This is a genomic window from Pantoea sp. PvP021 (assembly GCF_054056055.1).
Genome location: NZ_JBSRXX010000001.1, coordinates 914,799 through 1,028,581, shown reverse-complemented (window position 1 = coordinate 1,028,581; position 113,783 = coordinate 914,799). Strand labels below are relative to the sequence as shown.

The following is a 113,783-nucleotide window of genomic DNA, read 5'->3' as shown; positions in this document are numbered from 1 at the left end:
CAACTCAGGCGTTGGGCGAAAAGCTAAAGTGCGGCACGCAGTGCGGCTCCTGTATTCCGGAGCTGAAGCAGTTGTTGCTGTCCGAAGTGATGTCGGAGGAATGATGACACGAGCAATTGATTCTCTGGATAAGTTACTGGCCCCGGTGGATGCCGTGTCGCAACAGGGCGCGGTGTGGCTGGTGGGTGCGGGCCCTGGCGATGTGGAACTGCTGACCGTTAAGGCGTTGCGGTTGCTGCAGCGTGCTGAGGTGGTGGTATATGACCGGCTGGTGAGTGACGCGGTGATGGCGGAGGTGCCGGAGCAGGCGTTGTGTATTGATGTGGGTAAGCAGCCGGGGCAGCATGGTCTGAAGCAGGCGCAGATTAATCAGTTGCTGGTGGAACTGGCGCGCAGTGGACGCAATGTAATCCGGCTGAAGGGGGGCGATCCGTTTGTTTTTGGTCGCGGAGGCGAGGAGATGGTGAGCGTGCAGCAGGCCGGGATTCGCTGTGAGGTCGTGCCAGGGATTACGGCGGCTGTGGGCTGTGCGGCAGCCAGCGGAATTCCGTTGACGCATCGGGATTGCGCGCAGTCTTTGCGGTTGATTACCGGGCATGGGCGGAACGGCGAGCCGCAGCTGGAGGCGGCTGCGCTGACGGCGGTGAATCAGACGCTGGTGTTTTATATGGGGTTGAGCTGGAGTGCGTCGATCAGTGCGCAGTTGCAGGCGCAGGGACGTGATGCGGAGACGCCGGTGGCGATTATTGAGAATGGGACCCGGCCCGATCAGCGGGTGTTGATTACCACGCTGGGGGGATTAGCGGAGACGGTGGCGCGGGATAAGCCGGTGTCTCCGTCGTTGCTGATGGTGGGTGAAGTGGTGCGGTTTTATCGGGCGGATTTGCAGGTGGGGATGCAGGTGCAGGCGGTGGGGTGACGGGGCTGCAGGTGCGGGCTTTTGCTGGCAGGCAGGAACGGTGTGGCAAGACGGTGCGGCGTGCATGTAAGACCTGCCTGATCGCAAAGGGATCCCGCATCCCTGCGGACTGGGCTCGCCATCCGTGGCTCGCACACTTTGCTCTTCAGGCAGGCCTTACCTGCACTGTTGGCATTGGTGCGGGGTTTTGCGGGAGCGGGTCGGTATTAGGTGCAGGTTTGTTTGGGTGAGAAGGCAGGAATGGTTTGAAGAGCCGGTGCGTTGTGCAGGAAAGGCCTGCCTGATCGCAAAGGGATCCCGCATCCCTGCGGACTGGGCTCGCCATCCGTGGCTCGCACACTTTGCTCTTCAGGCAGGTCTTACCTGCACTGTTGGCGGCAGTGCGTTCTGTTACGGAAAAGGGAAACTGGTCCTGACAATGATGATTAAGCGTCTGACGGGGTTAAAGCTCCTCCCACGCAGGCAGGTTGTGAACTTTTTTTCGGTATCCGTGAAACAGTGCCATTGTCGTACCGAAGAACAGACCTGCGATCAGATTGGGTATCAGCGAATAGTTGTCGTCAGACATGCCCGGAAGAGAAGGCAATAAGAGCAGCAGTGGCATCATAAGCGTGTACATGCTGGCAAACACCACAAGATTGAGCCAGAAAGGAGTGAAACTCGGGGGTGGAAGATGGATATTCATTTTCCATAACAAACGATGTAATGGCGGAGCAGAGTGACTCGGCCATATTTTCTTCGCTGCCATCAGGGCTAAAGCCCGCGCTTTCCTGCGCTCGAAAATCTCGTTTTTCATCGTTTTATCATCCGTTACATCCCTGCTTAGCATTCGCTCTGGAGCGTAACTTAATCCTGTGGCTGTCTGATGACAGCGAGTGGCTGAATCGATGTTGTTTCAACAAGCATTACATCGCCCGCTTCAGCGGCAGCGGGGCCACCAGCACTTTCACGCCTAGTGCTTCAAACGCTTTTACCTGCGCAGTGCTGATGCCGCTGTCGGTGATCAGGTAGTGAATATTGCTCCAGTCACAGGGCAGCGCGAACATCGAAACCTTGTCGATTTTGCTGGAGTCAGCGACCACGTAAACCGTGCTGGCAGATTTGATCATCGCCAGCTTTACCTTGATGTCGGTTTCACTGGGGAAGCTCAGGCCCAGACGCGGTGAGATGCAGGCGGTCGCCAGGAAGAGTTTACCGGCCAGCACGTTTTCGAAGAAGCTGGCCGCCTTTTCGCCGGAGGTAGAGAGCGTCGGAAATTTAAAGGTACCGCCGGTCAGCAGGATGTTGATCCCCGGCTCGCCGCCCAGTTTCAGGGCGATATTCACCGCGGTTGTCACGACCGACAGGCGGCGGATGTGGCTGATGGCATCGGTGATCGCGGTGGTCGTGGTGCCGGAATCGAAAATCACCGTGTCGCCATTTTCGATATGCTGCGCCGCCAGCCGGCCAATCGCCTCTTTCTCTTCCAGATGTGTCTGCCGCTCCAGCAGCATCGCCCCGGTATTCTGTTTGCCCGTCATCAGCGTCGCGCCACCATGGTAGCGCTGCACAAAGCCCTGTTTTTGCAGCATGCGAAGGTCGCTGCGTAAGGTGGCTTCGGTCAGTCCAAAGGTCTCCGTCAAAGCTTTAACCGTGACCGTGCCATCCTCACGGATCATCTCCAGAATTTTCTCGCGGCGTTGCTGCATGTCAGCGAACTGCTCACTTTTGCTTTTCAATCGAAATGCTCCCTTTTCCAATAACCTGAGAAGTCGGGCGAACAAGGTCTTTGTGGCTGAGTTTAACGCGCCATTTTTATGAATGCGAGATAGCCTGATCTGCCTTTGGTTTTCGAACGAAAATATAAAATGTGCAGGTTATTGAATCTCTCACGCTTTCCGGATTGCAACCAGCTGCCTTTATTTCGGGAGTGGAAGCCAGATCACGTCTTTTCAATCAGATAAGCCGCTTTGCAGGGCAGATGGTCGAAATTTGATCTGCTCCACACAACATTTCTTTTCGATAGCTTATATTTTTGTTCGAAAATGAGTGAGTCAACGGCATCGGCAAAAATCTGAGGGGAAGAGTGGGATGAGTGGTGAATATGACGTAAACCTGCGCTACGGCGTGGATACCACAATGAATCTGGCTGGCAAAGTAGCCGTCGTGACCGGCGGGCTGGGCGGTATCGCGATGGCGACCAATGGCATGTTGCTGGAGAAGGGCGCGAGTCTGGCACTACTCTATCCGCCGTTTGAAGCAGAGAAGGTGGCCAGCCTGAAGGCAGATTTCCCCGTCGAGCGGGTGCAGTTTGTCTGCTGTGACGTTACCGATCCTGCGTCGGTTGAACAGGCCTTTGACGATGTGGTTTCCCACTATGGCCGGATCGATATCCTGGTGAATTGCGCAGGCTACGTGATGCTGCAGCCGGTGATCGAGACCGATTTTGCCGAGTGGCAGAAGCAGATTGCGGTGAATCTCACCGGGCCTTTTCTCTGCTCACAGGCCGCCGCACGGCTGATGATCCGTGCCGGTGCGGGCGGCAAAATTATTAATATCGCTTCCCAGGCGGCATCCATCGCTATCGACAACCATGTCGCCTACACCTCAGCCAAAGCGGGCCTGCTGGGCATGACCAAAGTGATGGCCAAAGAGTTTGCCCCGCATCGCATTAACGTTAACACCCTGTCGCCCACCGTGGTGCTGACGCCGATGGGCGAAAAGGCCTGGCGCGGCGAGAAGGGCGAGCAGATGAAGAAGCTGATTCCGCTCGGACGCTTTGCCTATACCGATGAGATCGCCGCTGCGGTGCTGTTTTTCGCCAGCAACGGCAGCGACATGATCACCGGCGCCGATTTGATGATCGATGGGGGCTTTACCATCTGGTAAGGCCAATCCAGCACCCGGGAATTCATACCCTGCCATAACGATAAGAGAGAACATCATGAAAAACCGTACTTTGCTGTGCACTGCCGTGGCTGCCTGTCTGGTTTCGCAGGCGGCGTTTGCCGCCGAAAAGGGCACCATTATGATTCTGGTTAACTCACTCGATAATCCCTACTACGCCTCAGAAGCCAAAGGCGCCAATCTCAAAGCGCAGGAGCTGGGTTACAAAACAACGGTGCTGTCGCACGGTGAAGATGTGAAAAAGCAGAGCGAACTGATCGACGCCGCTATCGGTAAAAAAGTGCAGGGTATCGTGCTGGATAACGCCGACTCCACCGCCAGCGTGGCGGCGATTAAAAAAGCCAAAGATGCCGGGATCCCGGTGGTGCTGATCAACCGCGAAATCCCGGTGGATGACGTGGCGCTGGCGCAGATCACCCACAACAACTTCCAGGCAGGTTCAGACGTTGCCAACGTCTTTGTTGAAAAGATGGGCGAAAAGGGCAAATACGCCGAACTCGCCTGTAACCTGGCGGATAACAACTGCGTGACACGCTCGAAATCGTTCCATCAGGTGCTGGATCAGTATCCTGATATGCAGAGCGTGGCACGTCAGGATGCCAAAGGCACGCTGATCGACGGCAAGCGCATTATGGACAGCATCCTGCAGGCGCATCCGGATGTGAAAGGGGTGATCTGCGGTAACGGCCCGGTGGCGCTGGGCGCCATTGCTGCGCTGAAGGCGGCCGGTCGCAACGATGTCATCGTGGTGGGGATTGATGGCAGCAACGACGAACGCGATGCAGTGAAAGCGGGCACGCTGAAAGCCACGGTCATGTTGCAGGCGCAGGCGATTGCCGCTGAAGGGGTGACCGATCTCGATAACTTCATTCAGAAGGGCGTGAAGCCGGAAAAACAGCGGGTGATGTTCCGCGGCATTCTGATTACCCCGGAAAACGCTAAAGGTGTACAGGACTTTAACTACAAGTCGTAATTAAACGCTGTCGCGCCTGCGAAAGCGGGCGCCAGGGAGAAGATGATGTCCCGAAGAGTCTGGCTGACGCTGGTGGTCTTGCTGTTAAGCGGCTGCAAAATTGTGTCGCAGCAGGAGCTGGCTGCCCTGAAAAATCCCCCCAATCCGAAAATGGCGAACATCGACCAGCTCTGGCAGCAGAAACTGGTGCCGCAGGTTCAGGCAGAGGCTAAACCGCTGGCGACGCTGATGAAGTCATTGCAGTCTGCCAAAGACTTTGACAGTGCCTGTCAGAGCTACGGTTATCGCAGTCAGGCTGAGAATCCCTGTGTCTTCAGCGTCTCGGTTAGCGGCGAGGTGACCGCCGTAAATACCACGTCACGCAGCGGGAAGATGACCGTGAAAGATGAATCAGGTGACAGTGTCACAATTCAGGTAGGGCCAATCATTCGTGGCACCGCTTTGCGGGATGTCTACAAAGGCGTGAGCTATCAGGACTTCAATGACCAGGTGCTGTTTGGTGATTACGGCAAGGCGATTAACCAGCACGCCTCCTCTCTGATGCAGCAGTTTGCGCCGAAGGTGGGCGATAAAGTGAGGGTCTCCGGCGTGTTCAGCAGCTGGGACATTCCGCAGCAGCTGCCGGATATCACTCCGGCTGCGATCACCCGGCAATAAGGAGCGGCAGATGCAAAATCCTCAACCGCAACAGTCCGGCGACGTGATTATCGAAACGCGCAACGTGTCGCGTCTTTATCCCGGCGTTACCGCGCTCGATCAGGTCAGTTATCGGGTCTACCGCAATAAAGTTAACGTGCTGATCGGTGAGAACGGCGCCGGTAAGTCCACCATGATGAAGATGCTGGCGGGTGTAGAGACGCCGTCGTCGGGCGAGATTCTGCTGGATGGCAAGGTGGTGTCGCTGAACTCCACGCATCAGGCGGAGAAGCAGGGGATCAGCATCATTTTTCAGGAGCTGAATCTGTTTCCCAACATGAACGTGATGGACAACATCTTTATCGCCAATGAGTATTTCCAGCGCGGGGTGATCAATGAAAAGTATCAGTACGCACTGGCAAAGTCGCTGCTGGAGCGGCTGCAGCTGGATGTCGATCCTTACGCGCCGCTGGGTGAGCTGGGTATTGGTCATCAGCAGCTGGTGGAGATCGCCCGGGCGCTGTCGAAGGATACCCGGGTGCTGATCATGGATGAACCGACCAGCGCCCTGAGCCAGTCTGAAGTGAAAGTGCTGTTTAACGTCATCGATCAGCTTAAGCGGCGTGGGGTCACCATTATCTACATTTCTCACCGGCTGGAAGAGCTGATGGAGATTGGCGATCACATCACCATTTTCCGCGATGGCCGTTTTATCAGTGAGCGCGAGGTACGGGACGCCAGCGTGCCGTGGATTATCGCCCAGATGGTGGGTGACAAGAAAAAGCAGTTCGACTATCAGCCTGCGCCACAGGGGGAAACGGTGCTGGAGGTAGAGGGCCTGACTGCGCTGCATCAGAACGGCGGTTACAAGCTTAATGACGTCAGTTTTACGCTGCGCAAAGGCGAGGTGATCGGCATTTATGGTCTGCTGGGGGCCGGACGCACCGAGCTGTTTAAGGGGCTGATTGGCCTGATGCCCTGTCAGTCAGGCCATGTTCGGCTGGCGGGCAGGGATCTGGCGAAACGCAGCTTCCAGCAGCGGCTGAAAAGTGGCATAGCGCTGGTGCCCGAAGATCGCAAAGGCGAAGGGGTGATTGAACTGATGTCGGTCACCGCCAACATGACGCTCTCTGACTTCAGCCTGCGCGGTTTTCGACGTGCGCTGGGGCTGTTAAATCCTGCCAGGGAGCAGCAGCGGGTCAGTGAGATGATCGGCCATCTGGCGATTAAAGTCAGCGATCCCGACCTGCCGGTTACGGCGCTGAGCGGCGGTAATCAGCAGAAGGTGGTGCTGGGTAAAGCGCTGATGACCGGGCCACAGGTGGTGCTGCTGGATGAGCCAACGCGCGGTATCGACGTGGGTGCCAAAACCGACGTCTATCACCTGATTGGCAGTCTGGCACAGCAGGGGCTGGCAGTGATGTTCTCCTCGTCTGAACTGGATGAGGTGATGGCGCTGGCGGACCGCATTTTAGTGATGGCCGATGGCCGGATTACTGCCGATCTGCCGCGCGCAGCGGCGACGCGAGAACATCTGATTGCGGCATCAACCCCGCAGGATTAAGAGCCTGACCCATCAGGCTACTTTATTTGTCTGTCTGAACCTGGGCAGTGGTCACACAGGCTGCTTTAGCAACCTGAACGCCCGTCAGGGTGGCCCTGAAGGGGCGAGCACAGCGAGTAATCCTCACGTACTGCGTGTACGTGCCGGTTGTTCCGCGCTGTCCGTGTCCAGACTGCCTGAAACCATTACGCCTGGCGGGCCAGGCTCTAAGCTGGCCGGAGAATTTCATGAACCAAAAATATCTGCTCTATATGTACCTGCTCAAGGCCCGCACCTTTATTGCGTTGCTGATTGTGGTCGGCTTTTTCAGCGTGATGGTGCCGAACTTTCTTACCCCCTCTAACCTGCTGATCATGACGCAGCACGTGGCGATTACCGGCCTGCTGGCCATTGGTATGACGCTGGTGATCCTGACCGGCGGTATCGATCTCTCGGTGGGCGCGGTCGCCGGGATCTGCGGCATGGTGGCGGGCGCACTGCTCACCAATGGCATCCCGTTGTGGGGCGGCAATATGCTGTTTCTCAATGTGCCTGAAGTGATTCTGGTGGTGGCCATCTTTGGCGTGCTGGTAGGACTGATTAACGGCACGGTGATCACCCGACTGGGCGTCGCACCCTTTATCTGCACCCTGGGCATGATGTATGTGGCGCGCGGTGCGGCGTTGCTGTTCAACGACGGCGGCACCTACGCCAACCTGGTGGGAGTGCCCGCGCTGGGCAACACCGGCTTTTCGCTGCTCGGCTCCGGCACCGTACTGGGCGTTTATCTGCCAATCTGGCTGATGCTCGGCTTTTTACTGCTCGGCCTCTACCTGACACGCAAAACCCCGCTGGGTCGTTACATCTACGCCATTGGCGGCAATGAGTCCGCCGCGCGACTGGCGGGCGTGCCGATTATCAAGGTGAAAGTCTTTGTCTACGCCTTTTCCGGCCTCTGCGCGGGGCTTGTCGGGCTGGTGGTGGCCTCTCAGTTGCAGACTGCGCACCCGATGACCGGCAACATGTTTGAGATGGATGCCATTGGTGCCACCGTGCTGGGCGGCACTGCGCTGGCAGGTGGACGTGGCCGGGTTTCCGGCTCGATTATTGGCGCTTTCGTTATCGTCTTCCTGGCGGATGGCATGGTGATGATGGGCGTCAGCGATTTCTGGCAGATGGTGATCAAAGGTCTGGTGATTGTGACTGCGGTAGTCATCGACCAGTTCCAGCAACGTCTGCAAAGCAAAGTGGTGCTGCTGCGTCGCCATGAAAAAAAGCAGCAGGCAGCCCCCCTTACTGATGTTCGTCACAGTTAACAGGAGCGATTATGAGCCGCGAACAACGTGGAAAAACAGTGGTGATAACCGGTGCCTGTCGTGGCATCGGGGCCGGGATCGCGGCGCGTTTCGCCCGCGACGGGGCCAGGCTGGTGATGGTGTCGAATGCTGACCGGGTGTTCGCTACAGCCGACCAGCTTCAGCAGCAGTATGGCAGTGAGATTCTGGCGCTGCAGGTCGATATCACGAATGAAGCTGCGGTGCAGCAGCTCTATCAGCAGGCCTTTGAACGCTTTGGTCAGATCGACGTCTCGATACAGAATGCGGGCGTGATCACCATCGACCGCTTCGACACCATGCCGAAAAGCGACTTTGAGCGGATTCTGGCGGTTAACACCACCGGCGTCTGGCTTTGCTGCCGTGAAGCGGCGAAATATATGGTGCAGCAGCGCAGCGGCAGCCTGATCAACACCTCATCGGGGCAGGGACGACAGGGCTTTATCTACACGCCGCACTACGCCGCCAGCAAAATGGGGGTGATAGGCATTACCCAGAGTCTGGCGCTGGAGCTGGCGCCGTGGAACATTACGGTCAACGCTTTTTGCCCTGGCATCATTGAGAGTGAGATGTGGGATTACAACGATCGCGTCTGGGGCGAGATCTTCAGCAGCGAGGAGAAAACCTACGGTAAAGGGGAGCTGATGGCGGAGTGGGTGAAAAACATTCCGCTGAAGCGTGCCGGTCAGCCGGAAGATGTCGCCGGACTGGTGGCGTTTCTGGCATCAGAGGATGCGCGCTACATCACCGGGCAGACCATCAATGTGGATGGCGGGTTGATCTTCTCCTGATGCGGTGAGAGATCGCAGGCCTGCTGTAAATGCAGGCCTTTTTCTGACCCGGACTTTTCTGTTATATGCACAATTCGCCGCTGCTGTCCTGCATCGCCGTCACAATATGTTAAGGTAATAGCTGATGATTTTTGTTTAATTGCAGCTACGAACTAATCAATGTGCCGGGTGACATGATACGGAAAACAGGGGTTCTCTCTTTGATTGCGCTGTCGCTGACTGCCACGCAGAGCGCCCGCGCCTTTCAGACTGAAACAGCGGTGTCAGAAACGCCATTCGACAATCCTGCGCGCTACAGCCAGTCGCTGCCGACGCTCGGCGGTGCCAGCGATCAGGATGAAGAGTGGAGCAAAAAGCTGGCGGCGGTGGCCAAGAGTATCGGTGAAGCGAGTAACAACAGCGACAGCAATGTCACGTTTGGTCAGCAGGCGGGCGTCTGGGCGTTCAATCATCTGCGCGATGAAGTGGCCGATCGGGTTGAGAGCGAAGGGCAGTCACTGCTTTCCCCTTACGGCACCGCGCAGCTGGATCTGAAAGTCGACATGAACGGAAACTTCACCGGCACCGGCGGCGATCTCTTCAGCGCCCTGGCCGACGAAAACAGCCGGCTCACCTTCAGCCAGCTTGGGCTGCACGATACCGGCGATGGCCTGGTTGGCAACGCGGGACTGGGACAACGCTGGGATGCCGGTGACTGGCTGCTGGGTTACAACGGCTTTGTTGACCGCGTGTTCAGCAGCGGCCTGCAACGCGCCTCTGTGGGCACGGAAGCGTGGAGCGATTCAATGCGCTTCTCGGCCAACTACTATCAGCCGCTTTCCGGCTGGAAAAATCTGGGCGATTCGCAGCAGCAGCGCATGGCGCGCGGCTACGATATTACCAGCCAGAGCTATCTGCCCTTTTATCGTCAGCTGGGCGTTTCGGTGAGCTATCAGCAATATCTGGGTGAGAATGTCGATCTGTTTAACAGCGGCAACCGCTATCACAATCCCTCCGCCATGTCGTTTGGCCTCTCTTACACTCCCGTGCCGCTGGTGACGCTGTCCGCTACCCATAAAACCAGCAGTGCCGGTGAGAGTCAGGATCAGCTGGGGCTGAAACTCAACTATCGCTTTGGCGTGGCGCTGCGACGTCAGCTCGATGCCGGAAACGTCGCGGAGGCGCACTCTCTGCGCGGCAGCCGTTACGATACCGTCACCCGCAGCGATACGCCGGTGCTCGCCTTCCGTCAGCGCAAAACGCTGTCCGTGTTTCTGGCAACCCCGCCCTGGCAGTTAAGCAGTGGCGAGAGTCTGCCGCTGAAGCTGCAGGTGCGCGCCAGCAATGCTATCAAGGCGGTAAGCTGGCAGGGCGATACGCAGGCGCTGAGCCTGACACCTCCGGCCAATAACGCCGATCCGCAGGGCTGGAGTGTGATCTTACCGCAGTGGGATCCGTCGCCAGACGCCAGCAACGAATATCGCCTGTCGGTAACGCTGGAGGACAGCAAGCAGCAGCGTGTGACCTCTAACTGGATCACCCTGAAAATTCAGCCACCGATGACCGTGGACGAGGCCCCACAGAACGATCGTTATGATTTGATGGCACCCGGCGGCACCACACTTTAGCAGGAATGCTTTACTGCACAGAAAGGATTGGGGGGAGTGAATAGCGGTGGTGGTGTGCAGACGCTGTTGTTAACGTCTGCAGGCCCGACAGCGGTTACTGGCAGAGATAAGTTGTCGGGATGACGAAGGCGCGGCAGAGTGACATCACTATTGATCCTGAAATGAGAGCGGGAATCGCCGGGTGAAAGCAGGAACGACGCTGCGCAGCGGGCAGGGTATTGATATTAAGAAGGCGCGGGCAGCGCCGCCGTTTAGCACAGCGGCCCGGTTATCAGTTAACCATGCTCATCACAATACGCACCGCTCTGGCGTAGACCTCTCGCTGACCGTTTACCGATCGTGCCTGCTGATGCTGCAGGAATGCAATTATGTCCTGTAAGCCTGCCGTCTTGCCTGACTTCAGCAGGCTCGACACCGCCTGCCCTACAACGGCATGGACGTCAGCCATATCTGCCGGTTTATCGGTACTCAATAGAAACTCCAGCGCAACCGTTCTGTTGAATAGCACCTGAAGAGGCAACACTCAGGCGATTCAGCTTTATCAGCCTGGTCACAGGTTTTTTTATAAGCCAGCATCATGGCAGGGCCTTAAGCAGCTTTTCGCGCAGCGTTGCCACCTGGGTTGTCAGCTCACCGAGTTCACTACAGGCGGTATCCATCACCGAGATCATATCAGCCGGGACGCCAGCCGCCGCGACTTTAAGCTGGTGGCCCTGTTCTGTCAGGGAGATCAGTACCCGGCGCTCATCATTTCCCGTGTCACGCTGGCGGCAGATAATGCCCGCGCTTTCAAGCCGCTTCAGAAGCTGGCTGAGCGTGCCGGAATCAAGCCGGACACGTGCACCAATATCAGAGACGGTCAGGCGATCTTTCTCCCACAGCACCAGCAGCACCAGATATTGCGGATAGGTCAGACCCAGCGGTTTTAACCGCGACTGATAGAGCTTTGTCATGGCAAGTGAGGCGGAATAGAGCGCAAAGCAGAGAAACTGGTCGATGGTTTCAGGCGCTGCACTGGCGGGAGGCGTATCGGAGATCCCCGCGGGTTCGTCATTCATATCTTTACTCATTCTGAGTCCGGGGTGGGACAGCCAGACCCCAGGCTGTTGGTCAGCCGTGAAGTCTCGCGAATAGTATCTCGGGGAGATGTTGATTTCGGCAGCATCTCTTTCTGGTGTAAGACACCAGACTTTTAAGCGCTATCGCAGCGGGAGAAAAAGCCTTTAGCTGCGCCGCCGATTGAAAGTCGGCACAGTATTGAGTCAAATTAAATTGAAGTCAACATAACCGGTCGCAACCCTTGCGCACAACGTGCGCCGGGTGCAACGCAGCTAAGATCGGCAGGACAATTTCAGCATTTAACCCAGGCTGAAGCCGCCCGCCGATACGGCTTATACGGTGAAGGTCTCTACCATGCCGCGCAGGTCGCGCGCCTGGGCCAGCAGTGACTGCGATGCAGAAGAGGACTCTTCCACCAGCGCGGCGTTATTCTGCGTGACGCCATCCATCTGACTCACCGCAATACTGACCTGGGAGATGCCCTGCATCTGTTCACCGGAGGAGAGGGAGAGGTTGTCCATAGCATCGGCCAGTTCACCGACGCGGCTGACAATCTTCAGGATGCGCTCACCCGTTCCGGCCGCTACGGTCACGCCATCCTCGACCTGCGTCACGGCCTGCTCAATCAGCTGCTTAATGTCGCGTGCTGCGGTGGCGCTGCGCTGGGCCAGCGAGCGGACTTCACCCGCGACCACGGCAAATCCGCGGCCCTCTTCACCGGCGCGCGCGGCTTCGACGGCGGCGTTGAGCGCCAGAATATTGGTCTGGAAAGCGATGCCTTCAATCACCGAGGTAATATCGCGCACCCGAACGGCACTCAGTGAAATGTCATGCATGGTTTCGGACAGGCGCTGGACATCTGCTTCGCCCGCCTGGGCCAGGGTGGCGGCCTCGCGCGCTGAACCAGCAGTCTGCTGCGCGCCCGCGGCGTTGCTTTTTACCGTGGCGGTGAGCTGCTCCATGCTGGCGGCCGTTTCCTGCAGCGCAGCAGCCTGCTGCTCGGTACGGGATGAAAGCTCGGTATTGCCCTGCGAAATCTCATCGGCCGCCAGCGCCACCGAGGCGGATGCCCCTTTGATCTGCGTAACCAGTTCGCGCAGGTTGGTCTGCATGCCGCTGAGCGACGCAAGCAGGCTGGTGCTGTCGCCACGGCGCAGCGTGACCGGCGAGGTGAGATCACCGGCGGCAATCGCAGCAGCCAGCGTCTGAGCCTGCACCGGTTCGCCGCCCAGCTGGCGCATCAGTATCCGCACAATAAACGCGCAGGTGACGACGGCAGCCAGCACGGAGAGCACCGCCAGGATGATCAGTATCCAGGTGGTGCGGGCGATAGCGATGCCGTTATCCACTACCGCATCCCGGCTGCTGCGCATCTCAAGCTCGGTCAGATCGTTTATCGCCTTCAGCAGGCTCTGCTGAGCCGGACGCGCCACCTTTAACAGATAGTCGGTGACCTCCTGCTGACGATTTTCCATCCCCAGTTTTCCGGCGGTCATCAGCGTGGAGAGGGCGGCCTCTTCAGTGGACTCGATTCTGCTCATCGCCTCCCGTCCTGCCTGTCCGGGGTCGGTCTGCATCATGCCTGAGAGTGCTTCGCGGTTGCTGATATAAAGCGCGCGCTGTTTTTGCAGACGTTCCCATTCTGGCTTCATAGCAACAGGATCGGTCAGCAGAGCAAGGTTACGCACCGCGATTGCCATATCCCGCACGCCACCGCGCATATCCAGCACCGTCTGGTACTTTTTCAAACGGACATTAACCACCTCATCCATACCATCGCGAGCGCTATCCAGCGCGTGAATCGCGGTGCCGGTACAGATAATAAACAGCAGAATAAGCAAGCCAAAACCTGCGCTAAGGCGCGTTGAAATTTTCATCTCTCGTTCCGAAAGAGTTCATTGGGTAAACCGGTATCGGCAGGAGAGAGAACTTCTGGAGAGTTACGTTTAACTAAATTGTTCGCTATTTAATTTAACGAAATTAAAAACTGCACGTATACCCACCCCGTTATGCCACAAAAATCGTAACGGGAGTGATAACGAAATTCCGGCCAATATCCTGATAAATCGCTTTTTATCGCCTGACGAATGTGCGCCTTTTCGCGCTTTGTAGCCGCGCGATACGCCAGTGTCATAACCCGTTAAAAACACCGGAATGCACAAATTTAACCGGACGGGCCTGTTAATCTGGCTGCTGCTGCCGATAGAACACTATTCGACATTGATGACGTAACCGACACGCATCGGGCTTCGCAGAACGTCTGCCTCACTGCCGTAAGGCGGGTGAGAACGTGCGAATGCGATGAGTAAAAATAGCGGAGGGGTGATAATTGTCGGCAGCTTAGCAGACATTGAATGAGAAGTACGCCCCGGTTTTTTACTGAAAATTAAAACAAAACTCTGACACTTTCCATCACCGGGAACTAACGCATGCGCCTGAAACTTTTCTGGCTCGCAATGCTGAATATTGCGACCATCATTTTACTCTCCACGCTGTGGGAATTCGGGCTCGAGGCGTGGATCTCCAGCCTGCTGGGCCTGAGCTATGATCCCGATTTTGAAACCAGCGAGCGGCTGCGGTTTATCCTGACCTCCACCTCGTTTGCCGGACTGGCAATGATTATTCCGGCGCTGCTTATCGCGGGTCTGATCCGCAACACGCTGCGTGCGGAAAAAAATGCGCTCAGGCTGGCCGGAACTGATGCGCTGACGGGGGTCATGAACCGCCGATCGTTCACTGCACACATTGCTGCGCTTGATGCCGACGGGACGTCTTACACACTGACGCTGCTCGACATCAATGACTTTAAGAATATCAATGATCTGAACGGTCATCGTCAGGGCGACGCCACGCTGGTCGCGCTGGCCAATCTGTTGACCACCTCGGCGGGTACCGGGAGTCAGGTGTTTCGCATCGGCGGGGATGAATTTGCCATTGTTGCCCAGGCTTCACAGGCAGATCAGGCGCTGGCCGCCGCCGAAAGCTTCTGCCAGCATGCGGCATCCATCCGGACCGGTCCGCACACCTTCCTGAGCCTTTCAGCAGGCATCGCCAGCTCATCCTGCACGGGTCAGGCCGATGTCGTGCATGCGGCGGATCTGGCGCTGTACGAGGCGAAGCAGGATAAGTGCGCCTGTCTGGCACGATTCTCCCCGGACATGGAGCTGCGCTTTCGCCAGCGGGAAAGGCTGGAGCAGGAGGTTGTTGCCGCTGTAAGCGGTCACGCCATCGTTCCCTTTCTGCAGCCGCTGGTTTCACTGCGCACCGGTAACATTACCGGCTTTGAGATACTGGCGCGCTGGATCACTGCGTCCGGTCAGACGGTTTCGCCTGCAGAGTTTCTGCCAGTGGTGGAGCGGCTGGGGTTGATGGACAGCATGACCGTGGCGCTGCTGCAGGATGCTGTCAGTGCAACCCGGGCATGGCCAGCCGGGCTCTGCCTGTCGCTGAACATTACCCCGGAGCAGTTGCTGAGACCGTCGCTGACCAGCTGTTTGTCCAGCATTATGCAGCATGCCGGGCCGGTAATGCTGGAACTTGAAATCACCGAACAGAATGTCATGGCCATTTCTGACGATGCCCGCCAGGCGATCCGTCTGCTGAAAGAGGCCGGTATCGGAGTGGTGCTGGATGATTTTGGCACCGGTTACTCCAACCTGTCGGTTTTGCTGGGACTGGGTATTACCAAAATCAAAATTGACCAGACGTTTATCGCCGGAATCGTGACCGGATCTGAGCAGCGAAAAGTGGTGGAAACGCTGCTGGCACTCTGTCAGGGGCTTAATGTGATCATTACTGCAGAGGGCATTGAGGATGTCGCCACGCTGAGGTGGCTGAGAAAGCGCGGCTGTGATTACGGGCAGGGATATCTCTTCAGCCGTCCGGTTCCTGCCGGGCAGGCCACCACGTTGCTGGCGTCCGCTAACGTGGAGGAATTGATGCAGGAAGAGGCGATGGCCGTTAGCTTAGTCAGGTCGCTGGGCTGAAAGCGCGTAACACTCTCTGTGGTCGTGTTTAAAACAAAAAACGGGCCCGGCGGTCAGAGCCGGGCCCGCTGTCACATCAGAACTGGTAAATCAGACCCAGGGCTGTGATGTCGTCGGTCGCCAGGCGAAGAGGATTGTTATCTTTCAACAGGTTGATGCGGTATTCACCATAGACCGACATGTTCTTGTTGAAGTAGTAAGTGGCACCCACGGCGGTGTATTTAATGATGTCGGCATCGCCGATATTCTCAATTTCCTTGCCTTTGGACGAGACGTAACCCACGGACGGACGGAAGCCGTTCAGGAACTGATACTGCGCCACGGCTTCAAAGTTCTGCGCTTTGTTAGCGAAACCGCCAGTAATTGGCGTGGCGTTCAGAGTTTCACCGTACATGGCAGCCAGATAGACCTGGTTCGCATCATATTTCACCGAGGTCGCCCAGTGCTGGGCTTTTTCGCCTTCTCCGCGTGCGGCAGCATTCTGCGCCGTGGTGCGATCCAGGCTGGCAAACGCGCCGGCAAAACTCAGGCCGAAATCGAAGTCATAGGAAGCGGAGAGGGCGAAGCCGTCGCCGTTGGAACGACGCACGCCGTCAATGTTACTGCTGCGATCGTTTTTGCCCTGATACTGCGCGGCAAGGTTTAAGCCGTCGACCAGACCAAAGAAATTGCTGTTACGCCAGGTCAGCACACCGGTTGAGCGGCCAGAGAGAAAGGCGTCGGTATAACCGGAGTCGCCGCCGAAGAACGGCAGCATATCGGTATAACTCAGCACGTCATAGACCAGGCCGTAGTTACGTCCGTAATCCAGCGAACCTGCCTCGCCAAACTTCAGGCCAGCATAGCCCAGACGGGTACGGTTGGTGGCCTGGGCGTCACTGCCCTCGGAGTTATGCAGACTGTACTGATACTGCCAGAAACCGTAGCCGGTAAGCTGGTCAGTAATCTTTGTCTCGCCTTTAAAGCCAAAGCGGGCATAAGAGGAGGTATCACCATCGTTGTTGTTATCGTCAGAAAAGAGGTGTGACACGTTAATCTTGCCGACCAGATCCAGCTTATTGCCATCCTTGTTATAAACTTCTGCGGCCTGCGCGGAGGAGAGACCGATCAGTAACGGCATGACAGCCGCCAGTAAAGTGCGCTTCATCATTTAATTATTACCCTGTATTCATTAATTATTATTCCCCTGATATGGGGTGAAAAGAAAATGACACAAAAAGGTAAAACTACAAAGTGCAATAAAAGTAACAAAATGTGATGTCTATATTCAGCTGATGGATAACAGCGAGGAACAGAAGATTAAATTGTAAAGTAATAAGATTTTCTTCTAATAAGTAATTATGAGTTATCTGATTTTATATCTTTATTTATCAATGGGTTATGTTTGTATGTAGTGGTCTTAAATGGGCATTTTTTGTACATTTTTAAATCAATATAACCCCTGATTTAATTATGGGTGATTATCCGCTAAGAATAGCCTTATAAGGCTTTTATCCTAACCATTAGTCTGCGTATTAATATTTGTTCATCTTTATAGAATATTCTTTCTGGCCCGATAATAACCTCCGGAATAATAGTCAGAGTCGCTGATTAAATATTGATCATCCTGTTTATAAAATAGCCTGATAAAGATACGCAGATTAATGTGTCTGCAGGGGGAAATGAAAAACTTTTGTTAAATAAAGCCAGGGTGTTCTGACATTTCCGGGCGAGTTCCCCGCGTAATCGCTGCACCATCGCGAGGCAAACTGCGCTAAAACAGGGCAGTGGAGGGGCTTTTCTGGAGAGATAATTTATCAGCGATCACAAAAGCGATATTTCATCCCGTGAATGCATAATTCTGCTGTTTAAAACCCGGTTCTGGCGCTGCAATCAGACAACTATTCACTATATATGCAAATTAAGTGAATATTGTCAGCATCTAACTCATTGATATTACGTCGTTAAGACCATTTTATGCATTAATTCTCTGGCTGGCACGTTAACTGCACTCTACAGTAGGGCTGCACTACAACATCTTTTAACAATTTTAAAACATAAGCTTTACCCGGCCGGTAAAGTAAAGCAGGAGAGTGGATTATGGCACTGCACGTTTCACGTCACGATTTCGATCAATGGATGATGCCGGTTTATGCGCCTGCGACTTTTATACCGGTTCGCGCGGAAGGCTCCACCGTCTGGGATCAAAACGGCAAAGATTATATCGACTTCGCCGGTGGCATTGCCGTCAATGCGTTAGGGCATGCGCATCCGGCATTACAACAGGCGCTGCAGGAACAGGCCGCACGTTTATGGCACACCGGTAATGGCTACACCAACGAACCGATCCTGCGGCTGGCGAAGCAGTTGATCGATGCCACCTTCGCTGACCGGGTGTTCTTCTGTAACTCCGGGGCGGAGGCGAACGAAGCGGCGCTGAAACTGGCGCGCAAGGTGGCACATGATCGTGTGGGTCCGCATAAAAGTGGCATCGTGGCGTTTAAGAATGCATTTCATGGCCGCACCCTGTTTACGGTAACAGCCGGGGGTCAGCCCGCTTACTCAAAAGATTTTGCGCCGCTGCCGCCAGAGATCCAGCATGCCCCGTTTAACGATCTGGCTGCGGCGGCTGAACTGATTAATGACCATACCTGCGCAGTCATTGTTGAACCCATTCAGGGTGAAGGCGGCGTGCTGCCTGCCGATCCGGCGTTCCTGCGTGGATTGCGTGAGCTCTGTGATAAGCATCAGGCTCTGCTGATTTTTGATGAAGTGCAGAGTGGCGTTGGCCGTACCGGTTCGCTTTATGCCTACATGCATTATGGCGTCACGCCGGATGTGCTCACCAGCGCCAAAGCGCTGGGCGGCGGCTTCCCGATTGGTGCGATGCTGACGCGCGAAGATCTGGCGCTGGTGATGGGCGTTGGCACCCACGGCACCACCTATGGCGGCAATCCGCTGGCGGGCGCAGTGGCAGGTAAAGTCATGGAGCTGATCAACCAGCCTGAACTGATGGCGGGTGTAACAGAACGTCACCAGTGGATTGTGGCGGCACTGGATGAGATCAACCAGCGTCTGCATCTGTTTAAAGAAGTGCGCGGTCTTGGCCTGCTGATTGGCGCGGTGCTCAGCGACGATTTTGCCGGTAAAGCCAAAGCGATCAACCTTGCCGCCGCGGAAATGGGCGTCATGGTGCTGATTGCGGGTGCCAATGTGGTGCGTTTTGCCCCGGCGCTGAATATCAGTGAGCAGGAAGTGAAGCTGGGCATGGCCCGCTTTGCCGAAGTGTGTGAAAGCCTGGTGCGAGGGTCAACATCATGATGGTAATCCGTCCGGTTGAACGCGATGACTTAAGCCAGCTGATGGCGCTGGCGGGCAAAACCGGTGGCGGGCTGACCTCGTTGCCGGTTGATAGCGCGACGCTACAGGCGCGTATCGATCGATCGCTGCAGACCTGGGAGGATTCTCTGCCACGTGCCGAGCAGGGCTATGTCTTTGTGCTGGCCGACAGCGAAGATAACCGCGCCGTCGGCATCTGCGCCATTGAGGTGGCGGTGGGGCTGCAGGATCCCTGGTACAATTTTCGCGTCGGTACCCAGGTGCACGCCTCAAAAGAGCTGAATGTTTATGCCGCGCTGCCTACCCTGTCGCTGAGTAACGACCATACCGGCAGCAGTGAGCTCTGCACGCTGTTTCTCGATCCCGATTACCGTGATGGCAAAAACGGCTATCTGCTGTCGAAGTCACGCTTCCTGTTTATGGCCAGTTTCCGTGAACGTTTCACCAACCGGGTGGTGGCCGAGATGCGTGGCGTCAGCGATGAGCAGGGCCATTCGCCGTTCTGGGAGAGCGTTGGCAGCCGCTTCTTCTCTATGGAATTCAGCAAAGCGGACTTCCTTAGTGGCACCGGACAGAAATCATTTATCGCTGAACTGATGCCGAAACATCCGCTCTACATCGACTACCTGACACCGGAAGCGCAGGCGGTGATTGGACAGGTCCATCCGCAAACCGCGCCTGCGCGGGCGGTACTGGAAGCAGAGGGCTTCCGCTACCTCAATTATGTCGACATTTTTGATGGCGGCCCGACCCTGGAGTGCGATATCGATCATATCCGTGCGGTGCGTAAAAGCCGTCTGCGCAGCGCAGAACGGGGCGAAAACCCGGCTGATGGCCCGCTCTGTCTGGTTGCCAATAGCGATTATCGCCAGTTCCGTGTGGCGCTGATTCCGGCAAAGGCTGACAGCGACAGCGTGCAACTCACGGATGAACAGATGCAGGCGCTCCATTGCCAGCCGGGCGACAGCCTGCGCGTGGTGACGCTCTGCAAAGAGGAGAAAACAGCATGACACATCTGATAAATGGACAATGGCTGGACGGTGACGCTGAGATTCTGACGAAAGCGGATCCGGTCAGCGGCGAGACGTTATGGCAGGGCCACGCGGCCTCAGCCGCTCAGGTCACCGCAGCCTGTGAGGCGGCGCGCGACGCATTTCCAGCCTGGGCCAGACGCCCGCTGGCGGAACGGCAGGCGATCGTTGAGAAATTTGCCGCCGGGCTTGAGGCGCATAAAACGGCGCTGGCGGAAACCATCGCCCGTGAAACCGGCAAGCCGCGCTGGGAAGCGCTGACCGAAGTGGGCGCGATGATCAACAAAATCGGCTTTTCGGTGAAGGCATACCATAGCCGCACCGGTGAACAGCATGAAGGCGAAAGCTCCCTGCGCCACCGCCCGCATGGGGTGCTGGCCGTGTTTGGTCCCTATAACTTCCCGGGACATCTGCCAAACGGCCATATTGTTCCGGCGCTGCTGGCGGGCAACTGTGTGGTATTTAAACCCAGCGAACTGACGCCGCTGACCGCCGAAAAAACCGTTGAGCTCTGGCTGGCTGCGGGCCTGCCTGCCGGCGTGCTGGCACTGTTACAGGGCGGACGTGAGACTGGTCAGGCGCTGGCCAACTGTCAGCAGATTGATGGCCTGCTATTTACCGGCAGCGCCCATACCGGCTATCAGCTGCATCGCCAGTTTGCCGGTCAGCCTGAAAAGATGCTGGCGCTGGAGATGGGCGGTAACAATGCCCTGATTGTTGAAGATCCGGCGGACACTGATGCGGCTGTCAACATCACGTTGCAGTCAGCCTTTATAACCGCCGGTCAGCGCTGCACCTGCGCGCGGCGTCTGCTGGTCAAACGCGGCGATGCAGGGGATGCGTTTCTGCAGAGGCTGGTGGAGGTGGCGGGGCGACTGCAACCCGCCGCCTGGAATACTGAACCGCAGCCGTTTATGGGCAGCGTGATCTCCACCGGCGCAGCAGAGAAGATTATGGGTGAGTGGCAACGGCGGGTTGAGGCGGGCGGCGAGGTGCTGCTGGCGATGCGCTGGCCGGATCGCCACAGTGCCATCCTGACGCCAGGTATTATCGATTTAACCGGCGTGCAGGGCATTCCGGATGAAGAGGTCTTTGGTCCGCTGTTAGGCATAGTCCGCTATGAGACATTTGAAGAGGCGATAGCGCTGGCGAACCAGACCCGTTATGGCCTGTCGTGCGGATTGATCTCGCCTTCACGCCAGCAGTTTGATCAGTTGCTGCTTGAAGCGCGTGCCGGTATCGTCAACTGGAACAAACCGCTGACCGGCGCAGCCAGTACCGCACCGTTTGGCGGCATTGGTGCCTCGGGCAACCATCGCGCCAGCGCCTGGTATGCGGCGGATTACTGCGCCTGGCCAATGGCCTCGCTGGAGACGCCTGACCTGACGCTGCCCGCCACGCTGTCGCCGGGCCTCGATTTCTCCACCCAGGAGACGACGTCATGAAGGCAACCGAGGCCAACTTTGATGGGCTGGTGGGGTTAACACACCACTATGCCGGGCTGTCGTTTGGCAACGAAGCCTCGACCCGCAATCAGCTGCAGCCGTCGAATCCCCGTCTGGCGGCAAAGCAGGGGTTGCTCAAGATGAAAGCGCTGGCCGATATGGGCTACGTGCAGGGGGTGATCCCGCCGCATGAGCGGCCCAATATTGCGGCGCTGCGCCAGCTCGGCTTTGGTGGCAGCGATGAGCAGGTGCTGGCTGCGGCCGGCAAAACTGCACCGGGATTACTCTCCGCCGTCAGTTCAGCCTCGGCGATGTGGGTCGCCAATGCTGCCACGGTCTCGCCGTCAGCGGACAGCCTTGATGGCCGGGTTCACCTGACGGTGGCGAACCTTAACAACAAATTCCACCGTGCGATAGAAGCGCCGGAAACGGCCTGGCTGCTGCGTTCCATCTTCCGCGACGATCGCCATTTTGCGGTGCATGATGCTTTGCCGCAGGTGGCGATGTTTGGCGATGAAGGGGCGGCGAACCATAACCGGCTGGGCGGCGCTTATGGTGAGCGCGGTGTGCAGCTATTTGTCTATGGCCGCGACAGCAGCTATGAGGGCAAAGCCCCGCAGCGCTATCCTGCGCGTCAGACCCGGGAAGCCAGCGAGGCGGTCGCCCGTCTGCATCAGCTCTCACCGGAAAGCTTGCTGTATGCGCAGCAGAATCCTGCGGTGATCGATCAGGGCGTGTTCCATAACGATGTGATTGCGGTAAGTAATCAGCAGATGCTCTTCTGTCACCAGCACGCCTTTGTTAATCAGCCTGAACTGCTGGCGCAGCTTCGGTCGCGCGTCCCCGGTTTTGTTGCGCTGGAAGTGCCGGAAAATCGGGTGTCAGTGAAAGATGCGGTAGAGACCTATCTGTTTAACAGTCAGTTGCTGAGCCGTCCCGACGGCACCATGATGCTGGTGCTGCCGGAGGAGTCACGTCAGCATCCGGGTGTCTGGCGCTACCTGTGTGAACAGGTTGAGGCTGACACGCCACTCAAAGCCCTGAAGGTGTTTGATCTGCGCGAAAGCATGTATAACGGGGGTGGTCCAGCCTGCCTGCGTTTGCGGGTGGTGCTGACACCACAGGAGCAGCAGGCAGTGAATCCGGCGGTGCTGATGAACGATCGGCTCTTCAGCACGCTGAATAACTGGGTTGACCGTCATTACCGCGATCGCCTGACCCAGGCCGATCTGGTCGACCCAGAATTGCTGCGTGAGGGACGCGACGCGCTGGATGAACTGACGAAGCTGCTAGACTTAGGAAATGTATATGCATTTCAGCAGTGAAGGAGGGGGCAGCACAGTCTGCCGCCTGCTCAGGGCGAAAAGGAGGAACGATGCAGGACTTTTTACAGCAAACGCTCTCCGGCGAGGTGCCGCGTAAGCGTAGTGGTGAAACGGCGCATCTTCGCTGGCAATGGTTGTATCACGGCATACTGTTGATGGAGCCGACGGTGCCGGTTAAACAGGCGCTGGTGCTCTCTGCCGGGATCCACGGCAATGAAACGGCCCCGGTAGAAATGGTGAACCAGCTGGTTAATCCGCTGCTGCGGGGCGAAAAGCCGTTACAGCAGCGCATGCTGGTGATTCTGGGTAATCCCTCAGCGCTACGCACCGGTAAGCGCTATGTGCGTTATGACATTAACCGGCTGTTTGGCGGACGCTGGCAGCAGATTGATGATGGTGATGAGGCCCGCCGCGTGCTGCGGCTGGAGCAGACGCTGGAGACCTTCTGGCAGCTGGGCGAGTGCGATGAAACGCGCTGGCATCTCGACATGCACACGGCTATTCGTGGCTCTTATCATCCTCAGTTCGGCGTAATGCCGCACAATGAACGCCCCTGGCCGCCCGCGTTTCTTGACTGGCTGGCCGCTGCCGGGCTGGAAGCGCTGGTGTTCCATCGCTCGCCGGGCGGCACCTTTACCCACTTCAGCTGCGAGCACTTCGGTGCGGCCAGCTGTACCCTGGAGCTGGGCAAAGCGCTGCCGTTTGGCGAAAACGATCTCAGTCAGTTCAGTGCGGCACAGCAGGCGCTGGCGTCTTTACTCTATGGCGAAGCGCTGCCTGCGGCGGCGGTTAGACCGCGTCACTATCGGGTCGCGCAGCAGATCACCCGACTGAGTGAGCACTTTACGCTGCATATGTCGCCGGAAACGCTGAACTTTACCGCGTTTCCACAGGGGACGTTGCTGGCGGAAGATGGTAGCACCCGCTATTACGTGCAGCAGGCGCGGGAGTATGTGCTGTTCCCTAACCCTAACGTGGCCGCCGGGCTGCGTGCCGGACTGATGCTGATTGAAGAGAGCGAACAGACCCAGGCGCTGCCGGTCTGATAGCGGTTGTTAACAGCGCAGACCCTGCAGACCCTCGGCGCTAAAAAACCGACAGGAAAAGTGGAAGATCGGCTTCCGCTTTCCTGTCGTAACCCTTACACTCCTCCATGATTTCTGCCAAATTCGCTTTAAATTCATAAACATTTTCAATTCCTCACGCCTTTCTTCTTATTCTCTTCATGATTGCCCGATTTTTATCTTTTATGCTTTCACGGCTTTACTCAGGCTCTGAGTAGTTGACGTTCAGCGTCGTATGCTTGTTTCCGAAGACGCGACAGAGTGCTGTCGTCATTATCATGAATTATAAGGACACTATTATGCGCAAACTGACTTCCCTTTTACTGGCTTCTTCGCTGGCGTTTGGTGCAGCCAGCGCCGTCCATGCAGCCGCTGACAACCTGACTCCACCGCCAGCAGGCAGCGAAAAAGCGATGCACAAGCCGCCAATGCGCCACGGCATGGAGATGATGTTTAAAGGTCTGAACCTGACCGACGCGCAGAAAACTCAGATGCGCGACATCATGAAAGAGAGCCACAAAGATATGAAACGCCCGTCACTGGACGAGCGTCGTGCGGCCCACAGCATTATTGCCTCTGACAGCTTCGACCAGAGCAAAGCAGAAGCACAGGCAGAGAAGATGTCCGCCAATGCCAAAGAGCATGCGCTGAAGATGCTGGAAACCCAGAACAAGCTCTATAACGTGCTGACGCCGGAGCAGAAAAAACAGTACAACGCTAACTTTGAAAAGCGTCTGACTGAGAAAGGCCCGCACGAGGGCAAAATGGCACCGCCAGCAGAACCGGCTGAATAACACTCGTTAAGCGAACGGTCTGAGACCGCCGGCGCTGTCCACTGAAGGTGAGTGGGCAGCGTCGGCGGTTTTTTTATAGCGGCAGAATAGGGTAGGCACCTGACAGAATCGGGCGGCAGAGGATTTTGTAGCCGTCGTGATCAAAACCGCCTTTGGGCCGCTGCAGTTTTCTGGCCTCATCCATGCTGCTGACCGAACCGAGATAGAACCAGTGGTCGATAACGTGGATCTGCGTCATCTCTTTGCCTTCCTCCACCAGCCCCACGGCACCCTGCCATGGCCAGCAGAACACCCGCACGTTTTCCAGCGCCTCCAGCAGTCGATCCTGATGATCGCTGACCGGCTCTTTACCACAGCAGGCCCCGGCGCAACGGCGCAGTGCCGAGCGGAAGCAGCCTCGCCCCGCACTCAGCGCTTCCAGACCCAGCAGGCCATGACAGAGCTGATACTCATCCGCGAGCTGCTTGAGCCGTTCCAGCGCGGCGAAGCGACTGCGATAGAGCCCAAACAGGTTGGGGGACTGGCTGAAATCGAGGTCTTTTGCATAGACCACATTCGGTTTGCCGTCGGTAATCTGCAATGAACAGAGCTGCCGGTTTTTGCGCAGTCGCTTATTGAACAGCGGCTGCTGGGTTTTGATCATCTGCGCTTCCAGCAGCAGCGCGCCGAGGTCGCCCGCGGTAGGGATCCAGCTTACACGCCGCGACTGGCGCAGCATTTTCGCCTCATCCGGGGTGCGGAAATGGGACATCACCCGCGAACGCAGATTCACACTTTTACCGATATAGAGCGGCAGCGACTCACTTTCGCCATGAAAGGTATAGACGCCAGGATGATTTGGCAGGCCTTCCAGCCACTCACGCAGGTGTTCGGGATATTGATAAATTGCATTCGCGTCGGGTTCGGGGCGAAGTATGGCAGAACGTCTGACCAAGATGGACTCCATTTACTGGTTGTCCATACAGCATAACAGGCAGGTGAAATGATCGCCAGCCGTCTGGTTACAGAGACCGTGTTGCCCGCCAGCAGATCAGCGAGCCGAGCGTGATCATCGCCACGCCCTGCCAGAAGGCCAGCGGCGGCGTCAGGCCGAGCCACAGCGATCCCATCAGGGCCGACAGCACCGGCGTAAAGTAGGAGGCGGTGGCCAGCAGCGTCAGATTGCCCTGTTGAATCCCGTGATTCCAGGCGGAATAGGCGATGGCGGTGGAGAGCCCGACAAACAGCACCTCCAGCAGCGGCACCGGCGTAAAGGTCATCGGTGCAGTGTGATCGCTGAAGGCATATTTCAGCCACAGCGCCAGTGCAGTCAGGATAAAAAACAGCGTGACGCCATTAGAACCACGGGCAAAGCGGCGGGTGAGATTGTTGTAGAGCGCCCAGGTCAGGGCGGCGATAAAGGCCAGTGCATAGGCGACCGGGTTGCGCAGCATATTCTGCCACAACAGCGCCGGCGATCCGCTGCCGCTGCCTTTCATTACCCAGACGATCCCCAGCAGCGACAGCAGCAGTCCTGGCCACAGCCAGACACGGAAACGCTGCTGATTAAATGGGATCGCCAGCACGATGGTCAGGCAGGGCCAGAGATAGTTAATCATCCCCAGCTCCAGCGACTGGCTGCGATCGCTGGCCAGCCCGATGGCCAGCGCCAGACAGATTTCATAGCCGACAAAGAGTACGCCCCCCAGCCACAGGTAGATGGCGGGCATTGCGCCAGGTCTGGGCAGGCCCCGGGTCAGGCAGAGCAGACACGCCGTGGTGGTGTAGATCAGCGCCGCACCACCGGTGGCGCCAAAGGCTTCACTGACGCTGCGCAGCAGGCCAACAGTCGTACTCCAGAGCAGAATGGCGACAAGCCCGACGAGGGTCGCGCGCGAAACGGTGGCAGGCATGCAGCGATCAACAAAGTCAGTGAGAGAAGCCTCCCTTGCCGCGGCAAGGGAGGGGCAGGATTACTTCCAGAAATCGTCGAATACCGTGATCGGCGGACGACGTTTGTGCTCGGTTTTCTGATACCAGCCTTCGATGATACGGGCGCTGTCAGGATTGATGCTTTTGCCTTCCAGGTAGTCATCAATCATCTCATAGGTGACGCCCAGCGCCACTTCATCCTGCAGGCCTGGACGATCATCTTCCAGATCGGCAGTCGGTTTCTTCAGATAGAGATGCTCCGGGCAGCGAAGGTGTTTCAGCAACTGCTTGCCCTGACGCTTGTTCAGGCGGAACAGGGGATTGATGTCCGTGCCGCCATCGCCATACTTGGTGAAGAAACCGGTCACGGCTTCAGCCGCGTGATCGGTGCCGACCACCACGCCTTTGGTCATGCCGGCGATGCTGTATTGCGCTTTCATCCGCTCACGGGCTTTTTCATTGCCGCGGACAAAATCGGAAAGCGTAATACCCGCCTCTTTCAGCGCGCGCTCACTGGCCAGCACCGACTCTTTGATGTTTACCACCAGCGAACGGTCGGGTTTGATAAAGGCCAGCGCGTCCTGACAATCCTGCTCATCCGCCTGCACACCATAGGGCAGACGCACGGCAATAAAGGTGTAGTCGTTATCACCGCTCTCCTGACGCAGTTCGGTGATCGCCCGCTGCGCCAGCGCGCCCGCCAGGGTTGAATCCTGACCGCCGCTGATCCCCAGCACCAGCGTTTTCAGGCCGCTGTGGCGTTTCAGGTAGGCTTTGAGAAAATCGATGCTGACGCGCACTTCCTGGTCGGCGTCGATAGTGGGCTTCACACCCAGGGCTTCAATAATTTCCTGCTGCAGTGACATGAACTTCTCCTCAGGTCAGTGGCCTGTCGGCTCGATGCGAACGTTTTATTAAAGCTAACGTGCCTTTGCGAAAACAACAAGCCAAAGCGGTAACTCATTACCATGAAACGTTGCGAAATCAGTGAGTTTTTACCTGCGGCAGCGGTTTTTTCGCCAGCACGCTAAACATCAGAATCGCCGTCATAAAGCAGCCAAAAATGGTGGCGCACATGCTCAGCACCGAGGTACCACCGATGCCGGTAATCGGCACGGTAATCGCACCCAGCGTAAACATCGTGACGCCAATCACCGCGGAGGCGCTACCAGCGCGATGGCCCTGACTCTGCATCGCCAGGGACGAGGCGGTGGTAGCGATAACGCCGTTGCTGGCAATGGTAAAGAACAGTGCCACCAGCAGCAGCGCTAAGGGAGCATGCAGCAGCGCGGCCAGCAGCAGCAGGCTGGAGGCGACTAAGGCCAGCGTCAGTCCGCCTTTCAGCACCCGATATTCGCCCCACAATGGACAGAGGCGGGCGCTGGTCTGTGAAGCAATCACCAGGCCAAACCCGTTGGCCGCAAAGCAGAAGCTAAAGGCCTGGGGCGAAAGACCATAGAGTTGCTGCAGCACGAACGGCGAGGCACCGATGTAGGCGAACATGCCGGACATCATAAATCCCTGGGTCAGGCAGAAGCCCATGAAGGGGCGATGGGTAATCACCTGACCCAATGCCGCGTAGGCGGAGAATATTGATCCTTTACTGCGGCGTGCCTCAGGCAGGGTTTCATGCAGCTTCCAGCGCGCCAGCAGGATCAGCAGAATGGCAATGCCGCCCAGCACCATGAAGATGCCGCGCCAGTTTAAAATCGTCATCAGCACGCCGCCTAATACCGGTGCACCGATCGGTGCCAGACCGTTGACCAGCATCAGCAGAGCGAAGAATCGCGTCAGCTCATGGCCGCTGTACATATCGCGTGCAATTGCCCGTGACAGCACCGCACCGCCCGCACCTGCTAACCCTTCGAACAGCCGCGCCAGCAGCAGCTGGTTAATATCCTGCGCCAGCGCACAGCCCATCGAGGCGATAAACAGCAACACCAGTGACAGGGTCAGCGGGCGCAGGCGGCCGAACTTATCACTCATCGGGCCAAAGAGCAGCTGGCCAAAGCCGAGACCTAACAGTCCGGCGGTCAGACTCAGCTGCGCGGTAGCGGTTTCAGTGTGCAGATCCTGGGCCATTTGTGGCAGCGCAGGCAGATAGAGGTCGATGCAGAGTGGGCCCAGTGCGGCCAGCAGGCCCAGCGTAATGGCATAAACCAGGCGATTGGAGTGTACAGGGGTCATTTATCCTCGGGATTGTCAGCGATGGGGTAAACAGAAAGCGGGTAAGTCAGTGAAAAACAGCGGCCGGTAACGTGACATTTACGCCAATCTGCGACTGCGCGGATGACGGTGTGGTCTCTGAAAACGGGGCGCTATCGGTACCTGTTTTGCCGGGCAGTATACGTCTGCGTTGACAGCAAAACAGCCTTCTTTACGAAATCCTGACATTTGGCAGGCCACTAATTGTTCGTCATAAACTTGATAAATCAGCATTTATGTTCCAGGCTTGTTTCCACATGGACAATAAATGAGGAACAACAAGATGAATAAAGTGATGGGATGTATCGCTGCAGCGCTGACGCTGGCTGCACTGTCTGGTTGTACGACTTACGATCGTGCGGAAAGCTACGTGACTAAGCCAGTGGTAAAGGATGTTAAAAAGGGTATGACCCGTGATCAGGTTCGTCAGATCGCCGGTACGCCTTCTACTGAAATCACCATGGTTCACGCGCGCGGCACCTGTCAGACTTATGTGCTGGGTCAGCGCGACGGTAAAGCTCAGACTTACTTCGTGAGCTATAACGACACTGGCCGTGTCATGAACTACGGCTTCCAGAGCTGTGCGGAATATGACACCGATCCGCAGGTTCAGCAGTAACTCATAGCACCCCTGAATAGCAAACGGCCCGTCATTATGACGGGCCGTTTTTCGTTGTGGCGCTGACTACAAACCTGCCGGACGTGGCACCTCAACATAATCGCCATCTATCTGCCGCTGGTAGAAGTGGCCAGCCTGCACATAGAAGCGTTTGCCGTTAAAGTCGAGTACCCGCATTTCACTGCTGACCCGCGACTCTGCAGGCGGCTCTGTCACCACATACTCATCGCCGTGACGCTGATAATAATTGCCATTGAGCAGATAGTAGGTCAGTCCGCCTATCAGCACCGCGGTTGCGGCTTCAGGCAAAAAGCGCACCGGCTCGGGTCCGCCCCAGTGTGGCCCGTGGCCGCCATGGCGATCCCATCCACCCGGCGGGCCCCAGTCGCCAGGATGGGCGAAAGCCAGAGCGGGTGTCAAAAGCGTCAGCGTCAGAAGCGAGGCGATTATCTTTTTCATCAGGTGTTCTCCTCATAAGACTGGCTGCAGAATTCGCTTTTTATCGGGCAAAGACAAGCACTAAAGCGGCGATTTTTCGCCTGTTTACCATGCTTAACGCTTTCTTAACGGCGTCGCCATTAATGGGGGAGATTATGGAGAAGAAGGGCGGGAATAACCTGGCGCGGGCGCGCCAGGTTCAAAGCAGATTAGCGGTGCGCCAGTTCGGCGTTGTCGTCGCTTTCCAGGACGCGCTTATCGGTCAGACCTAACCAGCGGCTGGTCAGGGAACCGGCGGTCATGGAACCGTTGACGTTCAGGGCAGTACGACCCATATCGATCAGCGGCTCAATGGAGATCAGCAGCGCCACCAGGGTGACCGGCAGGCCCATCGCAGGCAGGACAATCAGCGCCGCGAAGGTTGCACCACCGCCGACACCGGCAACGCCTGCTGAGCTCAGCGTCACGATCCCGACCAGCGTCGCAATCCACAGCGGGTCAAACGGGTTGATCCCGACGGTTGGCGCAACCATCACTGCCAGCATGGTTGGATAGAGACCGGCACAGCCGTTCTGGCCGATAGTGGCACCAAAAGAGGCCGCGAAGCTGGCAATCGACTCAGGCACGCCAAGACGACGGGTCTGGGTTTCCACGCTCAGCGGAATGCTGGCTGCGCTGGAGCGGCTGGTAAAGGCGAAGGTAATAACCGGCCACACTTTACGGAAGAAGCGCATCGGGTTGATACCATTTACCGACAGCAGCAGGGCGTGGACTCCAAACATGATGGCCAGACCGAGGTAAGAGGCGACCACAAAGCTGCCCAGCTTGATGATGTCCTGCAGGTTAGAACCGGCAACCACTTTGGTCATCAGCGCCAGCACACCATAAGGCGTCAGCTTCATCACTAAACGCACCAGCTTCATGACCCAGGACTGCAGCGTATCGATCGCGACCAGCACGCGCTGACCTTTAACTTCATCATCTTTCAGCAACTGCAGTGCAGCCACGCCCAGGAAGGCGGCGAAGATGACGACGCTGATAATCGAGGTCGGACTGGCTCCGGTCAGATCGGCAAACGGGTTTTTCGGGATAAAGGAGAGCACCAGTTGCGGCACGGTCAGGTCAGCCACTTTGCCGACATAGTTGCTCTGGATCGCACTGAGACGCGCAGTCTCCTGCACGCCCTGAACCAGACCTTCAGCGCTCAGGCCAAACAGGCCGGTCACGAAGACGCCGACCAGCGCCGAGATCGCGGTGGTAAACAGCAGTACGCCAATCGTCAGTACGCTGATTTTTCCCAGCGACGAGGCGTTATGCAGACGGGCAACCGCACTCAGAATGGAAACGAACACCAGCGGCATTACGACCATCTGCAGCAACTGGACATAGCCATTACCGACGATATTAAACCAGCTGATAGACTCTTTGACCACTGCGCTGTTTTCGCCGTAGATCAACTGCAAAACCAGGCCGAACAGTACGCCGATTACCAGACCGGTCAGCACTTTTTTCGACAGGCTCCAGTTCTGACGGCTGAAGCGAGAGAGCAATACCAGCAGCACCACAAAGGCTACGATATTAAGCGTAAGAGGAAGGTCCATACTGAAACTCCAGAGTAATGCGGCCTTTCGCTCTGGAAAGGCCGCATAATGTTAATCACGAATTAAGACAGCAGGAATGGTAACAGCAGGCGAAGAGGGTGCCTTATATCCAAATGGCATGGTTTATAACTTAAAGGCGTTTTGTGCTGATTTATTGTGCAGTATGACTGGAAATCAACCGTCCGACGCCATTTTGTAGCGTATCGAACAGCTGTGACGGCCAGCCGTTTGCACCAAAAGATGGCATGCCCACCGGAAACCAGAGCGCATATCCCACCAGTCCCAGGCACAATGCCCGCTCAAGCTGGTTGCCTTTCTGGCTGCGCAGAATCGGCAGCCGGAAGCGCCAGCGGCAGGGCCACAGCAGCGGAACCCCGGCAGGCGTCAGCATATCGGCCACAATATGGCTAAGGTAGCCCAGCGTCAGACCCTGCAGGACATCAGGCGGTATCGGCGACGACTGGGGCAGGTTTATCTGAAAAAGCCACAAACCGGCGGCTATCGCCAGCAAACTGTGGGTAAAGCCGCGATGGCCGAACGCGCGCGCAATAGGATGAGAGAGCCAGCGTAGTCGCTGTCCCAGCAGAGATTTAGGGTGATCGATATCGGGCAACAGACATGTCAGCAGCGCTGAGGGAACAAGATGCCACCAGTCGGCCTGCGCCAGCACTGGTGTCAGCTCAGCACGCTTCGCAAAGATAGCGCTGGCAATGGCAAAAATGATGTGGCCTTCGCCCGTCATGATAGAACCTGGTTGCAAAGAAAACTGTCGATGCATCCAGTATAGGGATTTATCCAGTAAATGAGAACATGTGACGCTGTAACGAAGCATGAATATTATTAACAAGGCGGACAGCGATGAAACACTGTCCGCCAGTAAGATTAACGCGCCAGCCAGCCGCCATCCACCGCCAGGGTGTAGCCATTCACGTAGTCAGACGCGGAAGAGGCCAGGAAGACTACCGGGCCCATCATGTCATCCGGCACGCCCCAGCGGCCTGCCGGAATACGGCCCAGAATCTCTTCACTACGCGACTCATCATTACGAAGCTGTTCCGTATTGTTGGTGGCCATGTAACCGGGAGCGATGGCATTGACGTTAATGCCATGTTTTGCCCACTCGTTCGCCATCAGACGGGTCAGTCCCATCACGGCACTTTTCGACGCCGTATAAGAGGGCACCCGGATACCGCCCTGGAAGGAGAGCATGGAGGCGATATTGATGATCTTGCCGCCATTACCCTGCGCGATAAACTGACGGGCAACCTGCTGCGACAGGAAAAACAGGCTCTTGCTGTTAAGGTTCATCACGTCATCCCAGTCCTGCTCGCTGAAATTCAGTGCGTCCTCACGGCGGATAATGCCGGCATTGTTGACCAGAATGTCAATTTTACCGGCAGCGGCCAGCGCCTGTTCAACCACTGAGGCCACCACGCTGGTCTGCATCAGATCGGCCTGCACCGGCCAGAACCGGCGACCCAGCGCCTCCACTTTACTTTGGGTATCATCCGGGCCATCACGGTTAACGCCGACGATATCACAACCCGCCTGGGCCAGACCCAGCGCCATACCTTGCCCTAAACCGGTATTACAGCCGGTCACCAGCGCGACTTTACCTTCCAGGTTAAACGTACTCAGTACCATGGTATTTCTCCTCTGCTCAGCGCAGTTCACTGATTTTGACGTGGTCCATGTCATCAAAGACCTGATTCTCACCCACCATGCCCCAGATAAAGGTGTAACGCTGGGTGCCGACACCGGCGTGAATTGACCAGCTGGGTGAGATCACCGCCTGCTCGTTGTGTACCAGCAGATGGCGGGTTTGCTGCGGTTGCCCCATCATGTGGAAGACGGCGCACTCTTCGCTCATATCGAAGTAGAAATAGACTTCCATGCGGCGTTCGTGGGTGTGGCAGGGCATGGTGTTCCACAGGCTGCCTTCATCCAGTTTGGTTAAGCCCATGGTGAGCTGACAGGTGGGCAACACATCCGGCACGATAAATTTGTTAATAGTGCGGCGATTGGAGGTCGCGGCATCACCCAGCGTCGCGGTGGCCGCTTCCTGCAGCGTGATCTTCTTGTCCGGGAAGGTGCTGTGTGCTGGCGCACTGTTGTAATAGAATTTGGCCGGCTGTGCCGGGTTCAGGCTGCGGAACAGCAGGTTGCGCGCACCTTTGCCGATGTAAAGTGCCTCTTCGTGACCGATTTCCCACGCTTTACCGTCAACTTCTACCAGACCCGGGCCGCCAATATTGATCATACCCAGCTCGCGGCGTTCAAGAAAATAAGCGACGCCCAGCTGTTTTCCCATCTCATCACCGATAGTGACCGGATTATTCACCGGCATGACGCCGCCAATAATGATGCGGTCGATATGGCTGTAGGTCAGGGTGTAATCATCGGCAGTAAATATCTTCTCAATCAGGAACTCGCGGCGCAGTGCTTCAGTGTCGAGTTGCTTAGCGTGATCGCTGTGAATGCTTTGACGAACGTCCATCTCAGGCCTCTCTGCAGGTCAGGTTATTCATGCCCCAAACGGGGACGCTTTTGGCATCTTAGGCAGAGCGGGATGGGAATTCAATAAAAATGAAACGTTGTTTTATTTTTTGCGGGTCAGATCAAGTGACAGGTGCAACAGGCAATAAAAAGCCCGCCATAAGCGGGCTGTTATTATCCCTGCAGATGCTGCAGGCTAAGCTGGGTCAGATTGTCCAGCCGGACATCCGCCAGCGCCCAGCGGGGATCGTCGCGGTGTTCAGCGGCGGGCACCACAATCGATCGCATACGCGCTGCTTTGGTGGCGATCATGCCGTTAAACGAATCTTCCAGCGTGACGCAGTTGAGCGGATCGATCGCAAGGCTGGCGGCGGCGTTGAGATAGACCTGCGGATGGGGCTTGCTGTAGGGCAGCGCTTCTGCTGAAGCCAGCACATCGAAATAAGGGCGCAGATTGAAGATCTCCAGCACCTGTTCCAGCATCTTTAGCGGTGATGCTGAGGCAAGGCCGATTTTCAGCCCCTGTTCCCGGCACAGTTGCAGCGCCGTTTCCACGCCCGGCAGCAGTGGCCGCGTCTGATCCACCAGCGTCATGGCGCGCGTAATAATCCGCTCAGTGACCTCCTGCTGAGAGGGGCCATGCCAGGGCAGCGTTTCGTACCACATCCGTACAGTCTGATCGATGCGCAGACCCAGGGTATCGGGCATTTCACTGCGACGTGACAGGTCAACATCCAGCGTTGAAAAGATATCCAGCTCAGCCTGATCCCACAGAGGCTCAGAATCGATCAGTAAGCCATCCATATCAAACAGGGCAGCAAGGACAGGGCGGTGATAAGGCATCAGGGGGTCTCCTTTTAAAGTCAGCTTTACCTTACCATCATTCTTTGCTGGCGCACGCTCTGCCCGACAGGCCACGCTTTATTTGGGAAATTTCACCGTTGGCAGGTAAACTGACGGCAAATTGGATTCCGGGTTCAGGAGATATTATGACCTATCAACAGGCTGGCCGTATCGCCATCCTCAAGCGAGTGGCAGGCTGGGTGCTCTTTTTAGTGGCGCTGCTGTCGACCATTATTTCTGTATTGAGCTTTATGTTTAAGCATAGCGAAAAGCAGCCAGGCATTGATGCCGTCATGCTCGATTTCGTCCACGTCATCGTCGACATGCTGCGCTTTAACACGCCATTCCTGAATGTCTTCTGGCATAACTCGCCGGTACCGGAATTTAACGGTCAGATGAACCTGGGTTTCTGGCTGATCTACATTCTGATTTTTGTCGGGCTGGCGCTGGAGTCGTCAGGCGCGCGGATGGGACGTCAGGCGCGTCATGTCAAAGAAGGCATTGAGGATCAGATGATTCTGGAGCAGGCAAAAGGCAGTGAAGGGCGTAGCCGTCAGCAACTGGAAGAGAAGGTGCGCGTACCTCGCCACACCATCTTCCTGCAGATCTTCCCGCTCTATGTCCTGCCGGTGGTGATTGCGATAGCCGGTTATTTTGCGCTGTCGCTGCTGGGCTTTATCTGACCGCGAGCTTTGTCAGGCCGGTCTGGCCTGACTGGCGCCCAGCGCATCCTCATCCAGCAACTGGCCAATGGCGAACTGTGCATCGCCTGGCCAGTGCCCGCCAAAGACGTTAGCCCGGTTGAGCAGATAGTAGAGCTGGTAGACCGGCAGACGCTGCGAAAAACCATCCGGTAACGGCCACACCGCCTGATAACCGTCGTAAATCTGGCGAGGCAGGTCAGGGTACCAGCTCAGCATGGCTAAATCGCACTCACGGTCGCCCCAGTAACAGGCAGGATCGAACAGCCAGGGGCCACTCTCACTGCTGGCGCAGTTAGCCGGCCAGAGGTCGCCATGCAACAGCGACGGCTGCGGATGATGTGACGCGAGCACCCGCTGCACGCAGGCAACGATCAGCTCTGTATCCCCGTACTGAATTCCCTTTTCCGCTGCCAGTTGCAGCTGCCAGCCAATGCGCTGTTCAGCAAAAAAAACCGACCAGCGGCGCAGCCAGCTATTGGGTTGGGGCGTCGTGGTGATGTTATTGTCGAAATCGAGGCCGAACTGCGTCTGCTCGCTCCACTGATGCAGATGCGCCAGTTGCTGACCGAGCTGATATGCACTCTGCTCATCAAGCGGCTGTGGCCTGATATATTCCAGCAGCAGAAAGCTCTCCTCGCGATGATGACCCACACCATAGACTTTAGGCACCCGAACCGTGCCGGTGCGCGCCAGCAAATCCAACTGGTCTGCTTCCCAGGTAAAGAGCGACAGCATATCGCGGCTGTTACTTTTGACGAAGACGTCGTGATCACCGTAGCGGATCTGCCAGGTGGGATGGATATCACCCCCCGCGAGGGCGTGACGTTGAGTGATTTCGGCGTTGCCTAACTGCTCGCTTAACAGACGACTAATGGCTGACCACATTGGGCTATCCTCGTTATTCGCTGCGTAAGTTCGATTGTATTGCGTAAATATTCACCAAAAACCGCGCAATTGCACCCTTTATTCTGGCGCTGAGGTGGCAGGGCGATGATCGGCAGCATCGCGCAGATACTCTTCGAAGGTCGTGACGGTCACCTCGGGTTCCTGACCCAGCGCGCTTTCACCGGCCGCAGTGACCTGCTGACGCAGCTCCTCAGCCTCCAGCGTGCTGACGATGCCATAGCTGTTCGTACCGAGTTCATGTGGATGGCCGTCGTCATCTGTCATCGTGGTCGTGAAACCTGCGGCGGTCATTGCGCTGGTCAGTTCCAGGATGTCACTTAAGCCCGACTCCTGATAGTGAAAGGTCACGATATAGCGGGTTAAGGTGTTGCTCATGAGGCACCTCCGGGGAAGGGAAACTGAACTGAGCGTAGACCATGGTGAAAAATCAGGCGAATTATGAAGGAGATGCCGTGTGTGTGACGTGATGCATAGCGTAAATTCGTGTCAGGAGCCAGCAGCATAACGTAAAAATCTTCTGCCGTTGCGTCTGGCTTTTCGTTTGGGCAGCACTATAATGCGCGACGTTAATAAGATGAGTCCCAATTAACAGGGGTTGTCAGGGCGATTCCAGGCATTTTGTGTAAGTTAATAATTTTTTACAAAACTTACCGTAAATTGCATTGAATGCCCGGCAAAACGCTTCAGACTCTCCGTTTTTTAAACAGTCGCACGGATCACATTTAATGAAAGCCTATAACAAGCTGTCTGCTGTTCTTTTGCTCTCCGCCGGAGCTTTTTGTCACCAGGCAATGGCCGATAACGCCGTATTTACGTCAATGGATGACCCTTCAACAGCTAAAAAGCCGTTTGAAGGTTCTGCTGCTGCGGGATATCTGGCGCAAACCGGTAACACCACCAGTTCATCAATGACGGCTCAGACCAATATGACCTGGTATCAGTCATCTATGGCTTACAGCTTGTGGGGTAACGCAGCCAACACCTCGTCAAACGATGAGCGCTCTTCTGAAACATACAACATCGGTGGTCGTTCACGTTACAACCTCAACTCATATGACTACCTGTTTGGACAGGCGAGCTGGTTAAGCGATCGTTTCAATGGCTACGATTCACGCGACGTGCTGACAGCCGGTTACGGTCGTCAGATTCTGAATGGACCGGTGCACTCGCTGCGTGCGGAATTGGGTCCGGGTGTACGTTATGACGATTATCACGCGGGTGGTCATCAGACCAAAGCGCTGGGCTATGGCGCAGTCAGCTATCAGTGGCAGCTGACCGACACCACTAAATTTATTCAGGGCGTGTCAGTGCTGAGCAGCTTTGGAGAAGACACCACGGTGAACTCCGAAACCGGTCTGCAGGTGGCGATCAACAGCCACTTCGCGCTGAAGCTGGCTTACAACGTCAGCTGGAACAACAATCCGCCGGAATCGGCACCTGATCGTACCGATACCAAAACCTCAATCATGCTCTCTTACGCAATGTAAGCGCATTTTTGCAGCAGCATTCACAGCGGCCTGACAGTGTGTCAGGCCGCTTTTTTTTGATTTCTCCAGGGCTTAGCGAAAAAGGCATGGGTTTTTCTCGCCGGGGAAAACTGCTATCATCAGCCCCGCACTGAAATCCTGGCGACATTCCGACAATGTGGGTCTGATATCACGCCAGGTCACTAATTTTACATTACGTTGCATGTAGGCTTTCGTGTGGCTTACCACTGCAAATAAGGATATGAAATGCCTGTAATTACGCTTCCTGATGGCAGCCAGCGCGTGTTTGACCGCCCTGTCAGTGTGATGGATATTGCGCTGGACATCGGTCCTGGTCTGGCGAAAGCCTGTATCGCTGGCCGTGTTAACGGTGAACTGGTTGATGCTGTTGATCCCATCACTGAAGATGCCGCCGTAGCGATCATTACCGCTAAAGATGAAGCGGGTCTGGAAATCATCCGTCACTCCTGTGCGCACCTGTTAGGGCATGCGATTAAACAGCTGTGGCCGGATACCAAAATGGCGATTGGCCCGGTCATTGATAACGGCTTCTATTATGATGTCGACATCGATCGTACCCTGACCCAGGAAGATATCGACCTGCTGGAAAAACGCATGCATCAGTTGGCTGAAACCAACTACGATGTGGTGAAGAAGAAGGTCAGCTGGCAGGAAGCTCGCGACGTCTTTGCGGCGCGCGGCGAAATTTACAAGACCACCATTCTTGATGAAAACATCAGCCATGACGATAAGCCTGGCCTGTATCATCACGAAGAATATGTCGACATGTGCCGCGGTCCGCACGTGCCGAACATGCGGTTCTGCCATCATTTTAAACTGCAGAAGATCTCCGGTGCCTACTGGCGCGGCGACAGCAACAACAAAATGCTGCAGCGTATTTATGGCACCGCATGGGCAGACAAAAAGCAGTTGGCAGCCTATCTGCAGCGTCTGGAAGAGGCGGCGAAGCGTGACCATCGTAAGATTGGTAAGCAGCTGGATCTCTACCACATGCAGGAAGAAGCACCAGGCATGGTCTTCTGGCATAATGACGGCTGGACCATCTTCCGCGAGCTGGAAGTGTTTGTCCGCAGCAAGTTAAAAGAGTACCAGTACCAGGAAGTTAAAGGTCCATTCATGATGGATCGCGTCCTGTGGGAAAAAACCGGGCACTGGGAAAACTATAAAGAAGCGATGTTCACCACCTCATCTGAGAACCGTGAATATTGCATCAAACCGATGAACTGTCCTGGGCATGTTCAGATCTTTAATCAGGGTCTGAAATCCTACCGTGACCTGCCGCTGCGTATGGCAGAGTTCGGCAGCTGTCACCGTAATGAACCCTCAGGCGCACTGCACGGCCTGATGCGTGTTCGTGGCTTTACCCAGGATGATGCACACGTCTTCTGTACTGAAGAGCAGGTGCGTGACGAAGTGAACAGCTGTATCCGCATGGTTTATGACATGTACAGCACCTTCGGTTTTGAAAAGATTGTGGTGAAGTTATCCACCCGTCCTGAGAAGCGCATCGGTACGGATGAGATGTGGGATCGTGCCGAGGAAGATCTGGCTGCGGCGCTGAACGAAAACAATATTGAGTTTGAGTTCCAGCCAGGCGAAGGCGCGTTCTACGGTCCTAAAATTGAGTTTACTTTGTACGATTGTCTTGATCGCGCCTGGCAGTGCGGAACAGTTCAGCTAGACTTCTCCCTGCCAAAACGCCTTGAAGCAACCTACGTGGGTGAAAACAATGATCGTCAGACGCCAGTGATGATTCACCGTGCGATTCTGGGGTCAATGGAGCGTTTCATCGGTATTCTGACCGAAGAATTCGCCGGTTTCTTCCCAACCTGGCTGGCACCGCTGCAAGTCGTGGTAATGAATATTACCGACGGACAAGCAGAATATGTTGAGTCTTTGACGCGTAAGCTGCAGAATGCTGGCATTCGTGTGAAGGCAGACTTGAGAAATGAGAAGATAGGCTTTAAAATCCGCGAGCACACATTACGTCGCGTCCCTTATATGTTGGTCTGCGGTGATAAAGAGGTGGAATCTGGCAAAGTTGCCGTTCGCACCCGCCGTGGTAAAGACCTTGGGTCGATGGATGTCGATGTGTTTGTTGAGAAACTTCAACAAGAGATTCGCAGCCGAAATCTTCAACAATTGGAGGAATAAAGTATTAAAGGCGGAAAACGAGTACTACCGACGCGTCCGAACAAAATCAACAGTGAAATCCGCGCAACTGAAGTGCGCTTAACAGGCATGGATGGCGAGCCGATTGGCATTGTCACATTACGCGAAGCTTTGGAAAAAGCCGAGGAAGCGGGCGGCGACTTAGTCGAAATCAGCCCGAATGCCGAACCGCCGGTCTGCCGCATCATGGATTACGGCAAGTTCCTCTATGAAAAAAGCAAATCTTCTAAGGAACAGAAGAAGAAGCAAAAAGTTATTCAGGTTAAGGAAATCAAATTCCGTCCTGGAACCGATGATGGCGACTATCAGGTCAAACTACGCAACCTGATTCGCTTTCTGGAAGAAGGCGATAAAGCCAAAATCACGCTGCGTTTCCGCGGTCGTGAGATGGCGCACCAGCAGATCGGTATGGAAGTGCTTAACCGCGTCCGTAAAGACCTGTGTGAAGATCTGGATTTGGCCATTGTCGAATCCTTCCCTTCGAAGATCGAAGGCCGCCAGATGATCATGGTGCTCGCTCCTAAGAAGAAACAGTAGGCTTTCAAGTAACACTAACCGCGCAGCGTTCGCGCTGTGCGGTCAACTGTTCGCCTGTCTGGGTCATGTTATTAACAATGCGAAGTGGATATTTTTAAAATGCCAAAGATTAAAACTGTACGTGGTGCGGCTAAGCGTTTCCGCAAGACCGCTTCTGGCGGCTTCAAGCGTAAACACGCAAACCTGCGTCATATTCTGACCAAAAAATCTACTAAGCGTAAACGTCACCTGCGCCCTAAAGGCATGGTGTCAAAAGGCGATCTGGGTCTGGTAATTGCCTGCCTGCCGTACGCATAAGTAATTTTTTCATTAAATCAGAATATTAAACAGGAGAGCTAAATGGCTCGTGTAAAACGTGGTGTAGTTGCTCGCGCACGTCACAAAAAAATCTTAAAACAAGCTAAAGGCTATTACGGTGCACGTTCACGTGTTTACCGCGTTGCCTTCCAGGCTGTTATCAAAGCTGGTCAGTATGCTTATCGTGACCGTCGTCAACGTAAGCGTCAGTTCCGTCAGCTGTGGATCGCGCGTATCAACGCAGCGGCTCGTCAGAACGGCATGTCTTACAGCCGTTTCATCAATGGTCTGAAAAAAGCAGCCATTGAGATTGACCGTAAGATCCTGGCCGACATCGCGGTATTCGATAAAGTGGCATTCTCTGCACTGGTCGAAAAAGCGAAATCAGCCCTGGCGTAAGTCAGATGGAAAAGGGAGCTTGCTCCCTTTTTTATTGCCTGTAACTTACGCAAAAGATTGACATTTTCGTCGCTGAGCATTTCAATAGACTCCCTGTATCGCATGACAAGGTAACCGCAAGCATGAACGCTGCTATTTTCCGTTTCTTTTTTTACTTTAGCGCCTGACATCCAGGGGCTTTTGCGCATAAGAAAAGAAACGAAAAATCGCGCTAAAAGCCTCCCTCGTGGAGGCTTTTTTGTTTCTGGCGCTAGCATATTGGACCGGCAGGTCCCAACGAGAACTGACCAGCCTGACTGGAAAAAGAGGAAACTATGTCCCAACTCGCAGAACTGGTGGCCAGCGCCACGGCGGCCATCGACGGGGCGACGGATATCGCCGCCCTTGACGCGGTGCGCGTCGAATACCTGGGTAAGAAAGGACATCTGACACTGCAGATGACTACGTTACGCGAGCTGCCAGCCGAAGAGCGCCCGGCAGCGGGTGCGGTAATCAATGAAGCGAAGCAGCAGGTCACCGAGCGTCTGAATGCGCGCAAAGATGCCCTGGAAGCTGCGGTGCTGAATGCCCGTCTGGCTGAAGAGACCATTGATGTCTCTCTGCCTGGCCGTCGCATTGAGAATGGCGGCCTGCATCCGGTAACCCGCACCATGGATCGCATTGAGACCTTCTTTGGTGAGTTAGGCTTTGGCGTCGTAACCGGTCCAGAAATTGAAGATGATTATCATAACTTCGATGCGCTGAATATTCCTGCCCATCACCCGGCCCGTGCCGATCACGACACCTTCTGGTTTGACGCCACGCGCCTGCTGCGTACCCAGACGTCCGGCGTGCAGATCCGTACCATGAAGGCTCAGCAGCCGCCGATTCGCATTATTGCGCCAGGCCGCGTCTACCGTAACGATTACGATCAGACCCATACCCCGATGTTCCATCAGATGGAAGGGCTGATTGTGGATAAAAATATCAGCTTTACCAACCTGAAAGGCACGCTGCACGATTTCCTGAACAACTTCTTCGAAGAAGATCTGCAGATTCGTTTCCGTCCTTCCTATTTCCCGTTTACTGAGCCATCAGCAGAAGTAGACGTCATGGGTAAAAACGGCAAGTGGCTGGAAGTGCTGGGTTGCGGCATGGTTCACCCTAACGTGCTGCGCAATGTCGGCATCGATCCGGAAGTCTACTCCGGTTTCGCCTTTGGTATGGGCATGGAGCGTCTGACCATGTTGCGCTACGGCGTGACCGATCTGCGTGCCTTCTTTGAAAATGATTTACGTTTCCTCAAACAATTTAAGTAAGGGCAGGATATCCAATGAAATTCAGTGAACTCTGGTTACGCGAATGGGTAAATCCAGCCCTGGACAGCGCTGCGCTGTCTGAACAAATCACTATGGCCGGTCTGGAAGTCGACGGCGTTGATCCGGTTGCCGGTGCCTTCCACGGCGTCGTGGTCGGGGAAGTGGTGGAGTGCGGCCAGCACCCGAATGCAGACAAGCTGCGTGTGACCAAAATCAATGTGGGCGGCGATCGCCTGCTGGATATCGTCTGTGGCGCGCCGAACTGCCGTCAGGGACTGAAAGTCGCGGTCGCCACCGTCGGAGCCGTGCTGCCAGGTGATTTCAAAATCAAAGCGGCCAAACTGCGTGGCGAGCCGTCTGAAGGCATGCTCTGCTCTTTCTCCGAGCTGGGGATTTCCGACGACCACAACGGCATCATCGAGCTGCCAGCCGATGCGCCGATTGGCACCGACATCCGCGCCTACCTGCAGCTTGATGACAACACCATCGAAATCAGCGTCACGCCTAACCGCGCTGACTGTCTGGGTCTTATCGGTATCGCCCGTGATGTCGCCGTCCTCAATGGTTTGCCACTGGACGTGCCGGAGATGCAGCCGGTCGCTGCGACGCTGAACGACACTTTCCCGATTCAGGTTGACGCGACAGAAGCCTGTCCACGCTATCTGGGCCGTGTAGTAAAAGGGATTAACGTAAAGGCGTCAACGCCATTGTGGATGAAAGAGAAGCTGCGTCGTTGTGGTATTCGTTCTATCGATCCGGTGGTGGATATCACTAACTACGTTCTGCTGGAGCTGGGTCAGCCGATGCACGCCTTCGATCTCGACCGCATCGACGGCGGTATCGTGGTGCGTATGGCGAAAGAAGGCGAAAAGCTGACGCTGCTGGATGGCACTGAAGCCAGCCTGCAGAGTGATACCTTAGTGATCGCCGATCATCAGAAAGCGCTGGCGATGGCTGGTATCTTTGGTGGCGAACATTCGGGCGTGAACGGCGAAACGCAGAATATCCTGTTCGAGTGCGCTTACTTTGATCCGCTCTCTATTACCGGCCGCGCCCGTCGTCATGGTCTGCATACCGACGCGTCACATCGCTACGAGCGTGGTGTTGATCCGGCGCTGCAACATACCGCACTGGAGCGTGCTACCCAGCTGCTGCTGTCAATCTGCGGCGGTGAAGCGGGCCCGATCATCGATCAGACCCATCAGGCAGCCCTGCCTGTGCCAGCGACGATCACGCTGCGTCGTGAAAAGCTGGACCGTCTGATTGGCCACGTGATCGCGGATGAGCAGGTGACTGACATTCTGACGCGTCTCGGCTGTGAAGTGACCGTGGGAGAAGGGCAGTGGCAGGCCGTCGCCCCGAGCTGGCGCTTCGATATGGCGATTGAAGAAGATCTGGTTGAAGAAGTGGCCCGTATTTACGGCTACAACAACATTCCGGATGTGCCGGTACAGGCGGGTCTGGTGATGACTCAGCATCGCGAAGCGAATCTGTCGCTGAAGCGCGCGAAAAACCTGCTGGTGGACAAGGGCTATCAGGAAGCGATTACCTATAGCTTCGTCGATCCGAAAATTCAGCAGCTGCTGCACCCGGGTGAAGAGGCGCTGTTGCTGCCGAGCCCAATCTCCAGCGATATGTCGACCATGCGTCTCTCACTCTGGACCGGCCTGCTCAGCGCGGTAGTCTACAACCAGAACCGTCAGCAGAGCCGCGTGCGCCTGTTTGAGAGCGGCTTACGCTTTGTGCCGGATACCCAGGCAGATTTGGGCATCCGTCAGGATCTTATGCTGGCTGGCGTCATCAGCGGTAACCGCGTTGAAGAGCACTGGGATCTGGCGCGTCAGACAGTTGACTTCTATGATTTGAAAGGCGATTTAGAATCGCTGCTCGATTTAACCGGCAAACTGGATGACATCAGCTTCCGTGCTGAAGCGAATCCGGCGTTGCATCCAGGACAGAGCGCGGCGATTTATTTGCATGATGAACATATCGGATTTATCGGCGTGGTTCATCCTGAGCTGGAACGTAAGCTTGATCTTAATGGCCGCACCTTAGTCTTTGAACTGCTTTGGAATAAGGTCGCAGACCGCGTCCTGCCTGACGCGCGCGAGATTTCTCGCTTCCCGGCGAACCGTCGTGATATTGCCGTTGTGGTGGCTGAAAACGTCCCCGCAGCAGATATCATCGCGGAGTGTAAGAAAGTTGGCGTAAATCAGGTAGTTGGCGTAAACTTGTTTGACGTGTACCGCGGTAAGGGCGTTTCTGAGGGCTACAAGAGCCTCGCAATCAGCCTGATTTTGCAGGATACCAGCCGGACACTCGAAGAAGAGGAGATTGCCGCGACCGTTGGCAAATGCGTTGCGGCATTAAAAGAGCGATTCCAGGCAACCTTGAGGGATTGAACCTATGGCGCTTACAAAAGCTGAAATGTCAGAGTACCTGTTTGAGAAACTCGGGCTGAGCAAACGCGATGCCAAAGAGTTAGTAGAGCTGTTTTTCGAAGAGGTACGTCGCGCTTTGGAGAATGGAGAACAGGTAAAACTGTCTGGGTTTGGTAATTTTGACCTGCGTGACAAAAACCAGCGTCCTGGCAGAAACCCGAAAACGGGTGAAGATATTCCGATTACTGCGCGTCGCGTAGTAACGTTCCGCCCAGGACAGAAGCTGAAAAGCCGCGTAGAGAACGCTACACCCAAAGAGACTGACTGAATTTCAGCGTTTCAAAAAGGCCGCGCAAGCGGCCTTTTTTCATGGTTTCAGTACGCAGCAATCCCGCCTCCCGCGCCCGTTAATCTCCCTGGCGGCAAAGAGCAAACCGCCTCATCTGCCTTTCTTTTTTCTGCAATCCCTCTACAATCAAATCTCTGTTTTCTCAGCTAATCCCGCTTATGTCTCTGCTCGACCAGCTCGCGCGCCAGGCCGACCAGCGCGGCCAGAAATGGCTTATTGTGTTAGCACTTATGCTCTCTGCTCTGCTCTGTCTCAGCCTGTGTGCCGGTGACAGCTGGATCGCGCCCTCAGACTGGTTCACGGAAAGCGGCAGGCTCTTTGTCTGGCAGTTGCGGCTGCCCCGCAGTCTGGCGGTGGTGCTGGTCGGTGCGTCGCTGGCGGTATGCGGTGTCGTGATGCAGGCGCTGTTTACAAATCCGCTGGCGGAGCCCGGCCTGCTCGGCGTCTCAAACGGTGCCGGTATTGGCCTGGTGCTCGGCGTGCTGCTGGGCAGCGGTTCGCTGTGGAGCCTTGGGCTGGCGGCGATGGCCGGTGCGCTGATTATTACGCTCATCCTGCTACATTTTGCCCATCGTCAGCTCTCGGTCACCCGGCTGTTGCTTACCGGCGTAGCGCTGGGGATTATCTGTAGTGCCATCATGACCTGGGCGGTCTACTTCAGCACCAGCCTCGATCTGCGTCAGTTGATGTACTGGATGATGGGCGGATTCAGCGGGATTGACTGGCGCTATGGCTGGATGATGCTGGCGCTGCTGCCGGTGATGCTGGCCCTGGGAGCGACCGGGCAGATTCTTAATCTGCTGGCGCTGGGCGAGACATCCGCCCGCCAGCTCGGACTGTCTCTCTTCTACTGGCGTAACCTGCTGGTGCTCGCCATGGGCTGGCTGGTCGGCATCAGCGTCGCGATGGCCGGTGCTATTGGCTTTGTCGGACTGGTGATCCCGCATCTGCTGCGTATGAGCGGCATCAGCGATCACCGTTATCTGCTGCCGGCATCGGCGCTGGCTGGCGCCGGTGTATTACTGGCAGCCGATATTGTGGCACGCCTGGCGCTGACGTCGGCGGAATTACCGATAGGCGTCGTGACGGCGACACTGGGCGCGCCGCTGTTTATTATTTTACTGGTGAAATCTTCACGCTAGCTTCGGCTGGCGACTCTGTATCCACAACAGCATCCACAACAGGAAACAGCATGAACATATATCAAACTGAACTGGTTACGCTCGATGGGGAAAAAACCACGCTATCACAATGGCAGGGCAAGGTACTGCTGGTGGTCAATGTTGCCTCGAAATGTGGTCTGACGCCGCAATATGAAGAGCTGGAGAACCTGCAGAAAGCCTGGCAGGATCAGGGCTTCAGCGTACTCGGTTTTCCCTGCAACCAGTTTCTGGAGCAGGAGCCGGGCAGCAGTGAGGAGATTAAAACCTTCTGCAGCACCACGTATGGTGTCACGTTCCCGATGTTTGCCAAAACCGAGGTGAATGGCGCAGGCCGCCATCCGCTCTATGCCCAGCTGATAGCGGCCCGACCTGACGCGGTGCGCCCGGAAGGCAGCGGCTTTTACGAGCGCATGGAGAGCAAAGGACGCGCGCCGAAAGAGCAGGGCGACATCCTGTGGAACTTCGAAAAATTCCTTATTGGCCGTGACGGCAGCGTGATCCAGCGTTTTGCACCTGACATGACGCCGGAAGATCCGATCATTCTGGAAACCATTAAGCAGGCGCTGGCAAAATAGATGCTGTTGCGCCTGCAACAGGCCGCCCTCCCCGGACGGCTGCTGCCACTGACCGGTGAGCTTGCCGCCGGTCAGCTGCTGCACGTGGCAGGCCCGAACGGTGCAGGCAAAAGCACCTTACTCAGTGTGATTGCGGGACTGCAACCCGCCTCCGGCACGGTGCTGCTGGACGAACAGTCGCTGAGTGACTGGAACGGCGCGGCGATGGCCCGGGTTCGCGGCTGGCTGCCTCAGCAGCAGGCACCGCTGAGTCAGATGCCGGTCTGGCACTATTTGCGTCTGCATCTGAAACAGGCGGCGGGGCAGACAGACGATCGCCTCAGCACGCTGCTGAAACGGCTTCAGCTGCAGGATAAGTTATCGCGTTCACTGACCCGGCTCTCCGGTGGTGAATGGCAGCGCGTCAGGCTGGCGGCGGTCTGTATGCAGATTGATCCCCACATCAATCCACACGGGCGGCTGCTGATCCTTGATGAGCCCATGACCGCGCTGGATATCGCCCAGCAAAAAGCGGTGGACGATCTGATTGCCGACCTGTGCGCGGCGGGCATCAGCGTTATCGCCAGCAGTCACGACCTCAACCACAGCCTGCAACAGGCGGATCGGGTCTGGCTGATGGATCAGGGAGCGTTGATTGCGCAGGGTGAACCGGCTGAGGTTCTGACGCCGCAGCGCCTGACACCGCTCTACCAGATTGCTTTCCGGCAGCTTGAACTCGAAGGACGCACGCTGCTGACCGTATTGCCCTGACACTTGCTACCCGGCGGGCTTTACCGCTACATTAAGCCGGTTGCAACTTCTGATAAGGACATTTGGCGATGCGCCTGGGTTTGCTGATTTTAGTTCTGCTGCTGACGGGATGCAGTCATCACGCTCCGCCGATTAATGGCCGTCTTTCCGATTCGATCACCGTGATTGCGGAACTGAACGATCAGCTCGGTAACTGGCGTGGGACGCCTTATCGCTATGGCGGCATGAGTCGTAACGGGGTTGACTGCTCCGGCTTTGTCTATCTGACTTTCCGCGATAAATTTGCGCTGCAACTGCCGCGCACCACCTCAGCTCAAAGCGATATCGGCACCCGAATCAGCAAAGACGAGCTGCTGCCAGGCGATCTGGTCTTCTTCAAAACCGGTCGCGGGGAGAATGGCCTGCATGTGGGCATTTATGACACCGATAACGCCTTTATTCATGCCTCAACCAGCCAGGGCGTGATCCGCTCCTCGCTCGACAATGTCTACTGGCGAAAAGTGTTCTGGCAGGCGCGTCGTATTTAAACGCAGGTCCGGGGAATCAGACTTAAGTCCAATTTTAAATAGAGTTAAAACAGAGAGTAAAAGGTTTATTTTAAATGACAGTTATTGCGCGTGGGTTTTAATAAACATAATAAACGCTTATTTAATTCCACTAATAACCGCTGTTTTATCGCTACTATTTGGCTTAAGGGTGATCACCTGCTGCCAAACGGCAATGGAAGAGTAAAGAAGTTCGTCTCTTCAATGATTTGGCACTATTGCCTGCGCCTGACCATTACTATACGATATCCCCATCGCCGCATATTCTGGCATTAAAATGAAAATTCATCTTTCGGCCGACTATCAGTCGGAAATCTGGTTTTATCCTGTCTGTGATGTTAATGGGCGACTGACCGCTGTCGAGCTGGTCACGCAGTTTGTGCATGAAAGTGCCCCCATCACCCTGCCGCAGGATCTGTTGCTGCCGCAGCTCGATGAGTCGCAGCAGCTGCGCCTGCTGCAAAGTCAGATTAGATTGCTGGAGCAGAATCGCGGCTTTTTTGAAGCGCATTCCGTGTCAGCATTTATACGTATTGATGAAGGCATGGCCCGGACGCTGCTGGCCAGCGAATTAGTGATGCGCAAAATAAAGCAGTTGCCATTCATTCTGTTGAATATCACTGAAACGTTTCCGCAACTAAAACTGGGAAAAAATAATCCCCTGCTGGCAAGCCTGCATGCTGAGTTTAATTTAGCGATTTCTCATTTCGGCGCGGGTAAGACCCCCTCTAATGCGGTCTACGATAATTTATTCAGCTGCATCTGCCTGGACAAAGAGTTTATTCATTCGCTGGCAAAGCGCGCTTCATTCGTGCCATTTATTCAGAGCATTATCGATAATTTCCGCGCCCATTGTGACCGCCTCATTATTTGTGGCATTGATGACGACGTGCTGCTGGATAAAGTCAGCCAGCTGAGCGGTGCCGAGTTTCAGGGTGCGCTCTTCCCGGTGGTAAAATCTGACGCGCTGCATTCACTGATCTGCGCCGACGATCGTGTGCCATCCGCGCAGCATCCCGGCTGATACTTCCTGTTAATCCCCGCTATCAGCGTTACACTAGAGGACTAACCTTAAGTAACGCTGAGCATCGCATGGGAGAAACAATGTCCTCAGGCAAGGCCTCTTTCGACAACACCTGGTTCCGTGAACTTACCGGGTGTTACACCGCGCTGAACCCCACGCCACTGGCAGGCGGACGCCTGCTGTATCATAACGCACCGCTTGCAGCCTCAATGGGGCTGGATAGCGCGCTCTTTGCCGATAAGGGTCATGCCGTCTGGCACGGTGCCGCACTGCTGCCCGGCATGCAGCCGCTGGCGCAGGTCTACAGCGGCCATCAGTTTGGCGTCTGGGCGGGCCAGCTTGGCGACGGGCGCGGCATTCTGCTGGGTGAGCAGCGTCTGGAGGATGGCATCAAGCTGGACTGGCATCTCAAGGGCGCAGGCCTGACGCCTTATTCCCGCATGGGGGATGGTCGTGCCGTGATCCGTTCCAGCGTGCGTGAGTTTCTCGCCTCGGAAGCGCTGCATCATCTGGGCATTCCCACTACGCGTGCGCTGACCCTGTCGATAGGTGATGAGCCGGTCTACCGCGAAACAACAGAGCGTGGCGCGATGCTGATGCGCATTTCACCGAGTCATCTGCGTTTCGGTCATTTCGAGCATTTCTTTTACAGCCAGCAGCAGGAGAAAGTGCAGCAACTGGCCGACTACGCCATTCGCCATCACTGGCCGCATCTGGACGCTGAAGCAGACCGCTATCAACAGTGGTTTACCGACATTGTGTTACGCACTGCGCGTCTGATTGCGCTGTGGCAGAGCGTGGGCTTTGCTCATGGAGTGATGAACACGGACAACATGTCGATTCTGGGTCTGACCATCGACTATGGCCCCTTTGGTTTTCTGGATGATTATCAGCCTGACTTCATCTGTAATCACAGCGACTATCAGGGGCGCTACAGCTTTGAAAATCAGCCAATGATCGGCATGTGGAATCTTAACCGGCTGGCACATGCGCTGTCGGGTCTGCTGACCACCGAGCAGTTGCGGACGGCACTGAGCGCCTACGAACCTGAACTGATGCGGATCTGGGGCGAACGGATGCGGGCGAAACTCGGTCTGCTGACGCAGCAGAGCAGCGATAATGAGATTCTGACCGATCTGCTGGCACTGATGACGCAGGAGCATAGCGATTACACCCTGACGTTCCGCCTGCTCAGTGAGACGCAACAGGCTGACAGCCGTTCACCGCTGCGGGATGAGTTTATTGATCGTGAGGCGTTTGATAGCTGGTATCAGCGCTACCGCAGCCGTCTGATGGATGAGCAGGTCAGCGATGCAGAACGTCAGGCCGTGATGAAGGCGGCCAATCCGGCGGTGATTCTGCGCAACTATCTGGCGCAGCAGGCGATTGAAGAGGCGGAGCGGGGAGAGCAGGGGGCGCTGGCACGTCTGCATCAGGCGTTACAGCAACCCTTTAGCGATCAGACAGCCGCTGAATATCGTCAGCGGCCGCCAGACTGGGGCAAAACCCTGGAGGTGAGCTGCTCCAGCTGATGCAGACTCAGAGGCGGTGAGAAACCGCCTCGGCCAGCAGGGCGAGCACCTTTTCGCTCTCCTGCCAGCCGAGGCAGGGATCGGTAATCGACTTGCCGTAGACCAGCGGTTCGCCGCTGACGACTTTCTGATTGCCCTCTTCCAGGAAGCTTTCAATCATCACACCGGCAACGGCCTGCGATCCCGCTTTAATCTGTTCTGCCACCTCTGCCGCGACATCCATCTGACGACGATGCTGCTTCAGGCAGTTACCGTGACTGAAGTCGATCACCAGTTGCTGTGGCAGATTAAATGCCGACAGACTTTCGGCCGCGGCGGCAACATCACTGGCATGATAGTTAGGCTGTTTGCCGCCACGCAGGATCACATGACCATGCGGGTTGCCGCTGGTCTGATAGATAGTCATCTGGCCCAGCTTATCGGGCGAAAGGAACATGTGGCTGGCGCGCGCGGCGCGAATCGCATCCACGGCAATCTGTACGTTACCATCGGTGCCATTTTTAAAGCCGACCGGGCAGGAGAGGGCCGATGCCATTTCGCGGTGGATCTGGCTTTCGGTGGTGCGTGCGCCAATCGCGCCCCAGCTAATCAGATCGGCAATAAACTGGCCGATCACCATATCCAGGAATTCCGTGGCGGTAGGCAGGCCCAGCGCGTTGATATCAATCAGCAGCTGGCGGGCGATGCCTATGCCGCGGTTCACATCGTAGCTCCCATCCAGATCCGGATCGGAGATTAAGCCTTTCCAGCCCACTACGGTGCGCGGCTTTTCAAAGTAGGCGCGCATCACAATCTCCAGCCGATCTTCATAGCGGCGGCGTAACGCGTTCAGACGCTCAGCATATTCCAGTGCCGCTTTCGGGTCGTGCAGCGAGCAGGGGCCAATCACCACCAGCAGGCGGTGATCTTCACCCGTCAGAATACGGGCAATACGTTTACGGGCAGCGGTGACATTGTCGGCAATTGCCGGAGAGACAGGATGCTCAGCCGCCAGGCTGGCGGGGGTAATCAGACTACCAATGCGTGCGGTACGCAGTTCGTCGGTTTTGTTCATGGGTTTCTCGAAAACGGTTCTTCGCAGCGGTGAAATACCGGGAAGTGATGGTGGTCACAATAAACCATTAGTCTGCGAATTCAACCCGGAATTTAATAATGAAATCAAAAGCGACGGCAGCGCCGCTTTACAGTTCAGCGCCGGTTACCCATCAGTACATGCGGCGAGTCAGGCCCATAATGTCGAGAATTTTGGTCGCAATCTCCTCCACGGAGTAGTTGGTGCTGTTGAGATAGCGGATCTGATGAGTGCGAAACAGCGCTTCCACTTCGCCCACCTCCAGCCGGCACTGACGCATCGAGGCGTAACGGGTATTTTCCGCTCGCTCCTGACGTATCGCAGCCAGCCGTTCCGGGTCGATGGTCAGCCCGAACAGTTTATTCTGATGCGCGCGCAGCGCGGGCGGGAGTTTAAGGTTATCCATATCGTCGGCAATGAATGGATAGTTGGCGGCGCGAATACCAAACTGCATTGCCAGATAGAGGCTGGTGGGTGTTTTGCCACAGCGCGAGACGCCTAACAGAATCACCTGCGCATCTTCCAGCCCGCGCAGTGAGATGCCGTCATCATGCGCCAGGGTGTAATCGATGGCCGCGATACGTGCGTCATATTTACCCAGGTTACTGGCATCCAGTCCATGGGTACGGTGTGCCACCGGCGCGGGCGATAACCCCAGCTCCTGCTGAAGCGGGGCGACCAGCGCCTGGACGATATCCTGACAAAAGCCGTCACTCTGTACGATGATGTCGCGCACTTCCGGCGTCACGATGGAGAAAAAGACCAGCGGCCGGACACCGCTCTGCTGATAGAGCGCGTTAATCTGGGCTTTAACCGCCAGCGCCCGCTGAACATTTTCCACAAACGGCAGCGTCAGGCTGGTGATATTGACCGGAAACTGCGACAGCACCGCATGACCCAGCACCTCAGCCGTAATGGCCGTACCATCGGAGATATAAAAAACGCTTCTGTCAGTTGTCATAACGAAATCAGCCTCAGACAAGAGTGAGCATTCAGCATGGGCCATGCGATTAAATAAATCATCTCTGATTTTAATTTCTGGAATGTCTGTCCGGATTATTTGTCTGTCGTTTCATCACGATACTAAAAATGAAAGGGTGGCTCGTTGAGCCAGTATTCTTTTAATCCGTCGTTAAGCCGCAAATAGCCACGCAGTTGTTGCGCAACAAAACTGAATGCTTAAGTGGCTGAAAATCTGCCATTTCCTGTGGCATCAATCATTTAGAGAAAAAAGGCGACTTTGCGCAACAGCAAAATAATGCGCTCACAATTCCGAAACTGTGGCTGAAATTCTGCTTTAACGATTCAACAGATCGTTATTGAGAGGGTGATATGCCAGGCTGAAGACAGATTACTCCCTGTGTCCATTCATTGATAATTGATAAAGGATAAGCTCAATGTCCAGTAAAGGCGAACAGCCACTCGTGCTCTGGTATAACCAGCTTGGCATGCATGATGTTGACCGGGTGGGGGGCAAAAATGCCTCTCTGGGTGAAATGATTACTAATCTGTCGTCGCTGGGCGTTTCCGTGCCCAACGGTTTCGCGACCACATCCTACGCCTTTAACCTGTTCCTCGATCAAAGCGGGCTGAATCAGCGTATTTATGCGCTGCTGGATGAGACCGATATTGATGACGTTGATGCGCTGGCAAAAGCGGGTAAGCAGATTCGTCAGTGGGTCGTGGAGACACCGTTCCTGCCCGAGCTGGAGTCCGCCATTCTGGACGCCTATAAGCAGCTTTCTGCTGATGATGATGCCGCGTCGTTTGCCGTGCGCTCCTCTGCAACCGCAGAAGATATGCCTGACGCCTCTTTTGCCGGCCAGCAGGAAACCTTCCTGAATGTACAGGGCATCGACGCCGTCATGGTGGCGGTAAAGCATGTCTTCGCCTCGCTGTTTAATGACCGCGCTATCTCCTACCGTGTGCATCAGGGCTATGACCATCGTGGCGTTGCGCTCTCAGCGGGAATACAGCGCATGGTGCGTTCAGACCTGGCCGCCTCGGGTGTGATGTTCACCATTGATACCGAGTCCGGCTTTGATCAGGTGGTCTTTATCACCGCCGCACTGGGGCTGGGGGAAATGGTGGTGCAGGGTGCCGTTAACCCGGATGAGTTCTATGTGCACAAGCCAACCCTGGCAGCCGATCGTCCGTCGATTGTGCGCCGCAATATGGGCTCGAAAAAGGTTCGCATGGTCTATGCCGATTCCCAGGCGCATGGCGAGCAGGTGCGGATCGAAGATGTGCCTGAGGCCGAACGCGACCGTTTCTGCCTGAGCGATGAGGAAGTGCAGGCGCTGGCGAAGCAGGCGGTGCTGATTGAACAGCACTATCAGCGCCCGATGGATATTGAGTGGGCCAAAGATGGGCACACCGGCAAACTGTTTATTGTTCAGGCGCGCCCTGAAACCGTACGCTCAAATGGTCAGGTAATGGAGCGTTATACGCTGCAGGGGCAGGGCAGCGTTGTCGTGGAAGGTCGTGCTATCGGTCATCGTATTGGCGCAGGCGTGGTGAAGGTCATCCACGATATCAGCGAAATGAACCGCATTGAAAAAGGCGATGTGCTGGTGACCGACATGACCGACCCGGACTGGGAACCGATCATGAAAAAAGCATCAGCGATTGTGACTAACCGTGGCGGACGGACCTGTCATGCAGCGATCATCGCGCGTGAGCTGGGCATTCCGGCAGTGGTGGGCTGTGGTGACGCCACCGACCGGCTGAAAGAGGGGCATAACGTCACTGTCTCATGTGCCGAAGGTGATACCGGCTACGTCTACGATCAACTGCTCGACTTCGACGTCACCAGTTCGCAGGTCGATTCACTGCCTGAACTGCCGCTGAAGATCATGATGAACGTGGGCAATCCCGATCGCGCCTTTGATTTCGCCTGTCTGCCTAACGAAGGCGTGGGTCTGGCGCGGCTGGAATTTATCATTAACCGCATGATTGGCGTCCACCCTAAAGCGCTGCTGGAGTTTGACCAACAGACGCCGGAGCTGCAGCAGCAGATCCGTAAAATGATGAAAGGATTTGATGATCCGGTGGAGTTTTATATCGCTCGCCTGACTGAAGGAATTGCCACGCTTGGCGCCGCTTTTGCGCCGAAACGCGTAATTGTCCGACTTTCTGACTTTAAAACCAATGAATATGCCAACCTGGTGGGTGGAGAACGCTACGAGCCGGAAGAGGAAAACCCGATGCTGGGATTCCGGGGTGCGGGTCGCTATGTCGCTGACAGCTTCCGGGACTGCTTTGCACTGGAGTGCGAAGCGGTGAAACGTGTTCGCAACGAGATGGGCCTGACAAACGTCGAGATTATGGTTCCGTTTGTGCGCACCGTTGAGCAGGCGAAGGCTGTGGTGGAAGAGCTGGGGCGTCAGGGACTGAAGCGCGGCGAGAACGGGCTGAAGATCATTATGATGTGCGAGATCCCGTCAAATGCCCTGCTGGCGGATCAGTTCCTGGAGCACTTCGATGGCTTCTCTATTGGCTCAAACGACATGACTCAGCTGACGCTGGGGCTGGACCGCGACTCTGGCGTCGTCTCCGCGCTGTTTGACGAGCGTAACGAAGCCGTGAAGATGCTGCTTTCAATGGCGATAAGGGCGGCGAAGCAGAAGGGGAAATATGTCGGAATCTGCGGGCAGGGACCGTCAGACCATCAGGATTTCGCCGCATGGCTGATGGAAGAGGGCATCGACAGTCTGTCACTGAACCCGGACACGGTGGTGGAGACCTGGGTGAGTCTGGCGCAGTTAAATAAAACAGCCTGATACGGGTTGTTAGCACTCTTCAGGGCCCGCTATGCGGGCCTTTTCTGTTTATATCTGGTCAGATTCAGGCAAAAAAAAAGCCCATCACAGGGGATGGGCAAAGACTACACACAGCAATTCTTTACTCTACTCAGGGGAATGAGATTGTCTGAAAATCATCAGGTTGATTTCGAACATAGGAAACATGTTATTCATACGGCTGGCTGGCGTCTTTAAGAATCCTCTTATTAGTTTAAAGCCAATAATCTTTTGTGACCTTTACTTCGCCATTTGGCTTAAGAAACAGTGCAGAAAGTAATCTTTTTTGGCCCGAAAAGGTCACTTTCAGGCCAAAGGTGGCTTTTTTCTTAAAAATCGCTAATGGAAAACAGAATTTATCTGATCTGAGAGAAGGGGTGCGGTTAATCATCATTAACCGCACTAATCAATGCTTATGGGGGCTAGCGGCGCAGCGGGTTGTTGCATCTCATCATACAGCAGGCGGGGTATCATCGTGATCCGCCAGGGCATCAGCCACGGCCAGTTGGTCACTATCCGGGGCAGGCGCTTCATGAACCCAGACGGAAACCAGACGGTAGGAGACCGCCAGAACCACCGGCCCGATAAACAGACCAATCATCCCGAACGCAAACAGTCCACCAATAACACCAGAAAGAATCAGGATCATTGGCAGATCGGCACCCATACGGATCAGCATCGGGCGCAGCACGTTATCCATCGTGCCGACCACACAGCTCCAGACCAGCAGCACCGTTCCCCATGTTGTATCTCCGCTCCAGTAGAGGTAGATAATGGCGGGAACCAGCACCAGTAGCGGGCCGAGCTGTACCAGACAGCAGAGGATCATCAGCACCGTCAACAGCGTGGCGTAAGGAATGCCGGAGATCGCCAGACCGATACCGCCCAGCACGCCCTGTACCAGCGCCGTCACTACTACGCCAAGCGCCACGGCACGAATGGACTGCGCCGCCAGCAGTACGGCGGCATCACCGCGCCGTCCCGCCATGCGGAAAGCAAAGTGACGAATGCCCTGGGCAGCCTGCTCGCCACGCCAGTAAAGCAGCACGCTGAACAGTAACATCACGCCCAGATGGATCATAAAGCGTCCGAAATGACCGGCCTGCGCGACAAAAAAGCCGGTGGTACGGCCGATATAGGGCTGTATTTTCGCCATGACGCCGGCACCGCCGCTCGCCACCAGCGTGTCATAACTGACATAAAGCTTCTTGCCGACCATCGGTACATCGTTGAGCCATAACAGTCGCGGCATCATATGCCCCTGGGTAACCCAGGCAATCACCGGCGCGCTGTTATCAATCAGGCTGCTGACCAGCAGGGCGATAGGGATAATAAACAGCAGCAGCAGCAGCAGTGTCATCACGATCACCGCCAGGGAACGGCGTCCCCATAACAGTCGCTGGAATTTCAGCATCAATGGCCAGGTGGCAATCACCACCATGCTGGCCCAGGCAAAGCCCAGAATAAACGGCTGCACGACCCATAAACAGGCGACAATCAGCAGCAGAATGAACATCAGGGTGAAGAGTATTTGCGGTAAATCCATATCCCGGTACTGGCTTTTCATCATTGACTCATAACCTCGTCTTAATCCTTCATTTTCAGGCATTCGGATGCCGGTTTTTATCATGATCTATTTGCTGAGGTTTAAACAGAGTTGCGGAGAAAGGTTTTTGCCTTTTCTGAAAAAAGGGCAGGCGCAGGAAAAATATGATAAAACGAGAAATCGCTAATCTATAAACGCAAACGTTTACAACACCTTCGGTCAGACAATCATGATCCCACAGATTTCGCAGGCACCGGGCCTCGTTCAACTGGTGCTGACGTTCCTTGAGTCGTTGAAAGAGCAGGGTTTTACCGGTGACATGGCAACCAGCTATGCCGATCGTCTCTCACTCTCCACCGATAACAGCATCTATCAATTGCTGCCCGACGCGGCGCTCTTTCCGCGCTCGACTGCGGATGTTGCGCTGCTCGCCCGCGTGGCCGGAGAAGCGCGCTTTGCCAGTCTGGTATTTACCCCGCGCGGCGGCGGTACCGGCACCAACGGTCAGTCGCTGAATCAGGGGATTGTGGTGGATATGTCGCGCTACATGAACCGTATCCTGGAGATCAATACGGATGAGGGCTGGGTGCGGGTTGAAGCGGGGGTGATCAAAGATCAGCTTAACGCCTGGCTGAAGCCATTCGGCTTTTTCTTCTCGCCGGAGTTATCCACCAGTAACCGTGCCACGCTGGGCGGCATGATTAATACCGATGCGTCCGGCCAGGGCTCACTGGTCTATGGCAAAACCTCGGACCATGTGCTGGGCCTGCGCGCCGTGCTGCTGGGCGGCGATATCCTTGATACGCGTCCAATGGCCACCGCGCTGGCTGAAACCCTGGCGCAGACGGCTACGCCCGAAGGCCGGCTCTATCAGCAGGTGCTGACGCGCTGCCGCGAGCATCGTGCGCTGATTCTGGAAAAGTTTCCAAAGCTGAATCGGTTCCTGACCGGATATGACCTGCGCCATGTCTTCAGCGACGATATGCAAACCTTTGACCTGACGCGCCTGCTGTGCGGCGCAGAGGGCACGCTGGCCTTTGTCACGGAAGCGCGGCTTGATATCACGCCGCTGCCTAAAGTGCGCCGACTGGTGAATATCAAATATGACTCCTTTGACTCCGCCCTGCGCAATGCGCCTTTTATGGTGGAAGCGCAGGCGCTCTCGGTAGAGACCGTTGACTCTAAGGTGCTGAACCTGGCGCGTGAAGACATTGTCTGGCACTCGGTGCGCGAATTGATCGCCGATGTACCCGACAAAGAGATGCTGGGTCTGAATATTGTTGAGTTTGCCGGTGACAACGCCGCGCTGATCGATCAGCAGATTGAACAGCTTTGTGGCCGCCTTGACGCACTGATGGCGCAGCAGCAGGGCGGCGTGATTGGCTATCAGTTCTGTAACGACCTGGATGGCATTGAACGCATTTATAACATGCGTAAAAAAGCGGTGGGTCTGTTGGGAAATGCCAAAGGCCGGGCTAAACCGATTCCCTTTGTGGAAGATACCGCGGTCCCACCGGAAAAACTGGCGGACTACATCGTCGAGTTTCGCGCGCTGCTCGACAGCCACGGGCTGAGCTACGGAATGTTTGGTCACGTCGATGCAGGCGTACTGCATGTGCGTCCGGCGCTGGATATGTGCGATCCGCAGCAGGAGATGATGATGAAACAGATCTCCGACGAAGTCGTAGCGCTGACAGCGCGCTACGGCGGCCTGCTGTGGGGTGAACATGGCAAAGGGTTTCGAGCCCAGTACAGTCCGGCATTCTTCGGTGAGACGCTGTTTAACGAATTGCGCCGCATCAAAGCGGCCTTTGATCCGCTCAATCGCCTGAATCCGGGCAAGATCTGTACGCCATTCAACAGTAATGATGAAATGATGCAGGTCGATGCGGTGAAGCGCGGAACCTATGATCGTCAGATCCCGTTAACGGTCCGGGATGAATGGCGTGGCGCGATGGAGTGTAACGGCAACGGGTTGTGTTTTAACTTTGATGCCCGCAGCCCGATGTGTCCCTCCATGAAGATCACCCGCAACCGCATTCACTCGCCCAAAGGGCGGGCAACGCTGACGCGGGAGTGGCTGCGGCTGCTGGCCGGGCAGGGTGTCGATCCGCTCACCCTGGAAAAGCAGCTGCCCGAAAATCGGCTGTCGCTTCGCACTCTGATTGCCCGTACCCGCAATAGCTGGCACGCCAGCAAAGGGGAGTATGACTTCTCGCACGAGGTGAAAGAGGCGATGTCGGGCTGTCTGGCCTGCAAAGCCTGCTCCACCCAGTGTCCGATTAAAATTGACGTGCCCGCTTTCCGCTCGCGCTTCTTACAGCTCTACCACACCCGTTATCTGCGTCCGGTCAGCGATCACCTGGTGGCTGCAGTGGAGGGCTACGCGCCGCTGATGGCAAGAGCACCGAAAGTGTTTAACTTCTTTCTGCGCCAGCCGTGGCTGAAAGAGATAAGTAAAACCCATATCGGTATGGTCGATCTGCCTCTGCTTTCGGCCCCAAATCTGAAACAGCAGCTCAGTGGTCATCCCGCCATGAACATGACGCTGGAGCAGCTGGAAGGGCTGTCAGCCGCTGAACGCGCAAACTGTGTGCTGGTGGTGCAGGATCCTTTTACCAGCTTCTATGAGGCGCAGCTGGTTAACGATTTTGTCAGGCTGATTGAGAAACTGGGCTACCGACCCGTGCTCCTGCCATTCTCGCCAAATGGCAAAGCGCAACATGTGAAAGGTTTCCTGCAACGTTTCGCCCGCACGGCGTCCCGCACCGCCGATTTCCTGAATCGGGTGGCAAAACTGGGGGTGCCCATGGTCGGTGTCGATCCGGCCACGGTGCTCTGCTATCGCGATGAGTATCGTCAGACGCTGGGCGAATCACGCGGCGACTTTAACGTCCTGCTGGTACATGAGTGGTTAGAGCGTGCACTGGCAGAGCGTGACGTGCAGGCCACGGGCGGAGAATCCTGGTATCTGTTTGCGCACTGCACCGAGGTGACCGCGCTGCCCTCCACACCGAATCAGTGGCAGGCGATCTTCTCCCGTTTTGGCGCGAAGCTGGAGAACATCAATGTTGGCTGCTGCGGTATGGCTGGCACCTACGGTCACGAAAGTAAGAACCTTGAAAACTCGCTGGGGATCTACGCGCTCTCCTGGCATCCCCAGCTTCAGCGACTGCCACGCCAGCGCTGCCTGGCCACCGGCTATTCGTGCCGCAGTCAGGTCAAGCGTGTAGAGGGCAACGGAATGCGTCATCCGCTTCAGGCACTGTTAGAGCTAATGTAAAAAAATTGTGCGCGACGTCACGCCCTGGCTGGATTAGAATATCCAGCCTGCGTGACGCATGAAGTCACTTTGCAGCGCAGTGGCCTGGTTCCACTCCCCGACCATTGCCAGTTGATGGCAGAGGCGGGTCAGGGACAATCGCGCCAGTTGATAAGCCTGAAGGCGAAACAGGCGATCGCGATCGCTGTTTCCCATCTCCTGCACCAGTCGGTGATGCAGTTTACCCATGGCATGCAGGTAACTCTGGTCGTCACCGTTCAACTGGCAGATTTCTGCCATATCCTGACAGGCATCGTTAAACTGACGTAGCTGATGAATCGTGCAGTCGGCCCGGTCGAGCTTTGCCTGCGCCATATAAAAGTCGACGGTGATATCACGCACCGCAAACTGATATTCGTCGATTTTGTGCTGCAGCCAGGCTGAGACAGAAAGCGTCATAACGCCACCCTGAATGTAAATGATAATAATTATCATATTCAATTGAGCTGTGATTGCAATTGGCGGGCAGAAAAATTTATCGATTTATCCTGCCTGTCGGTATAATCGGAAATAACAATCTGTTTACATCGCAGAAAGGCGTAACCTATCAATAAGCATTTTTATGAAAAATGGTTATTTAAAAAAGAGTGATTTATTAATAGGTTAACACTGGCTTATTTATGCTGACGCGCTCACCACAAGGTGAGCTGAAGAGGCTATGCTTAATAATTAAGCAAATAAAACCGCACAAGATGATTATCCCTGCAAAACAAGAGGTTGAAGTGATTGGTCAGATCACTACCATAGGGGGATAGCCTGAAAAGGTCCGGACTCAAGAGGTATCAACATGGCATCCGTTAATACAGACTCTTTCTCACCCGACGATTTTGTCTGGAAAGGGCTGACGCTGACTGAAACCGCAGCGCAACAAATTCTCAATCTGGCGGCTCAGGACCCCGATGTCAAGGGTCTGCGGCTCGGCGTAAAACAATCCGGCTGCGCCGGGTTTGGTTACGTCATGGATCTGGTGAAAGAGCCAGTCGAGGATGATTTGCAGTTCTCATTCCATGGCGCAACGCTGTTTGTGCCGCTACAGGCGATGCCATTCGTTGATGGCACCGAACTGGACTACGTTCGTGAAGGCCTGAATCAGATTTTTAAATTCAATAACCCTAAAGCTCAGCACGCCTGCGGGTGCGGTGAGAGCTTTGGCGTCGAGTAAGTGAAATATGTCACGACACAGCGAAACATCTGACGATGTACAAATCTGGGAAGGCAAGCTCAACTACAAAGAGGGCTTCTTTACCCAACTGCAAACCGAAGAATTTGCCAACGGCATCAATGAAGATGTGGTGCGGGCGATCTCGGCCAAGCGTAACGAGCCAGAGTGGATGCTGGAGTTTCGTCTTAAAGCGTTTCGTGCCTGGCTTGAAATGGAAGAGCCACACTGGCTGAAAGCGCACTACGAAAAACTCGACTACCAGGATTACAGCTACTACTCCGCGCCTTCCTGCGGCAACTGTGATGACAGCTGCGCATCAGAACCCGGTGCACTGCAGGCATCAGGCAGCGCGCCAGCCAGCGATTATCTGACGCAGGAAGTGGAAAACGCCTTTAATCAGCTGGGTGTCCCGGTGCGTGAAGGCCGTGAAGTGGCGGTTGACGCCATTTTTGACTCCGTTTCGGTGGCGACCACCTATCGCGGCAAGCTGGCGGAGCAGGGGATTATCTTCTGTTCCTTTGGCGAAGCGATCCAGGAGCACCCGGAGCTGGTGAAGCAGTATCTCGGCACGGTTGTTCCGGCGAACGATAACTTCTTTGCAGCGCTGAACTCGGCAGTCGCCTCTGACGGCACCTTCGTTTATATCCCGAAAGGGGTGCGTTGCCCGATGGAGTTGTCGACCTATTTCCGCATCAACGCAGCGAAAACCGGTCAGTTCGAACGCACCATCCTGATTGCCGATGAAGACAGCTACGTCAGCTACATCGAAGGCTGTTCAGCGCCAGTGCGTGACACCTATCAGCTGCACGCGGCCGTGGTGGAAGTCATCATCCACAAAAATGCCGAAGTGAAATATTCGACGGTTCAGAACTGGTTCCCAGGCGGCGAAGGTGAGGGGGGTATCCTGAACTTCGTGACCAAGCGCGCGCTGTGTGAAGGTGACCACAGCAAGATGTCCTGGACACAGTCTGAAACCGGCTCTGCTATCACCTGGAAATACCCAAGCTGCATTCTGCGCGGGGACTATTCAGTGGGTGAATTCTACTCAGTGGCACTGACCAGCGGTCGTCAGCAGGCCGATACCGGCACCAAGATGATCCACATTGGTAAAAACACCAAATCGACCATCATCTCCAAAGGGATTTCGGCCGGTAAAAGTCAGAACACCTATCGCGGGCTGGTGAAAATCATGCCAACCGCGACCAATGCCCGTAACTTTACGCAGTGTGACTCGATGCTGATCGGTCCTGATTGCGGCGCACATACTTTCCCGTATGTGGAGACCCGCAACAATACCGCTCAGCTTGAGCATGAAGCCACGACATCACGTATCGGCGAAGATCAGATGTTCTACTGTCTGCAACGCGGTATCAGTGAAGAAGACGCCATCTCGATGATCGTGAACGGCTTCTGTAAAGACGTATTCTCGGAGTTGCCACTGGAATTTGCTGTGGAAGCCCAGAAATTGTTAGCCATCAGCCTTGAGCACAGTGTGGGCTGATGCCGTCACACGCGTTGCCGGAAGCAATGTGAAGGAATAAGTATGTTAAGCATTAAAGATTTGCAGGTCAGTGTTGAAGATAAAGCCATTCTGCGTGGCCTGAATCTAGAAATTAAACCCGGCGAAGTGCATGCCATCATGGGCCCGAACGGCTCAGGTAAAAGCACCCTGTCAGCGACGCTGGCAGGCCGTGAAGATTATGAAGTAACCGGCGGTTCGGTCAGCTTCAAAGGTAAAGATCTGCTGGAACTGGCCCCTGAAGAGCGCGCCGGTGAAGGCATCTTTATGGCATTCCAGTATCCGGTAGAAATTCCGGGCGTCAGCAACCAGTTCTTTTTACAGACCTCGGTCAATGCGGTACGCAAATATCGTCAGCAGGAAGAGCTGGATCGCTTCGATTTCCAGGACTTCATTGAAGAGAAAATTGAGCTGCTGAAGATGCCGGCAGATCTGCTGACCCGCTCAGTCAACGTTGGCTTCTCCGGCGGTGAGAAGAAGCGTAACGACATCCTGCAGATGGCGGCACTGGAGCCAGAACTCTGCATCCTGGATGAGACCGACTCAGGCCTGGATATCGATGCGCTGAAAATCGTGGCGAATGGCGTAAACAGCCTGCGCGACGAGAAGCGTGCCTTTATCATCGTGACCCACTACCAGCGTATTCTGGATTACATCAAGCCAGACTTCGTTCATGTTCTGTATCAGGGCAAAATCGTGAAATCTGGCGACTTCTCGCTGGTGAAACAGCTGGAGGAGCAAGGTTATGGCTGGCTTACCGACGAAGAGTGATTCTGTGCTGCGACAGTGGCATCACCTGTTTGAGTCGCGTGGCGACGTGCGTTCTCTGCAGGCACAGCAGCACTGGCAGCAACTGATGCGCGTTGGCCTGCCAACCCGCAAGCACGAAAACTGGAAGTACACGCCGCTGGACACCTTACTGTCACAGCAGTTTGTACTGCCTGACGCGCCGCAGACCCTGAGCGCTGAACAGGTTGATGCACTGGCGCTGCCGCTGGATGCGATCCGTCTGGTCTATGTTGACGGTCAGTTCCAGCCAGCCTTCAGCAGTCGCGACTGCGAACTGTTTGAGGTTCAGCACAGCGTGGCCGCCGAGCGCCGTCCGCTGCCTGCTGCGGTTCAGCCTGAAGTCTTCCTGCATCTGACAGAAAGTCTGGCAGAAGAGGTGACGACCCTGCGTCTGGCACGCGGTAAATCCGCTGCGCGTCCGGTCTATCTGCTGCACATCACCAGCGGTCAGCAGACGGGTATGAACACGGTTCACTATCGTCATCACCTGCAGCTGGAAGAGAGTGCCGAAGCGGAAGTGATTGAGCACTACGTTTCACTGGATGAGCGCGCCCATTTCACCGGCACGCGCTTTACCTTTGCGGTAGGCGACAATGCAAAACTGACGCACACGAAGCTGGCCTTTGAAAGCAGCGCCAGCTATCACTTTGCGCATAACGATCTGGTCATTGGCAATGATGGCCAGGTCAGCAGCACCAGCTTCCTGCTGGGTGCCGGGCTGTCGCGTCACAACACCAGTACCCAGCTGAACGGCGAAAACACCACGCTGGCTATCAACAGCCTGGTGCTGCCGGTGAAACAGGAAGTGGCGGATACCCGTACTTACCTGGAGCACAACAAGGGCTACTGCGTCAGCCGCCAGATGCATAAAACCATCGTGCGTGACAAAGGCCGTGCGGTGTTTAACGGCCACATTAAAGTGGCACAGCATGCGCTGAAGACCGACGGGCAGATGACCAACAACAACCTGTTGCTGGGCAAGCTCTCAGAAGTCGATACCAAACCGCAGCTGGAAATTTATGCGGATGACGTCAAGTGCAGCCACGGTGCCACCATCGGTCGTATTGATGATGAGCAGATGTTCTACCTGCGTTCGCGCGGTATTGAGCAGGATGCTGCACAGACCATGATTATTCATGCGTTTGCCGCAGAACTGACCGAAACACTGGAAAATGAGGTGATGCGTCAGGCCGTGCTGCAGCGTATCGCGCAACGTTTTCCCGGAGGCGACATATGATGAACTTCGATCTCGAACGCGTCAGGGCTGATTTTCCTATCCTGAAGCGTGAGGTCAACGGTCATCCGCTGGCCTATCTTGACAGTGCGGCCAGCGCACAGCGTCCACTCTCGGTGATTAACGCCGAGAGTCATTTCTATCAGCACGGCTATGCGGCCGTGCATCGTGGTATCCATACGCTGAGCCAGCAGGCGACCAGCGACATGGAGAACGTGCGCGATCAGGCTGCCCGTTTTATCAATGCGCAGTCACAGGAAGAGATTGTCTTCGTCAAAGGCACCACCGAAGGCATCAATCTGGTGGCGAACACCTGGGGCAGCAGTAACCTCCAGGCTGGCGATAACCTGATCATCACTGAGATGGAGCATCACGCCAATATCGTTCCATGGCAGATGCTGGCCCAGCGCACCGGCGCAGAAGTGCGCGTCCTGCCATTAAATGACAACGGTGAGCTGGCCCTGGAGCAACTGGCGGGGCTGATCGACAGCCGTACGCGGTTGCTGGCGGTGACGCATGTTTCAAACGTGCTCGGCACGGTTAATCCGGTTAAGACGATCGTTGCTCAGGCAAAAGCCGCTGGCGTGGTAACGCTGGTGGATGGTGCCCAGGCGGTGATGCATGACAAGGTTGATGTGCAGGATATTGGCTGCGACTTCTACGCCTTCTCCAGCCATAAACTCTATGGACCGAACGGCGTGGGTATCCTCTACGGCCGCAAAGCGCTGCTGGATGAGATGCCACCATGGGAAGGGGGCGGTTCAATGATTGAGCGCGTCATACTGCCCACCGGCACCACCTGGAACAGTGCGCCGTGGCGCTTTGAAGCGGGTACGCCGAACACCGGCGGTATTATCGGCTTCGGTGCGGCGATGGCCTATGTGCAGGCGCTGGGACTGGATACGATTCATCAGCGCGAGACGGCACTGATGAACTATGCGCTCGATAAGCTGGGCACCGTTCCGGATATCCAGATCTACGGTCCGCAGTCACGAGCTGGCGTTATCGCCTTCAATCTCGGTAAACACCACGCCTACGATGTTGGCAGCTTCCTGGATCAATATGGCATTGCCATCCGCACCGGACATCACTGCGCGATGCCGCTGATGCAGCATTACAATGTACCGGCGATGTGCCGTGCCTCCTTCACGTTCTATAACAGTGAAGAGGAAGTGGATCGTCTGGCTGCCGGTTTGACGCGCATTCATCGTCTGCTGGGCGGCTGAACAGTTTTAACGGAGTCACTGATGGCGAATTTGCCTGAAAAAGAGAAACTGGTTCGCAACTTCAACCGTTGCGCTAACTGGGAAGAGAAGTACCTCTACATTATTGAGCTGGGTTCAAAGCTTCCGGAATCTTCTGAAACCTTGCACCAGCCGGAGAACGTGATTTCGGGTTGTCAGAGTCAGGTGTGGATCAGAATGACCCCGCAGGCGGATGGTTCCATTGCGTTTGAAGGCGACAGCGATGCCGCTATTGTTAAAGGTTTGATTGCTATCGTATTTAGCCTCTATCAGAACCTGCCGCCCGCCGATATCCTGGCGCTGGATGTGCGCCACTGGTTTGGCGAACTGGCACTGATGCAGCACCTGACGCCCACCCGGTCGCAGGGGCTGGAGGCGATGATTCGGTCTATTCGCCATACCGCTCAGAACCTCAGCTAAGTTACACTCCACAGACGCCATCCGGCGTCTGTTTTTTTATCTGACGAGAAAATTGCATGAAACCTGCTTTACGTTTAGCCGGTGCATTGCTGCTGACCTGCTTTGGGCTCTCTGCACCCGCGTTCGCCACCGAATATCCGCTGCCACCACCTGACAGTCGCCTGATTGGCGAAAACGTCCTGACTCAGGTTCCTGACAATAAACAACCTCTGGAAGCGATTGCGGCGCGCTACCAGGTCGGCCTGCTGAGCATGCTGGAGGCCAATCCCGGTACCGATCCCTGGCTGCCCAAAGCGGGCACCCAGCTGACGGTGCCACTGCAGATGATCCTGCCCGATACGCCGCGCGAAGGGATTGTGGTGAATCTGGCCGAGCTTCGTCTCTATTACTATCCCAAAGGGGAGGATAAGGTCATTGTCTATCCCATCGGCATTGGCCAGCTGGGTGCGGCCACACCAGTGATGGTGACGCAGATCAGCCAGAAGATCCCTAATCCCACCTGGACGCCCACGGCGAACATCCGCAAACGCTACGCTAAAGAGGGCATTACGCTGCCTGGCGTGGTCCCCGCCGGACCGGATAACCCGATGGGGCAGTTTGCCATGCGTCTGGCGCGCGGCACCGGCCAGTATCTGATCCATGGCACTAATGCGAAATTCGGCATCGGCATGCGCGTCAGTTCAGGCTGTATCCGTCTGCGTTCAGAAGATATCGAAGCGCTGTTTAACTCAGCCCCGAAAGGGACGCGGGTACAGATCATCAATCAGCCGGTGAAATATGCTGTAGAGCCGGATGGGAAACGCTACGTGGAAGTGCATCAGCCGCTGTCACGCAACGACAAAGACGATCCGCAGACCATGCCGATTGCACTCACTGCCGGAGTGAAGCAGTTTATGAAAAGTGAGAAGAGTGATAGTGCGCTGATTAAAGCCAGCTTAGCGCGACGCTCAGGCATGCCTGTGCTGGTCAGCAGTGGGGAGCCGGTGCAGAGTGATACCGTGCCGCCTGCGGGGCTGGAGAGCGCATCTGTGGGGGCTAATAGCCCGGTGACACAGGCTGAGGGCAACGCGGTTCAGCCCTGACCGGATAAGCGCCTGTGAAGGGCACTGAATTCGGAGCAAAAAAAATGGCGCCATAAAGGCGCCATTTTTAAACCAGAACTCTTACTTACGGTAAGAGTGAGCCTGGTTGTCCAGACGCTGGTTAGCGCGTGCTGCGTCATCTTTAGCAGCCTGAACGTCTGAACGCACTGCGTTCACGTCGTTGCTCAGCTGGTCAACTTTAGCGTTCAGAGTCTGAACGTCTGAAGACAGCTGGTCGATTTTAGCGTTGCTTGAGCAACCAGCCAGCATAGTTGAAGCCAGAACTACCGCGCCCAGTACCAGTTTAGTACGATTCATTATTTATACCCTCTAGATTGAGTTAATCTCCATGTAGCGTTACAAGTATTACACAAAGCTTTTTAAGTTGAGAATAAATTTTTGATGAGAAGATGCTTAAATTTGATCGTTCGCTCAAAGAAGCAGCGAATCACAGAATATGATAAAAAAATTTAGCGAAAACAGAGAGATTTAATCGGATTAACCTTAATATTAAGAGTATTTGAATAGTTATTTTCGATTGGAATTTTCTGACATTTGGTTTAAGTAGAAATAAAAAAAAGCGCCCGATAAAGGCGCTTCAAAATAATGGTCTGAGAGAGTTTTACAGAACGTGTACAGAAGCGGTGTTGGTAGTTCCGCTTGGTACTAATGCACCTGACACCAGCACCACGACATCGCCTTTCTGGCCGTAGCCACTTTCCAGCGCCGCTTCTTTACCCAGACGATAGAAATCGTCGGTTGAAGCGATCTCAGTCACCAGACGTGTCTCAATCCCTTTGCTCAGGATCAGCTGACGGGCAGTCATCGGATTGGTGGTCAACGCCAGGATGGTTGCGTTCGGGAAGTATTTACGCACGGCTTTAGCAGATTTACCCCCTTCGGTAGCAACCACAATCAGTGGCGCTTCCAGCTTCTCAGCGGTCTCTACAGCACCACGGCAGACGGCTTCTGTGATACGCATTTTGCGGTTATCACTCTGGCTGTCGATGCGGGACTTCATCACGCGATCGGTACGCTCACAGATGGTCGCCATGATGGTGACCGACTCCAGCGGATAACGGCCTTTGGCGCTCTCACCTGACAGCATGACAGCATCGGTACCGTCAAGAATGGCGTTCGCCACGTCACCGGCTTCTGCGCGGGTAGGGCGCGGGTTCTTGATCATGGAATCGAGCATCTGGGTAGCCGTGATAACCACTTTGCGTGCTTTATTACATTTTTTGATCATCATCTTCTGCGCGAAGATCACTTCTTCAACCGGGATCTCAACGCCCAGATCGCCACGCGCAACCATGATGCCGTCTGACGCTTCGAGGATTTCGTCGAAGTTGTTCAGGCCTTCCTGGTTTTCGATTTTGGAGATGATCTGGATATGCTCGCCGCCGTTCTGTTTCAGGTGCTCGCGAATTTCCAGCACGTCTGAACGTTTACGGATGAAAGAGGCGGCGACAAAGTCTACGCCCTGCTCACAACCAAAAATCAGGTCGCGTTTATCTTTTTCGGCCAGTGCTGGCAGCTGGATAGAGACGCCTGGCAGGTTAACGCCTTTGTTTTCGCCCAGATCGCCATTGTTCAGGACTTTACACACCACGGTATTTTCAGTGACTTCGGTCACTTCCATACCAATCAGGCCATCATCGACCAGCACCGTGTTGCCGATTTTCAGGTCAGCAGTAAAACCCGGGTAGGTCACCGCAACGCGCTCGCTGTTGCCAATCACGCTCTGGTCTGTAGTAAAGGTAAAGGTCTGACCGGCTTTCAGAGCCGCATCGTTGCCGCCTTCCAGTTTCATGGTGCGGATTTCAGGGCCTTTGGTATCCAGCAGAATAGCGGCCTGACGGCCGGTTTTTTGCATAACGGCACGCATGTTGGTGATGCGTTGGCCATGCTCAGCGTAGTCGCCGTGAGAGAAGTTAAGACGCATAACATTCATGCCAGCTTCAAGCAGCTGAGTCAGCATCTCTTCGGATTCGGTTTTCGGGCCGATTGTACAAACGATTTTAGTCTTTTTCATGACGGATTTTCTGTAAGTTGTGATGGATGAATAAGGGCGGAATCCGATGGCAGCGCATCGAAGTGAAATTTCTGATTGAGACTGAAATGGGCAGTACTGAGTAAGAATAGGTGACGAAGGCCAGGCGTGCAGGGAAGTTGTGCGGTTACGGTTGGTAACCACCACGCTGTTGTTGCGCAAATCATTTGAGTTATCGCAGTAAGCACGTGATCGCTGAAACCTTTCAAGTAAGCAACGCGGGACAGTATAGACGCTAAGTATGCGAAAACCAATCAAAAAGCAGAAGGGGGAAGCGATGCAGATCAATAAAAGTGGAGTTGCGCAAGCTGAAGGAATTCTGAAAGTGGTGCGCTCTAATGGACTCGAACCATCGACCCCCACCATGTCAAGGTGGTGCTCTAACCAACTGAGCTAAGAGCGCATACTGAATATTGGTGCGTCCGAGTGGACTCGAACCACCGACCCCCACCATGTCAAGGTGGTGCTCTAACCAACTGAGCTACGGACGCACTTGGTGCGCTCTAATGGACTCGAACCATCGACCCCCACCATGTCAAGGTGGTGCTCTAACCAACTGAGCTAAGAGCGCAACATGCTGTCAGGGCGACAGCGGGGACGAATATTAACGGCAGCGTGTGAGGCTGGCAAGGGGAAAATAGTTTTTTCGCCATGACTGCACAGCAACTGTGCTAACCGTCGTTTTTTTCGTCATTGCGAGCCATGAATGACCCGCCTCGAACGTTATCGCGCTGCACGCGTCAGGATAATCTCCGCCGGTGATTGCTGTAACCGTCTGATGCGCCAGATCATCATCACCGCAGCCGAGGTCAGGCCGATAATAAAGCCGCACCAGAAGCCCGCAGGTCCCATGCGCGGCACCACCCAGTCGGTCAGCGCCAGCAGATAACCGGCGGGCAGCCCCAGCAGCCAGTAAGCGATAAAGGTAATAAAGAAAATCGACCGCGTATCTTTATAGCCGCGCAGGATCCCGCTGCCAATCACCTGTATCGAGTCTGAGAACTGATAAATTGCCGCCAGCAGCATCAGCTGTGCCGCCAGCGTCACCACTTCAGGGTTGTCGTTATAGAGCAGGGCAATCTGATGACGGAACGTCACGGTAAAAATGGCGGTTAGCGCCGCCATGCTGATGCCTACACCCTGTGCGGTCCAGGCCGCGACCCGTGCCTGCTCGATGGAGCCCTGGCCCAGACGATAACCGACGCGGATGGTGGTCGCGACACCCAGCGACAGCGGCAATACGAACATCAGTGAACTGAAATTGAGCGCAATCTGGTGACCGGCCACGTTAACGATGCCCAGTGGCGAAACCAGCAGGGCGACAACGGCGAACAGCGTGACCTCAAAGAAGAGTGCCAGCGCCACCGGCAATCCCAGCGTCATCAGGCGGCTCAGAATCGGACGGGAAGGGGGTGACCAGCGGCTCTCCATACGGATATCGCGCATGCTACCCATCCGGCGCACCCAGAAGCGCATGCAGATAAACATCACCCAGTAGACCGAGGCGGTCGCCACGCCGCAGCCGACACCGCCCAGGGCTGGCATGCCGAAGTGGCCATAGATAAAGACATAGTTAAGCGGGATGTTGAACATCAGGCCTAAAAAGCCCAGCACCATGCCGGGTTTGGTTTTCGACAGCCCCTCGCATTGATTGCGGAGCACCTGGAAGAAGAGGTAGCCAGGCGCGCCGAACAGCAGGGCATGCAGATAGCCTTCTGCCTTCAGCGCCAGCACTGGATCAATGTCATGCATCGCCCGGATAAGATAACCGGCATGCCACAACAGCACCATAATCAGCAGGGAGACGAAAAAGGCGAGCCAGTATCCCTGGCGGATCTGTTCACCGATGCGTTCGCGGCGGCCAGAACCATTGAGTTGCGCAACGGTGGGCGTCAATGCAAGCAGAAGACCATGACCAAACAGGATGGCCGGTAGCCAGACAGAGGTGCCGACAGCAACGGCGGCCATATCCGTGGCGCTGACTGCGCCGGCCATAATGGTATCCACAAATCCCATTGCGGTTTGAGCCACCTGAGCAAGGATGACCGGAATCGCAAGGGCCAGCAATTGACGCGCTTCTGTTAAATACTTCTGCACGTTAACACCTGACTTATTGAATGAATTAAAAGGGGCAGGAAGCCCGGGGAATTTCGCGAGCTAGTGTAACTGGCGTAACAGAATTCGCCAATCTTTGTCACACAATGCGGTTTGCTCCGCTATAAAGCGGCGGTGCAGGCTGAAATCTAACAGCCGACCTGAGCTGTGATAAACTAGCGTAAACTTCGCAGAGGCAAAGACTATGTTTACCGGTATTGTGCAGGGCACCGCAGAAATCGTGTCCATTGAAGAGAAAGAACTGTTTCGTACCCACACTGTCCGCCTGCCGGAAGAGCTTTTACCGGGTCTGGCGCTGGGCGCATCCGTAGCCCATAACGGTTGCTGTTTAACCGTAACGGCAATTGAAGGCGACCGCGTCAGTTTTGATTTAATTAAAGAGACATTGCGGGTGACTAACCTTGGCGATCTACGTCAGGGCGATGTGGTCAATATTGAGCGTGCAGCGAAATTCAGCGATGAAATAGGCGGCCATCTGATGTCTGGTCATATTATGACCACCGCTGAAATCTGCAAGATTATCCAGTCAGAACATAACCGCGAAGTCTGGTTTAAAATCCAGGATGCGGCGCAGATGAAATATATTCTGCATAAAGGGTTTGTCGGCATCGACGGTATCAGCCTGACGGTAGGCGATGTGACTAAGACTAAGTTCTGCGTCTATCTGATCCCGGAAACGCTGGAGCGAACCACGCTGGGGGCGAAGACCTTTGGCGACCGGGTGAATATTGAAATCGATCCGCACACGCAGGCAATCGTGGAGACCGTTGAGCGGGTGTTAGCACAGCGCGATGCCGCGGCGGCGATGAGCATGCTGACCCGCCAGTCAACGACAGAGAGTTAATAAAAGGCGCGTAAGCACCGCAGACAGCCCAATCGGTTTTACTCTGTCAGCATTATAAAAGCGCAGGGCGCCGGGTCAGAAGAGGAAAGCGTCCCACGCCATGGACAAAAACGTCAGGAGCGTTTTTGAACAACGCAACGCGTTGGCCCGGCAACGGGCGCACCTCAGGATGAGGTGCGTAATCGCGTTGGCCGGGCGTGTCAGGGATGACAGGTTTTGCGACTTTCCGATCTGACCCTGTTCCTTGGGCAATGCTCCCTTTTAAAGCAAAACAGGCCACTCTTTTAAAGTCTTTGGCCGAGGTAGCGCTTTCTTAATTGCCCGCTTTTTAACCCCTACCGCGCCACCCGTAATCCCCCCTCAACGCCGCGACTGAACACGATCTGCCACAGCTGAATATCACGCGCCCGGAAGGCACCGGCACAGGCATTCAGATAATAGGAGAACATACGCTTAAAGCGTTCGCCATATTTATCGGCCAGCTCTGGCCAGGCCTGCAAAAAGCGTTCATGCCAGGCCATCAGTGTTTTGTCGTAATCTGCGCCGAAATTGTGCCAGTCTTCCAGAATAAAATGGGGCTCGCTGGCATCGGCCACATGGCGCACCGAAGGCAGGCAGCCGTTGGGGAAGATATATTTATCGATCCAGGGATCGACACTCATATCAGTTTTGATTGCGCCGATGGTGTGAAGCAGGAAAATACCGTCAGGCTTTAAATTACGATCGACCACGTCAAAATAGGTCGCGTAATTTTTCGGTCCGACATGTTCAAACATACCCACCGACACAATACGATCAAACTGCTCATTCAGGTCGCGATAATCCTGCAACAGAATCGTGACGTCTAATCCGCTACAGCGCTGCTGCGCCAGTTTCTGTTGTTCGGCGGAAATCGTCACGCCATGCACTTTAACGCCATAATGACGTGCGGCAAATTCCGCGAGTCCGCCCCAGCCACAGCCGATATCCAGAAGTGACATTCCAGGTTCCAGCGCTAATTTACGGCAGATCATATCCAGCTTGGCTTCCTGCGCCGTCGCCAGTGTCGTCGCCTCTTTCCAGTAGCCACAGGAGTATTGCATATAGGGATCGAGCATCAGTGAAAAGAGGTCGTTGCCCAGGTCGTAATGCTCTTTACCGACAATCCACGCCCGTTTTTTTGACTGCAGATTGGTTAAGCGTGCGGCGGCAATGCGCAGCGTATCTTTGAAGTGATGAGGCAGCTGCTGATCGAGTTTATGTTTAAGTACCTGATGGAAGAAAATATCCAGTCGGTCACACTCCCACCATCCATCCATATAGCTCTCACCGAGCCCAAGAGAGCCCTCCTGCAGAACACGTTTAAAAAAACCAGGATGATTAATATGAATATCCCAGGGACGTGAACCATTAATTTCGATATCCGCTTTTTCCAGCAGTTCATGAACGATGCGATACCAATGGTTTTCTTCGAGGCTCACTTCTTCTGCATAAGATGAACTCATAGATTTTCCACCACCTGTCCAATCTGAACCTGAACAAAGAGTAGCCAATTTATTCAGGCAATGAGAAACGATGCGGATGGCTCCGCAAACCGGTTATCTGTGTGATACAGAGGACTGGAACAGCCTGCAGCAGGTCGGGTAAGGTGAGAATAACGCGCGCGAATACCGTCCCGGCAGCAGGGTGCCAATCAGATTATTACGTTATTATATTGTTGATTTATTACAGATTTGTTGACCCGGATGAGTATATGCTCACGCGGGTCAATATTCAATAACTTATTGTTAGGGCGCTAACTAAAAAGTCAGTGTGTCACTGATTATCCTGGCAGGCAGTTTGCGCAGAGGCAACAACAGTTTGTGCGCTTGCGGCACGCTGCATGGCGTAACCCAACAGCGCCAGCACAATTGTCACCGTCATCATCAGTGTGGTGGTAAATAGCGGCTGAGTTAAGCCGGCCGACACTGCCAGGCTGGCAGCGAAACAGAGTCCTAACTGCAGTGTATTCTGCAACGCGGCGGCTTTACCGGTAGCGGTTGGGAAGGGCATCAGCGCACTGGACACCACAATCGGATAGATCGCGCCGTTAGCCAGCGCCATACCGCAGAACGGTACCATCAGACTCACCAGCGTGCTGCTGCCAGCAAGCGCAACAGCAAACAGCGCCAGAATGCTCAGGCTGTAGACGGCCAGCAGCCAGGGCAGCAATTGTGCGCCGTTAAAGCGGTTGAGCAGGGTGCGACAGCCGAAGCCACCAATTAAAAAGGCGAGCGTCTGGGGCACATAACTCAGACCGATATCGGCGGGCGACAGACCCAGATCCGCCAGAATAAAGGGCGATCCGGTCAGCCAGGCAAAGAAGCTGGCTGAGCAGGCGGAGTAGATCAGCACGTTGCCGCTGTAGACCCGTGATTTAAGCAGCGTGAAAAAGCCCGGCTGCGCACCTTTTTCTCCCGCTGCCTTGCGCACGGTGGGCAGACGCAGCGTGGCCAGAATCAACGCCACTGCAATCAGGGTCAGCACCAGGAAAATCGAACGCCAGTGGAAGTGGCCGATCAGCCAGGCACCCAGCAGCGGAGCCAGCGCCGGAGAGAGCGCAACCAGCGGCATAATGGTGGCAAAGACTTTGTTAGCGCGCGCTGCAGGATAGCGATCCACCACCAGCGCCTGCCAGCTTACGGCAGCGGCACAGACGCCAATCGCCTGGACAAAACGCAGCGCCAGCATCAGATAGATATCATTCACCCACAGCATGCCTGCGCAGCCAGCGCCAAACATGGCCAGTCCGGACAGCAGCACCGGTTTACGACCGATGCGATCGGAGAGGGGGCCCCAGAAGAGCTGACCCACGGCGAAGCCGCCCAGGAAGAGACTCATACTGGCGCTGATCAGACCGGGTGAAGTGTTAAAGGTTTGCTGCATCGCACCAAAGGCGGGCAGGTACATATCAGTGGCTAAAAAGCCCAGCATGCTCAGCAGGGCAAGGTAGGGCATAAACCCTTTATTCGACAACATCTGATTCTCATTTTTGCAGGATAAACGCGGCAGAGTGTAAAAGGTGCGTTTGCTGCTGTGAAACGGTAATATTTGCCGATTGCTGTTAAAATTTTTGAAGGCAGATTATGTGGTCAGAATATGCATTAGAAGTGGTTGACGCTGTCGCCCGCGGGGGGAGCTTCAGCGCCGCCGCGCAGGAGTTACATCGGGTGCCCTCTGCCATCAGCTATACGGTGCGTCAGCTGGAAAACTGGCTGGCGGTACCGCTATTTGAACGGCAGCATCGCGAAGTGGTTCTGACCCCGGCGGGTGAGCATTTTGTCCGGGAAGGACGTAGCGTCATCAAAAAAATGCTTGCCACCCGGCGACAGTGTCAGCAGCTGGCTAACGGCTGGCGCGGCCAGCTAAGCATAGCCGTTGACCGTATCGCTAAACCTCAGCGCACCCGACAACTGGTCAAAGATTTCTATCGCCACTTTCCCGATATGGAGCTGATTATCAGCTATGAAGTCTTTAACGGCGTCTGGGATGCGCTGGCCGATGGCCGGGTGGAAGTGGCGATTGGTGCCACGCAGGCGATACCGGTGGGCGGACGTTTTGCTTTTCGGGATATGGGCACACTTAACTGGCGCTGCGTGGTTGCGCCCGACCATCCTCTGACGCAGGCGAGCCAGATAGATGATGACACGCTGCGGAGCTGGCCCTCCCTGGTGCTGGAAGATACTTCTCGCGCACTGCCGCGTCGTATGACATGGACGCTGGATAACCAGCGCCGGCTGGTGGTGCCGGAGTGGCAAACCGGGCTGGAGTGCGTGCAGGCGGGATTGTGTGTGGCGATGGTGCCCGGTCACCTGGCCAGGCCGCTGCTCGACAGTGGCGAGCTGGTTGAACTGACGCTGCCGGTGGCGTTTCCGGACAGCCCATGTTGCGTCAGCTGGGCAGAGGATCGCGCATCACCGGCGACAGGCTGGTTGCTCAGCTATCTGGGTGATGCGCAAACGCTTAATCAGGAGTGGTTAAGCGAGCATTAACGGCGATAGTCGCGGAACGGGCCATCGGCCACGGAACGGCGCTCAATCAGCGTGGGATGGACCTCAATCGTTTGTGACACTTCGCGCTTACTGGTAATGCGGTCCAGCAGCATTTCCAGCGCTTTCTCACCCAGCTGGGCTTTAGGCTGATGCACCGTGGTCAGGGCCGGTGCAAAATAGCGGGCGTTGCGCACATTGTCATAGCCGATCACCGAAATATCCTGGGGGACGCGCAAACCCATCTCGTCGGCGGCGCAAATCGCGCCCATCGCCATGATGTCACCGCCACAGAACACCGCCGTCGGACGCTGCTTCTGCGACAGGATCTGCTGCATCGCCTGATAGCCTGACTCCGGCTCAAAGTCACCCTGCACAATCCACTCGGCGCGTGGCTGAATACCCGCTTCTTCCATCGCCTTCAGGAAACCGGCATGACGTCCGCCACCGGTGTTACGCTCCATCTGACCGGGGATAGCACCAATATCCCGGTGTCCGCGTTCAATCAGATAGCGTCCCGCCAGATAGCCGCCCTGGAAAGCATTATCCAGTACCGTGTCGGTGAAGTCGGCGCGCGATTCACCCCAGTCCATCACCACCATCGGGATATTGCGGTTCTCTTCCAGCATCTGCAGCAGATCGTCCGGATATTCAGAGCACATCACCAGCAGCCCATCGACGCGTTTCTGCGCCATCATGCTGAGATAGGCGCGCTGTTTTTGCAGATCGTTATGCGCATTACCCAGAATCAGCGTATAGCCTTTGTCAAAGCAGTGATTTTCAACCGCTTCGATAATTTCAGCGAAATAGGGCGCTTCGCTGGAGGTGGCAAGCAGGCCCAGCGTTTTGGTGTGATTCACTTTCAGGCTGCGCGCCACGGCGCTCGGCGAGTAGTGCAGTTCTTTAATCGCCTGCCAGACCGCGTTGCGCGTCTCTTCAGCCACAAAGCGGGTTTTATTGATGACGTGCGAAACGGTGGTCGTTGAGACGCCAGCGCGTTTCGCCACATCTTTAATTGTTGCCATGAAAATCGGACTCCAGTGCTTATCTAACTCTATGATAAGCGTAGTGTTAAACGTTTGCGTCTGCTCAGGGTTTTTTCCGCAAAGATGCAGCTTTCATGGCCAGGAAACAGGCCGCTGGCGGCGTAAAAGCGCCTGAAAACGTGCGCAAACGGAATCAGGGTTGCGCGCGTTGCGCAACAAAGGCGGGATTCTAACAAGGCTGAACGGATAAAACGAGATTTTTACCGGGCCCTGTGGGAAAATGCGATACCCCTACTAATTGTGTGACTAAGGAGCAAGCAATGAGTACCGATCTTAAACTGGCTTTAATGACCACCGCGGGCTGTCTGCTGATGATTGTGGCCTTTAGTTTTACCGCTATTCTGCACTAAAAAAAAGCCGGGATTATCCCGGCTCTCTTCTGGTTGTTCTGCTGCTCAGCGTATGGTTTTTGGCGTCATCACCCGACGGGCACCAATATAGTGGCGCTGCCAGTAATCTTCTCCTAACGCGCTGATCTGAATATCTTTGCCGGTGCGTGGCGACTGGATAAACTTGCCATCACCCAGGTAAACGCCGACATGGTCCGCAGTACCGCGTCCATTGATACGGAAGAAGACCAGATCGCCTTTCTCCAGCGACTCACGCTTGATCGGCGCGGCATCACGCAGGTGGTACATCTCGTTAGCGGTACGTGGGATCTTAAACTTCACCAGATCTTTATAGGCGTACCAGACCAGGCCGCTGCAATCGAAACCGGTATGGGGAGAGGTGCCGCCCCACTGATAGGGTTTACCCAACTGACCCATCAGCTTGGTCATCGCGGTTTCGCGGGCCTTCTGGTAGCGCTGACGGTGAGATTTGCTCATCTTAATCGTGCCGGTCTCGCTGGTAGTGACCTCTGCGGTTTTCAGCAGGCGCTGATGACCATAACGTTTTTTCTCTTTGTTCTTACTGAGACGGGCGGTTTTTAGCGAGGTCTTCTTAGCAGGCGTCTGTTTCGCGGCGAGTTCGACTTTTTTCAGTTTTTTTGTTTTTAGTTTTTGAACCGGGCTGAGGCGAGTCTTTTTCGTCACCGTTTTGACCGGGCGACGCTTGCGACGCTCATCGTCGCGCGCACTCTTTTTCTCTGCTTTATGCGTACTGACGTTCACCGGCGCGTGAGGCGACGCAGCGGCGATGTTGAAAAACAGTTGCGCAAAGGCCAGCATGAAAAACGTAATGATTAAACGCATAGTCCGTTGATTAGTTAAGTTGTCAGGGCCACTACGCACCGCGACAAAGTTGAGATTAATCTGATCCAGGATCAGCGCCCAGGCCATTCTAGTCCAGTTCTTTTAAAAACTGTAATGCCTTTTAATATTAATCTTTGCAACCCACGCAATTGTGCTGAAAATGAACATTTTCAGCGTCTTATATCAACGAAATTATTACGAATTATTAATCTGTTACCTGCTGTTAATAATCAGGAATTCAGGTGTCCCGGAGCAGGACTTAACAATGATGGCGATTTAATCGGGCAGCGATCAAAATCTCGTTTTCAGTCACGCTGCGAAGTCGCTACAATAAACAAACACGATGTGACGAATTAAGGAAGGCAATTATGAGTACTGTAGAAAAAATTCAGCGCCAGATCGCAGAAAACCCGATCCTGCTGTACATGAAAGGTTCCCCGAAACTGCCAAGCTGCGGTTTCTCTGCACAGGCGGTGCAGGCGCTGTCAGCCTGCGGTGAGCGTTTTGCTTACGTGGATATTCTGCAGAACCCGGACATTCGTGCCGAGATGCCGAAATTCGCTAACTGGCCAACTTTCCCGCAGCTGTGGGTTGATGGCGAGCTGGTCGGTGGATGCGACATCATCGTTGAGATGTTACAGCGTGGTGAACTGCAGACGCTGATCAAAGAGACTGCAGAAAAATTTAAAGAAGCAGAATAAAAAAAGGCCGACATCACGTCGGCCTTTTTCATTGCGGCATCCCTTATGCGGATGTCGTGGCTTCTGCATCGCCTTCCGCGAAGGGCAGCGGCCAGCCGCCTAACCGTTTCCAGCGGTTCACCAGCTCGCAGAACAGCGTTGCCGTCTGCTGAGTGTCATAGAGCGCCGAATGCGCCTGCGTGCTGTCAAACTCCATTCCCGCCGCAATACAGGCCTTCGCCAGCACCGTCTGACCCAAAACCAGCCCGCTCAGGGCCGCGGTGTCAAAGGTGGCAAACGGGTGAAACGGGTTGCGCTTCAGGCTGGCTCGTTCCGCCGCCGCTGACATAAAGTTCAGGTCGAAGGTGGCATTGTGCGCCACCATGATGGCGCGATTGCAGCCGCTGTCTTTAATGCCCTTGCGCACCATTTTGAAAATGGCGTGCAGCGCCTCATATTCACTGACTGCGCCGCGCAGCGGATTGCTGGGATCGATGCCGGTAAAGGCCAGGGCTTCGGGATGCAGCAGCGACCCGACAAAAGGTTCGACGTTGAAATGCAGCGTCTGGTCAATCTGAATCCATCCCTCTTCATCCATTTTCAGCGTGATAGCGGCAATCTCCAGTAACGCATCGGTTTGCGCATTGAAACCCGCGGTTTCAACGTCGATCACCACCGGATAGAAGCCACGGAAACGTTGATTGAGTGCATTAGGGGAATTCGATTCAGACATCAGGATCTCGTTGCAGAAAAAGGGCAGCGCGTATTATGGCAAAAAACGGGGCCGGGTGCAGCAGATGAAGCGCAGAGAAGGGGATTCAGCCCACCCGATCGGGCAGGCTGACAGGCAGGTTTAGTTGCCGAGGCCGTTACCGGCATCTTTGTTTTCGATTAGCTCGATTTTGTAACCATCGGGATCTTCAACAAAGGCAATAATGGTGGAGCCGCCTTTAACCGGGCCAGCTTCACGCGTCACGTTGCCGCCATCTTTGCGGATACGTTCGCAGGCCGCTGCTGCGTCATCAACGCCCAGCGCAATATGACCATAGGCATCACCGAGGTCATACTTATCGACGCCCCAGTTGTAGGTCAGTTCGATCACCGCACCTTCGCTCTCGTCGGTGTAGCCCACAAATGCCAGGGTATATTTGTATTCGGTGTTTTCGCTCTGACGCAACACGCGCATGCCCAGCACACGGGTGTAGAAATCGATTGAACGTTGCAGATCGCCAACGCGCAGCATGGTATGAAGTAAACGCATAACATCCTCTTTTAAATAAAACGCCATCGCCCGATGACTCAGGCGCTAAGTATAGCGATGAAAATCGCTATTGAATAATGGCTGCCGTCATCATCCCGGACGGCAGCCCGAACCGGTTACAGCGTTGGGTAGTCGATATAACCTTCCGCGCCGCCGCCGTAGAAGCTTTCCGGACGCTGTGGATTGAGTGGGGCGTCCTGCTGCAGACGCTCAACCAGATCCGGGTTAGCAATGTAATCGCGACCAAACGCAACCGCATCGATCAGACCGCGACCAATCAGGTCATCCGCTTTCTCAACGGTATAGGCACCGGCACCAATGATGGCACCCGGGAAGAGATCACGCACTTTCTGACGGAAAGCGTCGGTATAAGGCTGACCGCCGGCCCAGTCTGGCTCAGAGAGGTGCAGATAGGCGATGTTGCGTTTTGCCAGCTCGCCGATATACCACAGCGCCGCTTCCTCTTCATCCGGGCCGTTGTCCAGATTCTGGAAGCTGCCGATAGGTGAGACGCGAATACCAATGCGATCGGCTGACCAGTTAGCGATCACCGCATCAACCACTTCCAGCGCAAAGCGGCCGCGTTTTTCGATGCTGCCGCCATATTCATCAGTACGCTGGTTTGAGCCAGGAGCCAGGAACTGGTGCATCAGGTAACCGTGCGCCGAGTGCAGCTCAAGCAGGTCAAAGTCCGCTTCACGCGCGTTGGCCGCAGCCTGGCCAAAATCTGCCACAATCTGCTTAATCTCTGGCACTGTCAGCTCACGCGGCGTTGAGGTATCTTCGCGATAGACGCTGCCATCTTCAGCACGCAGTGAGGTACGGGTACCAGCGGCAATCGCCGATGGCGCAACCGGTGCTTTGCCTTCCGGCTGCACGCTGTTATGTGAGATACGACCGGTGTGCCATAACTGTACTGCGGTGTGGCCGCCAGCCTGATGCACGCCTTCGTTAATCGCTTTCCACGCTGCAATCTGTGGCTGAGTATGTAAGCCTGGCGCACCGGCATAGCCTTTCGCCTGGAAAGAGATCTGGGTCGCTTCGGTGATGATCAAACCGGCGCTGGCGCGCTGGCGATAATATTCAGCCATCATCGGGGTAGGGATGTCGCCTGGCTCAATGCTGCGCAGACGGGTCAGCGGTGCCATAAATACGCGGTTTGGGACGGTAATTGCACCGACTTTTAGCGGACGAAACAGCTGGGTACTCGCCATAATAGCTCCTGATTAGTAGACCAGTCGTCTACAAACATGTTTTTTAAAAATCAGCGGCGTTCAAGCCACTGTTCGATGGTACTCAATGCCAGACGCAGTGGCTGCGCCTCGCGGGAAATTTTGCTCTGCAGACTGGCACCCAGCCACAGCAGCGACAGCAATTCCGCCATCTGCGCGGGGGGCTGCGGCAGGCTCAGCGACTCCTGCTGCTCTGCGGCAATCAGGGTCCGGGCGTAGAGTGCCGTGATCTTTCCGGCACCCTGCTGCAGTGCATCACGCATCGGCTCTGAGAGATCGCAGACCTCCGCGGAGACTTTGACGCCCAGACAGCCTACGATGTGGCCCTGCTGAACAAACAGATCAACGGCAGCACGAAAGTGGTTAAGCAGACGCTCACGCGGCGTGCCTTCGGTCTGGTTAAGCTGCAACGCCACATCCTGCAGGAAACGCGCAAAATAGCGCTCCAGTAACGCCACGCCAAACGCCTCTTTAGAACGGAAGTAGTAGTAGAAGGAGCCTTTCGGCACCGCCGCCTGCGTCAGCAGTTCGCTGAGGCCCATTCCGGTAAAGCCGCGTTGCAGACAGAGTTGCTCACCTGTCTGGAGCAGGTGTTCGCGGGTTTCGTTGCGTTGTAGCGTCTTATTCATAGCAGTGAGATTAGTAGACCAGTCGGTCTAATGCAACGCAACCCTCTCTATTTGGCACAGAGTGTTCACTCCTGAGTCAAAGAACAGGATAATTCTGACCGGGTGTGGCTTACTTCCTGCGCAACCAGGCTACGCTTTTTACTGGACTGTTTATTCTGTGAATCCGGAGGCGTGGTGGCCGAGCAGCTTGAGTTTTTCCCGGTTCCCAGCCCCTGTCGCGGCATCTGCCAGACGGATGCGCGCGGCTACTGCCTGGGATGTTTACGCAGCCGCGATGAGCGGTTCAACTGGCTGCGCTTCAGCGATGCGCAAAAGCGTGAGGTCATTCGTCTTTGTCAGCAGCGGCGTCAGCGTCTGCAACGGCAACAGAAAGGCGAGGAGCCGCACGCGCCCCAACAGCCGGAGTTATTCTGACGACTTTGCGCTTTCCGTTATACTCTCTGACACGCTAATTTCAGCCAACGCGCAACAGGGAGAACGTCATGTTAGAACCGCAAGCCATCGCTTCACAGGGGCCCGATTTTTCACCGCTGGTCATGGGGTACTGGCGTCTGATGGAGTGGGGGATGTCGCCACAGGAACGGGTCGCCTTTATTGAGCACCACGTGAGGCTCGGCATCACTACCGTTGACCATGCGGACATCTACGGTGACTACCAGTGTGAGGCGGCGTTTGGCGAGGCACTGAAACTGGCACCCGGCTTGCGCGACCAGCTACAGATTGTCACCAAGTGCGGCATCGCCACCCGCGCCCAGCCTGAGCATCAGATAGGCCACTACATTACCGACAAACGTCATATCCTGCAGAGTGCTGAAAACTCACTGCGCCATATCCACACCGATCGTCTCGACCTGTTGCTGATCCATCGTCCCGATCCGCTGATGGAGGCTGACGAGGTGGCCGAAGCCTTTATGGCGCTGCATCACAGCGGCAAGGTTCTGCATTTTGGCGTCTCTAACTTCACACCATCACAGTTTTCCCTGCTGCAATCCCGTCTGCCGTTCTCGCTGGTGACAAATCAGCTGGAGATCTCACCCGTGCAGCAAAGTGTGCTGCTGGATGGCTCGCTGGATCAGTGTCAGCAGCTGCGTATTCGTCCGATGGCCTGGTCCTGTCTGGGTGGCGGTCGCCTGTTTAACGATCCCCATTTCCAGCCGCTGCGTGACGAACTGGAAGCCGTGCGGCAGGAAACCGGTGCCACCAGCCTGGATCAGGTGGTCTATGCCTGGATACTGATGCTGCCATCGCGCCCGCTGCCAATCATCGGCTCAGGTAAAACGGCGCGGGTCAGCGAAGCCGCCGGGGCACTTAATTTATCCCTGTCGCGTCAGCAGTGGTTCCGTATTCGCAAGGCGGCGCTGGGATTTGATGTGCCCTGAAGCGTAAAACTGCGTCAATCTCCGGCAAAATAGTGCAACAGCGACCAGACTTATCTCAAACCCTGGTATGCAAATGGAGTCACCATGAAAATGAAAGCAGTTGCCCTATTCGCACTGATCGCCTGCGGCTCAGCACAGGCTGCCAGCGAGCAGGTTACGATCCATCAGGTTACCGCTGAAGGGATTGGGAAATCGCTGGGCACCGTTAAGATTGACGAGACACAGTATGGTCTGCAGTTCACGCCGGATCTGCAGGGCCTTCAGCCGGGCATTCATGGTTTCCATGTCCATGCTAAAGGCAGCTGTGAACCGGGCGAGTCTGAAGGCAAAGTGGTCGCCGCCGGTGCGGCGGGTGGTCACCTTGATCCGGCCAACAGCGGCAAACATCTGGGGCCTTATGCAGAGGGGCACCTGGGCGACCTGCCCGCGGTCTATGTCGATGACAAAGGCAGCGCCACTTATCCGGTGCTGGCGCCGCGTCTGAAATCGTTAAAAGAGATCAAAGGCAAAGCGCTGATGGTGCACGTCGGCGGTGACAATCATGCTGACCATCCTAAACCGCTGGGCGGTGGCGGGGCACGCTACGCCTGCGGTGTAATCTGAGTTTCCGGGCGGCAGGCGATGGCCGCCCGCTTTTCTCCTGCCTGTTTATGAATTGTTGTACCATCCCTGACATTTCCCCCCTATGATATTGATTCAGGTAAGAAAGCGTGATGGGGAAAGGAGCAGGAAAATGAAATTCAAGGGCGCATTACTGCTGTGTCTGCTGCTGGTGGGATGCGATAAACCCAATGATACGCAACTGGTCACCGAAACCGGACGCGAACTGCAGCGCACCATCGATACCAACCCAATGCGTATCACCTGTGAAAAGATCGCGAAGGGTCGTGAATGGCTGAGCCGCAACATGGTGCGTAAGCTGGAAGCGCAGGGTTGCGATCAGGTCTTTCGCAGCGCCACCGAAACCAATTTCACGGATAGCACTATTTATCGCCGTACCATGACTATGGTGTGCGGTGGCATTCATGGTCAGAGTTTTACCGGTACCGAACTGACACGCCGGTTTATCTTCTCACCCGATGAGAAAGTGCTGGTGATTGAACCGATGACCGAAATGGATAAAACCCGCTTCGAAGGCCATAAAACGCTGCAACAGCTGCAGGATGATTTTAACCGGCAACAGCAGCAATATTGCCAGTGATCACTCCGGCACCGCCTGCTTCAGCTGTGCCAGTGAACAGCGTAACCGCCAGATAATCCCCGCCAGCTCGCTGGCCTCGTTGCTTTCCAGTGCCAGTAACGCGGTGATGGTCTCCTCCAGTTCCGTCAGCATCCGATCCAGCGAGCTGTGGCGCACGCCGCGGCTGCTGATAATCTGCTGTAAGTCTTGCAGGCAGTGATCGCGAAACCCCATCAGTGCGGCTGAACCGGCGCGCCATTCACGCAGCTGCCAGACGATATGCGAGCAGTTGAGCAGCACCACGCCCCAGCGCAGTAGCCAGACGCGAGCCTGCTCATCCCGGCTGTGACTGAGCTGGCTGATACGGTGGTAAATCTGCGATTCGAAGCGGCTCTCACTGAGCCGGGGCCGCTGCCGCAGCTGATCGAGAAACGCCAGCCGCAGCGCCCGGATATGCCGTCGGCTGCGCCGCGCATCGGAGCTGGGTCGCAGAATCTGAAACGCCAGCCAGGCGAGCAGCACCCCGCAGACTTTGGCGATGTTATCGTTAAAGAAGTCCTGATAATCCCATGTGGGCGGGTTAGTCACCGCGATAAACGAGCCCATAAAGACGATGAACTGTCCCCACATCCCGGCGCGCTGTTTCTGTTGCAGCTTAAAGAGTTGCAGCGTCACCAGCAGCGGGAACAGAAACAGCAAAAACTGCCACAGCTGACTGATCTGCACCATCAGCCCAAACTTCATCACAAAACTAAACGCAAACAGCCACAGCAGGGTCTTCAGCAGCAGCGTGACGCTGCCGCCAGGTGAAGGTGATGAAGCGTAGAGCACACAGGCTATGGCGGTTAAGGTGAGCGCGGCGGCACCTGAAGACCATTGCGTATTGATCCAGAAGGCGCAGCCCAGCACGATAACGCTGAAGGTACGCAGGGCGCTCCAGCCCGCCTCGGCGCTGTCACTGTCGCGCGCCAGCGCCGGAACCGGCGGTGGCTGAAAACGGGTGTCGGCATCGGCACGATCCAGCAGGCGGATCCAGCGCAGCACGTTGAGGTACATCCAGCAGAAGTAGCGCAGCCGCTGACAAAAAGCGCGCTGCCGGTAGTCGCCATCCGCTGCCGGGGTCACGCTGCGCAGGATTTGCGCCAGACGATATTTATCACACGCCGGTTTCGCCAGCTCCGCCAGCAGTTGTTGCAGCGCCTCAAACAGCGCCTCAGGCGCGTCGGGCCAGTTCAGCAGCATGCGTCGCAGGCTGGAGAGCACGCTGGTGAGTCGCAGCTGCTGGTGCAGCACATAGTTCAGCACGTTGTTCTGTCGGCGAAAGCGGTAGTGGCTCCAGAACGCCTGAATCCGCAGCAGATTCATGGTCAGGATCTGGCTGATGACATTTTCATGCGCGGTCCGGATGGTCTCGCTGGCTGAGGGCTGCAGCAGTAACACCGCATGTTCCAGCAGCCGGGCATGCATCTGTTTCAGTGAGGTAATCAGCGTCTCACCATCGGAGGTACTCGGCAGTACCATCATCATCAATCCGGCGCAGAGAATGCCGGAGATCACCTCGCAAACCCGTGCCTGAGCGATGGTCCATAGCGAGGTGATATCGGTGATATTAACGCTGCTAAAGGCGATGATGGCGGCGGTGTAGCCCGCCAGCGAAAAGGCGTAGGCAACGTTATTCTGGTAGTGATTCGCTATGCCGGTACAGAGCGCCAGCCAGCCGGCAATGGCAAAGGTAAACAGCCACGGCTCATTAAGCGTATGTCCGGCGATCAGCAGCGCGGCGCTGGCCCCCATCAGACTGCCAACGATGCGCCCCAGACTTTTACTGATCGCGCCGCCGACGGTGGGAAAGCTAATCACGGCGGCAGAGGTCATTGCCCAGTAGGGCTCATCCAGATCCAGTCCGTAGGCGATGCTCAGCGCCAGGCACATCGCAATAGCGTTGCGCAACGCATAGCGCCACTGGCCGGCGTTCGCCTTAATCCAGGGCAGTTGATCCCAGGCCAGCCACTGAAAATTCATGGCTGGATGGTGATGGTGCAGCTGGTTCCCGCCACCAGGTCTGCATCGGCAGGAAGCGGGTCGAGACGAATACGCACCGGCACCCGCTGCGCCAGCCGCACCCAGGGCACGTTGGGTTTGATATCGGGCACCAGGCCGCTGTCGGTCTCAATGCTCTGGTCATAGATGGCGCGGCCAATGCTATCCACCTGACCCTGCAGCCGCATACCATTGCTGTAGAGCACCACCTGGGCCGCTGCGCCTGGGTGAATATGGCGCAGTTTGGTCTCTTCGAAGTAGCCCATTACGTAGTAAGAGTGGCTGTCGACCAGAGCAAACAGAGGCGAACCCGCGGTGGCATAGTTGCCGGGACGCAGCGTCAGATTGGTGATCCAGCCATCCGCCGGTGCGGTCAGCGTCGTCTGCTGCAGATTCCAGCGCGCCCGTTCCCACTCCGCCTGTGCCGCTTTGGTGCTGGCGGCCGCCGCGCCGGCGCTTAATCGCGCGGCATCAAGGTCCTCTGCGGAGATGATGTTGCGCGGCAGGCTGCTGCGACGGTTAAATTCATGCTGCGCTTTCGCGAGATCCGCCTGCGCTTTGCTGAGCTGGGCGGCGGCATTGTCGAGCGCGATCTGCCACGGCACCGGGTCCAGCGTTAACAGCTGCTGGCCCTGATGCACAAACTGATTGTCTTTGACCTTCAGTTGCGTAATCCGGCCCGACACCTGAGGCGTGATATCCACCAGCTCTGCCCGTACTTTCCCGTCACGGGTCCAGGGCGACTGCATGTAGTAGTTCCAGAGCCAGCCAGCGGCCAGCAGCGCCAGGGCAAACACGATCAGCGTGGAGAAGTATTTTACCGCGTTAAATTTCATATCGATTATCCGTGACCGATGAGCCAGAGTGCGGCGGTAACGCACAGCACAAACAGGGAGAGATCAAACAGGGTGGGATGCCAGACATCGCCGGAGTAGATCCAGCCACGCACCAGAGGGTGGATCAGCAGCCAGAAAAAGAAGCCGAGGATCACCGCTTTGAATATCGGCGGGAAAAACAGTGAGGCACCCACCACCAGATCGGTCAGCGGATTCGCACCTGAAAAAGCAGGAGTGAGCACGTGATAACATCCTTCGTTAACCCAAACGTCAGAGTGAAAGCGCTGCCACGTTATCGTGGCCTGGTCCGGGATTTGTAATTTGTCCTGTAAACTCGCAGAATAGTGTAAAATCTGGCTTGATAGCTAGCAAGCTAATTATAAGGAGATGAAATGGATACGCCCCTCGGAACGGATTTATCTCGCCTGGTGCGCATCTGGCGCGCGTTGATTGATCAGCGGCTGAAGCCGCTTGAGCTGACTCAGACTCACTGGGTGACGTTGCACAATATTCATCAACTGCCGCCCGAACAGTCCCAGATTCAGTTAGCCAAGGCGATTGGTATTGAACAGCCTTCGCTGGTGCGCACGCTGGATCAGCTGGAAGAGAAAGGATTAATCACCCGTTCGACCTGCGCCAACGATCGTCGTGCCAAGCGCATTAAGCTGACGCAGCAGGCCGAGCCGATTATTGAACAGGTTGAGAGTGTGATTGATGAGACGCGGGATGACATTTTGTCCGGCATCAGTCGGGAAGAGATCAGTCAGATGGTGACGCTGATCGCCCGGCTTGAGAAAAACATTCTCGAACTTCAGCATAAAGAGAAATAAAAAAACCGACGCCCAGGCGTCGGTTTTTTGTTAGCTTCATTAGCGAGGTGAAACCGTCACCTGGCTGCCGTTGGATGCCATCACAACACGCTGGCCAACAGAGTAACGCGTGGCGGCCTGTTTCTGAACCACCATGATGGTGTTGCCATCATCCTTACGGATTTCCAGCTCAACGCCATCGGTTTTATTGACTGCGCCCTGTACGCCCTGGCCTGCTACGCCACCCAGAACCGCACCACCGGCTGTCGCCAGGCTACGTCCGCTGCCGCCACCAATGGTGTTACCCAGGAAGCCACCCAGCACCGCACCACCGATAGCACCGATGACATTGCTCTCATCGCCGCCCTGGATTTTCACCGGACGTACTGAGACTAAGGTACCGTACGAAACGCTCTGCACCTGCTTAGCTTCACTGGCACTGTAGGTATCACCCGACAGCGTACTGGTATTGCTACAACCTGCCAGCATCACACCGGCCAGAGCGACCACAATTACACGCTTAATCATTTGAAACTCCTTTAGTCGAGAAGGTGCCACGTTTACCGCTGTATCCTGCTCACAGTATAAGACACAAACCTGGCAAATTAATCCCTGTCCGAATAAAACACGGCTGGACGAAGCATAGACTATGCAGGATCAACAATAATTCAATCGTGGACTAAAAATAGTCCCATTACGTTATCAGTCAGCACGATTGGATAAAAAGAATTTAATCATAGAATTAGCGATCATTATTTGTCAGGCTAACCGCAGATGAATTGCACTTCCGGCCGGAAGTAAGGAATGGCTATGAAATCAGGACGCTATATTGGGGTAATGTCAGGCACCAGCCTGGATGGAGTGGATGTGGTGCTGGCTGCCATTGATGAAAATATGGTGGCGCAGCAGGCCAGCTACTGCCATCCGATGCCACCAGAACTGCGTCAGGCGATTCTGGCGATATGTCAGGGACAGTCCCTGACGCTGTCGCAGCTCGGCCAGCTTGATACCCGCCTCGGCCAGCTGTTTGCTGAAGCGGTAGTGACATTAATGAAGCGCGAATCGCTTGAAGCCAGCGATATCACGGCGATTGGCTGTCATGGTCAGACCGTCTGGCATGAGCCGCAGAGTGACGCACCCAATACGCTGCAGATTGGCGATCATAATCAGATCGTGGCGGCCACCGGCGTCACCGTGGTAGGGGATTTCCGCCGCCGTGATATGGCGCTGGGCGGGCAGGGCGCGCCGCTGGTGCCTGCCTTTCATCAGGCGCTGCTGATGGATGCCACTGAACGCCGCATGGTGCTGAATATTGGCGGCATCGCCAATCTCTCGCTGCTGATCCCGGGTCAGCCGGTGCGCGGCTTCGATACCGGCCCCGGCAATATGCTGCTGGACGCCTGGATCTGGCGTAATCAGGCTCAGCCGTATGACAAAGATGCGCAGTGGGCGCGCAGCGGGTCGGTGATTCCGGCACTGCTGGAGGCGCTGCTACGTGAGCCCTGGTTTGCGTTGCCGCCGCCGAAAAGCACCGGGCGCGAACATTTCAACCTCAGCTGGCTGGAGCAGCATCTGCGCTATTTCCCGGGTCTGGCTGCGCAGGATGTGCAGGCTACGCTGGTCGAGCTGACCGCCATCACCATCACGCAGCAGGTGTTACTCAATGATGGCTGCGACCGTCTGCTGGTGTGTGGCGGCGGCAGCCGCAATCCGCTGCTGATGGCACGACTGGCAGCGCATCTTCCGGGAACGGAAGTAACGACTACCGATGCGGCGGGTGTCAGTGGTGACGATATGGAGGCGCTGGCGTTTGCCTGGCTGGCTTTCCGCACGCTCTCCGGCCTGCCGGGCAATCTGCCTGCGGTGACGGGCGCACGGGAAAAAAGCGTGATTGGCGCAATCTTTCCGGCGAATTCACTCTACCGACGCTAAGCGGGGAGTCGGGGGCAATCTGCCCCCGCAGGATGACAGGTGGCCGTCAGGCGGCGCCGGAGAGATGCGTCAGGTTGCGAACGCCAGTAATCACCGAGGCAACCATGGTTTCACGTCGGGTAATCACCTCAACCTGATAAAACCGGCTGCGGTAGGCGATGGAATAGATAACGGGATGGTACTTATTACCTTCTCCGTAGCGGGAGTAGTGCGCTTCAAGCGCACGAGTCGCTGCGAGAATATGGGAGGGTTCTTTATCACCGCGGATGATTTGCTTCATTCAGTTCCTCAAATGCTGTCCCTGGAGTCACGTCGCACGCATGGCGCGTAGCGCTGGCCTAAACACTGAACATCTGACTGCTAAACATTTAATCACTGACTGGGTAATGACTGACTCTGCCGCGGGAAGATGACAGAAAGATGATCCCCCGAGGCTGTTAATTATTTAGCAGCCGCCGGGTGATCCAGCAAGGCAGGAAATTGCAAATTCATCCAAATCGCAGAGGCGGTCAGATCAGCTCCGGCCAGGCCACGGCCGCAACGCCATTGAGTACAGGTTTTGAGAACAGAAAGCCCTGAAACTGGGTCACGCCTGCCGCTTCAAGCCACATCCACTCTTCCGGCTGTTCAATACCCTCGGCGATAACACCGATCTCCAGCGAGGAGCAGCATTTCAGAATGGCATGAATGATCGCCTGCTTCGGCCCACTTTTATGCACATCAGCGATGATGGTACGGTCGATTTTAATCTTGTCGGGCTGAATGCGCGTCAGCAGCGACAGGCCGGCAAAACCGGCACCGAAATCATCCAGCGCCAGGCTGATGCCGGCCGCCTTCAGCTGCCTGATGGCGGCTTCAAAGGCCTCAGGCTGCGAGATAATTTCATTCTCGGTGAATTCAACCATGATCTGCTCTGGCACCAGTCCCTGCGCAGCAATCTCATCCAGCAAAAACGGGACGGCGTCGGGCACTTCCACCAGTGTCATCGGCAGCAGATTGATCGACAGAGTCATGCCCTCAATCCCCAGCTGCTTCGCCTGGGCGAAGGCGATCTTTTTCGACCTCAGATCGAGCTGATAGAGCTGCTCACGTGACAGTCGGGCAAAATAGTCGAGCGGCGGTTCACCGTGCGGGCCGCGCAGCAGCGCTTCCAGCGAGACGATTTCGCAGGCGAAGGGGTCAACGATCGGCTGAAAAGCAAAGCTGACCTCATCCGCTGCCACCAGCGATGCATTGCCTTCACGCTGTTCTGACTCGTCACAGATAAACGTCCAGCCGCTGGCGGCCGGGATCTCAAAATAGTTCTCTTTTTCCCGCGCTTCGACAAAGGTGCGCAGGAACTGCAGTGCGCGATCGGCATAGGTCAGCTGATACTTTGTGGTGCACTTTGCCAGCACCGCCTCCAGTACCGTCTCTTTATCATGCAGCCGCAGATCGAACAGCTCCATACCGACGTGGCCAAAACGGCGTGCCGGGGCGTAATCGCGCAGCAGTTCGACCAGATTATGGTGGCGTGGATCCTGGCAAATCCGGCTGTAAACTGCATTGACCGCCGCCTCCGGACCTTCCAGCAGCTGGAAAAAATGCGTGCCATTGAATAATAAAATTCCGGTGACGCTTGAGGATTTATTGATTTTATTCGCTTTCCGCGCCAAACCATTCAGGATCTCAAGCGGCACATGTTCAGTAATGTGGCTGCGATAGATGATTGTCGACAACATAAAGGTTTCCGGAATTTTTTATTTTTTGTTATGGCACCTTACCAGAAGCTTCTTCCGGGGAAAACGAGGGCCAGTACGTCTTTCTCACTCTGACTCTGTTTTAATCAACCGGCAGCGTGGTATTGCCCGTTCCCAGAGAGCGCTGCATAAAAACGGTATCCAGCCAGCGACCCTGTTTAAAACCTACCGAGCGCAGGATACCTGTCATCTCAAAGCCTGCGGCGCGATGTACGGCAATCGAGCCCTGGTTCTCGCTGTCGCCGACGTTGGCGATCAACTGGCGGAACCCTGCCTGCTCAGCCCAGCGGATTACATGGTTTAACAGGCGCGAACCGGCTCCGCGCTTCTGAAATCCGGGATCGATATAAATTGAGTCCTCCAGCGTATGCCGGTAGGCATGGCGCGGGCGATAAGGCGTCAGATAGCAGAACCCACGTACTTCTCCGTCGCTGACAGCGATAAACCACGGCAGGCCCGCCTGCTGAATCTTCCGCATCCGCTCGCCAATCTCTGCCGCGTCGGGCGGCACTGTCTCAAATGAGCCGGTGCCGTTAAGCACATGCCAGGCGTAGATCTGCTGAATCGCCGTGATGTGGCGTTCATCTGCCTCAAAAATTTCCATTATGCGGTTTTGCCCCGAAAGTCTGCACCTGGTGGAAAAACAACGGTATAGCGGGCGATGTGAGGGCGCAATATAAATATTACGCGCTCATGAAATTTTATGAGTGCGTCGTTCGGCAGGATTATTCCTGGCAGGAAGCAGATAAAAAATCACGTCGGTTTAGTGCCACTACTGAATGGTAATTAAGCCTATTCTGAAAACAGCGTCAGCCGGATGATCCGGGCCGGCATTAAGGCTATTATCTTCGCGGTTCTGATGGGGTTGATTTATTAAATGGAGGCGCAGCGTGATGCGATTTGTTGATTTTCTGAATAGTAAGCAGGGGCTGCGTGCAGCAAGAAATCACTGCTTTGAATTAAATGGTGTGGTACTGGGCCATTTTACTGCGTTATTCCTGCATGATAACCAGATTATTTTTACCAAAGATGGTAAGCAGTGTGCTGTGCCTTATTATCTGGGTCCCGAAGAAGATTTGCTTCAGCAGAAAATAAATCCACGCATTAAAAATATTCGCGCGATCTGAATGGACGCCGCGATGAGTTTATCGCTTCAGCCATAACACCTGCGTAATATTTCCTCATTCCCCGGGCGATAATATTGGCACTGTCTGGTAAATAGCATCGACGCTATTTCTAACTTCCCTGTTTTCTGCCGACCTATTCGTTTACGCCTGCTTATTTACCCGACTCGCTGCTGTTCTGCGCGGGTGCAATAAACAGCAGCAGCAGGGCGCTGACCGCAAACAGCGTCAATGCCGTACTGGCACCCAAAGAGGCGTAAAGCTGACCAAACAGCAGCGATCCCGCTACCTGGCCCACCGCCAGCATAAAAAACAGGATGCCGACGCCGGTCGCCGGATCTTCAGCAGTGGCGCGTGCGCCCCACACCAGCAGCACGCCCGATAGCGTGACGTAACCTGCGCCACAGCAGGCAACCGCGATCGCTAAACCGGTGGATTCGCCCCGACTCCAGGCCAGCACCAGCAGTGGCACTGCCATCCCGCACAGTGAGAGCCGGTATACACCCTTCAGCCCGATACGGGCAGCGACCGGGCCGGTTGCCGCACCCACGATGCCTGCTCCTCCGGCAATCAGCCAGAGTAAGCGGGCGGTCTCTTCATCCACACCGACATGCTGTCGCAGCAGCGCTGACCCAAAGCTCCACTGACCAGACCCGAAATCAACGCAATACTCATCAGCCGATGCATGGAGCGGCGATACAGCCGCTGGTGCCAGTGACGCACTCTGGTGGGACGACTGGCGGCGTGACCCGATAACACGCGCATCACCGGCAGCACACAGGCCAGCGACAGCAGAGCGAACAGCAGACAGGTGGCACGCCAGCCGCCGGGCAGAACGCTCAGGATGACCACCGTCAGGATAATGCCCGCGCTGGTGCCGGCATTGATCAGGGTATTGATGCGCGGCTGACCCGCAGCAGGGATTCGATCGCTGACCGCCGCCGCCAGAGCAGGTGAAGCCAGACCGGCACTCAATCCGGCAATAAAGAGTCCGGCCGCCAGCAGCAGCGTTGATGAGGCACAGGCGAGCAGCAGCAGACCCGCCGTCGCACTGAGTGAGGCCAGCAGCGCCGTCAGCCGGGTGCCATAGCGATCCGCCAGCGCGGCTGCGGTAAGAATGGTGAGGCAATATGCCACAAAGCTGCAGGCTGACAGCATACCCGCCTGCTGCGGGTTGAAGGGGATCTCCGCTGAGATAGCGGGCAGCATCAATCCCCATGAGAAGCGCGCCATGCCATAGGTCACGGCGATCAGGCTGAAGCCGGTCAGCGCCAGCGCGATGGGCGATCTCATCCTGTCGCCCTGTTCTGAAGTAACTGACTGACGACCTGCGCCGCCTGTTGAGCAGCGGCGGGACCGGTAATCAGCGCCGTGGTAATGGCACCCTCAAAGAGTATCCAGATAGCATCACTCAGCGACTTATTTTCAGCACCGCGCAGATGCGTCACACAAAGGGTGACATAAGCCCGCATCGTGGTCCGGAAGGCCAGCGCCTGAGCGGCCAGTTCGCTGTCCCGCTCGGCATACTCTCCCCAGGCTTTAAGAAAGAAGCAGCCCCGGGCACCGTTCGCTGCCGTCCACTCGCCCAGCACCCTGAACAGATGCGCTATCGCATCAGGCTGTTGCGGTGGCAGCAGATCGGCCATAAAGCGCTGCTCGCGCGCGTCGAGTACCGCTGCGGTCAGCGCTTCGCGTGAGGCGAAGTGATGATAAAGCGTGCGGGTAGAGACGCCCGCTTCGCGACAGATATTGTCGGTGCTGGTGGCGTGGAAACCGTGGGTGTAGAAGAGCCGCTCGGCGGCCTGGATGATATCGTTTCTCTTTTTCATGCTTTAAAAGTAAACCGATCGTTTTACTTTTTCAAGCCGGTCGCTGTTAATTACGCCCGCCGGTATTGATAAATCCCTGATGCCAGGGGAGCTGGCGTTCCGCTTAAAGGCACGCTGTGCACCACTTTCACTCTTATTCAGGTTCAGTTTATCAATACTCATAAATACCCCTGCGGGGATGATATTTTTCAGCTTCTGCTCTAATCATATCTGAGTAGCGCGTCACCCCTGGCGCGCAGGTTTATTTTATAAGGTATTGTTTTTAAGGTGTTGTTTTTATTTTTGCTTTTTTAATGATGCATTAGCAGTATAAATGTAAGCGGGGCGGCAGTGAGGGTGAGGGCGTTACAGCGCGTGGAATGCCTGAAGCGACATAAGCAATGAAAAAGGGCATATTCTCAAAGTCAGCCAGACTCACGCAATAAAGTGGTTTTAGGGATAATTCTCAGTTAGTTTAATAAAGCTTCAGATTACAAAAAAAACCTCTTACGAATTTTGGTTCGTTTTTTAAGATACATACAGCAACTATCAGGATGACTACCATGCTCAAAGCCAGCTACTATTATCTGTGCCCGCGTCCCATGGGTGGATGGATTTTACACAAAGAAGGTTGCGTTAATCTGTCAAAGAACGATAAACGCGTTTTTATTGGTTCGCTTTATACCCGCCAGCAGGCGCTGGCCGTGGCGAAAGTTCATCACGCTAATGCCATACTCTGTAATGCCTGCCTGAGCACTTTTATTTGCCCGACCAGCAGCAGCACGGCAATTAAACCTGCACGCGCGGCAACGCCAACCCGCCATACGCCAAAACATTAATTTGTATGCAGGGAGTTATTGTTCTGCTGTGGCAGAAGGATAATAAAGGGAATTAATGCTGCGGGCCGGTTAGAATAAAAAAAGGCAGCTTAAAGACGCTGCCCTGTTCTTTATTTAAGCCTGTTTAGGCTGGCCATTTGAAGCGGTAATTCCGCCATCAACCGGCAGGTTAACGCCGGTAATATAACTGGCTTCATCGCTGGCAATAAAGAGAATGGCACGGGCGATATCATCCGCTTCACCGGCCCGGCGCAGTGGAATACGGTCGTAAAAGCGCTCCAGCAGCGCCTGATCCTGTTTGGCATCTTCGGTCAGATCGGTAAAGGTAAAGCCGGGACAGATTGCATTGACTCGTACGCCATCTGCGCCGTAGTCCATCGCCAGCGCACGGGTGAAGTTGGTAATCGCCCCTTTAGCCGCGTTGTAGATGCTCATGCCCCAGTCGCCGCCTAAACCGGAAACGGAAGAGATGTTAACCACGTTGCCTTTGCTCTTTAACAGGGCAGGCATGAAATAGTGTACGCCGTGGAAAACCCCATCAAGGTCAGTTTTCATCAGGGTTTTCCATGCGTCGAGGTCGACTTCATGGATGCGGCCCTGCACGATGACGCCGGCGTTATTTACCAGTACGTCAACACGGCCATACTTCTTCAGCACGGTTTCTGACAGCTGTTTAACCTGTGCGGCTTCTGAGACGTCGCAGGCAGCCACCAGGTGATCGCCTGGCGTCATGTCGGCCAGCGTCTCTTCCAGTTTCTGCGCGGTACGGCCCACCAGCACCACTGATGCACCCTCTTCAGCGAAGCGTTTTGCGCTGGCTTCGCCAATGCCGGATCCGGCACCTGTCACAACCACAACTTTCTGCGTAAATCTGGACATTATGCCTCCTTTTCAGCATCAATTCTCACTGTTAACAACCGGTTAAGCCTGGCAGCGATCGCCAGAAACACAAGCGCAGCGCGAAATGCGCTGCGCCAGATGACTGCTTTTTAACCGGGTGAGCGGCTATGGACGTCTGAACAGGGCGAAGCTGCGTCCTTCCAGTTCGAAATCCTTCTCTTTGGTGATCACCAGACCGCGCTTCGCGGTGTCGCTGGTGGTCAGTTCCAGCACCCAGCCGCCTTCACCAAACTGCGGGATCTGGAACGGTACATTGCCTTCAAACGGATTGAACAGCATCAGGACGTCGTGCCAGATGCCTTCCTCGGTCTGGAGGTCCGGTCGGCCGATATAAACCCCCAGCGTTGATCCCTCATCCCACTGCTCAGCCTGCTGGAAGCCGCCACCGGCGTTAAACCATTTGATATCCATGCCATCACGCCAGTTTTCACGGCGCAGTAACGGCTGCTCAGCACGTAACGTCAGGATCTGGCGGGTGAACTCGCGCAGCGCCTCGGCAGATTCCGGCAGGTTATCCCAGTGTACCCAGGAGATTTCGCTGTCCTGGCAGTAGCCATTGTTGTTGCCCATCTGGCTGCGGCCAAACTCGTCGCCCGCCAGCAGCATTGGCGTACCGTGTGAGAAGATCAGCGTGGCAAGGAAGTTGCGCTTCTGACGCTCACGCACCGCGTTGATGCCTTCATCATCGGTCGGGCCTTCAACCCCGTAGTTGTAAGAGCGGTTGTCGTTGTGGCCGTCGTTGTTGTCTTCGCCATTCTCCGCGTTATGTTTGTCGTTGTACGACACCAGATCGTTGAGGGTGAAGCCATCGTGCGCGGTGATAAAGTTGACGCTGGCCCATGGACGACGACCATGCTGATCGTAGAGATCGCCGGAACCCAGCAGGCGGGCAGCAAAGTCTGTGGAGACGTTGTTGCCTTTCCAGTAGTCACGCACCGTATCGCGATACTGATCGTTCCATTCTGCCCAGCCTGGCGGGAAGCTGCCCACCTGATAGCCGCCCGGACCGATATCCCAGGGTTCACCGATCAGCTTTTTCTGCGACAGGACCGGGTCCTGCATGATGGCATCGAAGAAGCCGCCGCGCGGGTCAAAACCATCAGGCTCGCGACCGAGAATGGTACCCAGATCGAAACGGAAGCCGTCGATATGCATTGATTCTGACCAGTAACGCAGCGAATCGAGCACCATCTGCAGTACACGCGGATGCGAGGTGTTGACGGTATTACCGGTACCGGTGTCGTTGATGTAATAGCGATGCTGGTCTGGCAACGTACGGTAATAGGAGAAGTTATCGATGCCTTTAAACGACAGCGTTGGCCCCAGCTCATTCCCCTCGGCGGTGTGGTTGTAGACCACGTCGAGGATTACCTCAATACCGGCATCATGGAAGGCTCGCACCATGTCACGGAAGCCCTGAATGCCGCGCGGCCCGAAGTAGCGGGTGGCGGGGGCAAAGAAGTTCAGCGTGTTATATCCCCAGAAGTTTTTCAACCCTTTATCCAGCAGGTGCTGGTCATCCGGGAACCAGTGTACCGGCAGCAGTTCGACCGAGGTAATGCCCAGGCTTTTGATGTAGTCGACGGTCGATTTGTGGCTCATGCCGTCAAAGGTGCCGCGCATTTCAGGTGGCAGGGCGGTGTTGAGCTGCGTGAAGCCCTTAACGTGGGTTTCATAGATGACGGTTTTCGGCCACGGCACATTCGGGCGGTTTTTATCCTGCCAGTCGAATTCGTTGGGATCGATCACCCGGCACTTTGGCGTAAACGGCGCGCTGTCGCGGCTGTCGAAGGTCAGATCTTTATCGTCATGATAGAGATCGTAAGCGAAGTGCGCCTCGTTCCACGCGATGTCTCCCGCCAGTTCACGGGCGTAGGGATCGAGCAGCAGCTTGTTCGGGTTAAAGCGATGACCATTTTCCGGGTCATAAGGGCCATAAACGCGATAGCCATAGAGCGCGCCGGGCTGCAGGCCCGGAATATAGCCGTGCCATACTTCATGGGTATATTCCGGCAGCTCCAGACGGGCAATTTCCGTTTTACCGCTGGGATCGTACAGACAGAGTTCAACCCGCTCGGCGTGGGCGCTGAACAGGGCGAAGTTCACGCCCTGACCATCAAAGTTGGCCCCCAGTAAATGGCTGTATCCCGCCGTAATTTCAAAACGCTGACTGTTTGACATTTATGCCTCGTTATTCAATGAACAGATTGACGCGTAATAAAAAAAGTTATTTCCGGAATTCACTGTGCCACCAGCACGGCACACCACTGCGATGCCAGCCCGGTAAGCGACAACTGGTCGCCCGCAGCCACCGTTTTACCGGTCAGCACATCCTGGTAGCGGCGCTGGCCCAGTGCGGTGGGCATCGCAATGACCGTGTCAGCCCAGCGCGCAGCGGGCGGCTGGTCGAGATTCTCCGGCAACTGGTTAAAGACCCGGCGTGACACAACCACTATCACCGCCTGATCCTGTCCGGTGCGGGCAAAGGCCAGCACATTATTCTGCTGCTCGCCCTCTGCCGACAGTGCCAGATAGTCACCGTGGCGGAACAGGGCAGGCTGCTGCTGACGCAGCGTCAGCAGCTTCACAATCGCCTGCTGATTGACCTGACCGCGCAGCCAGTGCGCCTCGCTGCCGTCGTGCTGTGGCGCGTTAAGCATCGCCGCCAGCGCGTCGAAATCGGGTTCGCGGCGGTTATCGGGATCGACCAGGCTGAAGTCCAGCGCCTCGCTGCCCTGATAAATATCGGGTACGCCAGGCGCCGTAAGCTTCACCACAGTCTGGGTCAGACTGTTGACCAGACCGGCACGCATAAAGGGTTGCAGCGACTGGCAGAAGTCACTGAGGAAGGTGCTGTTGGCGGGCGCAAGCAGGTGACGGGCATAGCCCAGCACTGCCTCCTCATAGGCGTCGTTATTGTCGGCCCAGTCGGTACGCAGCTTGGCTTCACGCAGCGCTTTTTCCACATAGACCACAAAGCGGGCTTCCAGCGCCGCCAGACCTTCCGCATCCTGCGGCTGCAGGGTGGTTGGCCAGACGCCCGCCAGCGCTTCATACAGCATCCACTCCACGGCCGGTTCGGGTGCCGGACCATCTTTCAGACGTATGACCTGATCGTGGTTCATCTCCCGCCAGCGGTTGACGCAATCCGCCCAGCGTTGCGGCGCTTCGGTAAGGGTATAGAGTCGCGCACGCGCATCTTCACCGCGCTTGGTGTCGTGCGTAGAGGTGCCCGACAGCGCATCGGGCTGATGTTCGCGCCGCGCCTGCATTTCAGCGTGAAACTGATCCAGCGAGAAGTGGCGCGCCAGCGGTTCAGCGCCGACTTCATTCAGCGCCAGCGCCATGTGCTGACGGAAGAAGAGGGTATCTTCCACCGATTTCGCCATCAGCGGTCCGGTCAGCTGCTGGAAGCGGGTGCGGAATTGCGTGGCATCGTCGCGAGCGGAGTCGGCAACCTCTGCGCGCAGAATATGGGTCAGGAAATCAAGCGCCTGACTGTCGGGCGCATGGGCACTGGCTTTGACCTCGCTGACCACCTGTTGCAACAGCGCGGTGTCGGCTGGGGTCAGGCCCTGCGGCGTACCGTAGGTGCGATAGACCGGGAACGCCACCAGCAGTTCACGCAGCGCATTCTTCAGTTCCGCTTCCGGCTGTGGCGTGCCTTCTGCGTCGGCAATCTTCAGTGCCAGCTGCAGTAACCGGTTAAATTCACCGGCAAAATTGCGGTTTGCCATCAACAGTTTGGCGGCGCGCAGCTCCGCTTTCATATCAACGGTTTTACCGATGACGGCCTGATACGCTTTGCGCAGTCCGCTCAGCTGATCGCTGTCGACCAGCAGATTGGCGAGTGCGGCCATAAATTCATATCCGGTGGTGCCGGAAACGGGCCATGCATCAGGCAGCTGTTCATTGTCACCCAGGATTTTCTCCACGGTGAGATAGCAGTCGGGACCGGCAGCCTGGCGTAACTGTTCCAGATAGCCGTGCGGATCGGCCAGGCCATCCACGTGGTCGACGCGTAAGCCCTGCACCGCACCGCTGTGAACCAGTTCCAGGATCAGCTGATGCGCGGCATCGAAGACCGTTTTGTCTTCCACGCGCACGCCTGCCAGACCGGTCACTTCAAAGAAGCGACGGTAGGAGAGATCGTTGGGCGCATCGCGCCACGACATCAGCCGCCACGGCTGCTGGTCATGCAGTTCAGCAATCTCCGCCGCGTCGCGCAGGGCGAGCACCGCTTCTTCCCGATCCTGCCAGGTCTCAGGTGCCAGCGGATAGAAATTGTCGAAGTAGGCCAGCGCCGGTTTGCCGGTCTGCGGATCGCGCTTCACGCTGATCTCGCCGTTGGCCAGCACCGCCGCAAAGGTGTCACCGAGGAACGGCAGCGTCAGGCGGCGTGACCAGTCGATATCGAAGTAATGCGCATAGCGGCTCTGTTCGCCATGCTCAATGACGTCGCGCCACCACGGGTTCTCCAGCGAGGCGGCCATATGGTTGGGCACGATGTCGAGGATCAGCCCCAGCCCGGCCGCTTTCAGCGCGGCAGCCATGCGATCAAATCCTTCACGGCCGCCAATCGACGGCTCGATCTGGTTAACGTCGGTCACGTCATAGCCGTGGGTCGATTCAGCAGTAGCGCTGAAGATCGGTGACGCGTAAAGATGGCTGATACCCAGCTGTTTCAGGTAGGGCACCAGCGCCGCCGCACGGTCAAACGTCATGCCGTTGCGGAACTGAATGCGGTACGTTGCGGTTGGAATATTCATTCTGCTTCTCTCTTAGCCAGGCGAACCACGATAGCGTTGGGAATCAGTTCGCTGGCGGCCTGCGGCCAGGCAAACAGCGTTTCGCCGGGCAGATCGGGGATCGGCTGTGTGCTGTTGCCGACGTTCAGCGCCAGTGACAGCGTGCCCTGCGGGAAGTCCCAGCGCACCGCGAGGAAACCTTCCGCCGTTTTCACCACCTGACCGGCATCGCCACCGGCGGTCTGCAGCAGCGGCACGATATGTTGCTGACGCAGGGCCAGCAGCTGACGCGTCAGCGCCAGCCACTGCTGACCTTCCGGCGTTTCTGTTCGCTGCCAGTTAAGCTTCGACTGTTCAAAGGTGGTGACATCGTTGGGATCCGGCACAGTTTCGCCGTGACCGGCATGGCCTTCAAACTCTCTTGCGCGACCTTCACGCACCGCTTTGGCCAGATCGCCGTGGAAATCGGTGAAGAACAGGAACGGCCGGGTTTCGCCATACTCTTCACCCATAAACAGCAGCGGAATATGAGGCGAGACCAGTAACATCGCCAGCAGCACCTGGGTGCGCTCTGCGCCGGCCAGGCTGATGAGCCTTTCGCCCTGCGCACGGTTGCCCGTCTGGTCATGGTTCTGGATGAAGTCGACAAAGGCGACCGGCGGCTGGCTGCTGCTTTTCACGCCGCGTGGCTCGCCCGACTGCGGCGAGACTTCGCCCTGATAGACAAAGCCTTCTGCCAGCGCCCGCGCTACCCGCTGTTCCGGCTGGTCGGCGAAATCCTGGTAATAGGCGTGGCTTTCACCGGTTGCCAGCACATGCACGGCGTTGTGGAAGTCATCGTTCCATTCGCCGGTAAACAGCGGAGCGTCCCCGTTTTCGTCACGCGGATGCAGGAAGGTGACGTTACGGCAATCTTCGGTGGTCAGATGAATAGGGCGATCGGTAATCGTGGCGCGGATGCGCTCAGCAATGTCAATCAGCACATGCTTGTCGCTGGGATCGTCAATCTGATCGATGGCGTCAAAGCGCAGGCCATCCAGATTAAACTCCTGCAGCCAGTAGAGCGGCGCTTCCACGATATAGCGGCGCACCGCATCAACGTCATAGGCGATACCGGCGCCCCACGGCGTCTGGCGCTCTTTGTGGAAGAAGTCTGGTGAGAGCAGCGGCAGATAGTTGCCCTCCGGGCCGAAGTGGTTCAGCACGATATCCAGCACTACCGACAGACCGTGGCCGTGTGCTGCGTCAATAAAGGCTTTAAAATCATCGGGTGTGCCGTAGGCGGCATGCGGTGCATAGAGCAGCACGCCATCGTAGCCCCAGCCGCGATTACCGCCGAATTGCGACACCGGCAGCACTTCAATCATGGTAATGCCGGTTTCAGCCAGCGTTGGCAGCTTCTCAATCGCCGCCCGGAAGGTGCCCTCAGGCGTAAAGGTGCCGATGTGCAGTTCATAGACCACCGACTCCTGCCATGGACGACCCTTCCAGCTCGTGTTCTGCCACTGATAAGCGTCAGGATCGATCACCAGCGACGGGCCATTGACCTCTGCTTTCTGAGCGCGGGCGGCGGGATCGGGCACCGCTGTACCATCGGCCAGCACATAATCATATTCGGCATTGGCTGCCACACCAGCGACCTGAGTTTCAAACCAGCCGTCAGCCTGCGGCGTCATCTCAATGTCTTTACCGGAGAGCCGCAGCGTCACGCGTTGCTGACCGGTTGCCCAGAGGCGGAAACGCACCTCGTCGCTGGCAACCCGTTCAGCGCCCCAACTTTTAAAAAAAGATTTGGATTCCATTCAGTTGCCTCATTTAGCCTGGAAATGCGCGATGGTGGCCACCGCACGAAAAGGATGTCGATGACGCAAGCGTCAAAAATCTTAAAGCTATCAGCGAGACCAGGAGGCCAGGTGGGCTGGCGCGTCTCTTCAGTCAGAAAGCCGGACTGGTATTCAGCGTGGTGTGGCGGAAAACGGGCCGTGAGACCGCTTCCACGCGGCATACAGTGAGTAATCATAGACTAAGATGTTGCAATCGCAGGGCGGCGGGGGGTAGAGAGGCATTAATTTGCGTTAATTGCTGTGAATCTGCATCCGGCGGGGCGAAAGCAGGAGCCAGGCGCAGAAAAGCCTGCCGGATGGCGCCGATTCGCTATAAGCTTATGCGCGATGGCGCAGGTCGCTCCGGATGACCTGCGGCGCTGAACACTTCAGAAGGATGTTACGTGAGGAAAAGAGTTCTGTTAGCCGCGTTGTTGTTGTTGGTCTCCGCCTGTTCTAACCGGGTCGGACACAGGCTGGACAGCAGTAATCTGCAGCAAATTCATGCCGGTCAGACCACCAAAGCCCAGCTGATCGCGCTGTTTGGTCAGCCTGACAGTGAAACGCCTTACCCGGACGGGCAGCGGTTGCTGAAGTGGACCTACAGCGAGGCGCGCACCCTGAATACCACCGAAGGGCAGACGCTGACCGTGCAGATGAAAAATGACAAAGTGCTGAATTATGCGCTGAGTAAAAGTTAATGCGCTGAACAAACGTGAATTACGGCGGCGGCAGATCGCCACCGCGCATTCTGGTTACTGCCCGCCGCTCTGCTGTGCATCCCGGCTGTCGGGGCGCGGCTGAGCCAGACGGGCAAAATCGGATCCTGCCGGATGCTGATAAATCTGCAGCTCAAAGTGGCGGGCCATCGCGTAGATATACTCAAAAATCGCTGCCTGAGTATTTTCGTAATCGGCCCAGAAAATAGAGGAGGTGAAGCAGTAGATCTCTACTGGCAATCCATCCGGCGACGGTTTCAGCGGTCGCACCACGATATACATCTCTTTCTGAATGTCGTCACGCTGCGCCAGCCAGGCGGTCAGGTATTTACGAAACACCATCAGATTGGTGATGCCGTTCTCCATAAACCAGCGGTCGCCCACGGCATTGATATCACGCCCATCCAGCAGCTCAGTGATCGATTCGCCAGCGAGGCGGATCTGGCTCATCGCCTGCAGCATCTCCTGATTCACAAAGGTGATCGACTTCTGATCAAGATAAAAGCTGCGCATGATGCGGCGTGCGCCCGAGGAGAACATCGCCTGCCAGTTGGTGTAGGTCTCGGTCAGGAAGTTCTTGGTCGGGATGCGCGAAATAGTGTTGTCCCAGTTGCGGATGGTGATGGTATGCAGGGCAATATCGATCACTTCACCACTGATATTTCTGTCCGGCATCTCAATCCAGTCGCCCAGTTGCAGCACATCGTTAGAGGAGAGCTGAATATTCGCCACCAGTGACAACAGCGTATGCTGGAAGATCAGCATCAGCACCGCGGCGACCGCACCCAGCGAGGAGATGATAATCGCCGGTGACTTGTTGGACATAATCGCCAGAATCATGATCGCGGCGATAATATGCACCAGAATTTTTCCGATCTGGATATAGCCTTTGATCGAGTGATTCTTGCGTTTTGATTTGCGCGAATAGGAGTTGTTAACAATCTCCAGCACTTCGTTGAAGAAGATCGACAGATAGACAAAAAACAGGATGCCGCAGATGGTCTGAATCGCCACTTTCAGATTTTCAGGCAGGCCCGGCATAAACTGCAGGAAATTGTAGACCACAATCACCGGCACAAAATTTGACAGCTTCTGAGAGAGGCGGACATCTTTATCCAGCGGCACGCCCTTTTTGTGGCTGCTGAAAAAGACCTTCCTGATCACTTTGACGATGAAAAATTTGCAGATCAGGTGAGTGACCATCCCGGCCATAATCAGCAGCAACAGGCTGAAGCTGATCGACAGTACCCTGTTTCCCTCAATAAAACTCATCAGACTCTGAATGTAATGCATGATAACCACGTGCAAAAAAGATAAGGGGCGAATTCAACCACAGCACGGGGACGGTTGTTAAGCGCCGAATGCGTTCAGGCTGAGCTGCACCGCTTTTTTTGCGTAATGGTGCGCTGGCAGCACCCTCCATCCTGCGGATTGTTACCTTCTCTGGTGCAACACTCAGATAAACGCCGCGCTGGCCGATAACAGCTTTATCTCCTCTGATATGAGCCTGCGGACATGCTTAAAAATCTTAAAATCACTCACGGTATCGCTGCTGTTCTGGTGATCTTTGTGGCGTTACTGACCCTGACCGGATTTCTGTTCTATAACGGCGTCTCAAAAGCCGACAAAAACTTCGTGGCGGCAGAGCAGCTTACGCTGCAGCAGCAGCACCTGAGTGACGCGGTAAAAACCCTGATCAAAACCCGCGTCACCATCAACCGCGTGGCAATCCGTTTCCTGAAAAATCAGCAGGATCCAAAATCACTGGCAGCCATGGCTGCGCTGCTGGAGCAGGCTGGAAAGTCTGCTGCTGCTGCCGATGCGGACTTCAAAGCCTGGCAGGCGCTGCCGCGCAAAGAGGGCCAGGGTGAAGCCCAGGCGACGCAGGTGCAGACCGCCTACCAGCAGATGCGTGACACCATGCTGGCCTCCATTACCTTTCTGAAGCAGGGCAACTATGCGGGCTACGGCAACCTTGAAGCACAGGCGGCGCAGGACCAGCTCGACAGTGCCTATGAGGCCTGGCGTGCAGTGAACATCCAGCTGATGAAAGCGTCCTCGGAGCATAACCAGCGTAGCCTGACGGATGCGCTCTGGGCGCTTCTGACTATTGGCCTGATCACCGGCGTGATTGGGGTCGCGGTCTGGATTGGGCTGCAGAAATTGCTGATTGGCCCACTGGGCAGGCTGACCGGCCATATGCGCGCCATTTCGGGCGGCGATCTGACCTCCGATATTCAGCACGAAGGCCGCAATGAGATGGGTCTGCTGATTCAGGAACTGCAGCAGATGCGCGATGCGCTGGTGGTGACCATTACCTCGGTCGATGACGCCACCCGCTCTATCTTTACCGGTGCAGCGGAAATCTCTGCGGGCAGCACCGATCTCTCTTCCCGTACCGAACAGCAGGCTGCCGCGCTGGAACAGACCGCAGCCAGTATGGAGCAGCTCACCTCAACGGTGAAACTCAACGCAGATAATGCGCAGCAGGCGACCACGGTAGCGAAAGAGGCTTCAGCCACGGCCCTGCAGGGCGGTGAGACTGTCGCCCGGGTCATCGCCAACATGGATCAGATCAGCGAAAGCTCGAATCAGATCGCCGGTATCATCGCCATTATCGACAGTATTGCCTTCCAGACCAATATTCTGGCGCTGAACGCCGCCGTTGAAGCCGCGCGTGCCGGTGAGCAGGGTCGTGGATTTGCGGTGGTTGCCGGAGAAGTGCGCTCGCTGGCCGGACGCAGCGCCAGCGCCGCGCAGGAGATCCGGGGACTGATTGACCGCTCAGCTGAGCGAATTAAAACCGGTGCCGGTCATGCTTCTCAGGCGGGTGTCGCGATGGAGAGCATCGTGACGTCGGTGAGCCGTGTCACGCAGCTAATCGAAGAGATCGCGGCCTCCTCGACTGAACAGACCCGTGGCATTGAGCAGGTCTGCAAAGCGGTCTCGGAAATGGATGGTGTGACGCAGCAGAACGCCGCGCTGGTGGAGGAGTCCGCGACTGCCGCCGCCTCACTGGAAGAGCAGGCGAGCTACCTGCGTAAAACGGTATCGGTATTCAAAACCGGCACTCTGCAGGTGGCGTTCTCTGCTGCGCCGGTGGCGAAAGCCCTTGCCGTGCCAAAACTTCAGCCTGCCCGCCTGGCGGACAACGATAACTGGCAGACCTTCTGATAAAAAAAACCGCCCCGAAGGGCGGTTTTTTATTTTGTGACGCGGCATGCAGCATCATGCCGCTGGCATCAGGCCGGGACGGACTGTGCCTTCTGGCTGCGTGACCAGACGCGGTGCGCTTTCATTGCCTGAGTGAACTCAGACATCAGCGCGCTCTCCGCTGAGTCGCCCTGCACAATACCTTCTTCCTGATCCGCATCTTCCAGACCGAACTGCGCTTTAAAGCGGCGCGCTTCGCCCACCAGACCAATCACCTTGAGGTGCTTGTAGGCTTCCAGCAGGAAGTAACGGGCATCGCCGCTCAGCAGCAGGGCATCGATATTGCCATCCGGCACCATCACCGCATCAAAGGTCAGAGAGGGCAGACCGGCGAACGTCGCATCGACCGGCAGCACTGAACCATCATCGGCGCGCACCTGGCCCATATGCGGAGCCAGCAGTTTGGCGTGAACACCCACCGCTTTCAGCGCCTGCAAAATCGCCAGCACATCAGCCGCCTTCACACCATCACTGAGCAGCAGTGCGACCTGCCGACCTTTGATCTCGCCATCCGGAATGGCGTAGAGGCTCAGGCTGTCATCTTTAGTCAGGCCATTCACTGGTGCAGGCGGCTGAATGTTGAGCTGCTCATCCGTCAGAGCCAGCCCCAGGTTATCCGCCACGCCCTGCGCCAGTTTAGTATCGATGCGTGCCAGATGATCCACCACACGCTCACGGATATAAGCACGCGCCACTTTACTCAGTTCAAACGAGTAGGCGCCAATGATGTGCTGCTGCTCGACTTCAGTCTGGCTCAGCCAGAACAGGCGCGGCTGCGCATAGTACTCACCAAATGAGGGGCTGCGCTCGCGCACTTTATGGCCCTCAATCCGCTCCTGATAGCTCTCGAAGCCGCCGCCTTCTGCAGCAGGTGGGGTTTCACGCGGCCAGTTATCGTTGATCGAGTTCGGCTCGTAGTTCGCCGGATTGGTGTCGATATCCTGACGATGCATGCCCTGACGCTGGAAGTTATGGTACGGGCAGGTCGGACGGTTGATCGGGATCTCATGGAAGTTCGGTCCGCCCAGACGACTGATCTGCGTATCGGTATAGGAGAACAGACGACCCTGCAGCAGCGGATCGTTGGAGAAATCGAGGCCCGGCACGATATGGCCTGGGTGGAACGCCACCTGCTCGGTTTCAGCAAAGAAGTTGTCCGGGTTACGGTTAAGTACCATCTTGCCGACAATCTCAACCGGCACCAGCGCTTCCGGGATCAGCTTGGTGGCATCCAGAATATCGAAGTCAAATTTGAACTCATCCTCTTCCGGGATCAGCTGCAGGCCCAGTTCATATTCCGGGAAATCCCCCGCTTCAATGGCTTCCCACAGATCGCGGCGATGGAAATCGGGATCGCGACCGGTCAGTTTCTGTGACTCGTCCCACAGCAGCGACGCTTTACCGGCCACCGGCTTCCAGTGGAAACGGACAAAGGTCGCTTTACCTTCTGCGTTAATCAGGCGGAAGGTGTGAATACCAAAACCTTCCATGGTGCGATAGCTGCGCGGAATACCCCGATCAGACATCGCCCAGATTACGTTGTGCATGGTTTCCGGCTGCAGAGAGACGTAATCCCAGAAGGTGTCATGGGCGCTCTGGCCCTGCGGGATTTCGTTATGCGGTTCCGGCTTAACGGCATGCACAAAGTCAGGGAATTTATGCGCATCCTGAATAAAGAACACCGGCGTGTTGTTGCCCACCAGGTCAAAGACACCCTCTTCGGTGTAGAACTTGGCGGCGAAACCGCGAATGTCACGCACGGTATCAGCCGATCCGGCACCGCCCTGAACTGTAGAGAAACGCACGAAAACCGGCGTGGTCTGCTCGGGATCGCTGAGGAACTGCGCTTTGGTCAGATCTTTCAGGGAGCGGTAAGGCTGAAAATAGCCATGTGCGGCTGAGCCACGGGCATGAACAATACGTTCCGGGATACGCTCATGGTCAAAGTGCGTGATTTTCTCACGCATAATAAAGTCTTCCAGCAGCGTCGGACCGCGCGAACCGGCACGCAGTGAGTTTTGATCGTTGGCGATGCGTGTGCCCTGGTTGGTGGTGAGGGCGCGGTCGGTGCCGTTTTTGCGGCTGGCTTCAAGCTGGTCAAGTTTGGCGTTGTGCGTCTGAGGCGCTTTCAGGCTGCCTGGGGCGGTGGGCTGCTTGCCTGGCGGAGTCGGTTCGGCTGGGGGCTGATGCGAACCATCTTTTGGTGCCAGTGAACCCAGACCCGGCTCTGAGGATTCCGGACCGGTGGTCGGGGCGCGCTCGCTCAGGGGTTTCTTCTCTGTTTCTTTCGACATTAATTCATGCTCCAGCTGTTATTTTACTTTCGACGACACTAAATATAGAACAACCTGAACAATACTGAGGTTAAATCGGGCATTTAACTGTGACGACTGTGCCTTTTTTGTCCGCCAGAAATGCGCACTTATCTCTCAGTCCAGATTATCGCTTCGCTTATTCATGCCTTGTGCCGTCTGGCTTAACGGCATTCCAGCCCGCGCCTGCTATACGGAAAGTGTGCTTTCAGAGGATGCAGAATCTGCCGCCGCAGGAGGTGCTCATTGCCTGATGCAGGGCGTTAACCGATTAATAAAATTAATGCTGGCGTTTGCTGCTTTTGGTTGAAGTTAGAAATGTTATATCATAACATTTCATTTTGTAACGTTGACCGGGGTATCAGACTTTGATGAATCATGCAGGTAAATGGATTGGGCTACTGGGCGCACTGTTAGTCAGCCAGCCGTCGCTGGCACATGGCACGCATGCACATGGAAAACCGTTGTCAGCCCTGGAGCAGAAAGCGGCAGAAGGGGTTTTTGCTGACAGCGATGTGAAAGATCGTCCGCTCGCTGACTGGGATGGCCTGTGGCAGTCGGTTTATCCGCTGCTGCAAAGCGGGGAGCTGGACCCGGTCTGGCAGAAGAAAGCGCAGCAGGATCACAGCAAAACGGCAGAGGAGTATAAAGCGTATTACCGCAAAGGCTACGCCACCGACGTCGATACCATCGGTATTGAAAATGGCGTGATGGAGTTCCACATCGGCGACCAGGTCAGCGCCTGCCACTACCGGTATGCGGGCCACAAAATCCTGACCTATGCCTCAGGTAAAAAAGGGGTGCGCTACCTGTTTGAATGCCAGGACGCGGGCAGCAAAGCGCCGAAATATGTGCAGTTCAGCGACCACACCATCGGGCCGCGTAAATCTGCCCATTTCCATATCTTTATGGGCAACGATTCTCAGCAAGCCCTGCTGGCGGAGATGGATAACTGGCCGACCTATTACCCTTACCAGATGATGAACTCACAGGTCGTGGAGGAGATGCTGCACCACTGAGAGCCGGGCCGGTGTCAGATGCTCCGCGGATCAGAGCTGTTTCGCAAGGATAGCGACTGGATTCATTTCCCCCGTTTGAGGAAATATAGATCCTTGAGTTAAGTTAACTCATGAGTTAACTTAACTCCAACGGAGGATCTATGTTTGAGATAACGATACACAAGGACGCGCTCACTGAAATTAAGGCAATGCCAGAGATGCTCCGGGCTAAGCTGGCCCGGCAAATAGATAAACTGGCTGCCCGTGGAACTGATTTGAGAGAGCCGGATACCAAACCGTTAGGGTCGGGTTTTTTTGAGCTCAGGGCGAAGGCCAATGAGATTGGGCGAGCGGTGTATGTTTACCAGAAAGGCAGACGTATTTTTATCCTGAAAGCTTTTGTGAAAGAGACAAAGAAAACGCCAGCAGCAGTCATGACGGCAGCGGCGCACCGTTTAGAGGAGATGTTAAACGATGAGTAAGAAATCAGTTGCGTGGACGACGGCCCGCAAAGAAATTTTATCTGATCCGGCTGTTCGCGAACATTACGAGGCAGAAGTTCGGGCAGAGCACCTGCGCGAGCAGTTAGCCAAATGGCGGGAAAGCGCCGGAATGACCAGCGCTCAGGTCGCGGAGGCGCTCGGTGTCAGCCCGTCGGCAGTGTCACGCACCGAGCGTCGCGCAGATAAAGCCACAGTTGAAACACTCGCCCGCTATGCCCGTGCCTGTGGCGTTGAAAATCCCCAGATCTCTCTTTGATTGAGAGATGATGGCAGGTGCCAGAACAATGCTGGCCCTGCTATTTATCTTGCCTGCTATCAAGCAAACTTTCTTTCCGGTGCACACGTATCCCCTCCACGGGTTTTATCCCACCCAGGCCGGGCGGCGCGAGGCGGGTATACCTTTAACCACACGCTGATACGAATCCTCAACCAGCTGCTGAATCAAGCCAGGCGAGAGGTCGTCACCGGGATAGACCGTGATCCAGTGACGTTTATTCATATGATAACCGGCGGTGATCGAGGGATAGATCACCCGGTGCAGCTCCGCCTGCTGCGGTTCGCATTTCAGGGTGATAATCGGCACACCCCGCAGTTCGGTCAGCAGTAAAAACACTTTTCCACACACTTTATAGACCTGATGTTCCGGCCCGAATGGATAGCTGCATTCAGCGGCGGGCAGCCGCTCAGCCGCTTCAATGGCGATGCGCTGGATCTCATGGCCCTGCATAGTGAGTCTCCCTGTAATTATTCAGCCTGAGTCTGCGGCCCGCGACTGGCTGGTCGCCAGGGGCCTGTTACACTTCTGATAAGCATAAATCAGGAGCAGACATGAAATTAGGCTTTGCATGTAAGTATCTCAACAGCGATGGCAAACAGTTTTTCCCGCTTCGCGCCACCACCCGTAAACGGTTTCTGAGTTTATCGCACGATGAACGTCATCAGCTGATCTATGAGATTACCGTCACTAACCTCAACAATCTCTACCTGACGCTTGAGCATCTGGCCACCTTACCTGAGCCACTCAGGATGATGCGTATTGGCAGCGATCTGTTACCGCTCTATACGGTCCCCGAGGCCACGCCACTGTTTACCGCATTTCTGCCCGAACTCTATCCGCTCTTTGCCCGCTGTGGCGAGCTGGCGCGGGCGCATCACATCCGGCTCTCATTCCATCCAGGACAATATACCGTGCTCGCCTCCGATAATCCCGATGTGGTGGTGCGCGCGCTGGAGGATGTGGAGTATCACACGCTCTGCGCCTGTCTGATGGGATATGGCAAGACCTTCCAGGATTTTAAAATCAACATTCATATGAACGGCAAGGCGGGATTCGACGGCTTCAAACGGTCGTTTAATCAGCTCAGCCCGGAAGCGCGGCGGATGCTGACGGTGGAGAATGATGAGATCTCCTGCTCGCTGGATGACGTGCTGCAGGCAGCGCCGCTCTGTCCGGTGGTGCTGGATATTCACCATCACTGGGTAAAAGAGAGTGAGTTTATTCAGCCGGATGACGCGCGTGTTGCCAGAGTGATCGAATCCTGGCGCGGCGTGCGGCCGGTGCTGCACTATTCGATTTCGCAGGAGGGGATGATTCCGCAGGAGGGCTGGCCCGATCAGCAGCAGCTGGGCGTGAGCAAAAGCAAGCTGCGGGCGCACTCTGACTACTT

General features: G+C 55.8%; 108 protein-coding genes, 3 tRNA genes, 1 other RNA gene, 1 pseudogene and 1 other annotated feature (2 of these 114 cut by a window edge). Of the genes and pseudogenes, 60 read left to right on the top strand and 53 right to left on the bottom strand.

Going from position 1 to position 113,783, the window contains the following annotated elements; genetic code table 11:
* Together ACVKSX_RS04745 and cobA are read left to right on the top strand one after the other, a co-directional pair.
* A protein-coding gene (locus ACVKSX_RS04745) for a nitrate reductase (protein WP_010245802.1) crosses the window boundary here: on the top strand, nt 1-104 show its final stretch. It extends 2,515 nt beyond the left edge of the window; 104 of the gene's 2,619 nt are visible here — the last part of the coding sequence; its start codon lies beyond the left edge, outside the window; its stop codon occupies nt 102-104.
* The gene (cobA, locus tag ACVKSX_RS04740) at nt 104-919 is read left to right on the top strand and encodes a uroporphyrinogen-III C-methyltransferase (protein WP_115387617.1); all 816 of its coding nucleotides are present in this window, start codon (nt 104-106) and stop codon (nt 917-919) included. The genes ACVKSX_RS04745 and cobA overlap by 1 nt, the downstream gene beginning before the upstream one ends.
* Nucleotides 920-1,361: 442 nt before the next feature.
* Here the strand turns inward: cobA and ACVKSX_RS04735 are convergent, their stop codons facing one another.
* Together ACVKSX_RS04735 and ACVKSX_RS04730 are read right to left on the bottom strand one after the other, a co-directional pair.
* Nucleotides 1,362-1,715, bottom strand: coding sequence for a DUF6404 family protein (locus ACVKSX_RS04735; RefSeq protein ID WP_354438431.1), 354 nt, complete (start codon nt 1,713-1,715; stop codon nt 1,362-1,364).
* Between the two features lie 109 nt (nt 1,716-1,824).
* Nucleotides 1,825-2,637: a DeoR/GlpR family DNA-binding transcription regulator gene (locus ACVKSX_RS04730; RefSeq protein WP_010245789.1), complete on the bottom strand. Its 813-nt coding sequence runs from the start codon at nt 2,635-2,637 to the stop codon at nt 1,825-1,827.
* Between the two features lie 352 nt (nt 2,638-2,989).
* Between ACVKSX_RS04730 and ACVKSX_RS04725 the strand changes: the two genes are divergently transcribed.
* The 7 genes from ACVKSX_RS04725 (at nt 2,990) to ACVKSX_RS04695 (ending at nt 10,689) form a co-directional block, all read left to right on the top strand.
* The gene (locus tag ACVKSX_RS04725) at nt 2,990-3,787 is read left to right on the top strand and encodes a GolD/DthD family dehydrogenase (protein WP_010670003.1); all 798 of its coding nucleotides are present in this window, start codon (nt 2,990-2,992) and stop codon (nt 3,785-3,787) included.
* A gap of 55 nt (nt 3,788-3,842) precedes the next feature.
* Entirely contained in the window at nt 3,843-4,778 is a 936-nt protein-coding gene (locus tag ACVKSX_RS04720; RefSeq protein WP_010670004.1) for a D-ribose ABC transporter substrate-binding protein, read from the top strand.
* A gap of 45 nt (nt 4,779-4,823) precedes the next feature.
* Entirely contained in the window at nt 4,824-5,435 is a 612-nt protein-coding gene (locus ACVKSX_RS04715; RefSeq protein WP_354438543.1) for a DUF2291 family protein, read from the top strand.
* Between the two features lie 10 nt (nt 5,436-5,445).
* On the top strand, nt 5,446-6,978 hold the full coding sequence (locus ACVKSX_RS04710; RefSeq protein WP_010670006.1) for a sugar ABC transporter ATP-binding protein: 1,533 nt from the start codon (nt 5,446-5,448) through the stop codon (nt 6,976-6,978).
* Between the two features lie 227 nt (nt 6,979-7,205).
* Entirely contained in the window at nt 7,206-8,273 is a 1,068-nt protein-coding gene (locus tag ACVKSX_RS04705; RefSeq protein WP_122458652.1) for an ABC transporter permease, read from the top strand.
* Between the two features lie 11 nt (nt 8,274-8,284).
* Nucleotides 8,285-9,082, top strand: a complete 798-nt coding sequence (locus ACVKSX_RS04700; protein ID WP_354438430.1) for an SDR family oxidoreductase — start codon at nt 8,285-8,287, stop codon at nt 9,080-9,082.
* A 173-nt stretch (nt 9,083-9,255) separates the two neighbouring features.
* A complete protein-coding gene (locus ACVKSX_RS04695) occupies nt 9,256-10,689 on the top strand; it encodes a YchO/YchP family invasin (protein ID WP_171820329.1) in 1,434 nt (477 codons plus the stop codon).
* Between the two features lie 271 nt (nt 10,690-10,960).
* On the opposite strand, the gene ACVKSX_RS04690 is transcribed toward ACVKSX_RS04695, so the two are convergent.
* From ACVKSX_RS04690 to ACVKSX_RS04680, 3 genes are all read right to left on the bottom strand, one after another.
* Entirely contained in the window at nt 10,961-11,161 is a 201-nt protein-coding gene (locus tag ACVKSX_RS04690) for a hypothetical protein (RefSeq protein WP_194709459.1), read from the bottom strand.
* 103 nt (nt 11,162-11,264) lie between these two features.
* Nucleotides 11,265-11,759, bottom strand: a complete 495-nt coding sequence (locus tag ACVKSX_RS04685) for a MarR family winged helix-turn-helix transcriptional regulator (protein ID WP_010245760.1) — start codon at nt 11,757-11,759, stop codon at nt 11,265-11,267.
* A 321-nt stretch (nt 11,760-12,080) separates the two neighbouring features.
* Nucleotides 12,081-13,625: a methyl-accepting chemotaxis protein gene (locus ACVKSX_RS04680; protein WP_010245756.1), complete on the bottom strand. Its 1,545-nt coding sequence runs from the start codon at nt 13,623-13,625 to the stop codon at nt 12,081-12,083.
* Between the two features lie 552 nt (nt 13,626-14,177).
* On the opposite strand from ACVKSX_RS04680, the gene ACVKSX_RS04675 reads away from it, so the two are divergent.
* The gene (locus ACVKSX_RS04675) at nt 14,178-15,734 is read left to right on the top strand and encodes a putative bifunctional diguanylate cyclase/phosphodiesterase (protein WP_354438429.1); all 1,557 of its coding nucleotides are present in this window, start codon (nt 14,178-14,180) and stop codon (nt 15,732-15,734) included.
* Between the two features lie 76 nt (nt 15,735-15,810).
* On the opposite strand, the gene ACVKSX_RS04670 is transcribed toward ACVKSX_RS04675, so the two are convergent.
* The gene (locus ACVKSX_RS04670; RefSeq protein ID WP_022625766.1) at nt 15,811-16,884 is read right to left on the bottom strand and encodes a porin; all 1,074 of its coding nucleotides are present in this window, start codon (nt 16,882-16,884) and stop codon (nt 15,811-15,813) included.
* A 929-nt stretch (nt 16,885-17,813) separates the two neighbouring features.
* Between ACVKSX_RS04670 and ACVKSX_RS04665 the strand changes: the two genes are divergently transcribed.
* The 6 genes from ACVKSX_RS04665 (at nt 17,814) to spy (ending at nt 24,711) form a co-directional block, all read left to right on the top strand.
* Nucleotides 17,814-19,034 carry an aspartate aminotransferase family protein gene (locus ACVKSX_RS04665; protein WP_010245746.1) on the top strand — a complete coding sequence of 407 codons (1,221 nt, stop codon included), beginning with the start codon at nt 17,814-17,816 and terminating at the stop codon, nt 19,032-19,034.
* Nucleotides 19,031-20,062 carry an arginine N-succinyltransferase gene (gene astA, locus ACVKSX_RS04660; RefSeq protein ID WP_033757454.1) on the top strand — a complete coding sequence of 344 codons (1,032 nt, stop codon included), beginning with the start codon at nt 19,031-19,033 and terminating at the stop codon, nt 20,060-20,062. The genes ACVKSX_RS04665 and astA overlap by 4 nt, the downstream gene beginning before the upstream one ends.
* On the top strand, nt 20,059-21,528 hold the full coding sequence (gene astD, locus ACVKSX_RS04655; protein WP_061901494.1) for a succinylglutamate-semialdehyde dehydrogenase: 1,470 nt from the start codon (nt 20,059-20,061) through the stop codon (nt 21,526-21,528). Before astA ends, astD begins: the two co-directional genes overlap by 4 nt.
* On the top strand, nt 21,525-22,853 hold the full coding sequence (astB, locus tag ACVKSX_RS04650) for an N-succinylarginine dihydrolase (RefSeq protein ID WP_167432930.1): 1,329 nt from the start codon (nt 21,525-21,527) through the stop codon (nt 22,851-22,853). Before astD ends, astB begins: the two co-directional genes overlap by 4 nt.
* Nucleotides 22,854-22,903: 50 nt before the next feature.
* Nucleotides 22,904-23,899, top strand: a complete 996-nt coding sequence (gene astE, locus ACVKSX_RS04645; protein ID WP_010670016.1) for a succinylglutamate desuccinylase — start codon at nt 22,904-22,906, stop codon at nt 23,897-23,899.
* A 317-nt stretch (nt 23,900-24,216) separates the two neighbouring features.
* Entirely contained in the window at nt 24,217-24,711 is a 495-nt protein-coding gene (gene spy, locus ACVKSX_RS04640; RefSeq protein ID WP_010245731.1) for an ATP-independent periplasmic protein-refolding chaperone Spy, read from the top strand.
* Between the two features lie 73 nt (nt 24,712-24,784).
* Here the strand turns inward: spy and cho are convergent, their stop codons facing one another.
* The 4 genes from cho to ACVKSX_RS04620 all read right to left on the bottom strand — a co-directional run bounded on the left by cho (nt 24,785) and on the right by ACVKSX_RS04620 (nt 28,809).
* On the bottom strand, nt 24,785-25,645 hold the full coding sequence (cho, locus tag ACVKSX_RS04635; protein WP_010245728.1) for an excinuclease Cho: 861 nt from the start codon (nt 25,643-25,645) through the stop codon (nt 24,785-24,787).
* A 67-nt stretch (nt 25,646-25,712) separates the two neighbouring features.
* The gene (yddG, locus tag ACVKSX_RS04630) at nt 25,713-26,603 is read right to left on the bottom strand and encodes an aromatic amino acid DMT transporter YddG (RefSeq protein WP_010670017.1); all 891 of its coding nucleotides are present in this window, start codon (nt 26,601-26,603) and stop codon (nt 25,713-25,715) included.
* 60 nt (nt 26,604-26,663) lie between these two features.
* Nucleotides 26,664-27,488: an ammonia-dependent NAD(+) synthetase gene (nadE, locus tag ACVKSX_RS04625; protein WP_354438428.1), complete on the bottom strand. Its 825-nt coding sequence runs from the start codon at nt 27,486-27,488 to the stop codon at nt 26,664-26,666.
* Between the two features lie 118 nt (nt 27,489-27,606).
* Nucleotides 27,607-28,809, bottom strand: a complete 1,203-nt coding sequence (locus ACVKSX_RS04620) for a multidrug effflux MFS transporter (RefSeq protein ID WP_354438427.1) — start codon at nt 28,807-28,809, stop codon at nt 27,607-27,609.
* A 301-nt stretch (nt 28,810-29,110) separates the two neighbouring features.
* Here ACVKSX_RS04620 and osmE point away from each other — a divergent pair, with 301 nt between their 5' ends.
* On the top strand, nt 29,111-29,446 hold the full coding sequence (gene osmE, locus ACVKSX_RS04615) for an osmotically-inducible lipoprotein OsmE (protein ID WP_010245718.1): 336 nt from the start codon (nt 29,111-29,113) through the stop codon (nt 29,444-29,446).
* Nucleotides 29,447-29,512: 66 nt separating this feature from the next.
* On the opposite strand, the gene ACVKSX_RS04610 is transcribed toward osmE, so the two are convergent.
* The 6 genes from ACVKSX_RS04610 to hxpB all read right to left on the bottom strand — a co-directional run bounded on the left by ACVKSX_RS04610 (nt 29,513) and on the right by hxpB (nt 34,824).
* Nucleotides 29,513-29,905 (bottom strand): DUF6515 family protein, encoded by a 393-nt coding sequence (locus tag ACVKSX_RS04610; RefSeq protein WP_354438426.1) that lies wholly within the window; start codon nt 29,903-29,905, stop codon nt 29,513-29,515.
* 188 nt (nt 29,906-30,093) lie between these two features.
* On the bottom strand, nt 30,094-31,485 hold the full coding sequence (locus ACVKSX_RS04605) for an L-cystine transporter (protein ID WP_010670021.1): 1,392 nt from the start codon (nt 31,483-31,485) through the stop codon (nt 30,094-30,096).
* A gap of 151 nt (nt 31,486-31,636) precedes the next feature.
* The gene (locus tag ACVKSX_RS04600) at nt 31,637-32,227 is read right to left on the bottom strand and encodes a metal-dependent hydrolase (protein ID WP_010245708.1); all 591 of its coding nucleotides are present in this window, start codon (nt 32,225-32,227) and stop codon (nt 31,637-31,639) included.
* 140 nt (nt 32,228-32,367) lie between these two features.
* Entirely contained in the window at nt 32,368-33,129 is a 762-nt protein-coding gene (gene kduD / locus ACVKSX_RS04595) for a 2-dehydro-3-deoxy-D-gluconate 5-dehydrogenase KduD (protein ID WP_010245706.1), read from the bottom strand.
* Nucleotides 33,130-33,145: 16 nt separating this feature from the next.
* The gene (kduI, locus tag ACVKSX_RS04590) at nt 33,146-33,982 is read right to left on the bottom strand and encodes a 5-dehydro-4-deoxy-D-glucuronate isomerase (RefSeq protein ID WP_010245701.1); all 837 of its coding nucleotides are present in this window, start codon (nt 33,980-33,982) and stop codon (nt 33,146-33,148) included.
* A gap of 173 nt (nt 33,983-34,155) precedes the next feature.
* Nucleotides 34,156-34,824, bottom strand: a complete 669-nt coding sequence (gene hxpB / locus ACVKSX_RS04585; RefSeq protein ID WP_010245698.1) for a hexitol phosphatase HxpB — start codon at nt 34,822-34,824, stop codon at nt 34,156-34,158.
* A 146-nt stretch (nt 34,825-34,970) separates the two neighbouring features.
* Between hxpB and ACVKSX_RS04580 the strand changes: the two genes are divergently transcribed.
* Complete coding sequence (locus ACVKSX_RS04580; protein WP_010245694.1) at nt 34,971-35,507, top strand: YniB family protein; 537 nt, start codon at nt 34,971-34,973, stop codon at nt 35,505-35,507.
* Nucleotides 35,508-35,519: 12 nt separating this feature from the next.
* On the opposite strand, the gene ACVKSX_RS04575 is transcribed toward ACVKSX_RS04580, so the two are convergent.
* Both ACVKSX_RS04575 and ghoS read right to left on the bottom strand, forming a co-directional pair.
* Nucleotides 35,520-36,413 (bottom strand): fructosamine kinase family protein, encoded by an 894-nt coding sequence (locus ACVKSX_RS04575; RefSeq protein WP_033757473.1) that lies wholly within the window; start codon nt 36,411-36,413, stop codon nt 35,520-35,522.
* A gap of 78 nt (nt 36,414-36,491) precedes the next feature.
* Entirely contained in the window at nt 36,492-36,809 is a 318-nt protein-coding gene (gene ghoS / locus ACVKSX_RS04570) for a type V toxin-antitoxin system endoribonuclease antitoxin GhoS (RefSeq protein WP_159226373.1), read from the bottom strand.
* A gap of 350 nt (nt 36,810-37,159) precedes the next feature.
* Here ghoS and ACVKSX_RS04565 point away from each other — a divergent pair, with 350 nt between their 5' ends.
* From ACVKSX_RS04565 to ACVKSX_RS04495, 15 genes are all read left to right on the top strand, one after another.
* Nucleotides 37,160-37,921 (top strand): DUF481 domain-containing protein, encoded by a 762-nt coding sequence (locus ACVKSX_RS04565; RefSeq protein ID WP_031590484.1) that lies wholly within the window; start codon nt 37,160-37,162, stop codon nt 37,919-37,921.
* Nucleotides 37,922-38,167: 246 nt separating this feature from the next.
* Complete coding sequence (gene thrS, locus ACVKSX_RS04560) at nt 38,168-40,096, top strand: threonine--tRNA ligase (RefSeq protein ID WP_010245687.1); 1,929 nt, start codon at nt 38,168-38,170, stop codon at nt 40,094-40,096.
* Nucleotides 40,097-40,099: 3 nt separating this feature from the next.
* Nucleotides 40,100-40,651: a translation initiation factor IF-3 gene (gene infC / locus ACVKSX_RS04555; RefSeq protein ID WP_029519030.1), complete on the top strand. Its 552-nt coding sequence runs from the start codon at nt 40,100-40,102 to the stop codon at nt 40,649-40,651.
* Nucleotides 40,652-40,750: 99 nt separating this feature from the next.
* Entirely contained in the window at nt 40,751-40,948 is a 198-nt protein-coding gene (gene rpmI / locus ACVKSX_RS04550) for a 50S ribosomal protein L35 (RefSeq protein ID WP_010245683.1), read from the top strand.
* A gap of 42 nt (nt 40,949-40,990) precedes the next feature.
* Nucleotides 40,991-41,347, top strand: a complete 357-nt coding sequence (gene rplT, locus ACVKSX_RS04545) for a 50S ribosomal protein L20 (protein WP_003853267.1) — start codon at nt 40,991-40,993, stop codon at nt 41,345-41,347.
* 117 nt (nt 41,348-41,464) lie between these two features.
* Nucleotides 41,465-41,590 (top strand) — a sequence feature (Phe leader region).
* Complete coding sequence (gene pheM / locus ACVKSX_RS04540; RefSeq protein WP_106120997.1) at nt 41,470-41,514, top strand: pheST operon leader peptide PheM; 45 nt, start codon at nt 41,470-41,472, stop codon at nt 41,512-41,514. It overlaps the preceding feature by 45 nt.
* A 71-nt stretch (nt 41,591-41,661) precedes the next feature.
* Nucleotides 41,662-42,645 (top strand): phenylalanine--tRNA ligase subunit alpha, encoded by a 984-nt coding sequence (gene pheS, locus ACVKSX_RS04535; RefSeq protein WP_010245680.1) that lies wholly within the window; start codon nt 41,662-41,664, stop codon nt 42,643-42,645.
* 14 nt (nt 42,646-42,659) lie between these two features.
* Entirely contained in the window at nt 42,660-45,047 is a 2,388-nt protein-coding gene (pheT, locus tag ACVKSX_RS04530; protein ID WP_346526018.1) for a phenylalanine--tRNA ligase subunit beta, read from the top strand.
* 4 nt (nt 45,048-45,051) lie between these two features.
* Nucleotides 45,052-45,354: an integration host factor subunit alpha gene (gene ihfA, locus ACVKSX_RS04525; protein WP_003853259.1), complete on the top strand. Its 303-nt coding sequence runs from the start codon at nt 45,052-45,054 to the stop codon at nt 45,352-45,354.
* Nucleotides 45,355-45,533: 179 nt separating this feature from the next.
* Entirely contained in the window at nt 45,534-46,517 is a 984-nt protein-coding gene (gene btuC / locus ACVKSX_RS04520; protein ID WP_010670028.1) for a vitamin B12 ABC transporter permease BtuC, read from the top strand.
* Nucleotides 46,518-46,567: 50 nt separating this feature from the next.
* Entirely contained in the window at nt 46,568-47,113 is a 546-nt protein-coding gene (locus tag ACVKSX_RS04515) for a glutathione peroxidase (RefSeq protein WP_010670029.1), read from the top strand.
* The gene (gene btuD, locus ACVKSX_RS04510; protein ID WP_191919312.1) at nt 47,114-47,863 is read left to right on the top strand and encodes a vitamin B12 ABC transporter ATP-binding protein BtuD; all 750 of its coding nucleotides are present in this window, start codon (nt 47,114-47,116) and stop codon (nt 47,861-47,863) included.
* A gap of 68 nt (nt 47,864-47,931) precedes the next feature.
* Nucleotides 47,932-48,390 (top strand): C40 family peptidase, encoded by a 459-nt coding sequence (locus ACVKSX_RS04505; protein ID WP_010245666.1) that lies wholly within the window; start codon nt 47,932-47,934, stop codon nt 48,388-48,390.
* Nucleotides 48,391-48,685: 295 nt separating this feature from the next.
* Complete coding sequence (locus ACVKSX_RS04500) at nt 48,686-49,432, top strand: EAL domain-containing protein (protein WP_354438425.1); 747 nt, start codon at nt 48,686-48,688, stop codon at nt 49,430-49,432.
* A gap of 80 nt (nt 49,433-49,512) precedes the next feature.
* Nucleotides 49,513-50,964 (top strand): protein adenylyltransferase SelO, encoded by a 1,452-nt coding sequence (locus ACVKSX_RS04495; RefSeq protein ID WP_354438424.1) that lies wholly within the window; start codon nt 49,513-49,515, stop codon nt 50,962-50,964.
* Between the two features lie 7 nt (nt 50,965-50,971).
* Here the strand turns inward: ACVKSX_RS04495 and ACVKSX_RS04490 are convergent, their stop codons facing one another.
* Entirely contained in the window at nt 50,972-52,018 is a 1,047-nt protein-coding gene (locus ACVKSX_RS04490) for a 3-deoxy-7-phosphoheptulonate synthase (RefSeq protein WP_163851440.1), read from the bottom strand.
* Between the two features lie 151 nt (nt 52,019-52,169).
* A complete protein-coding gene (gene ppsR, locus ACVKSX_RS04485; protein ID WP_010245652.1) occupies nt 52,170-52,997 on the bottom strand; it encodes a posphoenolpyruvate synthetase regulatory kinase/phosphorylase PpsR in 828 nt (275 codons plus the stop codon).
* A gap of 436 nt (nt 52,998-53,433) precedes the next feature.
* On the opposite strand from ppsR, the gene ppsA reads away from it, so the two are divergent.
* Nucleotides 53,434-55,818: a phosphoenolpyruvate synthase gene (ppsA, locus tag ACVKSX_RS04480; protein ID WP_010245649.1), complete on the top strand. Its 2,385-nt coding sequence runs from the start codon at nt 53,434-53,436 to the stop codon at nt 55,816-55,818.
* 69 nt (nt 55,819-55,887) lie between these two features.
* Here ppsA and rprA read toward each other — a convergent pair.
* Nucleotides 55,888-55,995: antisense sRNA RprA (gene rprA / locus ACVKSX_RS04475), an RNA gene on the bottom strand.
* A gap of 292 nt (nt 55,996-56,287) precedes the next feature.
* Entirely contained in the window at nt 56,288-57,406 is a 1,119-nt protein-coding gene (ydiK, locus tag ACVKSX_RS04470; protein ID WP_010670033.1) for an AI-2E family transporter YdiK, read from the bottom strand.
* A gap of 205 nt (nt 57,407-57,611) precedes the next feature.
* On the opposite strand from ydiK, the gene ydiJ reads away from it, so the two are divergent.
* Entirely contained in the window at nt 57,612-60,665 is a 3,054-nt protein-coding gene (gene ydiJ / locus ACVKSX_RS04465) for a D-2-hydroxyglutarate dehydrogenase YdiJ (protein ID WP_354438423.1), read from the top strand.
* Nucleotides 60,666-60,698: 33 nt separating this feature from the next.
* Here ydiJ and ACVKSX_RS04460 read toward each other — a convergent pair whose 3' ends face one another.
* A complete protein-coding gene (locus ACVKSX_RS04460) occupies nt 60,699-61,103 on the bottom strand; it encodes a hypothetical protein (protein WP_010670035.1) in 405 nt (134 codons plus the stop codon).
* A 388-nt stretch (nt 61,104-61,491) separates the two neighbouring features.
* On the opposite strand from ACVKSX_RS04460, the gene sufA reads away from it, so the two are divergent.
* The 7 genes from sufA to ACVKSX_RS04425 are packed head-to-tail and all read left to right on the top strand — an operon-like array spanning nt 61,492 to nt 68,154.
* Nucleotides 61,492-61,866 (top strand): Fe-S cluster assembly scaffold SufA, encoded by a 375-nt coding sequence (sufA, locus tag ACVKSX_RS04455; RefSeq protein ID WP_010245637.1) that lies wholly within the window; start codon nt 61,492-61,494, stop codon nt 61,864-61,866.
* Between the two features lie 7 nt (nt 61,867-61,873).
* Nucleotides 61,874-63,367, top strand: coding sequence for a Fe-S cluster assembly protein SufB (gene sufB, locus ACVKSX_RS04450; RefSeq protein WP_010245634.1), 1,494 nt, complete (start codon nt 61,874-61,876; stop codon nt 63,365-63,367).
* 42 nt (nt 63,368-63,409) lie between these two features.
* Nucleotides 63,410-64,156: a Fe-S cluster assembly ATPase SufC gene (gene sufC / locus ACVKSX_RS04445; RefSeq protein ID WP_010245631.1), complete on the top strand. Its 747-nt coding sequence runs from the start codon at nt 63,410-63,412 to the stop codon at nt 64,154-64,156.
* Nucleotides 64,131-65,411 (top strand): Fe-S cluster assembly protein SufD, encoded by a 1,281-nt coding sequence (sufD, locus tag ACVKSX_RS04440; protein WP_354438422.1) that lies wholly within the window; start codon nt 64,131-64,133, stop codon nt 65,409-65,411. The genes sufC and sufD overlap by 26 nt, the downstream gene beginning before the upstream one ends.
* Nucleotides 65,411-66,634, top strand: coding sequence for a cysteine desulfurase SufS (gene sufS / locus ACVKSX_RS04435; protein WP_320503503.1), 1,224 nt, complete (start codon nt 65,411-65,413; stop codon nt 66,632-66,634). Before sufD ends, sufS begins: the two co-directional genes overlap by 1 nt.
* Before the next feature lie 21 nt (nt 66,635-66,655).
* Nucleotides 66,656-67,072 (top strand): cysteine desulfuration protein SufE, encoded by a 417-nt coding sequence (gene sufE, locus ACVKSX_RS04430; RefSeq protein WP_010245623.1) that lies wholly within the window; start codon nt 66,656-66,658, stop codon nt 67,070-67,072.
* Between the two features lie 56 nt (nt 67,073-67,128).
* Nucleotides 67,129-68,154 carry a L,D-transpeptidase family protein gene (locus ACVKSX_RS04425; protein ID WP_354438421.1) on the top strand — a complete coding sequence of 342 codons (1,026 nt, stop codon included), beginning with the start codon at nt 67,129-67,131 and terminating at the stop codon, nt 68,152-68,154.
* A gap of 81 nt (nt 68,155-68,235) precedes the next feature.
* On the opposite strand, the gene ACVKSX_RS04420 is transcribed toward ACVKSX_RS04425, so the two are convergent.
* From ACVKSX_RS04420 to ACVKSX_RS04395, 6 genes are all read right to left on the bottom strand, one after another.
* The gene (locus ACVKSX_RS04420) at nt 68,236-68,472 is read right to left on the bottom strand and encodes a major outer membrane lipoprotein (RefSeq protein ID WP_003853216.1); all 237 of its coding nucleotides are present in this window, start codon (nt 68,470-68,472) and stop codon (nt 68,236-68,238) included.
* 304 nt (nt 68,473-68,776) lie between these two features.
* Complete coding sequence (gene pykF / locus ACVKSX_RS04415) at nt 68,777-70,189, bottom strand: pyruvate kinase PykF (protein ID WP_010245613.1); 1,413 nt, start codon at nt 70,187-70,189, stop codon at nt 68,777-68,779.
* 344 nt (nt 70,190-70,533) lie between these two features.
* Nucleotides 70,534-70,610, bottom strand: a tRNA-Val gene (locus tag ACVKSX_RS04410).
* Nucleotides 70,611-70,621: 11 nt separating this feature from the next.
* A tRNA-Val gene (locus ACVKSX_RS04405) sits at nt 70,622-70,698 on the bottom strand.
* Nucleotides 70,699-70,701: 3 nt separating this feature from the next.
* Nucleotides 70,702-70,778, bottom strand: a tRNA-Val gene (locus tag ACVKSX_RS04400).
* A gap of 152 nt (nt 70,779-70,930) precedes the next feature.
* Entirely contained in the window at nt 70,931-72,304 is a 1,374-nt protein-coding gene (locus ACVKSX_RS04395; protein ID WP_167429776.1) for an MATE family efflux transporter, read from the bottom strand.
* Nucleotides 72,305-72,506: 202 nt separating this feature from the next.
* Between ACVKSX_RS04395 and ACVKSX_RS04390 the strand changes: the two genes are divergently transcribed.
* Entirely contained in the window at nt 72,507-73,166 is a 660-nt protein-coding gene (locus ACVKSX_RS04390; protein ID WP_354438420.1) for a riboflavin synthase subunit alpha, read from the top strand.
* Nucleotides 73,167-73,501: 335 nt separating this feature from the next.
* Here ACVKSX_RS04390 and cfa read toward each other — a convergent pair whose 3' ends face one another.
* Nucleotides 73,502-74,650, bottom strand: a complete 1,149-nt coding sequence (gene cfa, locus ACVKSX_RS04385) for a cyclopropane fatty acyl phospholipid synthase (RefSeq protein WP_010245604.1) — start codon at nt 74,648-74,650, stop codon at nt 73,502-73,504.
* Between the two features lie 310 nt (nt 74,651-74,960).
* Entirely contained in the window at nt 74,961-76,163 is a 1,203-nt protein-coding gene (gene punC, locus ACVKSX_RS04380; RefSeq protein WP_163639465.1) for a purine nucleoside transporter PunC, read from the bottom strand.
* A 107-nt stretch (nt 76,164-76,270) separates the two neighbouring features.
* Between punC and punR the strand changes: the two genes are divergently transcribed.
* Nucleotides 76,271-77,176, top strand: a complete 906-nt coding sequence (gene punR, locus ACVKSX_RS04375; protein WP_010245598.1) for a DNA-binding transcriptional activator PunR — start codon at nt 76,271-76,273, stop codon at nt 77,174-77,176.
* On the opposite strand, the gene purR is transcribed toward punR, so the two are convergent.
* A complete protein-coding gene (gene purR, locus ACVKSX_RS04370; protein WP_010245595.1) occupies nt 77,173-78,198 on the bottom strand; it encodes an HTH-type transcriptional repressor PurR in 1,026 nt (341 codons plus the stop codon). The genes punR and purR overlap by 4 nt on opposite strands.
* Before the next feature lie 281 nt (nt 78,199-78,479).
* Here purR and cydH point away from each other — a divergent pair, with 281 nt between their 5' ends.
* Complete coding sequence (cydH, locus tag ACVKSX_RS04365) at nt 78,480-78,569, top strand: cytochrome bd-I oxidase subunit CydH (protein ID WP_010245592.1); 90 nt, start codon at nt 78,480-78,482, stop codon at nt 78,567-78,569.
* A gap of 45 nt (nt 78,570-78,614) precedes the next feature.
* On the opposite strand, the gene ACVKSX_RS04360 is transcribed toward cydH, so the two are convergent.
* The gene (locus tag ACVKSX_RS04360) at nt 78,615-79,412 is read right to left on the bottom strand and encodes a C40 family peptidase (RefSeq protein WP_033757992.1); all 798 of its coding nucleotides are present in this window, start codon (nt 79,410-79,412) and stop codon (nt 78,615-78,617) included.
* Between the two features lie 365 nt (nt 79,413-79,777).
* Here ACVKSX_RS04360 and ACVKSX_RS04355 point away from each other — a divergent pair, with 365 nt between their 5' ends.
* A complete protein-coding gene (locus tag ACVKSX_RS04355; protein ID WP_170933470.1) occupies nt 79,778-80,113 on the top strand; it encodes a Grx4 family monothiol glutaredoxin in 336 nt (111 codons plus the stop codon).
* A 43-nt stretch (nt 80,114-80,156) separates the two neighbouring features.
* Here ACVKSX_RS04355 and rnt read toward each other — a convergent pair whose 3' ends face one another.
* The 4 genes from rnt to ACVKSX_RS04335 form a co-directional block, all read right to left on the bottom strand.
* On the bottom strand, nt 80,157-80,825 hold the full coding sequence (rnt, locus tag ACVKSX_RS04350) for a ribonuclease T (RefSeq protein WP_010245582.1): 669 nt from the start codon (nt 80,823-80,825) through the stop codon (nt 80,157-80,159).
* A 120-nt stretch (nt 80,826-80,945) separates the two neighbouring features.
* Nucleotides 80,946-81,353, bottom strand: coding sequence for a lactoylglutathione lyase (gene gloA, locus ACVKSX_RS04345; RefSeq protein ID WP_010245580.1), 408 nt, complete (start codon nt 81,351-81,353; stop codon nt 80,946-80,948).
* Nucleotides 81,354-81,469: 116 nt separating this feature from the next.
* Nucleotides 81,470-82,567 (bottom strand): alkene reductase, encoded by a 1,098-nt coding sequence (gene nemA / locus ACVKSX_RS04340; RefSeq protein WP_010245578.1) that lies wholly within the window; start codon nt 82,565-82,567, stop codon nt 81,470-81,472.
* Between the two features lie 50 nt (nt 82,568-82,617).
* Nucleotides 82,618-83,214, bottom strand: coding sequence for a TetR/AcrR family transcriptional regulator (locus tag ACVKSX_RS04335; protein WP_010245576.1), 597 nt, complete (start codon nt 83,212-83,214; stop codon nt 82,618-82,620).
* Between the two features lie 174 nt (nt 83,215-83,388).
* Between ACVKSX_RS04335 and ACVKSX_RS04330 the strand changes: the two genes are divergently transcribed.
* The 4 genes from ACVKSX_RS04330 (at nt 83,389) to ACVKSX_RS04315 (ending at nt 85,794) form a co-directional block, all read left to right on the top strand.
* A complete protein-coding gene (locus ACVKSX_RS04330; RefSeq protein ID WP_010245573.1) occupies nt 83,389-83,628 on the top strand; it encodes a DUF1289 domain-containing protein in 240 nt (79 codons plus the stop codon).
* A 68-nt stretch (nt 83,629-83,696) separates the two neighbouring features.
* Nucleotides 83,697-84,593 (top strand): aldo/keto reductase, encoded by an 897-nt coding sequence (locus ACVKSX_RS04325; RefSeq protein WP_010245570.1) that lies wholly within the window; start codon nt 83,697-83,699, stop codon nt 84,591-84,593.
* Between the two features lie 84 nt (nt 84,594-84,677).
* Nucleotides 84,678-85,196 carry a superoxide dismutase family protein gene (gene sodC, locus ACVKSX_RS04320; protein ID WP_010245567.1) on the top strand — a complete coding sequence of 173 codons (519 nt, stop codon included), beginning with the start codon at nt 84,678-84,680 and terminating at the stop codon, nt 85,194-85,196.
* A gap of 130 nt (nt 85,197-85,326) precedes the next feature.
* Nucleotides 85,327-85,794: a hypothetical protein gene (locus tag ACVKSX_RS04315; protein WP_010245563.1), complete on the top strand. Its 468-nt coding sequence runs from the start codon at nt 85,327-85,329 to the stop codon at nt 85,792-85,794.
* On the opposite strand, the gene ACVKSX_RS04310 is transcribed toward ACVKSX_RS04315, so the two are convergent.
* Genes ACVKSX_RS04310 through ACVKSX_RS04300 form a run of 3 tightly spaced genes read right to left on the bottom strand, consistent with a single transcriptional unit; the run spans nt 85,795 to nt 88,891 of the window.
* A complete protein-coding gene (locus tag ACVKSX_RS04310) occupies nt 85,795-87,795 on the bottom strand; it encodes an FUSC family protein (RefSeq protein ID WP_354438419.1) in 2,001 nt (666 codons plus the stop codon).
* Nucleotides 87,792-88,649, bottom strand: a complete 858-nt coding sequence (locus ACVKSX_RS04305; protein WP_033771647.1) for an efflux RND transporter periplasmic adaptor subunit — start codon at nt 88,647-88,649, stop codon at nt 87,792-87,794. The genes ACVKSX_RS04310 and ACVKSX_RS04305 overlap by 4 nt, the downstream gene beginning before the upstream one ends.
* Before the next feature lie 5 nt (nt 88,650-88,654).
* Complete coding sequence (locus ACVKSX_RS04300) at nt 88,655-88,891, bottom strand: DUF1656 domain-containing protein (protein ID WP_010245554.1); 237 nt, start codon at nt 88,889-88,891, stop codon at nt 88,655-88,657.
* A gap of 150 nt (nt 88,892-89,041) precedes the next feature.
* Between ACVKSX_RS04300 and slyA the strand changes: the two genes are divergently transcribed.
* A complete protein-coding gene (gene slyA / locus ACVKSX_RS04295; RefSeq protein ID WP_010245551.1) occupies nt 89,042-89,479 on the top strand; it encodes a transcriptional regulator SlyA in 438 nt (145 codons plus the stop codon).
* 39 nt (nt 89,480-89,518) lie between these two features.
* Here slyA and slyB read toward each other — a convergent pair whose 3' ends face one another.
* On the bottom strand, nt 89,519-89,986 hold the full coding sequence (gene slyB, locus ACVKSX_RS04290) for an outer membrane lipoprotein SlyB (protein ID WP_010245548.1): 468 nt from the start codon (nt 89,984-89,986) through the stop codon (nt 89,519-89,521).
* Nucleotides 89,987-90,268: 282 nt separating this feature from the next.
* Between slyB and anmK the strand changes: the two genes are divergently transcribed.
* Complete coding sequence (anmK, locus tag ACVKSX_RS04285; protein ID WP_167423094.1) at nt 90,269-91,390, top strand: anhydro-N-acetylmuramic acid kinase; 1,122 nt, start codon at nt 90,269-90,271, stop codon at nt 91,388-91,390.
* A gap of 46 nt (nt 91,391-91,436) precedes the next feature.
* On the opposite strand, the gene ACVKSX_RS04280 is transcribed toward anmK, so the two are convergent.
* The 3 genes from ACVKSX_RS04280 to ACVKSX_RS04270 form a co-directional block, all read right to left on the bottom strand.
* Nucleotides 91,437-91,670 (bottom strand): DUF4060 family protein, encoded by a 234-nt coding sequence (locus ACVKSX_RS04280; protein ID WP_010245542.1) that lies wholly within the window; start codon nt 91,668-91,670, stop codon nt 91,437-91,439.
* 229 nt (nt 91,671-91,899) lie between these two features.
* The gene (locus ACVKSX_RS04275; RefSeq protein WP_187500905.1) at nt 91,900-93,111 is read right to left on the bottom strand and encodes a diguanylate phosphodiesterase; all 1,212 of its coding nucleotides are present in this window, start codon (nt 93,109-93,111) and stop codon (nt 91,900-91,902) included.
* A 100-nt stretch (nt 93,112-93,211) separates the two neighbouring features.
* Nucleotides 93,212-93,733, bottom strand: a complete 522-nt coding sequence (locus ACVKSX_RS04270) for a GNAT family N-acetyltransferase (RefSeq protein WP_010670047.1) — start codon at nt 93,731-93,733, stop codon at nt 93,212-93,214.
* Nucleotides 93,734-94,022: 289 nt separating this feature from the next.
* Between ACVKSX_RS04270 and ACVKSX_RS04265 the strand changes: the two genes are divergently transcribed.
* The gene (locus ACVKSX_RS04265) at nt 94,023-94,256 is read left to right on the top strand and encodes a hypothetical protein (RefSeq protein ID WP_010670048.1); all 234 of its coding nucleotides are present in this window, start codon (nt 94,023-94,025) and stop codon (nt 94,254-94,256) included.
* A gap of 151 nt (nt 94,257-94,407) precedes the next feature.
* On the opposite strand, the pseudogene ACVKSX_RS04260 reads toward ACVKSX_RS04265, so the two are convergent.
* A pseudogene (locus ACVKSX_RS04260) lies at nt 94,408-95,546 on the bottom strand (MFS transporter).
* Nucleotides 95,543-96,082: a TetR/AcrR family transcriptional regulator gene (locus ACVKSX_RS04255; protein ID WP_313925383.1), complete on the bottom strand. Its 540-nt coding sequence runs from the start codon at nt 96,080-96,082 to the stop codon at nt 95,543-95,545. Before ACVKSX_RS04255 ends, ACVKSX_RS04260 begins: the two are co-directional and overlap by 4 nt.
* A gap of 542 nt (nt 96,083-96,624) precedes the next feature.
* On the opposite strand from ACVKSX_RS04255, the gene ACVKSX_RS04250 reads away from it, so the two are divergent.
* Nucleotides 96,625-96,900 carry a hypothetical protein gene (locus tag ACVKSX_RS04250; RefSeq protein WP_010670051.1) on the top strand — a complete coding sequence of 92 codons (276 nt, stop codon included), beginning with the start codon at nt 96,625-96,627 and terminating at the stop codon, nt 96,898-96,900.
* A gap of 114 nt (nt 96,901-97,014) precedes the next feature.
* On the opposite strand, the gene ACVKSX_RS04245 is transcribed toward ACVKSX_RS04250, so the two are convergent.
* From ACVKSX_RS04245 to treZ, 4 genes are all read right to left on the bottom strand, one after another.
* A complete protein-coding gene (locus ACVKSX_RS04245; protein ID WP_010245522.1) occupies nt 97,015-97,779 on the bottom strand; it encodes a meso-2,3-butanediol dehydrogenase in 765 nt (254 codons plus the stop codon).
* 126 nt (nt 97,780-97,905) lie between these two features.
* Complete coding sequence (gene glgX / locus ACVKSX_RS04240; protein ID WP_228312167.1) at nt 97,906-99,981, bottom strand: glycogen debranching protein GlgX; 2,076 nt, start codon at nt 99,979-99,981, stop codon at nt 97,906-97,908.
* A 59-nt stretch (nt 99,982-100,040) separates the two neighbouring features.
* Entirely contained in the window at nt 100,041-102,569 is a 2,529-nt protein-coding gene (treY, locus tag ACVKSX_RS04235) for a malto-oligosyltrehalose synthase (protein WP_354438418.1), read from the bottom strand.
* Nucleotides 102,566-104,350, bottom strand: coding sequence for a malto-oligosyltrehalose trehalohydrolase (treZ, locus tag ACVKSX_RS04230; protein ID WP_064691270.1), 1,785 nt, complete (start codon nt 104,348-104,350; stop codon nt 102,566-102,568). The genes treY and treZ overlap by 4 nt, the downstream gene beginning before the upstream one ends.
* Nucleotides 104,351-104,775: 425 nt before the next feature.
* Here treZ and ACVKSX_RS04225 point away from each other — a divergent pair, with 425 nt between their 5' ends.
* A complete protein-coding gene (locus ACVKSX_RS04225) occupies nt 104,776-105,072 on the top strand; it encodes a hypothetical protein (RefSeq protein ID WP_033767119.1) in 297 nt (98 codons plus the stop codon).
* 54 nt (nt 105,073-105,126) lie between these two features.
* Here ACVKSX_RS04225 and ACVKSX_RS04220 read toward each other — a convergent pair whose 3' ends face one another.
* Entirely contained in the window at nt 105,127-106,383 is a 1,257-nt protein-coding gene (locus ACVKSX_RS04220) for a mechanosensitive ion channel family protein (RefSeq protein WP_010245507.1), read from the bottom strand.
* Between the two features lie 222 nt (nt 106,384-106,605).
* Here ACVKSX_RS04220 and ACVKSX_RS04215 point away from each other — a divergent pair, with 222 nt between their 5' ends.
* Nucleotides 106,606-108,264: a methyl-accepting chemotaxis protein gene (locus ACVKSX_RS04215; protein WP_033771664.1), complete on the top strand. Its 1,659-nt coding sequence runs from the start codon at nt 106,606-106,608 to the stop codon at nt 108,262-108,264.
* Nucleotides 108,265-108,332: 68 nt separating this feature from the next.
* On the opposite strand, the gene katE is transcribed toward ACVKSX_RS04215, so the two are convergent.
* Nucleotides 108,333-110,597, bottom strand: a complete 2,265-nt coding sequence (gene katE, locus ACVKSX_RS04210; protein WP_010245500.1) for a catalase HPII — start codon at nt 110,595-110,597, stop codon at nt 108,333-108,335.
* A gap of 389 nt (nt 110,598-110,986) precedes the next feature.
* On the opposite strand from katE, the gene zinT reads away from it, so the two are divergent.
* From zinT to ACVKSX_RS04195, 3 genes are all read left to right on the top strand, one after another.
* The gene (zinT, locus tag ACVKSX_RS04205) at nt 110,987-111,634 is read left to right on the top strand and encodes a metal-binding protein ZinT (protein WP_010245496.1); all 648 of its coding nucleotides are present in this window, start codon (nt 110,987-110,989) and stop codon (nt 111,632-111,634) included.
* A gap of 140 nt (nt 111,635-111,774) precedes the next feature.
* Nucleotides 111,775-112,095, top strand: a complete 321-nt coding sequence (locus tag ACVKSX_RS04200; protein ID WP_010245489.1) for a type II toxin-antitoxin system RelE/ParE family toxin — start codon at nt 111,775-111,777, stop codon at nt 112,093-112,095.
* On the top strand, nt 112,088-112,372 hold the full coding sequence (locus ACVKSX_RS04195) for a helix-turn-helix domain-containing protein (protein ID WP_010245485.1): 285 nt from the start codon (nt 112,088-112,090) through the stop codon (nt 112,370-112,372). The genes ACVKSX_RS04200 and ACVKSX_RS04195 overlap by 8 nt, the downstream gene beginning before the upstream one ends.
* A 105-nt stretch (nt 112,373-112,477) precedes the next feature.
* Here ACVKSX_RS04195 and ACVKSX_RS04190 read toward each other — a convergent pair whose 3' ends face one another.
* On the bottom strand, nt 112,478-112,843 hold the full coding sequence (locus ACVKSX_RS04190; protein ID WP_031591491.1) for an MmcQ/YjbR family DNA-binding protein: 366 nt from the start codon (nt 112,841-112,843) through the stop codon (nt 112,478-112,480).
* A gap of 101 nt (nt 112,844-112,944) precedes the next feature.
* Between ACVKSX_RS04190 and ACVKSX_RS04185 the strand changes: the two genes are divergently transcribed.
* A protein-coding gene (locus ACVKSX_RS04185) for a UV damage endonuclease UvsE (protein WP_354438415.1) crosses the window boundary here: on the top strand, nt 112,945-113,783 show its 5' portion. The gene runs 172 nt beyond the window's last position; only the first 839 of its 1,011 coding nucleotides appear in the window; it begins with the start codon at nt 112,945-112,947; its stop codon lies beyond the right edge, outside the window.

Bases quoted from the DNA above. Each gene is read 5' to 3' on its own strand.
- cobA (WP_115387617.1), top strand. From the start codon at position 104: ATGACACGAGCAATTGATTCTCTGGATAAGTTACTGGCCCCGGTGGAT.
- ACVKSX_RS04735 (WP_354438431.1), bottom strand. From the start codon at position 1,715: ATGAAAAACGAGATTTTCGAGCGCAGGAAAGCGCGGGCTTTAGCCCTG.
- ACVKSX_RS04725 (WP_010670003.1), top strand. From the start codon at position 2,990: ATGAGTGGTGAATATGACGTAAACCTGCGCTACGGCGTGGATACCACA.
- ACVKSX_RS04720 (WP_010670004.1), top strand. From the start codon at position 3,843: ATGAAAAACCGTACTTTGCTGTGCACTGCCGTGGCTGCCTGTCTGGTT.
- ACVKSX_RS04715 (WP_354438543.1), top strand. From the start codon at position 4,824: ATGTCCCGAAGAGTCTGGCTGACGCTGGTGGTCTTGCTGTTAAGCGGC.
- ACVKSX_RS04710 (WP_010670006.1), top strand. From the start codon at position 5,446: ATGCAAAATCCTCAACCGCAACAGTCCGGCGACGTGATTATCGAAACG.
- ACVKSX_RS04705 (WP_122458652.1), top strand. From the start codon at position 7,206: ATGAACCAAAAATATCTGCTCTATATGTACCTGCTCAAGGCCCGCACC.
- ACVKSX_RS04700 (WP_354438430.1), top strand. From the start codon at position 8,285: ATGAGCCGCGAACAACGTGGAAAAACAGTGGTGATAACCGGTGCCTGT.
- ACVKSX_RS04695 (WP_171820329.1), top strand. From the start codon at position 9,256: ATGATACGGAAAACAGGGGTTCTCTCTTTGATTGCGCTGTCGCTGACT.
- ACVKSX_RS04685 (WP_010245760.1), bottom strand. From the start codon at position 11,759: ATGAGTAAAGATATGAATGACGAACCCGCGGGGATCTCCGATACGCCT.
- ACVKSX_RS04680 (WP_010245756.1), bottom strand. From the start codon at position 13,625: ATGAAAATTTCAACGCGCCTTAGCGCAGGTTTTGGCTTGCTTATTCTG.
- ACVKSX_RS04675 (WP_354438429.1), top strand. From the start codon at position 14,178: ATGCGCCTGAAACTTTTCTGGCTCGCAATGCTGAATATTGCGACCATC.
- ACVKSX_RS04670 (WP_022625766.1), bottom strand. From the start codon at position 16,884: ATGATGAAGCGCACTTTACTGGCGGCTGTCATGCCGTTACTGATCGGT.
- ACVKSX_RS04665 (WP_010245746.1), top strand. From the start codon at position 17,814: ATGGCACTGCACGTTTCACGTCACGATTTCGATCAATGGATGATGCCG.
- astA (WP_033757454.1), top strand. From the start codon at position 19,031: ATGATGGTAATCCGTCCGGTTGAACGCGATGACTTAAGCCAGCTGATG.
- astD (WP_061901494.1), top strand. From the start codon at position 20,059: ATGACACATCTGATAAATGGACAATGGCTGGACGGTGACGCTGAGATT.
- astB (WP_167432930.1), top strand. From the start codon at position 21,525: ATGAAGGCAACCGAGGCCAACTTTGATGGGCTGGTGGGGTTAACACAC.
- astE (WP_010670016.1), top strand. From the start codon at position 22,904: ATGCAGGACTTTTTACAGCAAACGCTCTCCGGCGAGGTGCCGCGTAAG.
- spy (WP_010245731.1), top strand. From the start codon at position 24,217: ATGCGCAAACTGACTTCCCTTTTACTGGCTTCTTCGCTGGCGTTTGGT.
- yddG (WP_010670017.1), bottom strand. From the start codon at position 26,603: ATGCCTGCCACCGTTTCGCGCGCGACCCTCGTCGGGCTTGTCGCCATT.
- nadE (WP_354438428.1), bottom strand. From the start codon at position 27,488: ATGTCACTGCAGCAGGAAATTATTGAAGCCCTGGGTGTGAAGCCCACT.
- ACVKSX_RS04620 (WP_354438427.1), bottom strand. From the start codon at position 28,809: ATGACCCCTGTACACTCCAATCGCCTGGTTTATGCCATTACGCTGGGC.
- osmE (WP_010245718.1), top strand. From the start codon at position 29,111: ATGAATAAAGTGATGGGATGTATCGCTGCAGCGCTGACGCTGGCTGCA.
- ACVKSX_RS04610 (WP_354438426.1), bottom strand. From the start codon at position 29,905: ATGAAAAAGATAATCGCCTCGCTTCTGACGCTGACGCTTTTGACACCC.
- ACVKSX_RS04605 (WP_010670021.1), bottom strand. From the start codon at position 31,485: ATGGACCTTCCTCTTACGCTTAATATCGTAGCCTTTGTGGTGCTGCTG.
- ACVKSX_RS04600 (WP_010245708.1), bottom strand. From the start codon at position 32,227: ATGACGGGCGAAGGCCACATCATTTTTGCCATTGCCAGCGCTATCTTT.
- kduD (WP_010245706.1), bottom strand. From the start codon at position 33,129: ATGGTACTGAGTACGTTTAACCTGGAAGGTAAAGTCGCGCTGGTGACC.
- kduI (WP_010245701.1), bottom strand. From the start codon at position 33,982: ATGGACGTTCGTCAAAGCATTCACAGCGATCACGCTAAGCAACTCGAC.
- hxpB (WP_010245698.1), bottom strand. From the start codon at position 34,824: ATGCCTTATCACCGCCCTGTCCTTGCTGCCCTGTTTGATATGGATGGC.
- ACVKSX_RS04580 (WP_010245694.1), top strand. From the start codon at position 34,971: ATGACCTATCAACAGGCTGGCCGTATCGCCATCCTCAAGCGAGTGGCA.
- ACVKSX_RS04575 (WP_033757473.1), bottom strand. From the start codon at position 36,413: ATGTGGTCAGCCATTAGTCGTCTGTTAAGCGAGCAGTTAGGCAACGCC.
- ghoS (WP_159226373.1), bottom strand. From the start codon at position 36,809: ATGAGCAACACCTTAACCCGCTATATCGTGACCTTTCACTATCAGGAG.
- ACVKSX_RS04565 (WP_031590484.1), top strand. From the start codon at position 37,160: ATGAAAGCCTATAACAAGCTGTCTGCTGTTCTTTTGCTCTCCGCCGGA.
- thrS (WP_010245687.1), top strand. From the start codon at position 38,168: ATGCCTGTAATTACGCTTCCTGATGGCAGCCAGCGCGTGTTTGACCGC.
- rpmI (WP_010245683.1), top strand. From the start codon at position 40,751: ATGCCAAAGATTAAAACTGTACGTGGTGCGGCTAAGCGTTTCCGCAAG.
- rplT (WP_003853267.1), top strand. From the start codon at position 40,991: ATGGCTCGTGTAAAACGTGGTGTAGTTGCTCGCGCACGTCACAAAAAA.
- pheS (WP_010245680.1), top strand. From the start codon at position 41,662: ATGTCCCAACTCGCAGAACTGGTGGCCAGCGCCACGGCGGCCATCGAC.
- pheT (WP_346526018.1), top strand. From the start codon at position 42,660: ATGAAATTCAGTGAACTCTGGTTACGCGAATGGGTAAATCCAGCCCTG.
- ihfA (WP_003853259.1), top strand. From the start codon at position 45,052: ATGGCGCTTACAAAAGCTGAAATGTCAGAGTACCTGTTTGAGAAACTC.
- btuC (WP_010670028.1), top strand. From the start codon at position 45,534: ATGTCTCTGCTCGACCAGCTCGCGCGCCAGGCCGACCAGCGCGGCCAG.
- ACVKSX_RS04515 (WP_010670029.1), top strand. From the start codon at position 46,568: ATGAACATATATCAAACTGAACTGGTTACGCTCGATGGGGAAAAAACC.
- btuD (WP_191919312.1), top strand. From the start codon at position 47,114: ATGCTGTTGCGCCTGCAACAGGCCGCCCTCCCCGGACGGCTGCTGCCA.
- ACVKSX_RS04505 (WP_010245666.1), top strand. From the start codon at position 47,932: ATGCGCCTGGGTTTGCTGATTTTAGTTCTGCTGCTGACGGGATGCAGT.
- ACVKSX_RS04500 (WP_354438425.1), top strand. From the start codon at position 48,686: ATGAAAATTCATCTTTCGGCCGACTATCAGTCGGAAATCTGGTTTTAT.
- ACVKSX_RS04495 (WP_354438424.1), top strand. From the start codon at position 49,513: ATGTCCTCAGGCAAGGCCTCTTTCGACAACACCTGGTTCCGTGAACTT.
- ACVKSX_RS04490 (WP_163851440.1), bottom strand. From the start codon at position 52,018: ATGAACAAAACCGACGAACTGCGTACCGCACGCATTGGTAGTCTGATT.
- ppsR (WP_010245652.1), bottom strand. From the start codon at position 52,997: ATGACAACTGACAGAAGCGTTTTTTATATCTCCGATGGTACGGCCATT.
- ppsA (WP_010245649.1), top strand. From the start codon at position 53,434: ATGTCCAGTAAAGGCGAACAGCCACTCGTGCTCTGGTATAACCAGCTT.
- ydiK (WP_010670033.1), bottom strand. From the start codon at position 57,406: ATGATGAAAAGCCAGTACCGGGATATGGATTTACCGCAAATACTCTTC.
- ydiJ (WP_354438423.1), top strand. From the start codon at position 57,612: ATGATCCCACAGATTTCGCAGGCACCGGGCCTCGTTCAACTGGTGCTG.
- ACVKSX_RS04460 (WP_010670035.1), bottom strand. From the start codon at position 61,103: ATGACGCTTTCTGTCTCAGCCTGGCTGCAGCACAAAATCGACGAATAT.
- sufA (WP_010245637.1), top strand. From the start codon at position 61,492: ATGGCATCCGTTAATACAGACTCTTTCTCACCCGACGATTTTGTCTGG.
- sufB (WP_010245634.1), top strand. From the start codon at position 61,874: ATGTCACGACACAGCGAAACATCTGACGATGTACAAATCTGGGAAGGC.
- sufC (WP_010245631.1), top strand. From the start codon at position 63,410: ATGTTAAGCATTAAAGATTTGCAGGTCAGTGTTGAAGATAAAGCCATT.
- sufD (WP_354438422.1), top strand. From the start codon at position 64,131: ATGGCTGGCTTACCGACGAAGAGTGATTCTGTGCTGCGACAGTGGCAT.
- sufS (WP_320503503.1), top strand. From the start codon at position 65,411: ATGAACTTCGATCTCGAACGCGTCAGGGCTGATTTTCCTATCCTGAAG.
- sufE (WP_010245623.1), top strand. From the start codon at position 66,656: ATGGCGAATTTGCCTGAAAAAGAGAAACTGGTTCGCAACTTCAACCGT.
- ACVKSX_RS04425 (WP_354438421.1), top strand. From the start codon at position 67,129: ATGAAACCTGCTTTACGTTTAGCCGGTGCATTGCTGCTGACCTGCTTT.
- ACVKSX_RS04420 (WP_003853216.1), bottom strand. From the start codon at position 68,472: ATGAATCGTACTAAACTGGTACTGGGCGCGGTAGTTCTGGCTTCAACT.
- pykF (WP_010245613.1), bottom strand. From the start codon at position 70,189: ATGAAAAAGACTAAAATCGTTTGTACAATCGGCCCGAAAACCGAATCC.
- ACVKSX_RS04390 (WP_354438420.1), top strand. From the start codon at position 72,507: ATGTTTACCGGTATTGTGCAGGGCACCGCAGAAATCGTGTCCATTGAA.
- cfa (WP_010245604.1), bottom strand. From the start codon at position 74,650: ATGAGTTCATCTTATGCAGAAGAAGTGAGCCTCGAAGAAAACCATTGG.
- punC (WP_163639465.1), bottom strand. From the start codon at position 76,163: ATGTTGTCGAATAAAGGGTTTATGCCCTACCTTGCCCTGCTGAGCATG.
- punR (WP_010245598.1), top strand. From the start codon at position 76,271: ATGTGGTCAGAATATGCATTAGAAGTGGTTGACGCTGTCGCCCGCGGG.
- purR (WP_010245595.1), bottom strand. From the start codon at position 78,198: ATGGCAACAATTAAAGATGTGGCGAAACGCGCTGGCGTCTCAACGACC.
- cydH (WP_010245592.1), top strand. From the start codon at position 78,480: ATGAGTACCGATCTTAAACTGGCTTTAATGACCACCGCGGGCTGTCTG.
- ACVKSX_RS04360 (WP_033757992.1), bottom strand. From the start codon at position 79,412: ATGCGTTTAATCATTACGTTTTTCATGCTGGCCTTTGCGCAACTGTTT.
- rnt (WP_010245582.1), bottom strand. From the start codon at position 80,825: ATGTCTGAATCGAATTCCCCTAATGCACTCAATCAACGTTTCCGTGGC.
- gloA (WP_010245580.1), bottom strand. From the start codon at position 81,353: ATGCGTTTACTTCATACCATGCTGCGCGTTGGCGATCTGCAACGTTCA.
- nemA (WP_010245578.1), bottom strand. From the start codon at position 82,567: ATGGCGAGTACCCAGCTGTTTCGTCCGCTAAAAGTCGGTGCAATTACC.
- ACVKSX_RS04335 (WP_010245576.1), bottom strand. From the start codon at position 83,214: ATGAATAAGACGCTACAACGCAACGAAACCCGCGAACACCTGCTCCAG.
- ACVKSX_RS04325 (WP_010245570.1), top strand. From the start codon at position 83,697: ATGTTAGAACCGCAAGCCATCGCTTCACAGGGGCCCGATTTTTCACCG.
- sodC (WP_010245567.1), top strand. From the start codon at position 84,678: ATGAAAATGAAAGCAGTTGCCCTATTCGCACTGATCGCCTGCGGCTCA.
- ACVKSX_RS04315 (WP_010245563.1), top strand. From the start codon at position 85,327: ATGAAATTCAAGGGCGCATTACTGCTGTGTCTGCTGCTGGTGGGATGC.
- ACVKSX_RS04310 (WP_354438419.1), bottom strand. From the start codon at position 87,795: ATGAATTTTCAGTGGCTGGCCTGGGATCAACTGCCCTGGATTAAGGCG.
- ACVKSX_RS04305 (WP_033771647.1), bottom strand. From the start codon at position 88,649: ATGAAATTTAACGCGGTAAAATACTTCTCCACGCTGATCGTGTTTGCC.
- slyA (WP_010245551.1), top strand. From the start codon at position 89,042: ATGGATACGCCCCTCGGAACGGATTTATCTCGCCTGGTGCGCATCTGG.
- slyB (WP_010245548.1), bottom strand. From the start codon at position 89,986: ATGATTAAGCGTGTAATTGTGGTCGCTCTGGCCGGTGTGATGCTGGCA.
- anmK (WP_167423094.1), top strand. From the start codon at position 90,269: ATGAAATCAGGACGCTATATTGGGGTAATGTCAGGCACCAGCCTGGAT.
- ACVKSX_RS04280 (WP_010245542.1), bottom strand. From the start codon at position 91,670: ATGAAGCAAATCATCCGCGGTGATAAAGAACCCTCCCATATTCTCGCA.
- ACVKSX_RS04275 (WP_187500905.1), bottom strand. From the start codon at position 93,111: ATGTTGTCGACAATCATCTATCGCAGCCACATTACTGAACATGTGCCG.
- ACVKSX_RS04270 (WP_010670047.1), bottom strand. From the start codon at position 93,733: ATGGAAATTTTTGAGGCAGATGAACGCCACATCACGGCGATTCAGCAG.
- ACVKSX_RS04265 (WP_010670048.1), top strand. From the start codon at position 94,023: ATGCGATTTGTTGATTTTCTGAATAGTAAGCAGGGGCTGCGTGCAGCA.
- ACVKSX_RS04255 (WP_313925383.1), bottom strand. From the start codon at position 96,082: ATGAAAAAGAGAAACGATATCATCCAGGCCGCCGAGCGGCTCTTCTAC.
- ACVKSX_RS04250 (WP_010670051.1), top strand. From the start codon at position 96,625: ATGCTCAAAGCCAGCTACTATTATCTGTGCCCGCGTCCCATGGGTGGA.
- ACVKSX_RS04245 (WP_010245522.1), bottom strand. From the start codon at position 97,779: ATGTCCAGATTTACGCAGAAAGTTGTGGTTGTGACAGGTGCCGGATCC.
- glgX (WP_228312167.1), bottom strand. From the start codon at position 99,981: ATGTCAAACAGTCAGCGTTTTGAAATTACGGCGGGATACAGCCATTTA.
- treY (WP_354438418.1), bottom strand. From the start codon at position 102,569: ATGAATATTCCAACCGCAACGTACCGCATTCAGTTCCGCAACGGCATG.
- treZ (WP_064691270.1), bottom strand. From the start codon at position 104,350: ATGGAATCCAAATCTTTTTTTAAAAGTTGGGGCGCTGAACGGGTTGCC.
- ACVKSX_RS04220 (WP_010245507.1), bottom strand. From the start codon at position 106,383: ATGCATTACATTCAGAGTCTGATGAGTTTTATTGAGGGAAACAGGGTA.
- ACVKSX_RS04215 (WP_033771664.1), top strand. From the start codon at position 106,606: ATGCTTAAAAATCTTAAAATCACTCACGGTATCGCTGCTGTTCTGGTG.
- katE (WP_010245500.1), bottom strand. From the start codon at position 110,597: ATGTCGAAAGAAACAGAGAAGAAACCCCTGAGCGAGCGCGCCCCGACC.
- zinT (WP_010245496.1), top strand. From the start codon at position 110,987: ATGAATCATGCAGGTAAATGGATTGGGCTACTGGGCGCACTGTTAGTC.
- ACVKSX_RS04200 (WP_010245489.1), top strand. From the start codon at position 111,775: ATGTTTGAGATAACGATACACAAGGACGCGCTCACTGAAATTAAGGCA.
- ACVKSX_RS04195 (WP_010245485.1), top strand. From the start codon at position 112,088: ATGAGTAAGAAATCAGTTGCGTGGACGACGGCCCGCAAAGAAATTTTA.
- ACVKSX_RS04190 (WP_031591491.1), bottom strand. From the start codon at position 112,843: ATGCAGGGCCATGAGATCCAGCGCATCGCCATTGAAGCGGCTGAGCGG.